Origin of the sequence: Streptomyces sp. NPDC085932 (genome assembly GCF_044540525.1) — a bacterium.
Lineage (GTDB): Bacteria > Actinomycetota > Actinomycetes > Streptomycetales > Streptomycetaceae > Streptomyces > Streptomyces levis.
Genome location: NZ_JBITSJ010000001.1, coordinates 1,026,018 through 1,136,225 on the forward strand (window position 1 = coordinate 1,026,018; position 110,208 = coordinate 1,136,225).

Annotated in this window: 108 protein-coding genes, 3 tRNA genes and 1 riboswitch (2 of these 112 running past the window's edge); of the genes, 68 read left to right on the forward strand and 43 right to left on the reverse strand. The window is 72.5% G+C overall.

The window, feature by feature from the left end; translation table 11 throughout:
• A protein-coding gene (locus tag ACIGAQ_RS04095) for an ATP-binding protein (RefSeq protein ID WP_311687245.1) crosses the window boundary here: on the forward strand, positions 1 to 427 show its 3' portion. It extends 80 nt beyond the left edge of the window; only the last 427 of its 507 coding nucleotides appear in the window; the start codon falls outside the window, past its left edge; it ends in the stop codon at positions 425 to 427.
• 22 nt (positions 428 to 449) lie between these two features.
• Here ACIGAQ_RS04095 and idi read toward each other — a convergent pair whose 3' ends face one another.
• The 3 genes from idi to galE (ACIGAQ_RS04110) all read right to left on the reverse strand — a co-directional run bounded on the left by idi (position 450) and on the right by galE (ACIGAQ_RS04110) (position 3,370).
• The gene (idi, locus tag ACIGAQ_RS04100) at positions 450 to 1,043 is read right to left on the reverse strand and encodes an isopentenyl-diphosphate Delta-isomerase (RefSeq protein WP_311687150.1); all 594 of its coding nucleotides are present in this window, start codon (positions 1,041 to 1,043) and stop codon (positions 450 to 452) included.
• 273 nt (positions 1,044 to 1,316) lie between these two features.
• A complete protein-coding gene (locus tag ACIGAQ_RS04105) occupies positions 1,317 to 2,252 on the reverse strand; it encodes a cation diffusion facilitator family transporter (protein ID WP_311687148.1) in 936 nt (311 codons plus the stop codon).
• A gap of 146 nt (positions 2,253 to 2,398) precedes the next feature.
• A complete protein-coding gene (gene galE / locus ACIGAQ_RS04110) occupies positions 2,399 to 3,370 on the reverse strand; it encodes a UDP-glucose 4-epimerase GalE (RefSeq protein WP_399778983.1) in 972 nt (323 codons plus the stop codon).
• 277 nt (positions 3,371 to 3,647) lie between these two features.
• Here galE (ACIGAQ_RS04110) and ACIGAQ_RS04115 point away from each other — a divergent pair, with 277 nt between their 5' ends.
• The 20 genes from ACIGAQ_RS04115 to ACIGAQ_RS04210 all read left to right on the forward strand — a co-directional run bounded on the left by ACIGAQ_RS04115 (position 3,648) and on the right by ACIGAQ_RS04210 (position 24,723).
• Positions 3,648 to 5,462 carry a DUF5941 domain-containing protein gene (locus tag ACIGAQ_RS04115; RefSeq protein ID WP_399778985.1) on the forward strand — a complete coding sequence of 605 codons (1,815 nt, stop codon included), beginning with the start codon at positions 3,648 to 3,650 and terminating at the stop codon, positions 5,460 to 5,462.
• On the forward strand, positions 5,459 to 6,211 hold the full coding sequence (locus tag ACIGAQ_RS04120; protein WP_311687142.1) for a phosphocholine cytidylyltransferase family protein: 753 nt from the start codon (positions 5,459 to 5,461) through the stop codon (positions 6,209 to 6,211). The genes ACIGAQ_RS04115 and ACIGAQ_RS04120 overlap by 4 nt, the downstream gene beginning before the upstream one ends.
• The gene (locus tag ACIGAQ_RS04125) at positions 6,199 to 7,260 is read left to right on the forward strand and encodes an iron-containing alcohol dehydrogenase family protein (RefSeq protein WP_311687140.1); all 1,062 of its coding nucleotides are present in this window, start codon (positions 6,199 to 6,201) and stop codon (positions 7,258 to 7,260) included. Before ACIGAQ_RS04120 ends, ACIGAQ_RS04125 begins: the two co-directional genes overlap by 13 nt.
• Positions 7,238 to 8,017 (forward strand): CDP-alcohol phosphatidyltransferase family protein, encoded by a 780-nt coding sequence (locus ACIGAQ_RS04130; protein ID WP_311687138.1) that lies wholly within the window; start codon positions 7,238 to 7,240, stop codon positions 8,015 to 8,017. The genes ACIGAQ_RS04125 and ACIGAQ_RS04130 overlap by 23 nt, the downstream gene beginning before the upstream one ends.
• Before the next feature lie 5 nt (positions 8,018 to 8,022).
• Complete coding sequence (locus tag ACIGAQ_RS04135) at positions 8,023 to 8,895, forward strand: glycosyltransferase (RefSeq protein ID WP_311687136.1); 873 nt, start codon at positions 8,023 to 8,025, stop codon at positions 8,893 to 8,895.
• A gap of 108 nt (positions 8,896 to 9,003) precedes the next feature.
• Positions 9,004 to 9,933 (forward strand): ABC transporter permease, encoded by a 930-nt coding sequence (locus ACIGAQ_RS04140; RefSeq protein WP_399778988.1) that lies wholly within the window; start codon positions 9,004 to 9,006, stop codon positions 9,931 to 9,933.
• A complete protein-coding gene (locus tag ACIGAQ_RS04145; protein WP_362282907.1) occupies positions 9,926 to 10,726 on the forward strand; it encodes an ABC transporter ATP-binding protein in 801 nt (266 codons plus the stop codon). The genes ACIGAQ_RS04140 and ACIGAQ_RS04145 overlap by 8 nt, the downstream gene beginning before the upstream one ends.
• Positions 10,727 to 11,085: 359 nt before the next feature.
• Entirely contained in the window at positions 11,086 to 11,988 is a 903-nt protein-coding gene (hpnC, locus tag ACIGAQ_RS04150) for a squalene synthase HpnC (RefSeq protein WP_399778990.1), read from the forward strand.
• The gene (gene hpnD, locus ACIGAQ_RS04155) at positions 11,985 to 12,935 is read left to right on the forward strand and encodes a presqualene diphosphate synthase HpnD (RefSeq protein ID WP_311687128.1); all 951 of its coding nucleotides are present in this window, start codon (positions 11,985 to 11,987) and stop codon (positions 12,933 to 12,935) included. Before hpnC ends, hpnD begins: the two co-directional genes overlap by 4 nt.
• On the forward strand, positions 12,932 to 13,063 hold the full coding sequence (locus tag ACIGAQ_RS04160) for a DUF6380 family protein (RefSeq protein WP_399778992.1): 132 nt from the start codon (positions 12,932 to 12,934) through the stop codon (positions 13,061 to 13,063). The genes hpnD and ACIGAQ_RS04160 overlap by 4 nt, the downstream gene beginning before the upstream one ends.
• Positions 13,063 to 14,475 carry a hydroxysqualene dehydroxylase HpnE gene (gene hpnE, locus ACIGAQ_RS04165; protein WP_399778994.1) on the forward strand — a complete coding sequence of 471 codons (1,413 nt, stop codon included), beginning with the start codon at positions 13,063 to 13,065 and terminating at the stop codon, positions 14,473 to 14,475. Before ACIGAQ_RS04160 ends, hpnE begins: the two co-directional genes overlap by 1 nt.
• Positions 14,475 to 15,608, forward strand: a complete 1,134-nt coding sequence (locus ACIGAQ_RS04170; RefSeq protein WP_311687124.1) for a polyprenyl synthetase family protein — start codon at positions 14,475 to 14,477, stop codon at positions 15,606 to 15,608. The genes hpnE and ACIGAQ_RS04170 overlap by 1 nt, the downstream gene beginning before the upstream one ends.
• Before the next feature lie 122 nt (positions 15,609 to 15,730).
• Entirely contained in the window at positions 15,731 to 17,722 is a 1,992-nt protein-coding gene (gene shc / locus ACIGAQ_RS04175) for a squalene--hopene cyclase (RefSeq protein WP_399778996.1), read from the forward strand.
• Positions 17,722 to 18,363 (forward strand): 1-hydroxy-2-methyl-2-butenyl 4-diphosphate reductase, encoded by a 642-nt coding sequence (locus ACIGAQ_RS04180; RefSeq protein WP_311687120.1) that lies wholly within the window; start codon positions 17,722 to 17,724, stop codon positions 18,361 to 18,363. Before shc ends, ACIGAQ_RS04180 begins: the two co-directional genes overlap by 1 nt.
• 5 nt (positions 18,364 to 18,368) lie before the next feature.
• Positions 18,369 to 19,391 (forward strand): adenosyl-hopene transferase HpnH, encoded by a 1,023-nt coding sequence (hpnH, locus tag ACIGAQ_RS04185; RefSeq protein ID WP_362282891.1) that lies wholly within the window; start codon positions 18,369 to 18,371, stop codon positions 19,389 to 19,391.
• Between the two features lie 4 nt (positions 19,392 to 19,395).
• Entirely contained in the window at positions 19,396 to 20,553 is a 1,158-nt protein-coding gene (gene ispG, locus ACIGAQ_RS04190; RefSeq protein ID WP_399778999.1) for a flavodoxin-dependent (E)-4-hydroxy-3-methylbut-2-enyl-diphosphate synthase, read from the forward strand.
• A 30-nt stretch (positions 20,554 to 20,583) separates the two neighbouring features.
• Positions 20,584 to 22,479, forward strand: coding sequence for a 1-deoxy-D-xylulose-5-phosphate synthase (gene dxs / locus ACIGAQ_RS04195; RefSeq protein ID WP_399779001.1), 1,896 nt, complete (start codon positions 20,584 to 20,586; stop codon positions 22,477 to 22,479).
• Positions 22,476 to 23,891, forward strand: a complete 1,416-nt coding sequence (locus ACIGAQ_RS04200) for an aspartate aminotransferase family protein (protein WP_362282882.1) — start codon at positions 22,476 to 22,478, stop codon at positions 23,889 to 23,891. Before dxs ends, ACIGAQ_RS04200 begins: the two co-directional genes overlap by 4 nt.
• A 74-nt stretch (positions 23,892 to 23,965) precedes the next feature.
• Positions 23,966 to 24,607 carry a helix-turn-helix domain-containing protein gene (locus tag ACIGAQ_RS04205; RefSeq protein WP_399779003.1) on the forward strand — a complete coding sequence of 214 codons (642 nt, stop codon included), beginning with the start codon at positions 23,966 to 23,968 and terminating at the stop codon, positions 24,605 to 24,607.
• Positions 24,604 to 24,723, forward strand: a complete 120-nt coding sequence (locus tag ACIGAQ_RS04210; protein WP_094055240.1) for a DUF6126 family protein — start codon at positions 24,604 to 24,606, stop codon at positions 24,721 to 24,723. Before ACIGAQ_RS04205 ends, ACIGAQ_RS04210 begins: the two co-directional genes overlap by 4 nt.
• Before the next feature lie 15 nt (positions 24,724 to 24,738).
• On the opposite strand, the gene ACIGAQ_RS04215 is transcribed toward ACIGAQ_RS04210, so the two are convergent.
• Positions 24,739 to 25,536 (reverse strand): tyrosine-protein phosphatase, encoded by a 798-nt coding sequence (locus tag ACIGAQ_RS04215; RefSeq protein WP_311687108.1) that lies wholly within the window; start codon positions 25,534 to 25,536, stop codon positions 24,739 to 24,741.
• Between the two features lie 180 nt (positions 25,537 to 25,716).
• Between ACIGAQ_RS04215 and ACIGAQ_RS04220 the strand changes: the two genes are divergently transcribed.
• The 3 genes from ACIGAQ_RS04220 (at position 25,717) to ACIGAQ_RS04230 (ending at position 30,272) form a co-directional block, all read left to right on the forward strand.
• A complete protein-coding gene (locus tag ACIGAQ_RS04220; protein ID WP_399780662.1) occupies positions 25,717 to 27,792 on the forward strand; it encodes an alpha-galactosidase in 2,076 nt (691 codons plus the stop codon).
• Positions 27,793 to 28,102: 310 nt separating this feature from the next.
• Positions 28,103 to 28,264: riboswitch (cyclic di-AMP (ydaO/yuaA leader) on the forward strand.
• Between the two features lie 4 nt (positions 28,265 to 28,268).
• The gene (locus ACIGAQ_RS04225; RefSeq protein WP_362282875.1) at positions 28,269 to 29,216 is read left to right on the forward strand and encodes a peptidoglycan DD-metalloendopeptidase family protein; all 948 of its coding nucleotides are present in this window, start codon (positions 28,269 to 28,271) and stop codon (positions 29,214 to 29,216) included.
• A gap of 270 nt (positions 29,217 to 29,486) precedes the next feature.
• On the forward strand, positions 29,487 to 30,272 hold the full coding sequence (locus ACIGAQ_RS04230) for an SGNH/GDSL hydrolase family protein (protein ID WP_311687240.1): 786 nt from the start codon (positions 29,487 to 29,489) through the stop codon (positions 30,270 to 30,272).
• A gap of 31 nt (positions 30,273 to 30,303) precedes the next feature.
• Here the strand turns inward: ACIGAQ_RS04230 and ACIGAQ_RS04235 are convergent, their stop codons facing one another.
• Together ACIGAQ_RS04235 and ACIGAQ_RS04240 are read right to left on the reverse strand one after the other, a co-directional pair.
• Positions 30,304 to 30,930 carry a TetR/AcrR family transcriptional regulator gene (locus tag ACIGAQ_RS04235; RefSeq protein ID WP_399779006.1) on the reverse strand — a complete coding sequence of 209 codons (627 nt, stop codon included), beginning with the start codon at positions 30,928 to 30,930 and terminating at the stop codon, positions 30,304 to 30,306.
• A 53-nt stretch (positions 30,931 to 30,983) separates the two neighbouring features.
• Positions 30,984 to 32,162 carry a Glu/Leu/Phe/Val dehydrogenase dimerization domain-containing protein gene (locus tag ACIGAQ_RS04240; RefSeq protein WP_399779007.1) on the reverse strand — a complete coding sequence of 393 codons (1,179 nt, stop codon included), beginning with the start codon at positions 32,160 to 32,162 and terminating at the stop codon, positions 30,984 to 30,986.
• Between the two features lie 127 nt (positions 32,163 to 32,289).
• Here ACIGAQ_RS04240 and ACIGAQ_RS04245 point away from each other — a divergent pair, with 127 nt between their 5' ends.
• From ACIGAQ_RS04245 to ACIGAQ_RS04300, 12 genes are all read left to right on the forward strand, one after another.
• The gene (locus tag ACIGAQ_RS04245; RefSeq protein WP_399779009.1) at positions 32,290 to 33,582 is read left to right on the forward strand and encodes an MBL fold metallo-hydrolase; all 1,293 of its coding nucleotides are present in this window, start codon (positions 32,290 to 32,292) and stop codon (positions 33,580 to 33,582) included.
• A gap of 827 nt (positions 33,583 to 34,409) precedes the next feature.
• The gene (locus tag ACIGAQ_RS04250) at positions 34,410 to 36,683 is read left to right on the forward strand and encodes an ATP-binding protein (RefSeq protein WP_399779011.1); all 2,274 of its coding nucleotides are present in this window, start codon (positions 34,410 to 34,412) and stop codon (positions 36,681 to 36,683) included.
• Between the two features lie 68 nt (positions 36,684 to 36,751).
• Entirely contained in the window at positions 36,752 to 37,186 is a 435-nt protein-coding gene (locus tag ACIGAQ_RS04255) for a roadblock/LC7 domain-containing protein (RefSeq protein ID WP_094055233.1), read from the forward strand.
• Between the two features lie 2 nt (positions 37,187 to 37,188).
• On the forward strand, positions 37,189 to 37,560 hold the full coding sequence (locus tag ACIGAQ_RS04260; RefSeq protein WP_309093447.1) for a DUF742 domain-containing protein: 372 nt from the start codon (positions 37,189 to 37,191) through the stop codon (positions 37,558 to 37,560).
• Entirely contained in the window at positions 37,538 to 38,158 is a 621-nt protein-coding gene (locus ACIGAQ_RS04265) for an ATP/GTP-binding protein (protein ID WP_362282859.1), read from the forward strand. Before ACIGAQ_RS04260 ends, ACIGAQ_RS04265 begins: the two co-directional genes overlap by 23 nt.
• Before the next feature lie 60 nt (positions 38,159 to 38,218).
• Entirely contained in the window at positions 38,219 to 38,791 is a 573-nt protein-coding gene (locus ACIGAQ_RS04270) for a GAF domain-containing protein (protein ID WP_362282857.1), read from the forward strand.
• A 207-nt stretch (positions 38,792 to 38,998) separates the two neighbouring features.
• Entirely contained in the window at positions 38,999 to 40,027 is a 1,029-nt protein-coding gene (gene tdh, locus ACIGAQ_RS04275) for an L-threonine 3-dehydrogenase (protein ID WP_362282855.1), read from the forward strand.
• Between the two features lie 58 nt (positions 40,028 to 40,085).
• Positions 40,086 to 41,279 (forward strand): glycine C-acetyltransferase, encoded by a 1,194-nt coding sequence (locus tag ACIGAQ_RS04280; RefSeq protein WP_399779014.1) that lies wholly within the window; start codon positions 40,086 to 40,088, stop codon positions 41,277 to 41,279.
• A gap of 31 nt (positions 41,280 to 41,310) precedes the next feature.
• Entirely contained in the window at positions 41,311 to 42,213 is a 903-nt protein-coding gene (locus ACIGAQ_RS04285; protein WP_399779016.1) for a LysR family transcriptional regulator, read from the forward strand.
• 46 nt (positions 42,214 to 42,259) lie between these two features.
• Complete coding sequence (locus tag ACIGAQ_RS04290; protein ID WP_399779018.1) at positions 42,260 to 42,835, forward strand: helix-turn-helix domain-containing protein; 576 nt, start codon at positions 42,260 to 42,262, stop codon at positions 42,833 to 42,835.
• On the forward strand, positions 42,832 to 43,359 hold the full coding sequence (locus tag ACIGAQ_RS04295) for a GNAT family N-acetyltransferase (RefSeq protein WP_399779020.1): 528 nt from the start codon (positions 42,832 to 42,834) through the stop codon (positions 43,357 to 43,359). The genes ACIGAQ_RS04290 and ACIGAQ_RS04295 overlap by 4 nt, the downstream gene beginning before the upstream one ends.
• 30 nt (positions 43,360 to 43,389) lie before the next feature.
• The gene (locus tag ACIGAQ_RS04300) at positions 43,390 to 43,746 is read left to right on the forward strand and encodes an MmcQ/YjbR family DNA-binding protein (protein ID WP_311687083.1); all 357 of its coding nucleotides are present in this window, start codon (positions 43,390 to 43,392) and stop codon (positions 43,744 to 43,746) included.
• A gap of 14 nt (positions 43,747 to 43,760) precedes the next feature.
• Here ACIGAQ_RS04300 and ACIGAQ_RS04305 read toward each other — a convergent pair whose 3' ends face one another.
• Both ACIGAQ_RS04305 and ACIGAQ_RS04310 read right to left on the reverse strand, forming a co-directional pair.
• On the reverse strand, positions 43,761 to 44,672 hold the full coding sequence (locus ACIGAQ_RS04305; RefSeq protein WP_362282847.1) for a transketolase: 912 nt from the start codon (positions 44,670 to 44,672) through the stop codon (positions 43,761 to 43,763).
• 40 nt (positions 44,673 to 44,712) lie between these two features.
• Positions 44,713 to 45,411, reverse strand: coding sequence for a transketolase (locus ACIGAQ_RS04310; protein WP_399779023.1), 699 nt, complete (start codon positions 45,409 to 45,411; stop codon positions 44,713 to 44,715).
• Positions 45,412 to 45,547: 136 nt separating this feature from the next.
• Between ACIGAQ_RS04310 and ACIGAQ_RS04315 the strand changes: the two genes are divergently transcribed.
• Positions 45,548 to 45,621: transfer RNA gene (locus tag ACIGAQ_RS04315), tRNA-Pro, on the forward strand.
• A 78-nt stretch (positions 45,622 to 45,699) separates the two neighbouring features.
• Here the strand turns inward: ACIGAQ_RS04315 and ACIGAQ_RS04320 are convergent.
• From ACIGAQ_RS04320 to ACIGAQ_RS04335, 4 genes are all read right to left on the reverse strand, one after another.
• Positions 45,700 to 46,701 carry a glycoside hydrolase family 43 protein gene (locus ACIGAQ_RS04320; RefSeq protein WP_399779025.1) on the reverse strand — a complete coding sequence of 334 codons (1,002 nt, stop codon included), beginning with the start codon at positions 46,699 to 46,701 and terminating at the stop codon, positions 45,700 to 45,702.
• 35 nt (positions 46,702 to 46,736) lie between these two features.
• The gene (locus ACIGAQ_RS04325; protein ID WP_311687234.1) at positions 46,737 to 47,264 is read right to left on the reverse strand and encodes an NUDIX hydrolase family protein; all 528 of its coding nucleotides are present in this window, start codon (positions 47,262 to 47,264) and stop codon (positions 46,737 to 46,739) included.
• 113 nt (positions 47,265 to 47,377) lie between these two features.
• A complete protein-coding gene (locus ACIGAQ_RS04330; RefSeq protein WP_311687075.1) occupies positions 47,378 to 48,190 on the reverse strand; it encodes an SAM-dependent methyltransferase in 813 nt (270 codons plus the stop codon).
• Between the two features lie 187 nt (positions 48,191 to 48,377).
• Positions 48,378 to 49,202 carry a hypothetical protein gene (locus ACIGAQ_RS04335; RefSeq protein WP_399779027.1) on the reverse strand — a complete coding sequence of 275 codons (825 nt, stop codon included), beginning with the start codon at positions 49,200 to 49,202 and terminating at the stop codon, positions 48,378 to 48,380.
• Positions 49,203 to 49,573: 371 nt separating this feature from the next.
• Between ACIGAQ_RS04335 and ACIGAQ_RS04340 the strand changes: the two genes are divergently transcribed.
• The 7 genes from ACIGAQ_RS04340 to ACIGAQ_RS04370 are packed head-to-tail and all read left to right on the forward strand — an operon-like array spanning position 49,574 to position 56,601.
• Positions 49,574 to 50,254 carry a helix-turn-helix domain-containing protein gene (locus ACIGAQ_RS04340; RefSeq protein WP_399779028.1) on the forward strand — a complete coding sequence of 227 codons (681 nt, stop codon included), beginning with the start codon at positions 49,574 to 49,576 and terminating at the stop codon, positions 50,252 to 50,254.
• A 52-nt stretch (positions 50,255 to 50,306) separates the two neighbouring features.
• Positions 50,307 to 51,692, forward strand: a complete 1,386-nt coding sequence (locus tag ACIGAQ_RS04345; RefSeq protein ID WP_362282837.1) for a Xaa-Pro peptidase family protein — start codon at positions 50,307 to 50,309, stop codon at positions 51,690 to 51,692.
• Positions 51,692 to 52,669, forward strand: a complete 978-nt coding sequence (locus ACIGAQ_RS04350) for a thiamine pyrophosphate-dependent dehydrogenase E1 component subunit alpha (protein ID WP_399779031.1) — start codon at positions 51,692 to 51,694, stop codon at positions 52,667 to 52,669. Before ACIGAQ_RS04345 ends, ACIGAQ_RS04350 begins: the two co-directional genes overlap by 1 nt.
• Complete coding sequence (locus ACIGAQ_RS04355) at positions 52,657 to 53,637, forward strand: alpha-ketoacid dehydrogenase subunit beta (RefSeq protein WP_399779033.1); 981 nt, start codon at positions 52,657 to 52,659, stop codon at positions 53,635 to 53,637. Before ACIGAQ_RS04350 ends, ACIGAQ_RS04355 begins: the two co-directional genes overlap by 13 nt.
• Positions 53,638 to 53,675: 38 nt before the next feature.
• Positions 53,676 to 55,037: an amidohydrolase family protein gene (locus tag ACIGAQ_RS04360; RefSeq protein WP_399779035.1), complete on the forward strand. Its 1,362-nt coding sequence runs from the start codon at positions 53,676 to 53,678 to the stop codon at positions 55,035 to 55,037.
• On the forward strand, positions 55,034 to 55,915 hold the full coding sequence (locus ACIGAQ_RS04365) for a cupin domain-containing protein (protein ID WP_399779037.1): 882 nt from the start codon (positions 55,034 to 55,036) through the stop codon (positions 55,913 to 55,915). The genes ACIGAQ_RS04360 and ACIGAQ_RS04365 overlap by 4 nt, the downstream gene beginning before the upstream one ends.
• Positions 55,912 to 56,601 carry an SDR family oxidoreductase gene (locus ACIGAQ_RS04370; protein WP_399779039.1) on the forward strand — a complete coding sequence of 230 codons (690 nt, stop codon included), beginning with the start codon at positions 55,912 to 55,914 and terminating at the stop codon, positions 56,599 to 56,601. The genes ACIGAQ_RS04365 and ACIGAQ_RS04370 overlap by 4 nt, the downstream gene beginning before the upstream one ends.
• A 41-nt stretch (positions 56,602 to 56,642) precedes the next feature.
• Here the strand turns inward: ACIGAQ_RS04370 and ACIGAQ_RS04375 are convergent, their stop codons facing one another.
• From ACIGAQ_RS04375 to ACIGAQ_RS04390, 4 genes are read right to left on the reverse strand one after another with little or no spacing between them, the layout of a single operon-like run.
• Positions 56,643 to 57,296 (reverse strand): endonuclease, encoded by a 654-nt coding sequence (locus ACIGAQ_RS04375; RefSeq protein WP_399780667.1) that lies wholly within the window; start codon positions 57,294 to 57,296, stop codon positions 56,643 to 56,645.
• Complete coding sequence (locus ACIGAQ_RS04380) at positions 57,293 to 57,637, reverse strand: DUF3140 domain-containing protein (protein WP_399779041.1); 345 nt, start codon at positions 57,635 to 57,637, stop codon at positions 57,293 to 57,295. Before ACIGAQ_RS04380 ends, ACIGAQ_RS04375 begins: the two co-directional genes overlap by 4 nt.
• Positions 57,638 to 57,689: 52 nt before the next feature.
• Positions 57,690 to 58,172 (reverse strand): Dps family protein, encoded by a 483-nt coding sequence (locus ACIGAQ_RS04385; protein WP_399779043.1) that lies wholly within the window; start codon positions 58,170 to 58,172, stop codon positions 57,690 to 57,692.
• Positions 58,169 to 58,426, reverse strand: coding sequence for a WhiB family transcriptional regulator (locus ACIGAQ_RS04390; protein WP_399779045.1), 258 nt, complete (start codon positions 58,424 to 58,426; stop codon positions 58,169 to 58,171). Before ACIGAQ_RS04390 ends, ACIGAQ_RS04385 begins: the two co-directional genes overlap by 4 nt.
• A 185-nt stretch (positions 58,427 to 58,611) precedes the next feature.
• On the opposite strand from ACIGAQ_RS04390, the gene ACIGAQ_RS04395 reads away from it, so the two are divergent.
• Both ACIGAQ_RS04395 and ACIGAQ_RS04400 read left to right on the forward strand, forming a co-directional pair.
• Entirely contained in the window at positions 58,612 to 59,799 is a 1,188-nt protein-coding gene (locus ACIGAQ_RS04395) for a thiolase family protein (protein WP_311687059.1), read from the forward strand.
• A 78-nt stretch (positions 59,800 to 59,877) separates the two neighbouring features.
• Positions 59,878 to 60,651, forward strand: coding sequence for a sulfite exporter TauE/SafE family protein (locus ACIGAQ_RS04400; RefSeq protein WP_311687057.1), 774 nt, complete (start codon positions 59,878 to 59,880; stop codon positions 60,649 to 60,651).
• On the opposite strand, the gene ACIGAQ_RS04405 is transcribed toward ACIGAQ_RS04400, so the two are convergent.
• Complete coding sequence (locus tag ACIGAQ_RS04405) at positions 60,637 to 61,437, reverse strand: HAD-IIA family hydrolase (protein ID WP_399779047.1); 801 nt, start codon at positions 61,435 to 61,437, stop codon at positions 60,637 to 60,639. The genes ACIGAQ_RS04400 and ACIGAQ_RS04405 overlap by 15 nt on opposite strands.
• Positions 61,438 to 61,659: 222 nt before the next feature.
• Here ACIGAQ_RS04405 and ACIGAQ_RS04410 point away from each other — a divergent pair, with 222 nt between their 5' ends.
• The gene (locus ACIGAQ_RS04410) at positions 61,660 to 62,406 is read left to right on the forward strand and encodes a cobalt-precorrin-6A reductase (protein WP_399779049.1); all 747 of its coding nucleotides are present in this window, start codon (positions 61,660 to 61,662) and stop codon (positions 62,404 to 62,406) included.
• A gap of 86 nt (positions 62,407 to 62,492) precedes the next feature.
• Here ACIGAQ_RS04410 and ACIGAQ_RS04415 read toward each other — a convergent pair whose 3' ends face one another.
• The 3 genes from ACIGAQ_RS04415 to ACIGAQ_RS04425 all read right to left on the reverse strand — a co-directional run bounded on the left by ACIGAQ_RS04415 (position 62,493) and on the right by ACIGAQ_RS04425 (position 66,271).
• Complete coding sequence (locus ACIGAQ_RS04415) at positions 62,493 to 64,568, reverse strand: MDR family MFS transporter (protein WP_399779051.1); 2,076 nt, start codon at positions 64,566 to 64,568, stop codon at positions 62,493 to 62,495.
• Between the two features lie 81 nt (positions 64,569 to 64,649).
• Positions 64,650 to 65,420, reverse strand: a complete 771-nt coding sequence (gene cobF / locus ACIGAQ_RS04420; RefSeq protein ID WP_399779053.1) for a precorrin-6A synthase (deacetylating) — start codon at positions 65,418 to 65,420, stop codon at positions 64,650 to 64,652.
• A gap of 317 nt (positions 65,421 to 65,737) precedes the next feature.
• On the reverse strand, positions 65,738 to 66,271 hold the full coding sequence (locus tag ACIGAQ_RS04425; protein WP_399779055.1) for a DUF309 domain-containing protein: 534 nt from the start codon (positions 66,269 to 66,271) through the stop codon (positions 65,738 to 65,740).
• Positions 66,272 to 66,369: 98 nt separating this feature from the next.
• Between ACIGAQ_RS04425 and ACIGAQ_RS04430 the strand changes: the two genes are divergently transcribed.
• A tRNA-Pro gene (locus tag ACIGAQ_RS04430) sits at positions 66,370 to 66,443 on the forward strand.
• 62 nt (positions 66,444 to 66,505) lie between these two features.
• Here ACIGAQ_RS04430 and ACIGAQ_RS04435 read toward each other — a convergent pair.
• Complete coding sequence (locus ACIGAQ_RS04435; protein ID WP_399779057.1) at positions 66,506 to 67,696, reverse strand: FAD-dependent monooxygenase; 1,191 nt, start codon at positions 67,694 to 67,696, stop codon at positions 66,506 to 66,508.
• A 261-nt stretch (positions 67,697 to 67,957) separates the two neighbouring features.
• On the opposite strand from ACIGAQ_RS04435, the gene ACIGAQ_RS04440 reads away from it, so the two are divergent.
• From ACIGAQ_RS04440 to ACIGAQ_RS04470, 7 genes are all read left to right on the forward strand, one after another.
• Positions 67,958 to 68,620, forward strand: a complete 663-nt coding sequence (locus ACIGAQ_RS04440; protein WP_311687047.1) for an NUDIX domain-containing protein — start codon at positions 67,958 to 67,960, stop codon at positions 68,618 to 68,620.
• An 88-nt stretch (positions 68,621 to 68,708) separates the two neighbouring features.
• Positions 68,709 to 69,692, forward strand: a complete 984-nt coding sequence (locus ACIGAQ_RS04445) for an aldo/keto reductase (protein ID WP_399779059.1) — start codon at positions 68,709 to 68,711, stop codon at positions 69,690 to 69,692.
• A 70-nt stretch (positions 69,693 to 69,762) separates the two neighbouring features.
• A complete protein-coding gene (locus ACIGAQ_RS04450; protein ID WP_399779061.1) occupies positions 69,763 to 70,593 on the forward strand; it encodes a DUF427 domain-containing protein in 831 nt (276 codons plus the stop codon).
• Positions 70,594 to 70,743: 150 nt separating this feature from the next.
• Positions 70,744 to 71,580, forward strand: a complete 837-nt coding sequence (locus ACIGAQ_RS04455; protein ID WP_399779063.1) for a polysaccharide deacetylase family protein — start codon at positions 70,744 to 70,746, stop codon at positions 71,578 to 71,580.
• An 8-nt stretch (positions 71,581 to 71,588) separates the two neighbouring features.
• Positions 71,589 to 72,680: a GNAT family N-acetyltransferase gene (locus ACIGAQ_RS04460; RefSeq protein WP_399779065.1), complete on the forward strand. Its 1,092-nt coding sequence runs from the start codon at positions 71,589 to 71,591 to the stop codon at positions 72,678 to 72,680.
• A 131-nt stretch (positions 72,681 to 72,811) separates the two neighbouring features.
• On the forward strand, positions 72,812 to 74,566 hold the full coding sequence (locus tag ACIGAQ_RS04465) for a glycosyltransferase (protein ID WP_399779067.1): 1,755 nt from the start codon (positions 72,812 to 72,814) through the stop codon (positions 74,564 to 74,566).
• Positions 74,567 to 74,573: 7 nt separating this feature from the next.
• Positions 74,574 to 74,957 carry a hypothetical protein gene (locus tag ACIGAQ_RS04470; RefSeq protein ID WP_399779069.1) on the forward strand — a complete coding sequence of 128 codons (384 nt, stop codon included), beginning with the start codon at positions 74,574 to 74,576 and terminating at the stop codon, positions 74,955 to 74,957.
• Positions 74,958 to 74,960: 3 nt separating this feature from the next.
• Here ACIGAQ_RS04470 and ACIGAQ_RS04475 read toward each other — a convergent pair whose 3' ends face one another.
• From ACIGAQ_RS04475 to ACIGAQ_RS04505, 7 genes are all read right to left on the reverse strand, one after another.
• The gene (locus tag ACIGAQ_RS04475; RefSeq protein WP_399779071.1) at positions 74,961 to 75,617 is read right to left on the reverse strand and encodes a family 16 glycosylhydrolase; all 657 of its coding nucleotides are present in this window, start codon (positions 75,615 to 75,617) and stop codon (positions 74,961 to 74,963) included.
• Positions 75,618 to 75,759: 142 nt separating this feature from the next.
• Entirely contained in the window at positions 75,760 to 76,587 is an 828-nt protein-coding gene (locus tag ACIGAQ_RS04480) for a polysaccharide deacetylase family protein (RefSeq protein WP_399779073.1), read from the reverse strand.
• Positions 76,584 to 77,654: a glycosyltransferase gene (locus ACIGAQ_RS04485; RefSeq protein ID WP_399779075.1), complete on the reverse strand. Its 1,071-nt coding sequence runs from the start codon at positions 77,652 to 77,654 to the stop codon at positions 76,584 to 76,586. The genes ACIGAQ_RS04480 and ACIGAQ_RS04485 overlap by 4 nt, the downstream gene beginning before the upstream one ends.
• Positions 77,651 to 79,012: a lipopolysaccharide biosynthesis protein gene (locus tag ACIGAQ_RS04490; RefSeq protein ID WP_399779077.1), complete on the reverse strand. Its 1,362-nt coding sequence runs from the start codon at positions 79,010 to 79,012 to the stop codon at positions 77,651 to 77,653. Before ACIGAQ_RS04490 ends, ACIGAQ_RS04485 begins: the two co-directional genes overlap by 4 nt.
• Positions 79,013 to 79,022: 10 nt before the next feature.
• Positions 79,023 to 80,366, reverse strand: coding sequence for a glycosyltransferase (locus tag ACIGAQ_RS04495; RefSeq protein WP_399779079.1), 1,344 nt, complete (start codon positions 80,364 to 80,366; stop codon positions 79,023 to 79,025).
• Entirely contained in the window at positions 80,363 to 81,187 is an 825-nt protein-coding gene (locus ACIGAQ_RS04500) for a glycosyltransferase family 2 protein (protein ID WP_399779081.1), read from the reverse strand. Before ACIGAQ_RS04500 ends, ACIGAQ_RS04495 begins: the two co-directional genes overlap by 4 nt.
• Positions 81,188 to 81,389: 202 nt before the next feature.
• Positions 81,390 to 82,106, reverse strand: coding sequence for a TetR/AcrR family transcriptional regulator (locus ACIGAQ_RS04505; protein ID WP_399779082.1), 717 nt, complete (start codon positions 82,104 to 82,106; stop codon positions 81,390 to 81,392).
• 210 nt (positions 82,107 to 82,316) lie between these two features.
• Between ACIGAQ_RS04505 and ACIGAQ_RS04510 the strand changes: the two genes are divergently transcribed.
• The gene (locus ACIGAQ_RS04510; protein ID WP_399779084.1) at positions 82,317 to 84,185 is read left to right on the forward strand and encodes a glycoside hydrolase family 15 protein; all 1,869 of its coding nucleotides are present in this window, start codon (positions 82,317 to 82,319) and stop codon (positions 84,183 to 84,185) included.
• On the opposite strand, the gene galE (ACIGAQ_RS04515) is transcribed toward ACIGAQ_RS04510, so the two are convergent.
• The 7 genes from galE (ACIGAQ_RS04515) to iolC form a co-directional block, all read right to left on the reverse strand.
• Positions 84,133 to 85,233 (reverse strand): UDP-glucose 4-epimerase GalE, encoded by a 1,101-nt coding sequence (gene galE / locus ACIGAQ_RS04515; protein WP_399779086.1) that lies wholly within the window; start codon positions 85,231 to 85,233, stop codon positions 84,133 to 84,135. The two genes, ACIGAQ_RS04510 and galE (ACIGAQ_RS04515), sit on opposite strands and share 53 nt — an antisense overlap.
• A gap of 84 nt (positions 85,234 to 85,317) precedes the next feature.
• Positions 85,318 to 86,115, reverse strand: a complete 798-nt coding sequence (locus ACIGAQ_RS04520) for a GntR family transcriptional regulator (protein WP_399779088.1) — start codon at positions 86,113 to 86,115, stop codon at positions 85,318 to 85,320.
• A gap of 23 nt (positions 86,116 to 86,138) precedes the next feature.
• A complete protein-coding gene (locus ACIGAQ_RS04525; RefSeq protein WP_362282773.1) occupies positions 86,139 to 87,632 on the reverse strand; it encodes a CoA-acylating methylmalonate-semialdehyde dehydrogenase in 1,494 nt (497 codons plus the stop codon).
• 55 nt (positions 87,633 to 87,687) lie between these two features.
• Positions 87,688 to 89,559, reverse strand: coding sequence for a 3D-(3,5/4)-trihydroxycyclohexane-1,2-dione acylhydrolase (decyclizing) (gene iolD, locus ACIGAQ_RS04530; RefSeq protein WP_399779091.1), 1,872 nt, complete (start codon positions 89,557 to 89,559; stop codon positions 87,688 to 87,690).
• Positions 89,556 to 90,449: a 5-deoxy-glucuronate isomerase gene (iolB, locus tag ACIGAQ_RS04535; protein ID WP_399779093.1), complete on the reverse strand. Its 894-nt coding sequence runs from the start codon at positions 90,447 to 90,449 to the stop codon at positions 89,556 to 89,558. Before iolB ends, iolD begins: the two co-directional genes overlap by 4 nt.
• 14 nt (positions 90,450 to 90,463) lie before the next feature.
• Positions 90,464 to 91,342 carry a deoxyribose-phosphate aldolase gene (locus ACIGAQ_RS04540; protein WP_383336068.1) on the reverse strand — a complete coding sequence of 293 codons (879 nt, stop codon included), beginning with the start codon at positions 91,340 to 91,342 and terminating at the stop codon, positions 90,464 to 90,466.
• 13 nt (positions 91,343 to 91,355) lie between these two features.
• Positions 91,356 to 92,333 (reverse strand): 5-dehydro-2-deoxygluconokinase, encoded by a 978-nt coding sequence (iolC, locus tag ACIGAQ_RS04545; protein ID WP_399779095.1) that lies wholly within the window; start codon positions 92,331 to 92,333, stop codon positions 91,356 to 91,358.
• 322 nt (positions 92,334 to 92,655) lie between these two features.
• On the opposite strand from iolC, the gene ACIGAQ_RS04550 reads away from it, so the two are divergent.
• Genes ACIGAQ_RS04550 through ACIGAQ_RS04570 form a run of 5 tightly spaced genes read left to right on the forward strand, consistent with a single transcriptional unit; the run spans position 92,656 to position 97,612 of the window.
• Positions 92,656 to 93,675 (forward strand): sugar ABC transporter substrate-binding protein, encoded by a 1,020-nt coding sequence (locus ACIGAQ_RS04550; RefSeq protein ID WP_383336070.1) that lies wholly within the window; start codon positions 92,656 to 92,658, stop codon positions 93,673 to 93,675.
• Positions 93,675 to 94,751 (forward strand): ABC transporter permease, encoded by a 1,077-nt coding sequence (locus tag ACIGAQ_RS04555; protein WP_383336071.1) that lies wholly within the window; start codon positions 93,675 to 93,677, stop codon positions 94,749 to 94,751. The genes ACIGAQ_RS04550 and ACIGAQ_RS04555 overlap by 1 nt, the downstream gene beginning before the upstream one ends.
• A gap of 5 nt (positions 94,752 to 94,756) precedes the next feature.
• Complete coding sequence (locus ACIGAQ_RS04560) at positions 94,757 to 95,668, forward strand: ATP-binding cassette domain-containing protein (RefSeq protein WP_311687007.1); 912 nt, start codon at positions 94,757 to 94,759, stop codon at positions 95,666 to 95,668.
• A gap of 1 nt (position 95,669) precedes the next feature.
• Complete coding sequence (locus ACIGAQ_RS04565; RefSeq protein ID WP_399779098.1) at positions 95,670 to 96,572, forward strand: sugar phosphate isomerase/epimerase family protein; 903 nt, start codon at positions 95,670 to 95,672, stop codon at positions 96,570 to 96,572.
• A 20-nt stretch (positions 96,573 to 96,592) separates the two neighbouring features.
• Positions 96,593 to 97,612 (forward strand): Gfo/Idh/MocA family protein, encoded by a 1,020-nt coding sequence (locus ACIGAQ_RS04570; protein WP_399779100.1) that lies wholly within the window; start codon positions 96,593 to 96,595, stop codon positions 97,610 to 97,612.
• A gap of 139 nt (positions 97,613 to 97,751) precedes the next feature.
• Here ACIGAQ_RS04570 and ACIGAQ_RS04575 read toward each other — a convergent pair whose 3' ends face one another.
• From ACIGAQ_RS04575 to ACIGAQ_RS04590, 4 genes are read right to left on the reverse strand one after another with little or no spacing between them, the layout of a single operon-like run.
• Entirely contained in the window at positions 97,752 to 98,768 is a 1,017-nt protein-coding gene (locus ACIGAQ_RS04575) for a Gfo/Idh/MocA family protein (protein WP_399779102.1), read from the reverse strand.
• On the reverse strand, positions 98,765 to 99,769 hold the full coding sequence (locus tag ACIGAQ_RS04580; protein WP_362282749.1) for a Gfo/Idh/MocA family oxidoreductase: 1,005 nt from the start codon (positions 99,767 to 99,769) through the stop codon (positions 98,765 to 98,767). The genes ACIGAQ_RS04575 and ACIGAQ_RS04580 overlap by 4 nt, the downstream gene beginning before the upstream one ends.
• Before the next feature lie 46 nt (positions 99,770 to 99,815).
• Positions 99,816 to 100,592: an SDR family oxidoreductase gene (locus ACIGAQ_RS04585; RefSeq protein ID WP_399779104.1), complete on the reverse strand. Its 777-nt coding sequence runs from the start codon at positions 100,590 to 100,592 to the stop codon at positions 99,816 to 99,818.
• 8 nt (positions 100,593 to 100,600) lie between these two features.
• Positions 100,601 to 101,758: a phytanoyl-CoA dioxygenase family protein gene (locus tag ACIGAQ_RS04590; protein ID WP_399779106.1), complete on the reverse strand. Its 1,158-nt coding sequence runs from the start codon at positions 101,756 to 101,758 to the stop codon at positions 100,601 to 100,603.
• A gap of 109 nt (positions 101,759 to 101,867) precedes the next feature.
• Between ACIGAQ_RS04590 and ACIGAQ_RS04595 the strand changes: the two genes are divergently transcribed.
• Together ACIGAQ_RS04595 and ACIGAQ_RS04600 are read left to right on the forward strand one after the other, a co-directional pair.
• Positions 101,868 to 102,899 carry a LacI family DNA-binding transcriptional regulator gene (locus ACIGAQ_RS04595; RefSeq protein ID WP_399779108.1) on the forward strand — a complete coding sequence of 344 codons (1,032 nt, stop codon included), beginning with the start codon at positions 101,868 to 101,870 and terminating at the stop codon, positions 102,897 to 102,899.
• Between the two features lie 62 nt (positions 102,900 to 102,961).
• The gene (locus ACIGAQ_RS04600; RefSeq protein WP_399779110.1) at positions 102,962 to 103,573 is read left to right on the forward strand and encodes a TMEM175 family protein; all 612 of its coding nucleotides are present in this window, start codon (positions 102,962 to 102,964) and stop codon (positions 103,571 to 103,573) included.
• 33 nt (positions 103,574 to 103,606) lie between these two features.
• On the opposite strand, the gene ACIGAQ_RS04605 is transcribed toward ACIGAQ_RS04600, so the two are convergent.
• Positions 103,607 to 104,797, reverse strand: a complete 1,191-nt coding sequence (locus tag ACIGAQ_RS04605; RefSeq protein WP_399779112.1) for a Gfo/Idh/MocA family protein — start codon at positions 104,795 to 104,797, stop codon at positions 103,607 to 103,609.
• Between the two features lie 111 nt (positions 104,798 to 104,908).
• Here ACIGAQ_RS04605 and ACIGAQ_RS04610 point away from each other — a divergent pair, with 111 nt between their 5' ends.
• From ACIGAQ_RS04610 to ACIGAQ_RS04625, 4 genes are all read left to right on the forward strand, one after another.
• On the forward strand, positions 104,909 to 105,925 hold the full coding sequence (locus ACIGAQ_RS04610) for a LacI family DNA-binding transcriptional regulator (protein WP_399779114.1): 1,017 nt from the start codon (positions 104,909 to 104,911) through the stop codon (positions 105,923 to 105,925).
• 93 nt (positions 105,926 to 106,018) lie between these two features.
• Positions 106,019 to 106,294: a hypothetical protein gene (locus ACIGAQ_RS04615; protein ID WP_399779116.1), complete on the forward strand. Its 276-nt coding sequence runs from the start codon at positions 106,019 to 106,021 to the stop codon at positions 106,292 to 106,294.
• Positions 106,295 to 106,560: 266 nt separating this feature from the next.
• A complete protein-coding gene (locus ACIGAQ_RS04620) occupies positions 106,561 to 107,169 on the forward strand; it encodes a hypothetical protein (protein ID WP_399779118.1) in 609 nt (202 codons plus the stop codon).
• Between the two features lie 44 nt (positions 107,170 to 107,213).
• A tRNA-Pro gene (locus ACIGAQ_RS04625) sits at positions 107,214 to 107,287 on the forward strand.
• A gap of 57 nt (positions 107,288 to 107,344) precedes the next feature.
• On the opposite strand, the gene ACIGAQ_RS04630 is transcribed toward ACIGAQ_RS04625, so the two are convergent.
• Together ACIGAQ_RS04630 and ACIGAQ_RS04635 are read right to left on the reverse strand one after the other, a co-directional pair.
• A complete protein-coding gene (locus ACIGAQ_RS04630; RefSeq protein ID WP_399779120.1) occupies positions 107,345 to 107,578 on the reverse strand; it encodes a hypothetical protein in 234 nt (77 codons plus the stop codon).
• Positions 107,571 to 108,278: a DsbA family protein gene (locus tag ACIGAQ_RS04635; protein ID WP_399779122.1), complete on the reverse strand. Its 708-nt coding sequence runs from the start codon at positions 108,276 to 108,278 to the stop codon at positions 107,571 to 107,573. The genes ACIGAQ_RS04630 and ACIGAQ_RS04635 overlap by 8 nt, the downstream gene beginning before the upstream one ends.
• Positions 108,279 to 108,679: 401 nt before the next feature.
• Between ACIGAQ_RS04635 and ACIGAQ_RS04640 the strand changes: the two genes are divergently transcribed.
• Entirely contained in the window at positions 108,680 to 109,849 is a 1,170-nt protein-coding gene (locus ACIGAQ_RS04640) for a transposase (protein WP_311686980.1), read from the forward strand.
• Here the strand turns inward: ACIGAQ_RS04640 and ACIGAQ_RS04645 are convergent.
• Positions 109,837 to 110,208, reverse strand: the 3' end of a protein-coding gene (locus ACIGAQ_RS04645; protein ID WP_399779124.1) for a helix-turn-helix domain-containing protein. 1,593 nt of this gene lie beyond the right edge of the window; only the last 372 of its 1,965 coding nucleotides appear in the window; its start codon lies beyond the right edge, outside the window; the stop codon is at positions 109,837 to 109,839. The genes ACIGAQ_RS04640 and ACIGAQ_RS04645 overlap by 13 nt on opposite strands.

Below are 110,208 nucleotides of genomic sequence, written 5' to 3' on the forward strand. Positions count from 1 at the left end.
GCCGTACGAAGGGGTCTGGCGGTTCACCGCACCGGCCGTCGACGCCTCGGTCCCGCAGGCGCGGCACGCCGTACGGGACCTGCTGCGCCGTCAGGGGGTGCCCGTCCCGGACGACCTGGCCCAGGGGCTGCTGCTGATCGTCTCGGAACTGGTGACGAACGCCGTGAAACACGCGGCCGTGCTGTCGCCGACGATCGCGGTCGAACTGGCCGTCGGCGCGGAGTGGCTGCGCGTGTCCGTGGAGGACAACCACCCCTACCGGCCGACGGCGCTGGAGACCGACCACGGCCGGACCGGGGGCCGCGGTCTGCTCCTCGTCCGCGAGATCACCCGCGAGGCGGGCGGGGTGTGCGAGGTCGAGTACACCGCGAGCGGCGGCAAGGTGATCTGGGCCGCCCTGCCGCTGCGGCCCGCCCGCTTCGCCTAGACGGGCCCGGCGGGCCCGCGCCTCACCAGCCGGCCGACGTGCCCGTCAGCTCCCTGATCGCCGGCCGGGCGGCGTCCAGGACCGTCATGAACCAGGACGAGAACGTGTCCTTGGCATGCCGCTCCGCGAGCTCCGGCGGCGTCACGAACGCCGTCGACGCCACCTCCTGCGGGTCCGGCCGCAGCACGGCCTGCACCATGCCGACGAAGAGGTGGTTGTACTCCTGCTCCACCAGCCCCGACTCCGGGTCCGGGTGGTTGTAGCGGACCGTGCCCGCCTCGGCCAGCAGGGACGGGGAGGCGCCGAGCTCCTCGAACGTACGCCGCGCCGCGGCCGCGAAGGGCGCCTCACCCGGGTAGGGGTGGCCGCAGCAGGTGTTGGACCACACACCGGGGGAGTGGTACTTGCCCAGCGCGCGCTGCTGGAGCAGCAGCCGGCCGTACTCGTCGAAGAGGAACACCGAGAACGCGCGGTGCAGCTGTCCGGGCGGCTGGTGGGCGGCGAGCTTCTCCGCGGTGCCGATCGTCACGCCGTCCTCGTCGACCAGTTCCAGCAAAATCGCCTCTGCGGTGCCGTTCGACGGGCTGTGCGTCGCGGTGGCAGGTGTGATCGGCATACCCATCCTTCACATCGGTCTTCGCGCCCCAAGTCTGCCGTACGAATCCGGCACTCCCGGCACTTCGCTGCCGCCCGCATGTCCCGCGCGGCGGCGCGGGGAGCGCGGGTGGCGCCGCTGGGACGCCGGGACAGGGACCCAGGTAAGGGATCGTGCCCGGACCGATGGGCCGAAAATCGTCCCCGCGGACGCGCTGAGAGCCTGGGCGCGGGCGCGCGCCGGAGGGCTGTGCACCCCGGCGCACACCGGTCGCCACGCGCCCCACCCGTCCCCTCAATGACAGAGGTGCGCCTCGTGCTCCGCGTGCCCGCCCGGCTCCAGCTGGAAGGTGCAGTGCTCCACGTCGAAGTGGTCACCGAGGCAGTTCTGCAGCTCGTGCAGCATCTTCTCGTGGCCTATGGCGCTCAGCGCCTCCGAGCTGACGACCACGTGGGCGGAGAGCACCGGCATGCCCGAGGTGATCGTCCACGCGTGCAGGTCGTGGACGTCCTCCACCCCGTCCGTGGCGAGGATGTGCGCCCGCACCTGCGCCATGTCGACGCCCTTCGGAGCCGCCTCCAGCAGCACGTCGAGGGTCTCGCGCAGCAGCTTCAGGGTCCGCGGCACGATCATCAGCGCGATCACGAGCGAGGCGATCGGGTCGGCCGCCTGCCAGCCCGTGAGCATGATCACCACGGCGGAGACGATGACCGTGACCGACCCCAGGGCGTCCGCCGCCACCTCCAGGAACGCGCCCCGCACGTTCAGGCTCTCCTTCTGGCCCCGCATCAGCAGCGCCAGCGACACCAGGTTCGCGACCAGGCCGATCACACCGAACAGCAGCGCCAGCCGGCCCTCGGTCTGCGCGGGGGTGAGGAAGCGCTGCACCGACTCGTACACCACGTACCCGCCGGCCCCGAGCAGCAGCAGGCAGTTGGCCAGGGCGGCCAGGATCTCGGCGCGCGCGTAGCCGAAGGTGGCCCGTTCGCTGGGCGGGCGGTTCGCGAAGTGGATCGCGAGCAGCGCCATGGCCAGGCCCAGTGCGTCCGTCGCCATGTGCGCCGAGTCGGCGACGAGCGCCAGCGAGTCGGCGAGGATCCCACCGACGATCTGGACCGCCACGATGCCGAGCGTGATCCCCAGCGCGACCCGCAGCCGGCCCCGGTACGCCGAGGTCGCCGTACCACCCGGCCCACCGTGCGCGTGCCCGTGATCGTGCCCAGCCCCCATGAAAAGCCACCCTCCCGCGTTCGCCTCATCCTGCCCGGGCACCCCAGTGAACTACGGGGAGGGGGTATGTGCAACGCGGCACTGAACACCGTTGTCATGTGCCCTGACCTGCGCAAACGGTATGCAGGTCAGGGCCGCCCCGAGCGTCAGGCCCCGTGGTGCAGCAGCCAGCCGCGCCAGGCCGACTCGGCCATCTCGCGCACCCCGCGCCGGGCGGTCCAGCCCAGTTCCGCGACCGCCCGCGCGGCGGACGCGACCGCCCGCGGCGCGTCCCCGGGCCGCCGGGGCTCCACGACCGGGGGCCGCCGGTCGCCGCTGACCTCACCGATGACCGTGATCAGCTCGCGCACCGAGACGCCCTCCCCGCGACCGATGTTGACCGTCAGATCGCCCCCGGCCCCGCCCCCGGCGAGCCGCCGGGCCGCCGCCAGATGCGCCTCCGCCAGGTCGGCGACGTGGATGTAGTCACGGACACAGGTGCCGTCCGGGGTCGGATAGTCGTCGCCGAAGATCCGGGGCGCCTCGTCTCGGGTCAGCCGGTCGAAGACCATCGGGACGATGTTGAACACCCCCGTGTCCGCCAGCTCGGGCGCGGCCGCCCCCGCCACGTTGAAATAGCGCAGGCACACGGTGGAGATCCCGTGCGCGCGGCCCGCCGCCCGCACCAGCCACTCCCCGGCGAGCTTGGTCTCGCCGTACGGGTTCACCGGGGCGCAGGGCGTGTCCTCCGTGATGAGGTCCACCCCCGGGTCGCCGTACACCGCCGCCGAGGACGAGAACACAAACCGGTCGATCCCCGCCTCGGCCACCGCGTCCAGCAGCGTCGCCAGGCCGCCCACGTTCTCCCGGTAGTACCGGGTCGGCTGCGCGACGGACTCCGCGACCTGCTTGCGCGCCGCGAGATGCACCACACCCGTCACACCGTGCTCCGCGCACACCCGCTTCAGCAGCGCCCCGTCCAGCGAGGAGCCCCGCACGAGCGGCACGCCGGACGGCAGCCGCGCGGGCACCCCGGCCGAGAGGTCGTCCAGGGCGACGACGCGCTCCCCGGCCTCCGTCATGGCCCTGGCCACGTGGGCCCCGATGTAGCCGGCCCCGCCGGTGATCAGCCAAGTCATGGTCGACCACCCTATGCCGCCCCCGACGCGGGCGGTGCAATGTCCCCGATGTCCGGTACGGCGGGCGCGGTTTGTGGGGCGGCCCCCGGATCCACGATGATGATCGCGGCAAGGGCTCGGGCGAACTGCGTCGATCCATCCGCCGAACGGGTGGTGAACACGCCCTTCCCGGCATCCGATAGCCTCTGCCGACAGCCGCCCCGGGAGCCACCGGCGCAGGCGCCCCATCATGCACAGCACCGGCGCGCACGCGCTCGGGACCAGGGAGTGAATTCGGTTGTCGACCGCCATCCTCACCGGTCAGCCGGTCCCCGGATCGTCGATCGAGGCCGACCTGCGGTCCCTCGGCTTCGACATCCGGGTCGCGGCCGACGCCGCCGAGGCCGAGACCGTCCTCGCCGAGGTGCCCGGCGACGAGCGGGTCGCCCTGGTAGACGCCCGGTTCGTGGGGCACGTGCACGCGCTGCGCCTCGGCCTCACCGACCCGCGCTTCCCGCTCGCCGCGATCCCCGGCGCGGTCACCGCCCGGCCGGCCGGCAGGCAGGCCCTCACCCGTGCCATGGCCCGCGAGAACTCCGCCGGCGGCGGCACCACCCTGGCCGTCAGCCTCGCCGACCGCATCCTCACCGCCCTGGACGCCGACGGCACCGACGTGCACCGCCCCGAGCTGGGCACCCTGGTGGCGGCCGTCCCCGACGACCCGCAGGCCCGCAACGAGGCACGCCAGGCCGTCGCGGACGTCGACGACGAGGCCGTGCGCCTGAAGTCCGCCGTCAAGGCCCGCGACGGCTTCTTCACCACCTTCTGCATCAGCCCGTACTCCCGCTACATCGCCCGCTGGTGCGCCCGCCGGGGCCTCACCCCGAACCAGGTCACCACCGCCTCGCTGCTCACCGCCCTCATAGCGGCGGCCTGCGCGGCCACGGGCACCCGCGGCGGTTTCGTCGCGGCCGGCGTCCTGCTGATCGCGTCCTTCGTGCTGGACTGCACCGACGGGCAGCTCGCCCGCTACTCCCTGCAGTACTCCACGCTCGGCGCCTGGCTCGACGCCACCTTCGACCGGGCCAAGGAGTACGCCTACTACGCCGGCCTCGCCCTCGGCGCGGCACGCGGCGGCGACGACGTCTGGGCCCTGGCCCTGGGCGCCATGGTCCTGCAGACCTGCCGGCACGTCGTGGACTTCTCCTTCAACGAGGCCAACCACGACGCCACCGCCAACACCAGCCCCACCGCCGCCCTCTCCGACAAGCTCGACAGCGTCGGCTGGACGGTCTGGGTCCGGCGCATGATCGTCCTGCCCATCGGCGAGCGCTGGGCGATGATCGCGATCCTCACGGCCGTCGCCACGCCCCGCATCACCTTCTACGCGCTGCTCATCGGCTGCGCCTTCGCCGCGACGTACACCACGGCGGGCCGGGTGCTGCGCTCCCTGACCCGCAAGGCGCGGCGCACCGACCGGGCCGCCCGGGCGCTGGCCGACCTGGCGGACAGCGGGCCCCTCGCCCAGGGCTGCGCCGAGGCGCTCAGGAAGCCCGCCCGCGCCCTGCCGGGCTTCACGGCACCCGCCCTTGCCCTCCTCGGCGGTCTCGCCGTCGTCCTCACGTCCGCGCTGACCGGCTTCGGTGGCCCCTGGCCGGTCGTCGCCGCGCTCGCCTACGTCCTGACCTCGGGGCTGGCCGTCGCCCGCCCGCTCAAGGGCGCCCTCGACTGGCTCGTCCCGCCGTTCCTGCGCGCCGCCGAGTACGGCACCGTCCTCGTCCTGGCGGCGAAAGCGGACGTGAACGGAGCCCTTCCTGCGGCTTTCGGGCTGGTGGCCGCGGTCGCCTACCATCACTACGACACGGTGTACCGCATCCGCGGCGACGCCGGGGCGCCCCCCGCCTGGCTGGTGCGTTCCATCGGGGGGCACGAGGGACGGACGCTGCTCGTCACCGTCCTCGCCGCGCTGCTCACCGCCTCGCAGTTCACGGTCGCGCTCACGGCCCTCGCCGTGGCCGTGGCCCTGGTGGTGCTCGTCGAGAGCATCCGCTTCTGGGTCGCCGCCCACCGGGGCGGCGCACCCGCCGTACACGATGAAGGAGAACCCGCATGATCGGCCTCGTGCTGGCGGCCGGCGCCGGACGGCGTCTGCGCCCCTACACCGACAGCCTTCCCAAGGCGCTGGTGCCGGTGGGTCCTGCGGGCATAGAGGGCGAACCCACGGTTCTCGACCTGACCCTCGCCAACTTCGCCGAGGTCGGCCTCACCGAAGCCGCGATCATCGTCGGCTACCGCAAGGAGGCCGTCTACGCGCGCAAGGAGGCGCTGGAGGCGAAGTACGGCCTCAAGCTCACCCTCATCGACAACGACAAGGCCGAGGAGTGGAACAACGCCTACTCCCTGTGGTGCGGCCGTGACGCCCTCAAGGACGGCGTGATCCTCGCCAACGGCGACACCGTCCACCCGGTCTCCGTCGAGAAGACGCTGCTCGCCGCGCGTGGTGAGGGCCGTCGCATCATCCTCGCCCTGGACACGGTCAAGGACCTGGCCGACGAGGAGATGAAGGTCGTCGTCGACCCCGCCAAGGGCATGACGAAGATCACCAAGCTGATGGACCCCGCCGAGGCGACCGGCGAGTACATCGGCGTCACCCTCATCGAGGGCGACGCGGCCCCCGAACTGGCCGACGCGCTCAAGACCGTGTGGGAGACCGACCCGCAGCAGTTCTACGAGCACGGCTACCAGGAGCTGGTCGACCGCGGCTTCCGGATCGACGTGGCGCCCATCGGCGACGTCGACTGGGTGGAGATCGACAACCACGACGATCTCGCCCGGGGACGGGAGATCGCATGCCAGTACTGACCCGGCTGATCCCCTCGCCGCTCGTCGTGGACATCCGCCCGGGTGCCCTCGACGACCTGGCGTGCGTCCTCGCCGACGAGCGCATCTCCCACTCCGGCCGCCTCGCCGTCGCCGTCAGCGGCGGCTCCGGCGCGAAGCTGCGCGAGCGCATCTCGCCCGGCATGCCCGGCGCCACCTGGTACGAGGTCGGCGGCGGCACCCTCGACGACGCGGTCCGGCTGGCGAGCGACATAAAGGCCGGCCACTACGACGCGGTCGTCGGCCTCGGCGGAGGAAAGATCATCGACTGCGCCAAGTTCGCCGCGGCACGCGTCGGCCTCCCCCTGGTCGCCGTGCCGACGAACCTCGCGCACGACGGCCTGTGCTCGCCGGTCGCCACCCTCGACAACGACGCGGGCCGCGGCTCCTACGGCGTGCCCAACCCGATCGCGGTCGTCATCGACCTGGACGTCATCCGTGAGGCCCCGGTCCGCTTCGTCCGCGCCGGCATCGGCGACGCCGTCTCCAACATCTCGGCGATCGCCGACTGGGAGCTGGCCAACCGCGTCAAGGGCGAGCGGATCGACGGCCTGGCCGCGGCCATGGCCCGCCAGGCCGGCGAGGCCGTGCTGCGGCACCCGGGCGGCATCGGGGACAACGACTTCCTCCAGGTGCTCGCCGAGGCGCTCGTCCTCAGCGGCATCGCCATGTCGGTGTCGGGCGACTCGCGGCCGTCCTCCGGGGCGTGCCACGAGATCAACCACGCCTTCGACCTGCTCTACCCGAAGCGGGCCGCCGCCCACGGCGAGCAGTGCGGTCTCGGCGCGGCCTTCGCGATGTGGCTGCGCGGAGCGCACGAGGAGTCGGCGTACATGGCCGAGGTGCTGCGCCGCCACGGTCTGCCCGTGCTGCCGGACGAGATCGGCTTCACGACGGACGAGTTCGTCAAGGCCGTCGAGTTCGCCCCCGAGACCCGGCCCGGCCGCTACACCATCCTCGAACACCTCGACCTGAACCCCGAACAGATCAAGGACACCTACACCGACTATGTCAAGGCCATCGGTAGCTGAACTACGCCCCGTCGTTCACCCCGCAGGGGTGAAGGACCGGCGCAGCGGTGAGCACTGGATGGGACGCCTCTACATGCGCGAGGTGTCCCTGCGGGTCGACCGCTATCTGGTCAACACCAGGGTCACGCCCAACCAGCTCACGTACCTGATGACCGTCTTCGGTGTGCTCGCGGCCCCGGCACTGCTCGTGCCGGGGATCCCGGGCGCCGTGCTCGGCGTGGTGTGCGTCCAGATGTACCTGCTGCTGGACTGCGTCGACGGCGAGATCGCGCGCTGGAAGAAGCAGTACTCGCTCAACGGCGTCTATCTGGACCGCGTCGGCGCCTACCTCACCGACGCCGCGGTGCTCACCGGCTTCGGCCTGCGCGCCGCCGACCTGTGGGGCACCGGCCGCATCGACTGGCTGTGGGCCTTCCTCGGCACCCTGGCCGCCCTCGGCGCCATCCTGATCAAGGCCGAGACCGACCTCGTCGGCGTCGCCCGCCACCAGGCCGGCAAGCCGCCGGTCCAGGAGGCCGCGGCCGAGATGCGCTCCTCCGGCATGGCACTGGCCCGCAGGGCCGCCGCCTTCCTGAAGTTCCACCGCCTCATCCTCGGCATCGAGGCCTCCCTGCTGATCCTGGTCCTGGCCATCGTCGACCAGGCCCGCGGCGACCTGTTCTTCTCCCGGCTCGGCGTGGCCGTGCTGGCCGGCATCGCCCTGGTGCAGACACTGCTGCACCTCGTCTCCATCCTCGCTTCGAGCAGGCTGAAGTGAGCGGCATGAAGGTCGGCGCGGTCATCATCACCATGGGCAACCGGCCCGACGAGCTGCGCGCCCTCCTCGACTCGGTCGCCAAGCAGGACGGCGACCCGGTCGAGGTGGTCGTCGTCGGCAACGGCTCGCCCGTCCCGGACGTCCCCGAGGGTGTCCGCACCATCGAACTTCCCGAGAACCTCGGCATCCCCGGCGGCCGCAACGTCGGCATCGAGGCCTTCGGCCCGTCCGGCCGGGACGTCGACGTGCTGCTCTTCCTCGACGACGACGGGCTCCTCGCGAGCCACGACACCGCCGAGCTGTGCCGCGAGGCGTTCGAGGCCGACCCGAAGCTCGGCATCATCAGCTTCCGCATAGCCGACCCGGAGACCGGCGTCACCCAGCGCCGCCACGTCCCCCGGCTGCGCGCCGCCGACCCGATGCGCTCCTCCCGGGTCACCACCTTCCTGGGCGGCGCCAACGCCGTCCGCACCCGCGTCTTCGCCGACGTCGGCCCCCTGCCCGACGCGTTCTTCTACGCCCACGAGGAGACCGACCTCGCCTGGCGGGCCCTCGACGCCGGCTGGATGATCGACTACCGGTCCGACATGGTGCTCCATCACCCGACCACCGCCCCCTCGAGGCACGCGGTCTACCACCGCATGGTCGCCCGCAACCGCGTCTGGCTGGCCCGCCGCAACCTCCCCGCGCCCCTGGTCCCCGTCTACCTCGGCGTATGGCTGCTGCTCACCCTCCTGCGCCGCCCTTCCCGCCGCGCGCTGCGGGCCTGGTTCGGCGGATTCCGCGAGGGCTGGGCCACCTCCTGCGGCCCCCGCAGGCCCATGAAGTGGCGTACGGTGTGGCGGCTGACCCGACTGGGCCGGCCCCCCGTCATCTGACAAGCTCGTACCGCGAGAATCCGGGAGTACCGGAGGGGCCGTACCCTGGCCCCCGGCTCATGCCAGGCCCGCACAGGCCGCGCATCTCGAAGACGAAAGTTTCCACTAGTGAGTGAGACAACGCACGACGCCCCGGTCGCGGTGAGCGCGCCCGCGGCGCCCGACGAGGGCCTCTCGGCGAGGGAGCTCGCCGAAAAGCACGGGCTGAGCGTGAGCGGCGCCCGGCCGTCCCTCATCGAGTACGTCCGTCAGCTCTGGGGACGGCGGCACTTCATCCTCGCCTTCTCTCAGGCGAAGCTGACCGCCCAGTACAGCCAGGCCAAGCTCGGCCAGCTGTGGCAGGTGGCCACGCCGCTGCTCAACGCGGCCGTGTACTTCTTCATCTTCGGTCTGCTCCTGGAGGCCGACCGGGGCATGTCCCGTGACGTGTACATCCCCTTCCTGGTCACGGGCGTGTTCGTGTTCACCTTCACGCAGAGCTCGGTGATGGCGGGCGTGCGCGCGATCTCCGGCAACCTCGGCCTGGTCCGCGCCCTGCACTTCCCGCGCGCCTCGCTGCCCGTCTCGTTCGCGCTGCAGCAGCTCCAGCAACTGCTGTTCTCGATGATCGTGCTGTTCGCCGTGGCGATCGGCTTCGGCCACTACCCGGACCTGTCCTGGGCGCTGATCGTGCCGGTGCTCGTCCTGCAGTTCTGCTTCAACACCGGCCTCGCGCTGATCATGGCCCGGGCGGGCGCCAAGACCCCCGACCTCGCGCAGCTGATGCCGTTCGTGATGCGGACCTGGATGTATGCGTCCGGCGTGATGTTCTCCATCCCGATCTTCCTCCAGGACAAGCCGGCCTGGATCGCCAACGTCCTGCAGTGGAACCCGGCCGCGATCTACATGGACCTGATGCGCTTCGCCCTGATCGACGACTACGGCTCGCAGTACCTGCCCGACCACGTCTGGGCGGTCGCGGGCGGCTGGGCCGTGCTGTTCGCCGTCGGCGGCTTCGTGTACTTCTGGAAGGCGGAGGAGAGGTACGGCCGTGGCTGAGCAGCACGCCGAGCGGAACGACGACGCGCGGATCCCCACGGTCATCGCGGACGACCTGCACATCGTCTACCGCGTCAACGGCGCCAAGACGGGCAAGGGCAGTGCCACCGCAGCCCTCAGCCGCATCCTCAAGCGGGGCTCCGACGACACGGCCCGCGGAGTGCGCAAGGTGCACGCCGTGCGCGGGGTCTCCTTCGTGGCCTACCGGGGTGAGGCCATCGGCCTGATCGGCTCCAACGGCTCCGGCAAGTCGACCCTGCTGCGTGCCATCGCGGGCCTGCTGCCCGCCGAGCGGGGCAAGGTCTACACCGACGGCCAGCCCTCGCTGCTCGGCGTCAACGCGGCCCTGATGAACGACCTCACCGGCGAGCGCAACGTCATATTGGGCGGGCTCGCCATGGGCATGTCCCGCGAGGAGATCAAGGAGCGCTACCAGGACATCGTCGACTTCTCCGGGATCAACGAGAAGGGCGACTTCATCACCCTGCCCATGCGCACCTACTCCTCCGGCATGGCGGCCCGGCTCCGGTTCTCCATCGCCGCGGCCAAGGACCACGACGTCCTGATGATCGACGAGGCCCTCGCCACCGGCGACCGCAAGTTCCAGAAGCGTTCCGAGGACCGCATCCGGGAGCTGCGCAAGGAAGCCGGCACGGTCTTCCTGGTCAGCCACAACAACAAGTCCATCCGCGACACCTGCAACCGCGTCCTGTGGCTGGAGCGCGGCGAGCTGCGCATGGACGGCCCGACCGACGAGGTGCTCAAGGAGTACGAGAAGTTCACCGGCAAGTAGCCCGGCTCGGCCAGGGCCCCGGCGGAACTGTTCCGGCGGGGCCCCGCGTCTGCAAAGGAAACGTCAACTCCGGCCCTTTCCAGGAAGCTTGGGGGCGATCGGTGTGTTCTCGTGAGGTGCGGGACACCCTGGCGAACCTCGATGCGTTGTACAACGTAAGCTGGACCGGTCCCGAAACACGGCAATCAGGGCCATAATGCGCGACACCGCTCGTCGGGCAGCCGTGCGGGCGGCCGGGCGGCGTGTCCGAAATAGTGTGTATTGGGTCGGCAGTGTAGAACGGGAGATGTGACGGCGATGGCTACGGAAACTCCCCAGCTCCTCGCAGCACGTGCCGTCCCCGCACCGGGCAGCCGGCGGTGACGGGAACCGGCACGGCGCGCGCCCTCGACCCGGAGCGCGGCACCCTCGACAAGGCCGCGGGCGAGAACTTCCCGGTGGCCCCGTTCTTCCTGCCCCGGGCCTGGCGGACCGACCTCATGGCCGTCTACGGCTTCGCCCGCCTCGTCGACGACATCGGCGACGGCGACCTCGCCCCCGGCGGCGCCGACGCCCGGCTCCTCGGGGTCTCCCCGCAGGAGGCCGGTGACCGGCTCGTCCTGCTCGACGCCTTCGAGGCCGACCTGCGCCGGGTCTTCGACGGCACGCCGCGGCACCCGCTGCTGCGCCGCCTCCAGCCGACCGTGCGCCGGTGCGTCCTGACCCCCGAGCCGTTCCTCGGGCTGATCGCCGCCAACCGCCAGGACCAGCTGGTCGGCCGCTACGAGACCTACGACGACCTGCTCGCCTACTGCGAGCTCTCCGCCAACCCGGTGGGCCGTCTGGTCCTCGCCGTCACCGGCACCTCGACACCCGAGCGGATCCGCCGCTCCGACCTGATCTGCACCGCCCTGCAGATCGTCGAGCACCTCCAGGACGTGGCCGAGGACCTCGGCCGCGACCGCGTGTACCTGCCCGCCGCCGACATGAAGCGTTTTCACGTCGAGGAGGCGGATCTCGCCGCGAAGACCGCCGGAGCGCCGGTCCGTGCGCTGATCGCACACGAAGCGCAAAGAGCCCGGAATCTCCTGAATGAAGGCGCCCCCCTGGTGGGTAGCGTCCACGGCAGGCTGAAGCTGCTGCTCGCGGGATTCGTGGCGGGAGGAAGGGCGGCTCTGCACGCGATCGCCGCCGCCGACTACGACGTACTTCCCGGCCCGCCCAAGCCCGGCAAGGTCCGGTTGCTGCGTGAGGTGGGCGTGACCCTGCGAGGAGAGGGGTGATCCGGACCGTGGAGTCGGAACCACACGCATCCCCACCGGTACTCGCCGCCTACAGCTACTGCGAGGCCGTCACCGGGCGGCAGGCCCGTAATTTCGCCTACGGCATCCGGTTGCTGCCGACGGCTCAGCGCCGGGCGATGTCGGCGCTGTACGCGTTCTCGCGGCGGGTCGACGACATCGGTGACGGCGCGCTCGCCGACGACGTCAAGGTCGCCCGCCTGGAGGAGACCCGGGCGCTGCTGACCCGGATCCGCGAGGGCGGCGTCGACGAGGACGACACGGACCCGGTCGCGGTCGCCCTCACCCACGCGGCCGGGCAGTTCCCGATCCCGCTGGGCGGCCTGGACGAGCTCATCGACGGCGTCCTGATGGACGTCCGCGGCGAGACGTACGAGACCTGGGACGACCTGAAGGTCTACTGCCGCTGTGTGGCGGGCGCCATCGGGCGGCTCTCGCTCGGCGTCTTCGGCACGGAACCGGGGGCGCGCGGCGTCGACCGCGCGCCTGAGTATGCCGACACGCTCGGTCTCGCGCTCCAGCTCACCAACATCCTCCGGGACGTCCGCGAGGACGCCGTGGGCGGGCGGACCTACCTGCCCGCCGACGACCTCGCCAAATTCGGCTGCTCGGCCGGCTTCAGCGAGCCGAGGCCACCCGAGGGCTCCGACTTCGCGGGCCTCGTGCACTTCGAAGTGCGACGGGCCCGCGCTCTTTTCGCCGAGGGCTACCGGCTGCTGCCGATGCTCGACCGGCGCAGCGGCGCCTGCGTCGCCGCCATGGCCGGCATCTACCGCCGCCTCCTCGACCGCATCGAACGCGACCCCGAGGCCGTGCTGCGCGGCCGGGTCTCGCTGCCCGGCCGGGAGAAGGCGTACGTCGCCGTGCGTGGTCTGTCCGGCCTGGACGCCCGGCACGTGACCCGACGGGCCGTCAGGAGGCGCGCGTGACGGACGAAGGAGCCACCCTCGGCGGAAAGCGGTGGGCAACCCTCCGGCCGGGGCCCGCGTCCCTGACGGAGACGGCCCGCGCTGCCCGCTCCGGGCAGCGCGGCCGCCGTGCAGGGGAGGGTGCGTGATGACCCACGGCACACGGTCCCGCGGACCGGCCGCGGACCGGCGGCACACCGTCGTGGTGGGCGGCGGGATCGCCGGAGTGACCACCGCGCTCGCGCTCGCCGACGCCGGCGTGCGCGTCACCCTGCTGGAGGGCCGGCCCCGGCTCGGCGGCCTGGCCTTCTCCTTCCGGCGCGGTGACCTCACCGTCGACAACGGCCAGCACGTGTACCTGCGCTGCTGCACCGCCTACCGCTGGTTCCTCGACCGCGTCGAGGGCGCGGAGCTGGCCCCGCTGCAGGACCGGCTCGACGTCCCCGTCGTGGACCTCGCGCGGCCCGCGGGGCGGCGGCTCGGCCGGCTGCGGCGCGACGCGCTGCCCGTGCCCCTGCACCTGGGCCGCAGCCTCGCCGCCTATCCGCACCTGTCGCTCGCCGACCGGGCCAGGGTGGGCCGGGCAGCGCTCGCGCTCAAGGGACTCGACCTCGCCGACCCGGCGCTGGACACCCAGGACTTCGGCAGCTGGCTGGCCGCGCACGGCCAGTCCGCGCGCGCCGTCGAGGCCCTGTGGGACCTGGTCGGGGTCGCCACCCTCAACGCGGTCGCCTCCGAGGCCTCCCTGGGGCTCGCCGCCATGGTGTTCAAGACCGGTCTGCTGTCCGACCCGGGCGCGGCCGACATCGGCTGGGCGCGCGTCCCCCTGGGCGACCTGCACGACCGGCTGGCCCGCAAGGCACTCGACTCCGCGGGCGCGCGCACCGAGCTCCGCACGCGCGTCACCTCCGTCTCCCGGAACGGGAACGGCAGCTGGAGCGTCGAGGTTCCCGGCGAGACGCTCGACGCCGACGCCGTCGTGCTCGCCGTGCCGCAGCGCGAGGCGCACGACCTGCTGCCCCCGGGCACCCTGGACGCGCCCGAGCGGCTCCTGGAGATCGGCACCGCCCCGATCCTCAACGTCCACGTCGTGTACGACCGCAAGGTCCTCGCCCGTCCCTTCCTCACCGCCCTCGGCACGCCGATCCAGTGGGTGTTCGACCGGACCGAGGCGTCCGGTCTGCGCTCGGGGCAGTACCTGGCCCTGTCCCAGTCCGCGGCCCAGGACGAGATCGACACGCCCGTCGCCGTCCTGCGCGAGCGCTACCTGCCCGAGCTGGAGCGGCTGCTGCCGCTGACCCGGGGCGCCGAGGTGAAGGACTTCTTCGTCACCCGGGAGCGCACCGCGACGTTCGCTCCCGCCCCCGGCGTCGGGCGCCTCAGGCCCGGCGCCCGCACCAAGGCAACCGGCCTCTACCTGGCCGGAGCGTGGACCGCCACCGGGTGGCCCGCGACCATGGAGAGTGCGGTCCGCAGTGGTGTGAGCGCGGCGGACGCCGTGCTGGGCGCCCTGGGCCGGCCCCGCCCCCGTCACCTCTTCGAGTTCGAGGAGGCGGCGTGATGCCCGCCCGGGCCGGCGCGGCGGGCGGCCCCCGCACCCCCGGTACCGCAACAAGAGGAGAGACTGTGCCCACTGTGCCCCCGGCCTCGAGGACTGCCGAGGCGGTGGACGTGACCGCGCTGCTGGAGCGCGGCCGGACCCTGGCCACTCCGGTACTGCGGGCGGCCGTCGACCGCCTGGCCCCTCCCATGGACACGGTTGCCGCCTACCACTTCGGCTGGATCGACGCCCAGGGCAGGCCCGCCGAGGGCGACGGCGGCAAGGCCGTGCGCCCCGCCCTCGCCGTCCTGTCCGCCGAGGTCGTGTCCGCCGCCCCCGAGACCGGCGTCCCCGGCGCCGTCGCCGTGGAGCTCGTCCACAACTTCTCCCTTCTCCACGACGACCTCATGGACGGCGACGAGCAGCGCCGCCACCGCGACACGGTCTGGAAGGTGCACGGCCCCGCCCAGGCCATCCTGGTCGGAGACGCCCTGTTCGCCCTGGCCAACGAGGTGCTGCTGGAACTGGGCACCGTCGAGGCCGGCCGCGCGACCCGCCGCCTGACCACCGCCAGCCGTGCCCTGATCGACGGCCAGGCCCAGGACATCTCCTATGAGCACCGCGACCGCGTCAGCGTCGAGGAGTGCCTGGAGATGGAGGGCAACAAGACCGGCGCCCTGCTCGCCTGCGCCAGCTCCATCGGCGCCGTCCTCGGCGGCGCCGACGACCGCACCGCCGACACGCTGGAGAAGTACGGCTACCACCTGGGCCTCGCCTTCCAGGCCGTCGACGACCTGCTCGGCATCTGGGGCGACCCCGTCTCCACCGGCAAGCAGACCTGGAGCGACCTGCGCCAGCGCAAGAAGTCCCTGCCGGTCGTCGCCGCGCTCGCGGCCGGCGGCCCCGCCTCGGAGCGGCTCGGCGAGATCCTCGCCGCCGACGCCAAGGCCAGCGACTTCGAGACCTTCTCCGAGGAGGAGTTCGCGGCCCGCGCCGCCCTCATCGAGGAGGCCGGCGGCCGTGAGTGGACCGCCGACGAGGCACGCCGTCAGCACACCATCGCCATCGAGGCCCTCGACGCCGTGGACATGCCCGACCGGGTGCGGGACCAGTTCACGGCGCTCGCGGACTTCGTCGTCGTACGGAAGAGATGATCACTATCGGCCGAATAACCCTCGCGTAGTCGCCGGCCGGTGCCGCGAGCCAGCACGGAGCACCGGCCGACGGCGGACCCACAGCAGCTGCACACCTTGCACCACTGCACGAAGGGGAAGCCATGACAGCGACGACCGACGGAAGCACCGGGGCCACTCTGCCGCCCCGCGCCGCCGCGGCCAGCGACACCGAGACCCCCGGGGCGGCCGGGGTATCCGAAACCGCCGCCCGCGCCGTCCGGCGCGCCACCGACTTCCTGCTCTCCCTCCAGGACGCCCAGGGCTGGTGGAAGGGCGACCTCGAGACCAACGTCACGATGGACGCCGAGGACCTGCTGCTCCGTCAGTTCCTCGGCATCCGCGACGAGAAGACCACGCAGGCCGCCGCGCTCTTCATCCGCGGCGAGCAGCGCGAGGACGGCACCTGGGCCACCTTCCACGGCGGCCCCGGCGAACTCTCCACCACCATCGAGGCCTACGTCGCCCTGCGCCTGGCCGGGGACGCGCCCGAGGCCCCGCACATGGCGCGGGCCTCGGCCTGGATCCGCGCGCAGGGCGGCATCGCCGCCGCCCGGGTCTTCACCCGCATCTGGCTGGCCCTGTTCGGCTGGTGGAAGTGGGAGGACCTGCCCGAACTCCCGCCGGAGCTCATCTTCTTCCCGAAGTGGGTGCCGCTCAACATCTACGACTTCGGCTGCTGGGCCCGCCAGACCATCGTCCCGCTGACGGTCGTCTCCGCCCGGCGCCCCGTCCGCCCCGCGCCCTTCCCGCTGGACGAGCTGCACACCGACCCGGCCCACCCGAACCCGGCCAAGCCCCTGGCCCCGCCGCTGAGTTGGGACGGCGCCTTCCAGCGCATGGACAAGGTCCTGCACGCCGTACGGAAGATCGCCCCGCGCAGGCTCCGCAAGGCGGCCATGGACAGCGCCGCCCGCTGGATCATCGAGCGGCAGGAGAACGACGGCTGCTGGGGCGGCATCCAGCCCCCGGCCGTGTACTCGATCATCGCCCTGCACCTGCTCGGCTACGACCTCCAGCACCCGGTGATGCGGGAAGGGCTCGCCTCCCTCGACCGGTTCGCCGTGTGGCGCGAGGACGGGGCCCGGATGATCGAGGCGTGCCAGTCACCGGTCTGGGACACCTGCCTGGCCGCGATCGCGCTCGTCGACGCCGGACTGCCCGCCGACCACCCGCAGCTGGTGCAGGCGGCCGACTGGATGCTGGGCGAGGAGATCGTCCGGCCCGGTGACTGGTCCGTACGGCGGCCCGGACTGCCGCCCGGCGGCTGGGCGTTCGAGTTCCACAACGACAACTACCCCGACATCGACGACACCGCCGAGGTCGTCCTCGCGCTGCGCCGCATCGCCCACCACGACCCGGAGCGGGTCGACCGGGCCGTCGGGCGCGGCGTGCGCTGGACCCTCGGGATGCAGTCGAGGAACGGCGCGTGGGCCGCCTTCGACGTCGACAACACCAGTCCCTTCCCCAACCGGCTGCCGTTCTGCGACTTCGGCGAGGTCATCGACCCGCCCTCCGCGGACGTCACCGCGCACGTCGTCGAGATGCTCGCCGTGGAGGGCCTCGCCCACGACCCGCGCACCCGGCGCGGCATCGAGTGGCTGCTGGCCGAACAGGAGCCGGACGGCTCGTGGTTCGGACGCTGGGGCGTCAACTACGTCTACGGCACCGGCTCCGTCGTCCCCGCCCTGGTCGCCGCCGGCATCCCCGCCGCGCACCCGGCGATCCGGCGGGCGGTGGCCTGGCTGGAGTCCGTCCAGAACGACGACGGCGGCTGGGGCGAGGACCTGCGTTCCTACAAGTACGCCGCCGAGTGGAGCGGCCGGGGCGCCTCGACCGCCTCCCAGACCGCATGGGCACTGATGGCGTTGCTCGCGGCCGGCGAGCGGCACTCCAAGGCCGTCGAACGGGGCGTCGAGTGGCTCGCCGCGACGCAGCGGGAGGACGGCTCCTGGGACGAGCCCTGGTTCACCGGCACCGGCTTCCCCTGGGACTTCTCGATCAACTACCACCTCTACCGCCAGGTGTTCCCGCTGACGGCGCTCGGCCGGTACGTCCACGGCGAGCCCTTCGCCGGCCGGCGCGAGGCGAGCTGATGAGCGTGCAGCCCGCCCCGGTCCCGCTGCTGATCGCCTGCGCGCTCGGCATCGAGCAGTTCGCCCTGCGCGCGGGCGGGCGGGGCGGCGCCGGCGGTCCGGTCACCGTGCTGCGCACGGGCATGGGTCCGGCGGCGGCCGAGCGGGCCGTCACACGGATGCTGGCCGACCCCGCCCTGCGCGACGCCGCCGTGCTGGCCACCGGCTTCTGCGCGGGCCTCGCGCCCGGCATGCACCCCGGCGACCTGGTCGTCGCCGAGGAGACCCGCGACCCGCGCTCCACGACCCCCTGCGTCGGGACCGGGCTGCTGGTCGAGGAGCTGGGGCGCGCGGTGCCCGGGCGGACCGTCCACACCGGGCCGCTGACCGGTTCCGACCACGTCGTGCGCGGGCCCGAGCGGGCCGATCTGCTCGCGACCGGCGCGATCGCCGCCGACATGGAGTCGGCGGCCACGCTCCTGGGCGCCGTGCGCGCGGGCGAGCGCCCGGTTGCGGCCGTCCGGGTGGTCGTGGACGCTCCTGAACATGAACTCGTCCGGATCGGCACGGTGCGCGGTGGAATATCAGCTTTCCGTGTTCTTCGTTCGGTCCTTCCCGCTTTCTTCGAATGGCACCGTTCCTTGCTGCTCCCCAGGAGGTGAGCCAGATGGCCATGCCGCTCCGACAGTCCATCAAGGTCGCTACGTACTTGGCTGAACAGAAGCTCCGGCGGCGGGACAAGTTCCCCCTGATCGTCGAGCTGGAACCGCTGTTCGCCTGCAACCTCAAGTGCGAGGGCTGCGGCAAGATCCAGCATCCGGCCGGGGTGCTCAAGCAGCGGATGCCGGTCGCCCAGGCCGTGGGCGCCGTCCTGGAGTCCGGTGCCCCGATGGTGTCCATCGCCGGCGGCGAGCCGCTGATGCACCCGCAGATCGACGAGATCGTGCGCCAGCTCGTCGCCAAGCGGAAATACGTCTTCCTCTGCACCAACGCCATGCTGCTGCGCAAGAAGATGGACAAGTTCACGCCGTCGCCCTACTTCGCCTTCGCGGTGCACATCGACGGGCTGCGCGAGCGGCACGACGAGTCCGTGGCCAAGGAGGGCGTGTTCGACGAGGCGGTGGAGGCGATCAAGGAGGCCAAGCGGCGCGGCTTCCGGGTCACCACCAACTCGACCTTCTTCAACACCGACACCCCCCAGACCATCATCGAGGTGCTGAACTTCCTCAACGACGACCTCGAGGTCGACGAGATGATGATCTCGCCCGCCTACGCCTACGAGAAGGCTCCCGACCAGGAGCACTTCCTCGGCGTGGAGCAGACCCGCGAGCTGTTCAAGAAGGCCTTCGCGGGCGGCAACCGGCGGCGCTGGCGGCTCAACCACTCCCCGCTCTTCCTGGACTTCCTGGAGGGCAAGGTCGACTTCCCGTGCACGGCGTGGGCGATCCCGAACTACTCGCTCTTCGGCTGGCAGCGCCCCTGCTACCTGATGAGCGACGGGTACGTGCCGACGTACCGGGAGCTGGTGGAGGAGACCGACTGGGACAAGTACGGCCGGGGCAAGGACCCGCGCTGCGCCAACTGCATGGCGCACTGCGGCTACGAGCCGACCGCCGTGCTCGCCACCATGGGATCGCTGAAGGAGTCCCTGCGCGCGATGCGCGAGACGGTCTCCGGGAACCGGGAGTGACGTCATGACCGCCATCGAGCTGGGCGTCCCGGAGGTGCCCCTCCGGCCGGTCGCCCAGCGGCGTGCCTCGCGGCGGATCCAGGTCGGTCCGGTGCCGGTCGGGGGCGGGGCCCCGGTGTCGGTGCAGTCCATGACGACCACCCGCACCTCGGACGTCGGTGCCACGCTGCAGCAGATCGCCGAGCTCACCGCGTCCGGCTGCCAGATCGTCCGGGTCGCCTGCCCCACGCAGGACGACGCGGACGCGCTGGCGACCATCGCCCGCAAGTCGCAGATCCCCGTGATCGCGGACATCCACTTCCAGCCGAAGTACGTCTTCGCCGCGATCGAGGCGGGCTGCGCGGCCGTCCGCGTCAACCCCGGCAACATCAAGCAGTTCGACGACCGGGTCAAGGAGATCGCCCAGGCGGCCCGCGACCACGGCACGCCGATCCGGATCGGCGTGAACGCCGGTTCGCTGGACCGCAGGCTGCTGCAGAAGTACGGCAAGGCCACCCCGGAGGCGCTCGTGGAGAGCGCGCTGTGGGAGGCCTCCCTGTTCGAGGAGCACGACTTCCGCGACATCAAGATCTCCGTCAAGCACAACGACCCGGTCGTCATGATCGAGGCCTACCGGCAGCTCGCCGAGCAGTGCGACTACCCGCTGCACCTGGGCGTGACGGAGGCCGGTCCGGCGTTCCAGGGCACGATCAAGTCGGCGGTGGCGTTCGGGGCGCTGCTGTCCCGGGGCATCGGCGACACGATCCGCGTGTCGCTGTCGGCGCCGCCGGCCGATGAGGTCAAGGTCGGCATCCAGATCCTGCAGTCGCTGGGGCTGCGGGAGCGCCGGCTGGAGATCGTCTCCTGTCCCTCCTGCGGACGCGCCCAGGTCGACGTGTACAAGCTGGCCGAGGAGGTCACGGCCGGTCTGGAGGGCATGGAGGTGCCGTTGCGCGTCGCCGTCATGGGGTGCGTCGTCAACGGCCCCGGCGAGGCCCGGGAGGCCGACCTCGGGGTGGCCTCCGGCAACGGCAAGGGGCAGATCTTCGTCAAGGGCGAGGTCGTCAAGACCGTTCCCGAGTCGAGGATCGTCGAGACGCTGATCGACGAGGCGATGAAACTCGCCGCGCGGATGGAGCAGGACGGCGTGGGGCCCGGGGAGCCGGCCGTCACCGTGAGCTGAACACAGCACGGAACCGAAGGGGGCCCGAGCGTGACGATTCTGGAGAGCATCCGGGGACCACGTGACCTGAAGGCGCTGTCCGAGGCCGAACTGGGGGAACTGTCCGGCGAGATCAGGGAGTTCCTGGTCCACGCGGTCGCCAGGACCGGCGGCCACCTGGGACCCAACCTGGGCGTGGTCGAACTGACCGTCGCCCTGCACCGGGTCTTCGAGTCGCCGGCCGACCGCATCCTGTGGGACACCGGCCACCAGTCCTACGTCCACAAACTGCTGACCGGACGCCAGGACTTCTCCAAGCTGCGCGGCAAGGGGGGCCTGTCCGGCTACCCCTCGCGCGAGGAGTCCGAGCACGACGTCATCGAGAACAGCCACGCCTCCACGGCGCTCGGCTGGGCCGACGGGCTGGCCAAGGCCCGCCGGGTGCAGGGGGAGAAGGGACACGTCGTCGCCGTCATCGGGGACGGCGCCCTCACCGGCGGCATGGCCTGGGAGGCCCTGAACAACATCGCGGCCGCCAAGAACCGCCCGCTGATCATCGTCGTCAACGACAACGAACGCTCCTACGCCCCGACCATCGGCGGCCTCGCCAACCACCTCGCGACGCTGCGCACCACCGACGGCTACGAGCGGGTGCTGGCCTGGGGCAAGGACGTGCTCCAGGGCACGCCCCTGATCGGCGGCACCCTCTACGAGGCCCTGCACGGCGCCAAGAAGGGCTTCAAGGACGCGTTCGCCCCGCAGGGCCTCTTCGAGGACCTGGGCCTGAAGTACGTCGGCCCGATCGACGGGCACGACATCGGGGCCGTGGAGTCCGCGCTGCGGCGCGCCAAGCGCTTCCACGGGCCGGTCCTCGTGCACTGCCTCACCGAGAAGGGCCGCGGCTACGGACCCGCCCTCGCGCACGAGGAGGACCACTTCCACACCGTCGGCGTGATGGACCCGCTGACCTGCGCGCCCCTCTCGCCCGTGAGCGGACCGTCCTGGACCTCCGTGTTCGGTGAGGAGATCGTCCGGATCGGCGAGGAGCGCGAGGACGTGGTGGCGATAACGGCCGCCATGCTGCACCCGGTGGGGCTCGGCGCCTTCGCCGAGCGGTTCCCGGACCGGGTGTGGGACGTCGGGATCGCCGAACAGCACGCGGCCGTCTCCGCGGCGGGCCTGGCGACGGGCGGCCTGCACCCGGTCGTCGCCGTCTACGCCACCTTCCTCAACCGCGCCTTCGACCAGCTCCTGATGGACGTGGCCCTGCACCGCTGCGGGGTGACCTTCGTGCTGGACCGGGCCGGGATCACGGGCGTCGACGGGGCCTCCCACAACGGCATGTGGGACCTGTCCGTGCTGCAGGTCGTCCCGGGGCTGCGCATCGCCGCCCCGCGCGACGCGGAGCAGCTGCGCGCCCAGCTGCGCGAGGCGGTCGCCGTCGACGACGCGCCGACCCTGGTGCGCTTCCCGAAGGAGTCGGTGGGTCCGGAGATCCCCGCCGTCGACCGCGTGGGCGGACTGGACGTGCTGCACCGCGGCCCCGACCCCCGGGTGCTGCTGGTGGCCGTGGGCGTGATGGCGCCCGTCTGCCTCCAGGCCGCCGACCTGCTCGAAGCCCGCGGCATCGGCTGCACCGTCGTCGACCCGCGCTGGGTCAAGCCCGTCGACCCGGCCCTGCCGGGCCTCGCCGCCGAACACCGCATGGTCGCCGTCGTCGAGGACAACAGCCGGGCCGCCGGGGTCGGCTCGGCCGTGGCGCTGGCCCTCGGGGACGCCGACGTCGACGTGCCCGTGCGGCGGTTCGGCGTCCCCGAGCAGTTCCTCGCGCACGCCAAGCGCGGGGAGGTGCTCGCCGACATCGGCCTGACGCCCGTCGAGGTCGCCGGGCGGATCAGCGCGAGCCTGACCGTCAAGGAAGAGCTGTCCAAGGAGTCACAGGAATGACAACCGCCGAGTCCGCGTCGGAGTCGTCGCAGGCCGGGGAGTTCGACCTCGGCACACTGCTGGCCGAGCGCGGAGCCGAGCGCTACGAGCTGCACGCCCGGTACCTCAACCACCAGCTCCCGCGCATGCTGCACACCATCGGCTTCGACAAGGTCTACGAGCGCGCCGAGGGCGCCTACTTCTACGACGCGGACGGGCACGACTACCTGGACATGCTCGCCGGGTTCGGGGTGATGGGCCTCGGCCGCCACCACCCCGTGATCCGCAAGGCGCTGCACGACGTCCTGGACGCGCAGCTGGCCGACCTCACCCGGTTCGACTGTCAGCCGCTGCCCGGCCTGCTGGCCGAGAAGCTGCTCGCGCACAGTCCGCACCTGGACCGGGTGTTCTTCGGCAACAGCGGCACCGAGGCCGTCGAGGGCGCCCTGAAGTTCGCCCGGTTCGTGACCGGACGGCCCCGGGTGCTGTACTGCGCGCACGCCTTCCACGGCCTGACCACCGGCTCCCTGTCCGTCAACGGCGAGTCCGCCTTCCGGGACGGCTTCGCCCCGCTGCTGCCCGACACGGCCGTGCCGCTCGGCGACCTCGACGCGCTGGAGAGGGAGCTGAGGAAGGGCGACGTGGCCGCCCTGATCGTGGAACCGATCCAGGGCAAGGGCGTGCTGGAGGCACCGCCCGGCTACCTCCTCGCCGCCCAGGAGCTGCTCCACCGGCACAAGGCGCTGCTCATCGCGGACGAGGTGCAGACCGGCCTCGGCCGCACCGGCGACTTCTACGGCTACCAGCACGAGGACGGGGTGGAACCCGACCTGGTGTGCGTGGCCAAGGCCCTCTCCGGCGGCTATGTGCCGGTGGGCGCCACGCTCGGCAAGGAATGGATCTTCAAGAAGGTCTACTCGTCCATGGACCGGGTGCTGGTCCACTCGGCGAGCTTCGGGTCGAACGCGCAGGCCATGGCGGCCGGCCTCGCGGTGCTTTCGGTGATGGAGAACGAGCAGATCGTCGCCAACGTCCGGGCCACCGGGGAGCGGCTGAGGTCGCGGCTGGCGGCGCTCACGGACCGGTACGAGATGCTCGCCGACGTCCGCGGGCGTGGTCTGATGATCGGCATCGAGTTCGGCCGGCCGAAGTCGCTGAAGCTGCGCAGCCGGTGGACGATGCTCCAGGCCGCGCGCAAGGGACTGTTCGCGCAGATGGTGGTGGTGCCGCTGCTGCAGCGGCACCGGATCCTCACCCAGGTCTCCGGCGACCACATGGAGGTGATCAAGCTGATCCCACCGCTGATCATCGGGGAGCGGGAGGTGGACCGGTTCGTCGACGCGTTCACGGCCGTGATGGACGACGCGCACAACGGCGGACTGGTGTGGGACTTCGGCAAGACACTCGTCAAGCAGGCCGTCGCCAACCGGTGAGGCCCCGGTCCGCCTGTCTTTGCCTGTGAGGCAAAGAATTTGCCGCTGAGGCAAGGCTCCGGCTGAATGGAGGCATGAGCTCCTCCGAGACCGAGCGGCCCGCCGGGGCCGGCTCGCCGGCCGACCCGGCCGGGGCACTGCCCGCGGTCGCCCCGCAGCTGCGGGCCCTGCGGCGCCAGGCCTCCCTGACCCTGGAGGCCGCGGCCCGCGCCGCCGGGCTGTCGCCCGCCCACCTCTCCCGTCTGGAGACCGGGCAGCGCCAGCCCTCGCTGCCGATGCTGCTCACCCTCGCCCGTGTCTACGGTACGACCGTCTCCGAGCTGCTCGGCGAGACGGTCGCCGGCCGGGACGCCGTGGTGCGCGCGGCCGACATGGAACCCACCGCGGCGGGCGGCTGGACCTACTGGCAGGCGGGTGCCTCCGGCCGCGGCATGCAAGCCCTGCGGGTCCACGTCCCGTACGGCTCCCAGGGCGACATCGTGCGCGTCCACCCCGGCGAGGAGTGGCTCCACGTGCTGCGCGGCCGGCTGCGGCTGCGCCTCGGGGACACCACGCACCGGCTGGCGGCCGGCGACAGCGCCCACTTCGACTCGCTCACCCCGCACCGCATCGCCGCCGACGACCACGAGGGCGTCGACCTGCTCTTCGTCCACACACTGCTGCAGAGCCCCACGGCCGCCCTGTGCCTGGGCCCGACCCCCGGAGACGCGTCATGACCGACATGGAGGAGAAGTTTCCCCGGGCCCTGTGGGTGCGGCTGTTCATCTACCTCGTCCTGGGGCACGTCTTCGCCGCGTTCGTCTACCTGCTGTTCGAGGTGGGCGCCAAGTAGCCGCCGTCCGGCGGCTCAGTCGAGGAGCCGCTCGCGCAACCGCTCCCGCGTCTGCGGGGTGAGCTTCAGCCCCTGCTCCAGGTAGGGGTCGACGCCGCCCCAGGTCTCCTCGATGGTGTCGAAGGCGGCCGTCAGGTACTCGGCGCGGGCGTCGAACAGCGGGCTGAGCAGCTCCATGACCTCGGGGGAGTAGGCCGAGGCCTGCGAGCTGCTGCGGTGCACCTTGTAGCGGCGGTGCTTGGCGTTCGACTTCAGGTAGTCCTCGACGATCGCGTCCCGCTCGACGCCCAGGGCGAGCAGCGTCACCGCGATGGACAGGCCCGCGCGGTCCTTGCCCGCCGCACAGTGCATCAGCGCGGGGACGCTGTCCTGCGCGAGCGCGTGCAGCACCTGGGAGTGCTCGGCGGTACGGTCCTTGATGATCATGCGGTACGAGGCGATCATCCGGTCCGCGCCCTTGCCGTCCGCGAGGATCGAGCGCAGCTGGTCCAGGTCGCCGTCGCGGACCATCCTCCAGAACTCGGCGCCGTCGGCCGGGTCGCTCAGCGGCAGGTTCACATTGCGCACGCCCGGCAGCTCGACGTCCGGGCCTTCGAGCTTCTGGTCGGCGGCGTTGCGGAAGTCGAAGACCGTGTGCAGGCCCAGCGTGGCCAGGAAGGCGGCGTCCTCCCCGGTCGCGTGCGCCAGGTGGCCGCTGCGGAACAGCACGCCCTGCCGCACCCGCCGCCCGTCCACGGTCGGCAGTCCGCCCACGTCGCGGAAGTTGCGCACTCCGGCCAGCTCGGGCTCGGTCGACGGGACCTGCTGTGTCACGTGGGCTCCTCCCCATCGGCGCCGCCGACGCGGGCTCGCCGACGGGCACCACTCGACCATACGACATGGCTGCCAGGGGCAATGAGTTGTCCACAGGCGTTGCCCGGAACGCCCACGGCCCTCGATGATGTTGCCGAATGATCGCACCTGCTCGTGCTTGTTCGAATCTGTGAGGGCTCGATGCTGGACATCTCCGAAGACGGTCGTACCTGGGTGCTCTCCGGGCCGGCCGGCAGCTACGCCGTGCACGTCACCGAGCGGGACGAACTGCTGCACCTGCACTGGGGCCCCAGGATCGCCCTCGCCGACGCCGAGGCCCTCGCCGTCCGCCCGCTGCCGGAGTACTGGCCCTTCGAGTCCCCGCTCGACGGCCGCGAGGAGTATCCCGTCGAGGGCGGTCCCCGGTTCGTGCGCCCGGCCCTGTCCCTGCGCACCGCCGAGCGGCGCGGCACCGAGTGGGCCTACGAGGGGCACGAGGCGCGGGACGGCGAACTGCGCCTGCGCTTCCGGGACGGCGGCCTGACCGTCACCCTGCACTACCGGATGCACCCCGACTCCGACGTCGTCGAGCGCTGGGCGACCCTCGACAACCGCGGGCCCGAGGTCGAGGTGCTGCGCGCCGACTCCGCCACCTGGACCCTGCCCGACCGGGACGCCTGGCGGCTGTCCCAGCTGCACGGCCGCTGGGGCGCCGAGTCCCGGCTGGTGCGCTCCGGGCTCACCCCCGGCGAGAAGGTGATCGGCAGCCGGCGCGGCCACACCGGCCACCAGCACCTGCCCTGGGTCGCCCTCGACACCGACGCGACGGAGGAGCACGGCGAGGTCTACGGCTGCGCGCTGGGCTGGTCGGGCTCCTGGCGGATCTCCGTGGCGCAGCTGCCGGACGGGCGCGTGCAGATCACCGGCGGCGCCGGCCACGACGACTCGGGCCTGCTGACCCTGGGCGCGGGGGAGTCGTACACGACACCCCTCTTCGCCGGGCTCTGGAGCGACGGCGGCTTCGGCGGCGCGAGCCGCGCCTGGCACGCCTACCAGCGGGCGCACGTGATCCCGGACGCCGGCCGGGACCGGCCGGTGCTGTTCAACTCCTGGGAGGCCACCGAGTTCGACATCTCCGAGGAGCAGCAGCGGGCGCTCGCCGAGCGGGCCGCGGCCATGGGGGTCGAGCTGTTCGTGGTCGACGACGGCTGGTTCGGGAGGCGCACCAGCGACCGGGCGGGGCTCGGCGACTGGACGCCCAACCCCGACCGCTTCCCCGGCGGGCTGAAGCCGCTCGCCGACCATGTGCACGGCCTCGGCATGCAGTTCGGCATCTGGGTCGAGCCCGAGATGGTGAACCCGGACAGCGACCTCTACCGCACCCACCCGGACTGGGTGCAGTACCAAACCGGACGAAAGCGGACGGAATTCCGCAATCAGCTCGTACTGAACCTGGCCCGGGAGGACGTCCAGGAGTACCTGTGGGAGCGGCTCGACGGGCTCCTCTCCAGCGCCCCGATCGACTACGTCAAGTGGGACTTCAACCGCTGCTTCACCGACGCCGGCTGGCCCGGGGACCCCTACCCGCAGCGCCTGTGGGTCGACCACATCCGCGCCCTGTACGCCCTGCTGGACCGGCTGCGCGCCGCCCACCCGGGCGTGGCCTTCGAGTCCTGCTCGGGCGGCGGCGGCCGGATCGACCTCGGCGTGCTCAGCCGCACGGACCAGGTGTGGACCTCGGACAACACCGATCCGCTCGACCGGCTCGCCGTGCAGCACGGCTTCAGTCAGATCCACCCCGCGCGCGTGATGGCCGCCTGGGTCACCGACAGTCCGAACGCCATGCTCAACCACCGGGCCAGTTCCCTCCGGTTCCGGTTCGTGAGTGCCATGGCCGGGGTCCTCGGCGTGGGCGGCGACCTCACGAAGTGGACGCCGGAGGAACTCGCCGAGGCGCGGGAGTGGGTGGGGCGCTACAAGGAGATCCGCCCGGTGGTGCAGCGCGGTGACCTCTACCGGCTGCGGCCCCCGGAGGGCGGCCTGAGCGCCGTGCAGTACGTCCTCGGCGACGAGACCGTCGTCCTCGCCTGGCTCCAGGCGCAGCGCTACGGCGAGCCCGTGCCGGCGCTCCGGCTGCGCGGCGTCGACCCGGCAGCGACGTATGAATGCCTCGAAACGGGCGAACTGTACCGGGGGGCCGTCCTGCGGCATCACGGACTGCGGATCGGTCTGGGCGGGGATCTGGACGCGACCGTGGTCCGGCTTAAGCGGAAGTAGTCATTCTTGTCCGAATAAGGCGCTTCGGTCGCTTCGCCATAACGTGCCCCGGTCGCAGAGGAGATGGGGCCCGAGTGCGTGACCATCGTCATATCCGTGACGATGCGTTGTTGCCATGTGCACGTAATTCGGGCGCCAATCAGGGTAATTGCGGAAAGTGAGAGATCCGTAATCCACGCTCGGTGACGGCAAATCTGCCGACGCGTCAAGGAAAACGCCCCTGCGGGCAACCGCAAGCTTGTCCCGTTGCGTCTTGGTCGCTTACGTTCCACACCAATCCGGACGGACGCCTAATCCTGCCGCCGCCCGGAGCCCGCACACACTGACCCGACGTACGGCAGGAGCGGGGGACCCACAGGTAAGACGCCTGTTCCGGTTCCCGGAACGGCTTGGGGTTAAGCCGCGCCTCGGCGCGGCCGGGCAGCTCCAGCCCGCACCCGACAGCTCACCTCGCAGGCGACGGAGAGGAATTCGCCATGCCCGCGAAGGGTAAGCACCGCCGCCCCAAGACCCAGCGTTTCACCCGCTCCATTGCCGTCGCCGGAACCGGCGGAGCGGCTCTCGCCCTTCCCCTCATGGGGGCCGCCGGCGCCCACGCCGCCACTCCGCAGTCGGCTCCGGAAAAGGCCGTCCAGGCCGCCCCGGCCGCCGGGAAGAAGGCCGCGGAAAAGGCCACCGGAGCGCGCACCTACACGGTGAGGGCCGGCGACTATCTCGCGAAGATCGCGGACGACCAGAACGTCAGCGGCGGCTGGAAGAAGCTCTACTCGGACAACCGTGACGCCGTCGGCGACGACCCGTCGCTGATCCACCCGGGCCTGAAGCTCTCCCTCGGCAAGAAGGCCGTGGCGAGCCCGTCCGAGGCGCCGTCCGCGCCGAAGGCCCCGGCCGAGAAGCCCGCGGAGAAGCCCGCCGGGTCCACCGAGACCACGAAGTCCTCCTCCGGCTCGTCCGCCGAGGCCGAGGCCCCCGCGAAGCCGGCCGCCGCCAAGCCGGCCGCCCAGAGCAACGCCAGTGGCTACAGCTCCCCGGTGGACGGTGCCACCGTCGGCACCCCGTACCGCATGTCCGGCAGCATGTGGTCCAGCGGCTACCACACCGGCGTCGACTTCGTCGTCCCGACCGGCACCTCCCTGAAGGCCGTCGGCGCGGGCACCGTCGTCTCCGCCGGCTGGGGCGGCGCGTACGGCAACCAGGTCGTCATCAAGCTGAACGACGGCCACTACGCCCAGTACGCCCACCTGTCCCAGCTCTCCGTCACGGCCGGCCAGACCGTGTCCGCCGGACAGCAGGTCGGCCTGTCCGGCGCCACCGGCAACGTCACCGGACCGCACCTGCACTTCGAGATCCGCACCGCGCCGGGCTACGGCTCGGACGTGGACCCGGTCGCCTTCCTGCGCTCGCACGGCGTCTCCGTCGGCTGACCGTCCGCGCGACCACCTGCCTGACACACGACCGAAGGCCGGACCCCGATCCCCGGGTCCGGCCTTCGGTGGTTCCCGGATCAAGCGGCTCGCCGGAACCGGCGTTCACCAGAGAACGCCCGTGACGGACCGGCTGTTCCGGAGTTGGCGAACACTTTAGGAGTGGCTTATCTCACCGCCCGTCAACCCTTGCCTACGGTCGCGTAGGCCACATTCGAAGGTGAATCATGAGCGGCTGTGGCAGACGATTCGAAGAGTGACAGCAGAGCAGTGATCGGGTCGTACGTGGCGGTGGGGGACAGCTTCACCGAGGGCGTCGGTGATCCCGGCCCCGACGGGGCGTTCGTCGGCTGGGCCGACCGGTTCGCCGTCCTGCTCGCCGACCTGCGGCCCGAAGGCGACTTCCGGTACACGAACCTCGCCGTGCGCGGGAAACTCCTCGACCAGATCGTGGCGGACCAGGTTCCGCGGGCCGTCGAGATGGCCCCGGACCTCGTCTCGTTCTGCGCCGGGGGCAACGACATCATCCGGCCCGGCACCGACCCGGACGAGGTGGCCGAGCGCTTCGAGCGGGCGCTGGCGCGGCTCACCGCGGTGGCCGGCACGGTGATGGTGACCACCGGGTTCGACACCCGGCGCGTGCCCGTCCTCAAGCATCTGCGCGGCAAGATCGCCACGTACAACGGGCATGTCCGGGCCATCGCCGACCGGTACGGCTGCCCGGTGCTCGACCTGTGGTCGCTGCGCAGTGTGCAGGACCGCCGGGCGTGGGACGCCGACCGGCTGCACCTGTCGCCCGAGGGGCACACGCGGGTGGCGCTGCGCGCGGGGCAGGTGCTCGGTCTCGACGTGCCGGCCGATCCGGAGCAGCCGTGGCCGCCGCTGCCGCCGCGGGGGACGCTGGAGGTGCGGCGGGACGATGTGCACTGGGCGCGGGAGTTCCTGGTGCCGTGGATCGGACGGCGGTTGCGGGGGGAGTCCTCCGGTGACCATGTGACGGCCAAGGGAGCGCTGTCCCCGGACGACATCCGGATGCGGATCGCTGCCGTGGCGTGAGATGCGCGGCGGGTCTGCGCGGCCCCGGTGCCTATGCCGGGCCGCTCGGCGGGGGTGAGGAGGGGGAGTCCAGGCCCAGTTCGCGGGTCAGGCCCTCCTCCGTCCACTGCTGGGCCCGGGCTCTCGGCATCGTGCCGGGGTAGGACGTCAGCTGGACGGCCAGGCCGTCGAGGAACGCGGTGAGGCGCAGGGCCGAGGCCCGGGGATCCGGGCAGCGGAACTCGCCCGCCGCCACGCCCTCCGCGATGACCTCCGCGAGAGCCGCCTTCCACTGACGGTCGAGGTCCTGCATGACCTCCCGCAGCGCCGGCTCGCGCAGGGCCGCCGCCCAGCCCTCGATCCACAGCCGCCAGCCCTTGGCCTGCCCGGTCGGGGCGTACCAGCGCACGGCCGACCGCAGCCGCCGCAGCGCCGACGTACGGCGGCCCAGCAGCTTGCGCAGATGCGTCAGGTCGGCCTCGGCCGCGTACCGGAACGCCGCCGCCACCAACTGCTCCTTGGACGCGAAGTGGTAGAGCACCAGCGCGTTGCTCACGCCGAGCGCCGAGGCCACGTCGGCGATCCTGACCGCGGCCACGCCCCGGGCCTCGATCTGCTCCACGGCGGCACGCAGCAGTTCCTCACGCCGTTCCGCCACGCTCAACCGGACTCTCGTCACGCCGTCACCCTACCCACGCGCCCGGTCCGCCCGACGTGCGGATCCGGCCTGCCTCAGCGGTAGCAGCCGTACCGCTCGGCGATCACCGGCAGCCGGTCCGCGGCGATCGCGTGGGCCGCCGCGCGCGGTGTCGTCCCCTCGGCGTGCGCGCGGCCGAGCATCCGCTCGACCAGGGCCCGCATCGAGCGGCGCGTATGGGCGAACGCCTCCTCGGCGTCGGGGCCGATGTCGCCGAACAGCGTCCACCACCACCAGGCGTTCGTCCCGGAGTTGACCACCACGTCCGGCAATACGGTCACCCCGCGCCGGGCCAGCAGCAGCTCCGCCTCCGGCCGGACGGGCATGTTGGCCGCCTCGACGATCCAGCGGGCCGTGACGTACTGCTGGTTGCCGGCGTCGACGGCGTACGACACCGCCGCCGGCACCAGCACCTCCGCGTCGGCCGACAGCCAGGCGTCACCCGGCAGTTCCAGATCGCCGGGCCGCAGCGCGGAGCGGTCCACCGTGCCGTGGGCGTCGCGCGCCGCGAGCAGCGCCTCGACGTCGAGTCCGCCCGGGTTGGCGATCGTGCCCTTCAGGTCGGCGACCGCCACGATCCTGAGTCCCGCGCGCGCGAGGAAGCGCGCGGTGGCGCCGCCCATGGTGCCCAGCCCCTGGAGGGAGACCCGGGTGCCCGCGCGCGGTACACCGGCCCGGTCCAGCGCGGTGAGGGTCGCCTCGGCGACGCCGCAGCCGCCGGCCAGTTCGTCGAGTCCGATGCCGTCCACCTCGACCGCGAACGCCCGCGCCAGCCGGCGGCGTGCCTCGGCCTCGTCGTCCAGCAGCGGGTACACGGCCTGGATGGAGGAGACCAGCCCCGCCTCGGCCGCGGCCCGGTCCACCAGGTCCTGGGAGAGCCCGAGGTCCTCGCCCGTCGTCCAGACGCTCTCGACGTACGGCCGCATCGCGCGCAGGTAGCGCACCAGCAGCGGATACGCCTCCGGGGCCCGGGGATCGCAGTCGATGCCGCCCTTGGCGCCGCCCAGCGGGACGTAGCGGCCGGCCGGGTCGTAGTGCAGGGCCTCCTTCAGGGTCATGCCGCGCGCCAGGCCCGTGACCTCGTCCAGGGTGCAGCCGGGGCGCATCCGCAGCCCGCCGCTGGCGACACCGCGCACCAGCCGGTCGACGACCAGGAAGCCCTGCCGGCCGGTGACGTGGTCGGTCCAGGTGAGGGACAGCAGGGGGCCGGGCATGGGGGGTCTCCTTCGCAGCGCTACTGAATCATCGGTCAGTATGACGTCCGGAGGGGCCCCTGCGCCCCGGTGGTGCCGGAGGGGCGGACCATAATGGAAAACCTGACCGACTCCACCAGGAGGTACCGTGGCCGGTTTCCGTTCCCTCAGCTCCGGGCTCCGCGCGCTGCGGCCCGAGGCGTTCGGCGCGGATCCGCGCGGTGAGCGCATGGCGCGCATCCGCAGATCGCCCCACTTCAAGGACGGGGTCTTCCAGAACCCCGGCGGTCCCGCGCGGACCCGGCCCTCGGGCTCGACCCTGGACTTCGCGAAGGTCTTCTTCGACAAGGACACCCGGCCCCGTCGCGCGCCGAAGGGCCCGGTGCCGCTGCACACCACCACCCTCGCCGACCTCTCCCGGCCCCCGGCCACCGGCCTGCGGCTGACGTGGATGGGCCACTCCAGCGTGCTCGCGGAGATCGACGGCCGGCGCGTGCTGTTCGACCCGGTGTGGGGCGAGCGCTGCTCCCCGTTCCCCTTCGCCGGCCCCAAGCGGCTGCACCCGGTGCCCGTGCCGCTGGCCGCGCTCGGCCCGGTGGACGTCGTCGTCATCTCGCACGACCACTACGACCATCTCGACCTGCCCACCATCAAGGCCCTGGCCGGCACGGACACGCTGTTCGCCGTGCCGCTGGGCGTCGGGGCGCACCTGGAGCGCTGGGGCGTCTCCGCCGACCGCCTGCGCGAGCTGGACTGGCACGAGGCGACGAAGGTCGTCGGCCTCACCCTGACCGCGACCCCGGCCCGGCACTTCTGCGGTCGGGGCCTGCGCAACACCCAGCACACGCTGTGGGCCTCCTGGGTCGTCGCCGGCGACGAGCACCGGGTCTACCACAGCGGGGACACCGGCTACTTCGAGGGCTTCAAGGAGATCGGAGCCGAGCACGGGCCGTTCGACGCCACGATGATCCAGATCGGCGCGTACTCCGATTTCTGGCCCGACATCCACATGACCCCCGAGGAGGGCATGCGCGCCCACCTCGACCTCCAGGGCGGACCGGAGGGCGGCCCGATGCTGCCGATCCACTGGGCCACCTTCAACCTGGCCACCCACCCCTGGGCGGAACCGGGCGAGGGGACCCGCTCGGCCGCCGGTGCGGTGGGCGCCCGGATCGCCCTGCCGCGACCGGGCGAGCCCTTCGAGCCCACGGCCGCAACCATCCCGTCCGAGCCGTGGTGGCGTGGGGTGGCGCTCGCGCCGGCGGGCGGTTCGGCGCGGGGCTCCGCGGAGGGTTCTTCCACGGTCGGCGAGGCCGTCGGCGGTGCCGCGGTCAAGTCCGCCTCCGACGCGGCAGCCATGGCCCAGGCCGATACGGTGAGTGATGGTCGGGGGAGTGCCGGCAAGGGCACCGAGGACCCCGAGGCGCTCCCCGCGGGCTGACCCGGGGCGCGCGCGAAGCGACGGCGAGGGCCGGGGAGCGACAGGCTCCCCGGCCCTCGCCGTCTGCGCGTGCCCGCTCCTGACCAGGTCTGATCGATCCCTTCTCGTTCCTGCTCGGTTCGCTGGCGGGGTTATCGGTCTGTCGTACGAGACCTCATACCAGAGCGGGACGCTCACCGTATGAGTTTGTCAACTGCCCACCGCACATGATGCGCTGACGACTACTGTCAGTGGCCGTCGGGAAGCAGGACGGATCAGGGAGCGGGGGCCGGTAGGTGCAGGCGCAAGGCGGACGAGGGAGGCGGCGCGAGGGCGATCCCCGCTGCCCGCGCACCACCGAGGCCGGCCCGGGCGCCGCCCCGACCCCCGGCGCCGAGCGGCCTGCCGACCGGGGCCCCGCGGGTGCCGGGCGGTCCGCTGATCCGGGCCGTGCAGGTACCGAGCGGCCCGCCGACCGGAGTCCCGCCGGTGCCGGGCGGTCCACCGGCCCGGGCCCCGCAGATGCCGGGCGGTCCGCCGACCCCGGGCGCCTGGGTGCCGAGCGGCCGTTCGGATCGGGGCGTGCGGGTGTCGAGCGGTCCGTCGGCGCGGGTCGTGCGGGTGGCGGGCGGTCCGCCGACTCGGGTCGTGCGGGTGCCGGGCGGTTCGCCGAAGCGGGTCGGTCGGGGGGCGGGCGGTCCGCGGCTCCGGGCCGGACCGACGCCGTGCGGCAGCGCGGGGAGTCCGGGCGGGCGGCCCCGGGCGCGCGGAAGCGGCCGCGGGAGCCCGGCCGCACCGCCACCAGCCCCCCTGGCACCCAGGCCCGACGGACCCGTACGAGGACACCGATGTCTCACCTCCGCGCCCCGGCCGCCCGAGCGGACCGCCGCGAGGGCGCGCGGCACGGGCGGCCCGCCGCCCGCACCGCCCCCGCGCTGCCCGAGACCCACATACGGCCCCAGCTGCTGCGACTCGCCGTGCTGCCGCCCGTCGCCGTCGCCCTGAGCGGCTGCGCCGCCGTCCTGTTCACGGTCCGGTCCACCGGAGCCTGGCCGGGACCGACCCTGTGGGCCGTGCTCGGCGGAGCCGTCTTCGTGACGTTCGTGGGCATCGCCGTCGCCGCCGTGGCCGCGGGCCGCGCCGCCCGCTCCGTGCACGACCGCATCGGCGTGCTGCGCCGGGCCACCGCACGCCGTGAGGCCGATCTGCGCACCCTGGTCGAGACGCTGCGCCGGGGCGACGGGCCTCCGCAGCACAGCCCGCACAGCCCGCACAGCCGGCGCGGCGGCACCGACGAGGACACCGACGACTTCGACCTCCTCGCGGGCGACCTGGCCCGGGCCCACGACGGTGCCGTCACCGCCGTCGTCCAGGCCTCGCAGCTCTCCAGCCAGGCGGGCAGCGAACAGAAGCTCGAAGTGTTCGTCAACCTCGCCCGGCGCCTGCAGTCGCTGGTGCACCGCGAGATCTCCATCCTCGACGAGCTGGAGAACGAGATGGAGGACCCCGATCTGCTCAAGGGGCTCTTCCACGTCGACCACCTCGCCACGCGCATCCGCCGCCACGCCGAGAACCTCGCCGTGCTGGGGGGAGCCGTCTCCCGCCGCCAGTGGAGCAACCCGGTCTCCATGACCGAGGTGCTGCGCTCGGCCATCGCCGAGGTCGAGCAGTATTCGCGGGTCAAACTCGTCCCGCCGATCGACGGCACCCTGCGCGGTCACGCCGTCGCCGACGTCATCCACCTGCTGGCCGAACTCGTGGAGAACGCCACGGTGTTCTCCGCCCCGCACACCCAGGTGCTGCTGCGTGCCAACCTCGTCACCTCCGGGCTCGCCGTCGAGGTCGAGGACCGCGGGCTCGGCATGCCGCTGGAGGAGCAGACGCGGATGAACGCGCTGCTCGCCGACCCCGACCAGGTGAACGTCGCGCGGCTCCTCGCGGACGGCCGCATCGGCCTCTTCGTGGTCTCGCAGCTGGCCCGGCGGCACGGCATCACAGTCCGCCTGCAGAGCAACATCTACGGCGGAGTGCAGGCGGTGCTCGTCGTGCCGCAGGCGCTGCTGGGGGCGGAGGCCGGGACGTCTCCGGCCGGGGGCGCCGGCGCGTTCGGGGGGCAGGTTCCGGCCGAGGGCGCGGTGCCCGGGTTCCCGGCCGCCCCTTCGCAGGCCTCCGGCTTCGCTCCGCAGCCCGGCCCCGGGACCGGCTCCGGGAGCGGCTCCAGAAGCGGCTCCGAGTCCGGCGTCGATTCCGGCTCCGGGGCCGGTTCCGGGGGCGTGACCGGTGCGCGGTCGTCCAGCCTGCCCGGCTCCGACGTGCCGCCCCCCGCCCCGAGCGGGGTCCACGCGGCGCCCCGCGGCAGGCATCACGCGCCCGAACCGGCCCCGGACGCGGGCCGGGACGCCGGCCGGCCCGCGCCGCTGCCCGTGCGCGGCGCCCACCGGGAACGGCCCACCCCGGCCGAGGCCCGGCCCGGCATCAGCGACGACGACCGGCGCATCCTCGCGGAGAACGTGACCGCGGTGCCCACCCCTCGCAACGGCGCCGTGCGCGGCACCATGGGCAAGCCCCAACTGCCCCGCCGCCGTGCCCAGGAGCACATCGTGCCCCAGCTGCGGGACGGCCCGGTGCCGCGCCAGGACTCCGACGTCCTCGTCGGCCACGACCCCGGGCTGATGGCGGCCTTCCAGCGTGGCATCAGCCTCGCCGAGGCCCAGCAGCACATGGAGGCCGCGACCACGGAGTGGGCGGGCAGGGAGACAGCGGCGCCCACGGACGCGGCACCAGTGGACGCGGCATCTGTGGAGGCGGGGCCCATGGAGGCAGCGCCCATGGAGGCAGCGCCCAGGGAGGCAGCGCCCAGGGAGGCAGCGCCCAGGGACCCGCGCCACGGGGAGCGGGCCCACCCGGAGCCGATGAACAGGACGTCCGCACTCACCGACTACTCGCGCACGGCGTCGTCCGCGCCCATGGACTCCACCGCCCCCATGGATTCCGCCCCCATGGATTCCGCCCCCATGAACTCTGCCCACACGGCGTCCGCACCCACGGCGTCCGCCCACCGGGACCTGTCCCGTCCCGACCGCACCACCACCCGGCACGACGGGAGCGCACCCGCGGGATGACCACCCCCGTCCCCACCCCCACCCCCAGCGCTCCCGCAGACCTTCGTACCCCAAGGAGTCGATCCACCATGGCGAGCGATGCGCCGACCGCCCACGTATCCGATCTCGACTGGCTGATGAGCGGCCTCGTGCAGCGCGTACCGCACACGAGTGCCGCGGTGCTGCTGTCCTGCGACGGGCTCGTGAAGTCCGTGCACGGCCTCGACCCGGACAGCGCCGACCACATGGCCGCCCTGGCCTCCGGCCTGTACTCCCTCGGCCGCAGCGCCGGTGTCCGCTTCGGCGACGGCGGCGACGTACGGCAGGTGGTCGTCGAGCTCGACTCGACCCTGCTGTTCGTCACCACCGCCGGCTCCGGCACCTGCCTGGCCGTGCTCGCCGGCCGCGAGGCCGACGCGGCCGTGCTCGGCTACGAGATGGCCATGCTGGTCAAGAGCGTCCGGCCCTACCTGGTGACCGCTCCCCGCCAGCAGTCCGTCGAATCCCCGGCGATGAGGGCTTGAGCGTGACGGCGGCCGGCGACGGGCCTTGGCTCGACGACGCGGCCGGGCGGCTGGTGCGGCCGTTCACGGTCAGCAACGGCCGCACCCGTCCCACCGTCGCGCTGGACCTCATGTCGCAGGTGATGGCCACCGGGGCGACCCCCCTCGGCTATCTCGGCCCCGAACACGCGCAGGCGCTCGAACGGTGCCGCGTGCCCGTGGCGGTCGCCGAGGTCGCCGCCCATCTGAAACTGCCGGTGGCCGTCACCAAGGTGCTGCTGGCGGACCTCGTCGACTGCGGGGCGTTGACGACCAAGCCCCCCGCGTTCCACCACAACCCGACGGACCGGGCTCTTCTGGAGGCAGTGCTCGATGGACTACGACGACAGCTCTGACTACGCCGACCGCGGCGCCGACCCGTTCCCGACCGCGCTGAAGATCCTGGTGGCGGGCGGATTCGGGGTGGGCAAGACGACCTTCGTCGGCGCGGTCAGCGAGATCGCGCCGCTCAGCACGGAGGAGCTGCTCACCACCGTCAGCGCCGCGACCGACAACCTCGACGGCATCGAGAACAAGGTCGAGACGACCGTGGCCATGGACTTCGGCCGCATCACGCTCGACGCGGAACACGTGCTGTACCTCTTCGGCACCCCCGGCCAGGAGCGGTTCTGGTTCATGTGGGACGAACTGTGCGAGGGCGCGCTCGGGGCGGTCATCCTCGCCGACACGCGCCGTCTGCAGGAGTGTTTCGCGGCCGTGGACTTCTTCGAGCAGCGCGGCCTCGACTTCATCGTCGCCGTCAACGAGTTCGACGGCGCCTACCGCTACGACCCCGAGGAGGTGCGCGGTGCCCTCGACCTGTCCGACGACGTCCCCGTGGTGTGCTGCGACGCCCGGATCTCCAGCTCCGGGGTCCAGACCCTGCTGACCCTGGTGCGCCACCTGATCGCCCATACGCCGGCCACCCCGTCGGGGTACGGCGCCCACATGTGACATCCCAACACCCGCCAGGGAGAGCCGTATGACACCAGCCCACACTCCGGGAGCACGCCCATGAGCTACGACCCGCCGCGCCCGGCCGGTCGTCTACTGCTCACACCCGAGGACAAGGAGGCCCCCGCCCGCGCTCGCCGACTGCGCGGGATGGGCCTGGGGGAGCGCCCCGAACCCGCCCTCGACGCCTTCGCCCAGCGCCTCGCCCAGCTCACCGGGGCGCCGTACGCCATGGTCAACTTCCCCGGCGAGCAGGGGCAGTTCTACGCGGGTCTGTGCGTGCCGGCCGTGGCGCCGGTCGTGCGCAGCGACGGCACCAGCCCGCGCCTGGGCCGCACGCTGCCCCGGGACCACGGCTTCTGCCCCCATGTGGTGGCGCGCCGCAAGGCCCTGGTCCTGGAGGACGTGGGCGACTATCCCCGCTTCGCGGGCAACCCGGTGGTCGACGAGTTCGGCATCCGCTCCTACCTGGGGGCGCCCCTCATCGACGGCACGGGCCTGGTGCTCGGCACGGTGAGCGTCGCCGACGTCGGGCCGCGGCCGTGGGGGAGGACCGGCCTGACGGTCATCAAGGAGCACGCCGCCGAGCTCGTCGCAGAGCTGGAGAGCTCGGGCGGGCTGCTGCCCTGGTAGACGGCCGGAGACCGCGCGGGGACCGGGACACCACGAGGTGCCGCCGTGCCGGCCGGGGCGTGAAGGAAAGCTGAGGCGGCGCTTAAGAAATCCTCGATGGACCGGTGCGCCGTCGTACGGCAGATTGCTGTGCGATCCCACTCCTCTCCCGGCCCAGGGGCTCCTTCGGCGTGCCCGGAGCCGGACTCACCCCCAGGAGCCGTAGCGGTGAAGGCGCTGGTCAAGCAGAAGGCGGAGCCCGGCCTGTGGCTCGCGGACGTCCCGGAACCGGCCATCGGCCCCGGGGACGTCCTGATCAAGGTGCTGCGCACCGGCATCTGCGGCACGGACCTGCACATCAGGGCCTGGGACGGCTGGGCCCGGCAGGCGATCAGCACTCCGCTCGTGGTGGGACACGAGTTCGTCGGCGAGGTCGTGGAGACCGGGCGCGACGTCACCGACGTCTCCGTCGGCGACCGCGTCAGCGGCGAGGGCCACCTGGTGTGCGGCAAGTGCCGCAACTGCCAGGCGGGCCGCCGGCACCTCTGCCGGGCCACCGTGGGACTCGGCGTGGGCCGTGACGGCGCGTTCGCGGAGTACGTGGCGCTGCCCGCCGGCAACGTCTGGGTGCACCGGGTGCCCGTCGACCTCGACGTCGCCGCGATCTTCGACCCGTTCGGCAACGCCGTGCACACCGCGCTGTCCTTCCCGCTCGTCGGCGAGGACGTCCTGATCACCGGTGCCGGACCCATCGGCCTGATGGCCGCCGCGGTGGCCAAGCACGCGGGCGCCCGCAACGTGGTGATCACCGACGTCAGCGAGGAGCGGCTGGAGCTGGCCCGCAAGATCGGCGTCAGCCTCGCGCTCAACGTCGCGGGCGCCTCCATCGCCGACGGCCAGCGCACGCTCGGCCTGCGCGAGGGCTTCGACATCGGCCTGGAGATGTCCGGCCGCCCCGAGGCCATGCGGGACATGATCGCCAACATGACCCACGGCGGCCGCATCGCCATGCTGGGCCTGCCCGCGCAGGAGTTCCCGGTCGACTGGGCGCGGATCGTGACCTCGATGATCACCATCAAGGGCATCTACGGCCGCGAGATGTTCGAGACCTGGTACGCCATGTCGGTCCTGCTGGAAGGCGGCCTCGACCTCGCCCCGGTGATCACCGGCCGGTACGGCCACCGCGACTTCGAGGCGGCGTTCGAGGACGCGGCGAGCGGCCGCGGCGGCAAGGTCATCCTCGACTGGACCACGTGACCCGCCGCCCCCGCACCGTGTGACCCCCTCCCGCGAGCACCTCTAGGAGAGCTTCCGAATGTTCGACTCCGTGCGTGACGACCTGCGCGCCACCCTCGACGAGATCCGTGCCGCCGGGCTGCACAAGCCCGAGCGCGTCATCGGCACCCCGCAGTCCGCCACCGTGAACGTCACCGCGGGCGGACGCCCCGGCGAGGTCCTGAACTTCTGCGCCAACAACTACCTCGGCCTCGCCGACCACCCCGAGGTGATCGCCGCCGCCCACGAGGCCCTGGACCGGTGGGGCTACGGCATGGCATCCGTGCGCTTCATCTGCGGCACCCAGGAGGTGCACAAGGAACTGGAGGCGCGGCTGTCGGCGTTCCTCGGCCAGGAGGACACGATCCTGTACTCCTCCTGCTTCGACGCCAACGGCGGGGTCTTCGAGACGCTGCTCGGCCCCGAGGACGCGGTGATCTCCGACGCCCTCAACCACGCGTCGATCATCGACGGCATCCGCCTCAGCAAGGCCAAGCGCTTCCGCTACGCCAACCGCGACATGGCCGACCTGGAGGCGCAGCTCAAGGCCGCCTCGGACGCCCGGCGCAAGCTGATCGTCACCGACGGCGTCTTCTCCATGGACGGCTACGTCGCCCCGCTGCGCGAGATCTGCGACCTCGCCGACCGCTACGACGCGATGGTCATGGTCGACGACTCGCACGCCGTCGGCTTCGTCGGCCCCGGCGGCCGCGGCACCCCCGAGCTGCACGGCGTCATGGACCGCGTCGACATCATCACCGGCACCCTCGGCAAGGCCCTCGGCGGCGCCTCCGGCGGCTACGTCGCCGCCCGCGCCGAGATCGTCGCCCTGCTGCGGCAGCGCTCGCGCCCGTACCTGTTCTCGAACACGCTGGCCCCGGTGATCGCGGCGGCCTCCCTGAAGGTCCTCGACCTGCTGGAGTCGGCCGACGACCTGCGCGTCCGGCTCGCCGAGAACACGGCCCTGTTCCGCGGCCGCATGACCGAGGAGGGCTTCGACGTCCTGCCCGGCGACCACGCCATCGCCCCGGTGATGATCGGCGACGCGGCGCAGGCCGGCCGGATGGCCGAACTCCTGCTGGAGCGCGGCGTGTACGTGATCGGCTTCTCCTACCCGGTCGTGCCGCAGGGGCAGGCCCGCATCCGCGTCCAGCTGTCGGCCGCGCACTCCACGGACGACGTGCACCGCGCCGTGGACGCCTTCGTCGCGGCCCGGGCGGAGCTGGAGGACTGAGAACCGCCGGTGACCTGAGAGAATCGGTCGCATGATCGAGGCGCGGCGGCTCCACATCCTCCGTGCGGTGGCCGACCACCGTACGGTGACGGCGGCTGCCGCCGCGCTGTACCTCACTCCGTCGGCCGTCTCCCAGCAGCTCGCCGCGCTGGAGCAGGAGACCGGCCACCGGCTCGTCGAGCGCGGCGCCAAGGGCGTGCGTCTGACCCCGGCGGGCGAGATCCTGCTGAACCACACCAACGCGGTCCTCGCCCAGCTGGAGCGGGCCGAGGCGGAGCTCGCCGCCTACAGCTCGGGCGCGGCCGGCACGGTGACGGTCGCCTCCTTCGCCACCGGGATCGCACTGGTCGTGGCGCCCGCGGTGGCCCACCTCGCCGGGTCGGCGCCCGGCATCCGCATCCGTGTCCAGGACGCCGAGGGCGACGCCAGCCTGCCGATGGTGCTGGACCGGCAGGTCGACGTCGCCGTCGCCGTCGAGTACCGGGGCGCCCCGCCCGCCGACGACCCGCGGCTGACCCACGTACCGCTGTACGCCGAGCCGTTCGACGCGGTCGTGCCCGTCCGCCACCGGCTGGCCGACCTGGCCGAGGTGCCCCTCGCCGAACTGGCCAAGGACCCCTGGATCGGGCCGTACCCCGGCAACCCCTGCCACGACGTGGTGGTCCTGGCCTGTGAGAACGCCGGTTTCCAGCCGCGTATGGAGCACTCCTCGGACGACTTCCGCGCGGTCGTGGCGCTCGCCTCGGCCGACGCCGGGGTGGCGCTGGTGCCGCGGTCGGCGCTGCGCGGCATGGACCTGGCCGGCGTGGTCGTCCGCCCGGTCGACGGCACGGCGCCCACCCGCCGGGTCTTCGCCGCCGTGCGCCGGGGAGCCGAGGAGCACCCGCTGATCCGTCCGGTGCTGGACGCGCTCGGTGCCGCGGCCCGGGTGTGAGGACCGTGTAACCCCGCTGTCTCATATCCGGGATAGCGTCCCGGATATGAGAAGCGACGACGACGTGGACCCCGTCGACGCCCGGCTGGGCACCCGCCTGGCCGAGCTGCGGGCCGAACACGGCTGGTCCCTGGGCGAATTGGCCGAGCGCAGCGGCGTGAGCAGATCCACCCTGTCCCGCGCCGAACGGGCGGAGATCAGCCCCACGGCCACCCTGCTGAACCGCCTGTGCGCCGTCTACGGCCGCACCATGTCCCAGCTGCTCAGCGAGGTCGAGTCCGCGCCGGATGCCGTCGTGCGCGCCGCGGACCAGCCCGTCTGGCAGGACCGGGCCTCCGGTTTCGTCCGCCGGTCGGTCTCCCCGCCGCACCCCGCCCTGCGCGGCGAACTCGTCGAGGGACGCCTGACCGAAGGCGCCGACCTGACCTACGAGCGCCCGCCCGTGCCCGGCCTGGAGCAGCACATCTGGGTCCTGGAGGGCGCGCTGGAGGTGACCGCGCAGGACAGCGTGCACCGCCTGGGCCCGGGCGACTGCCTGCGCATGCGGGTGTGGGGGCCGACCCGCTTCCGGTGTGCCGCCGGCGAGGGCGTGCGGTACCTGCTGGCGGTGGTGCGGCCGTGATCCGCCTGGACGCGACCCGACTGCTGGGCCGCGCCGGGGCGTTGGCCGACCTGCTGAGCAGCACCGTGCACGCGGGCGCCTCGGTCGGCTTCCTCGCCCCGCTCTGCCGCGCCGAGGCCCTCGCCTGGTGGCGGGAGCGGGCCCCCGACGTGGCCGCGGGCCGGCTGGCCGTGTGGGCCGTACCCGACGGCGACCGCGTGCTGGGCACCGTCGGCCTCGCGTTCCCCGGCAAGCCCAACAGCCGCCATCGCGCGGAGCTCGTCAAGCTCATGGTGCACCCCGACGCCCGCGGGCGCGGTCTCGGCCACCGGCTGCTGGCCACCGCGGAGGACGCCGCCGCGGCCGCCGGCATCACCCTGCTGCACCTGGACACCGAGACGGGCAGCCCCGCCGAGCGGCTGTACCGGTCCGCCGGCTGGACATCCGCCGGCGTGATCCCCGACTACGCCGCCCGCCCCGACGGGGCGCTGTGTCCGACGACCCTCTACTACAAGCGCCTGCCGCCGACCGCTCCCACCAGGTGAATGTCAGTGGCGGCCGCTACGGTTCCTGCCATGCCGGACGCCGAAGACGTACGCCGTATCGCCCTGTCCCTGCCGGACACGACGGAGAAGATCGCCTGGAGCATGCCCACGTTCCGGGTCGCGGGGAAGATGTTCGCCACGCTGCCCGAGGACGAGACCTCCCTCGCCGTGCGCTGCCCCAAGGAGGAGCGCGACGAACTGGTGCTCGCCGAGCCGGGCAAGTTCTGGATCGCCGACCACGAGGCGCAGTTCGCCTGGGTCCGCGCCCGGCTCGACGCGCTGGAGGACGAGGCCGAGCTGCGGGACATCCTGGCCGACTCCTGGCGCCAGGCGGCCCCCTCCCGGCTGCTGGAGGCCCACCCCCGGCTCGGGCTCCCGGCGGAATGACACCCCCGGGGGCATCATGCGGTGGCCGTCGCCCCGAGGAAGCCCCCGATGCGCTCCCGCAGCGACCGGGCGTCCAGGCCGTGGGCGGCGGCGTGCTCCTCCACCTGCCCGTAGCGGCGCAGCTCCCGGCGCCCCACGCCCAGGCCCAGGACCCGGTGCGGCACATCCGCCAGGGCGTCGTTCGCCGCGGCCGTCGACGTGCCCGCCAGATAGGGCTCGACCAGGACGACGTCCGCCCCGGCCGTCTCGGTGGCCCGGCGCAGGGACACCCCGTCGAACGGGCGGACCGTGGTCGCGTAGAGGACGGTGACGTCCAGGCCCTCGGTGGCGGCGAGCACGGCGTCCAGCAACGGCCCGACGGCGACCACGACACCGGAGCGCCCCTCGCGGACGGTGCGGAACCGCTCCCCGTCCACGGGCAGTCCCTGCCGGTTGGACTGCACGGAGAGCCGGACGTACACCTTGTCGTCGCCCGCGGCGATCGCGTGCCGCAGCAGTGTCTCGGCCTCGTCCGGGTGGCCCGGGACGTGGACGGTCCAGCCGTCCAGGGTGTCGAGCAGCGCCACGTCGCCGGGCGCCATGTGGGTGTAGCCGCCCGCCGGCCAGTCGAAGGAGGCGGCCGCGCTCACCAGCACCGCGCCCGCGTCCTGGTGCCCGAGGTCCAGCTTGACCTGCTCGAAGGGCCGCTCGACGAGGAAGCTGGCGAAGGTGTGCACGACGGGCCGCAGCCCCGTCAGCGCCAGCCCCGCCGCGGCCCCGATCATGAGCTGCTCGCGGATGCCGACGTTGACGACCCGGTCCGGGTGCCGGCGGGCGGCCTCGGCGAAGCCGTCCGCGCCGATCTCGGCGAGGACCACCGCCACCCGGGGATCCTCGTCGAGCACCCGGGTCACGACGGGGGCGAAGCGGTCACGCATGGTGTCCATGGGATACGGATTCCTTTCCGGTCGTACGGTCGTGCGGAGATCAGGCGGACTTGGACTCGACCCGGGCCACCACCACGTGCGGGCGGCCCGGGTGCGGCGCCGTGAAGGCGGCGTACAGCGCCTCGTGGTCACGGCCGTCGACGGTCAGCGCGGACCAGCCGGCCGCCTCGAAACGGGCGGCGATCCCGCCGGGCCGCGCGTAACTCGCGGAGGAGTTGTCGACGACGACGGTGTGCAGCCGCTCCAGGCCGGCGGGCCCGGCGAAGGCGATCGCCTCGTGGTTGCTGCCCTCGTCCAGCTCGGCGTCCCCGATCAGCGTCCACACCCGCGGCTCGCCGAGCCCCCGGGCGCGCAGCCCGAGCGCGGTGCCGACGGCGATGGGCAGCCCGTGCCCCAGGGAACCGCTGCCGATCTCCGCCCCGGGCACCAGCGTGCGGTCCGGGTGGTGACCGAGCGGGGAGTCGTACGAACCGAAGCCGGGCAGCCACTCCACCGGCAGGAAGCCCTTGGCGGCCAGGACGGCGTAGTACGCCATCGGACCGTGCCCCTTCGACAGCAGGAACCAGTCCCGCCCGGGGTCGGTCATCCGCTCCGGACCCACCCGGAGCACCCGGTCGTAGAGCACCCAGAGCACGTCCAGCGTGGACGTGGCGGCCGGGCCGTGCTTCTCGTCGCCGGTCATCAGGCTCATGAGTTCCGGCAGGTCGGCGTAGGTGTACATGCGTGTCGTGGTGGTCATGGAGACGAGCGTGCAACCTCAACCAATCTTGAGGTCAAGCGGTGCGCCCGGGAAACGGATGCGCGATCACCGGCGCGAGTGCGGTATTGTTTCCCTGCGCGTTCGGCCGGGGGAAACCCCCAGGTCAGACGGGCAACGGGACGTGGCGCAGCTTGGTAGCGCACTTGACTGGGGGTCAAGGGGTCGCAGGTTCAAATCCTGTCGTCCCGACAGTACGGAATCGATCAGCGGGTCCGCCGATATCGGCGGACCCGCTTTTCGTCTCGGGAAGTGAGTGGCCGCTCCGGCTCAGCCGCCGCCGTCCAGGTCGTCGCGCCGGCGCAGCACCTCCAGCTCATGGCCGTCGAGCCGCATCTCGTACAGCTTGCCGCGGGCGTCGTCGAACGGCCGGTGCAGGATCATCATCAGCCGGTCGTCGAACGTGCGGAACAGCATGCCGTGGCCGCTGTCGTCCCGGACCAGGGGCCGGTGCTGCCGCCACGGTCCGGTGAGCTTCCCGGAGCGCGACACGGCGTAGGTCTGCACATAGCCGCCGCTGATCGTGCCGTCCGGGCCGGCCACGTTCTTCTCGTACGTGGACCACAGCATCAGCAGGGACCCGTCCGGGGCCGGGTAGAGCTGCGGGCCGTCGGTGATGTACGGCGGGAGCTGGTGCGGGACGCCGGCCGGGATCTGCTCGGAGGTCCAGGGCGCGTCCGAGGCCTTGAAGAGGTGGACCGGGTCGCCGACCGCCCGGGACAGGTCCGGGGACAGCCGGATCGCCTCCATGGTGCCGTCGATGGTCTGCAGCCACTCGTGCGCGTAGACCATCCACGGCTGCCCGGCGGCGTCGACGTGGAGCGTGCCGTCGAGGGTCATCAGGTGCTCGGGCGGGACCGGGCGCGAGGGGTCGAGGACGGTGAAGGGGCCGAGCAGCGAGTCGGAGACCGCCGTGATCGTGCCGCGCGCGTGGGTCGGGGTCCGGAACGGCACGCCCCACCGGTTCGGCGGCGGGAGGGGAAGCGGCCTGCCCTCGTCGTGCACCGTCGTGAACAGGTAGAACCTGCCGTCCCAGGCGTGCACCTCGGGCGCCCACGCGCCGTCCGACGCCCAGATGCCCTCCTGCCCGGCGGTCAGGAACACCACCACGGGACGCGTCCAGTCGCGCAGGTCCCTGCTGCGGTAGACCATCGTTCCGGTGCCGTCCACGCCCGACACGGACGGCACGTTGGACGTGTACAGGTGATACGTGCGTGAGGCTTCGTCCGCGACGACGAACGGATCGTGCAGCGGCATGCCGGGGAGCCGCATCGGCGAGGCCCCCTCCGTCACCGCCCCGGCGCCCGTCAGATCACACAGCCCGCGTGCGCCAGCGCCTGCTTCAGCAGCACCCCGTGGCCGCCCGGCATCTCGCTCTGCACCGCCGCCGAGACGGCCTCCTGCGGGCTGAACCACACGAGGTCGAGCGCGTCCTGCCGGGGCCGGCAATCGCCCGTCACCGGCACGATGTAGGCGAGGGACACGGCGTGCTGGCGCGGGTCGTGGTACGGCGTGATGCCTTGGGTGGGGAAGTACTCCGCGACCGTGAACGGCTGGAGCGACGCCGGGACCCGGGGCAGCGCGACCGGGCCGAGGTCCTTCTCCAGATGCCGCAGCAGGGCGTCCCGGACACGTTCGTGGTGCAGCACGCGGCCGGAGACCAGCGTCCGGCTGACCGTACCGTCGGGCCCGATGCGCAGCAGCAGGCCGACACTGGTGACTTCGCCGCTGTCGTCGACGCGGACCGGGACGGCCTCGACGTACAGGATCGGCATGCGGGCGCGCGTCGACTCCAGTTCGTCGGAGGACAGCCAGCCGGGCGTGGTTTCGGTCATGTCAGACATCGCTTGATCATACTTTCAGCCGTTCGGACTTCCTGGGTAGCCGCTCCAGAAGAACTGTGACCGGCCACACGCCCGTTCAACCGTCCTCGCGCGATCGACGCGCGTCAGGGTTTCACGGCCACCGCCCCGTACTGCGGCACCAGGACCGACGCGCCGGGCTCGGCACGCCACCGGCCGCAGGACACCAGGCCCGGTTCGAGCAGTTCGAGGCCCTCGAAGAACGTCGCGATGTCCGCGCCGCTGCGGGCGGTGATCGGGGGAGTGGCGTTCTCGTTCCAGAACTTCATCGCGGGGATCTGCCCGGCGCCGCCCAGCTCGTCGTCGAAGGTCGGGTGGGTCAGGACCAGGAAGCTGCCGGAGGGGACCGCGGCCATCACCCGGTGCGCGATGTGCCGGGCCTTGTCGGCGTCCAGGACGAAGTTCAGGATGCCCAGCATCATCACGGCGACGGGCTCGGTGAAGTCCAGGGTGCCCGCGGCCCGCTCCAGGATGGCGTCCGGGTCGTGCACGTCGGCGTCGATGTAGGCGGTGACGCCGTCCTGGGTGCCGGTCAGCAGGGTGCGGGCGTGCACCAGGACGATCGGGTCGTTGTCGACGTAGACGATCCGGGAGTCGGGCGCGATCCGCTGGGCGATCTCGTGCGTGTTGTCCGCCGTCGGCAGGCCCGTGCCGATGTCCAGGAACTGCCGCACCCCGCGCTCGCCGGCCAGGAACGACACGGCACGGCCCAGGAAGTCCCGGTCCGCCCGGGCGATGTCCCGGATGATCGGGAACATGCCGGCCACGTGCTCGCCGACCTGCTGGTCGACCTCGTAGTTGTCCTTGCCGCCGATCCAGTAGTTCCACACGCGCGCGTTGTGCGCCACACCGGTGTTCAGCCTCGCCGAGCCGCTCGGCGGGGTGTGGCTCTCACTCACGTCTCGTCCTCTCCTAGCCCGAACGGCCGCGACCGGCCGCCGCCGCCATTGTGCCGCTCCGTTGATCACGGTGTCCCGGGAATCGGCAGGGCGGGCCCGGCCGTCGAGGCGGCGGGACCGTCGGGAGAGGCCTGCGTGTGGGTCCCTTCGGGCGGGAGAGTGGCCGTGACTCCAGGCGCGGGCCGCTCTACTCGACCTCGCTCGGGTCCGGCGCGGGCGTCCTGCCGGCCAGCACGTCCTTCAGGCGCTGCGTGCCGAGCTTCGCCGCCTGCTCGACGGAGTCGTGCTCGCCGCCGTCGAGTCCGCCCGCCGTCACGGTGATCGCGTCGTCGCCGACGCGTACGGCGGCGACGTCGAGGGTCAGTGTGGCGTCGGTGCCACCGGTGGAGCCCTGCACGGTCACGCGCACGGCCTCGCGGGCGTCGCCCACGGCCGGCAGCGAGGCGTCGACGACCTGGACGGTGCGCTGCTCGCCCCCGTCGGTCACGGTGAACTGGTCGCACTTCTCCGGCAGACTCGCCATCCATTTCAGGGAGTCCTGCGGGTCGGTCCGGTCGTAGGAGGCCACCTGGTGGAGCAGGCGCGAGTCGCCCTGCCGGAAGCCGCGCAGCGCGGACGCGCCCGAGGGCCTGCCCAGCAGGTCGTCGTCGAAGAGGGAATCCAGGAGCCGCTGGCAGTCGGCGGCGTCGGCCTTGGCGGTGAGGAAGTCGGAGACGTCGACCGTGCCGATGAGCAGGCTGTCGTGCCAGTTCTCGGCCTCGGTGTCCTTGACCTGGGTCCAGTCGTCCTCGATGTCCGCCTCCGTGATCAGCGCGGCCCGGGCGCCGTCGGTGGAGAGGGTGGCGGTGGGCGAGGGCGTCTGCTTCTTTCCGGCGACCTGGGAGGCAGCGACCCCCGAGACGCGGTGACCGTCCGCGTCGCCGTCGTCCGAGCAGGCGGCGGTGGCCAGCAGCGTGCCCGCCGCGAGGGCACAGGACAGGACGCGGACGGGGCGGGACGGACGACGGGTCATCGGGAGTGCCTCCTGGGAGCGTGACGCGTGCCCCCAGCGCACCACCGGCGCCCGCGGCCCACCACCGGCACCGGACTGTTCGGGTGAGCCACCGGCGTTCCCGGACCGGTCCGGGAACGCCCGGCGCACGGACCGGTCGTGCCTCGGGCGGCGCACGGTCCGGTCCGGCGTCGCGCGGCTCTCGGTCCGGTCCGGCGTCGCGCGGCTCTCGGTCCGGTCGGGCCTCGGGCGGTGCGCGGTCCGGTCGGGCCTCGGGCGGTGCACGGACCGGTCTGGCGTCGCGCGGCGCAGCGGCTGTTCAATGAAGCTGAACGCCCGCCGAAGCCGACCGCGTCCGCGTCGAGGCCCGGCGTGCCGGAGAGGAGCCGCCCGTGTCCCCCGCCGTCGTGCCGCCCGTCGGCGAGCGCATCCGGCAGGCGCGCCTGGAGCGCGGCACGAGCCTGCGGGCCCTCGCCCGGCAGATCGGCGTCTCGGCCAGCCTCGTGTCGCAGATCGAGACCGGCAAGAGCCAGCCGTCCGTCAGCACCCTCTACGCCATCACCACGGCCCTCGGCATCTCCGTCGAGTCGCTCTTCGACGCCCACCGGGCCGGCGGAGCGGCCCCGGTCGCCCCGGGCGGCATCCCGTCCCCGGCGGCTCCTGCGCCCCCGGACACCGTCCCGCACGCGCTCGCCGCCCTCACCGCGCTCGCCGCCGACCCTGGCCGGCGCATCGGCCCCCTGGTCGGCGCGGCCGGGCGCGAGACGCTGGAGCTGGACTCGGGGGTCGTCTGGGAGCGGCTCGGGCGGGTCCCGGGCGCGGACGTCGACTTCCTGCTGGTGACCTACCGGCCGGGCGGCGCCTCCTCCGGCTCGGGCGCCCTCATGCGGCACCCGGGCACCGAGTACGGCTACCTGACCTCCGGCGAACTGATCCTCACTCTCGGCTTCGACGAGTACACCGTGCGCCCGGGCGAGGCCGTCTGCTTCGAGTCGACGACCCCCCACCGCTACCGCAACGATGGAGAGGTACCGGCCGTGGGCGTCTGGTTCGTGTCCGGCGATGTTCAGTGACACTTGACACCCCTGGCGCCCGGGCGTTCACTCCGAAGTGGGGGTGGTCGCCATGGCGATCCGCACATACGGGCCCAACGCCGTCGACTGGGAAGAGCGCATCGACCTGGACCGGCTGCGCGGGCAGCGGCTGGCCCGGCTGCACGAGTCGCTGAACCGTTCCTCCCTCGGCGCGGTGCTCAGCTTCGACTTCGCCAACATCCGTTACATGACGGCGACCCACATCGGCACCTGGGCGATGGACAAGCTCATCCGCTTCGCCCTGCTGGTGCGCGACGGCGAACCGGTCGTGTGGGACTTCGGCTCGGCGGCCCGCCACCATCAGCTCTACAACCCCTGGCTGGACCACGGCGACGGCAAGGGCGGCCCGCCCACCGGCGCCCGGGCCGGCATCTCCACCCTGCGCGGTGCCTTCCACCCGGACGCGGGCATCGCCGAGGACGTGGCCGCCAAGATCGCCGCCGAGCTGCGCGCCCACGGCCTCGCGGGCGAACCCCTCGGCGTGGACGTCGCCGAGCTGCCGGTGCTCGCCGCGCTGCGCGCCGAGGGCATCGACGTCGTCGACGGACAACAGGTGTTCCTGGAGGCCCGGCGGATCAAGACCGGCGACGAGATCGCCCTGCTCACCCAGGCCTGTGCCATGGTCGACGCGGCGTACGAGGAGCTGTACGGGTACCTGCGGCCGGGGGTGCGGGAGAACGAGTGCGTCGGAGTCGTCAGCAAGGTCCTCTACGACCTGGGCAGCGAGTACGTCGAAGGCGTCAACGCCATCTCCGGAGAACGCTGTTCACCCCACCCGCACGTCTACAGCGACCGGCTGATCCGCCCCGGGGACCCCGCGTTCTTCGACATCCTGCACAGCCATCTGGGCTACCGCACCTGCTACTACCGCACGTTCGCCGTCGGCAGTGCCTCGCCGGCGCAACGGGACGCGTACGTGCGCTGCCGGGAGTACATGGACGCGGCCGTCGCGCTGGTCCGGCCGGGCGCGACCACCGCCGACATCGTGCGGGTCTGGCCGCGCGCCGAGGAGTTCGGCTTCGCCGACGAGACCGCCGCGTTCGCCCTGCAGTACGGCCACGGCGTCGGGCTGTCGATCTGGGAGAAGCCGATCTTCAGCCGCCTGGTCTCCCTCGACCGTCCCGAAGTCCTCGAAGAGGGCATGGTGTTCGCCCTGGAGACCTACTGGCCGGCCGCCGACGGCTGGTCCGCCGCCCGCATCGAGGAGGAACTGGTCGTCACCGCCGGCGGGTGCGAGGTCATCACCAAGTTCCCGGCGGAGGAACTGCTGGTGGCGGGCCGCAAGTACTGGACGGTGGGCGGCGAGCTGAACACCCGGCGCGAGGCGCAGTCCCACCTCAACACCCCGCACGGGGCGCGGTCCGCTCTCGGCACCCCACCCGAAGGCCGGCCCCCGAGCGGCGACGGGACATCGTGATGGACGCGGCCGGACTTCTCGACGCCTACGAGCGGATGGCCGTCGTCCGCCGCACGGAGCAGGCCGCCCACGACCTGTTCCTGCGGGGCCTGGTGAAGGGCACCACCCATCTCGCCGCCGGGCAGGAGGCCGTCGCCGTGGGCGCGAGCGCCGCCCTGCGCCCGGACGACTATGTGTTCGCCACCTACAGGGGTCACCACCACGCCCTCGCCCGGGGCGCCACCCCCGAGGAGTGCCTCGCCGAGCTGATGAGCCGCGCCACGGGCCTGTGCGGGGCCAAGGGCGGCTCCATGCACCTGACCAAGGCGGCGACCGGCATGCTCGGCTCGTACGCCATCGTCGGCGCCCATCTGCCGATGGCGGTCGGCGCGGCCTGGTCGGCCCGGCTGCGCGGCACGCGGCAGGTGGCGGTGGCGTTCTTCGGGGACGGCGCCACCAACATCGGCGCGTTCCACGAGGCGCTGAACCTGGCCGCCGTGTGGCGGCTGCCGGTGCTGTTCGTGTGCGAGAACAACCTGTACATGGAGTACACGCCGATCGCCGACGTCACCGCCGTGCCCCGGCCCGCCGCCGACCGGGCACCCGCCCACGGCATCCCGGGCGAGGTCGTCGACGGCAACGACGTCGAGGCCGTCGCGGAGGCGGTGGAGCGGCTGGCGCGCCGGGCCCGGGCCGGAGACGGGCCCGCCGTGCTGGAGGCCGAGACCTACCGGCACTTCGGCCACAGCCGCGCCGACCCGGCCGCCTACCGCCCCGCCGAGGAGGTCGAACGGTGGCTGAAGCACGATCCGCTGGACCTCGCCCGCGGGCGCCTGGCCGAGCGGGGCGTCGGCGCGGCCGAGATCGCCCGCGCCGACGAACGCGCCCGGGAGGTCGTGGAGCGGGCCGTCGAGGCGGCCGTGGCCGCTCCGGCTCCCGACCCGCGCGAGGCGCTGACCGACGTGTGGGCGGACGGAGGTGCCGCATGGCGGACGTGATCACCTACCGGGACGCCGTCGCCGAGGGCCTCGCGCGGGAGATGCGCCGGGACACGTCGGTGGTGTGCCTCGGGGAGGACATCGGCGCGGCCGGCGGGGTGTTCAAGACGACCGTGGGGCTGCTGCCGGAGTTCGGGCCCGGGCGGGTGTGGGACACGCCCATATCCGAGCAGGCCATCGTGGGCGCCGCCATGGGTGCCGCCCTGACGGGCATGCGGCCCGTCGCGGAGATCATGTTCTCCGACTTCCTCGCCTGCTGCTGGGACTACCTCGCCAACGAGATCCCCAAGGTGCGCTACATGACCGGCGGCCAGGTGACCGTCCCGCTCGTGGTGCGCACCGCCAACGGCGGCGGACTCGGCTTCGGCGCCCAGCACTCCCAGGCCACCGAGAACTGGGCGCTGGCCGTGCCCGGCCTGAAGATCGCCGCACCGGCCACCCCCGCCGACGTCGTCGGCATGATGGCGGCGGCGATCCGCAGCGACGACCCGGTGGTCTTCTTCGAGCACAAGGCCCTGTTCGCCACCAAGGGCGCCCCGCCCCCGCCCGGCCACCTCGTCGAACTGGGCCGGGCCGCCGTCGTCCGCGAGGGCGCCGACGTCACGCTCGTCGCCCTCGCCTCGACGGTGCCGCTGGCGCTGAAGGCCGCCGACGCGCTGTCGGGCGAGGGCATCGAGGCGGAGGTGATCGACCTGCGCTGCCTGGTCCCGCTCGACATGGCGACCGTCCTCGCCTCGCTGGCCGGGACCTCGCGGCTCGTCACGGTCGAGGAGAACCCCTACCAGGGCGGCTGGGGCGGCACCGTCGTCTCCGTCGTGGCCGACGAGGGCTTCGAACTGCTGGACGCGCCCGTGCGGCGGGTGGCGGGGGAGTGCGTCCCGCTGCCGTTCGCCGACGCGCTGGAGGAACAGGTCGTCCCCACCGTCGGCAAGGTCGTCGCCGAGGTCCGCCGACTCGCCGCCTACTGAGCCGCACACCGTTCCCCGACCCCATGGGAGGAAGCGCGATGACCACCAGGACACTGCTGCGCTCCGGCCACGTGATCTCGATGGACCCCGGCATCGGTGACCTGCCCCAGGGGGACGTCCTCGTCGAGGACGGCAGGATCGCGGCCGTGCAGCCCGAGATCAACGCCGACGCCGAGATCCTCGACATGACCGGCCGCATCGTGATCCCCGGCTTCGTCGACACCCACCGCCACACCTGGGAGGCCCCGATCCGGGGCGTCGCACCCGACGCCACCCTCGACGACTACTTCGTCGACATCCTCGACACCTTCGCCCCGCTGTACACCCCGCAGGACGTCTACGCGGGCAACCTCGCGGGCGCGCTGGAGTGCCTCGACGCCGGCATCACCACGCTCGTCGACTGGTCGCACATCAACAACACCCCCGAGCATCCGGACGCGGCGATCCAAGGGCTGAGCGAATCCGGCATCCGGGCGTGCTACGCGTACGGCAGCGCCAACACCTCCCTGGCCGACTACTGGTTCGAGAGCGAAGTCGCCATCCCCGCGGACGACGTGCGGCGGATCAGGTCGACGTACTTCGCGTCCGACGACGGCCTGCTGACCATGGGCCTCGCCACCCGCGGCCCCGGCTTCTGCGTCGACCGGGTCGTCGCCGCCGAGTGGGCCATGGCCCGCGAACTCGGCCTCCCGATCACCGTGCACGTCGCCATGGGACGCCTCGCCGGCCGCTTCGGCATGGTCGGGCGACTGCACGGCCTGGGGCTCCTCGGCCCCGACACCACCTACGTCCACTGCTGCCACCTCAGCGAGGAGGAGTGGCGGATGGTCGCCGACAGCGGCGGCACGGTGTCGGTCGCTCCCCAGGTGGAGCTCCAGATGGGGCACGGCTGGCCACCGGTGATGCAGGCGATCGAGCACGGCCTGCGGCCCTCGCTCAGCATCGACGTCGTCACGACCGTGCCCGGCGACATGTTCACCCAGATCCGCGCTGCCTTCGCCGCCGACCGCGCCCGCGTCAACGCCGACTGCTGGCAGGCCAACCTGCCGGTCCCCGCCACCATGCTGACGGCGCGCCAGATGCTGGAGATCGCCACGGTCAACGGCGCCCACGTCGCGGGCCTGGAGGACCGTACCGGCTCGCTGACCCCCGGCAAGCGCGCCGACATCGTCGCCATCGACGCCACCGCGCCCAACATCGCGCCCGTGCACGACGCGGTGGCCGCGGTCACCCTGTGCGCGGACGTCTCCAACGTGGACACCGTCCTCGTCGACGGCGTGATCCACAAGCGCGACGGCAGGCTGCTCGCCGACACCGCGCGCGCCCTGCGGCTGGTCACGGAGTCCCGCGACCGGCTCCTCGCGGCGAAGGAGGCCGCGGCGGCGAAGGCCACGGCATGAGCCGGCACCTGGTGCGCCGCGCCGGCGGCCTTGCCGCGCCGCCGTTCGACCGGCACGGGTACCGGCGGTGGACCCTGGTCGGAGAGGACGACGGCAGCGTCCACACCGGCTTCGGCGTGTGCGAACTGCGCCCCGACGGCCGCGTGCCCGCCCACGTCCACTCGTACGAGGAGACGTTCCTCGTCCTGGACGGGGCCGTGGTCCTGGACGTGCCCGAGGGCGCCCACCGGCTGGAGGAGGGCGACTACGGCCTGCTGCCGACCGGGGTGCCGCACGCCTGGCGCGGAGCCGGCGACACCGGCGGCCGCTGGGCGGACATGCTGGCCCCGGTGCCGCGGGCCCGCTACGGCCACGACACCCAGGCGGTGCCGGAGCTGCCGGTGCGCGAGCCGGTCCGGGTCGACGTCCGCGACCCGCGCACGCGCTCCTTCGGCCACTTCGAGCCGGACCAGATGGACCCCGGCAAGCAGTCCCAGGACCTGCTGGCCGTCACCGCGAGCATGCGGACCGCGCTGCTGGTGTACAGCGGCATCACGGTGAAGATGATGATCGACGGCGACCTGGGCGCGGTCGCCTCGACGATGTTCATGGTGCAGTACGCCCCCGACGGGGTCATCGGTACCCACGACCACCCCTTCGAGGAGACGTACCTGATCCTCGACGGCGTGGCGGAGGCCCTGCTCGACGGGGAGCGGTACCGGCTGGAGCCGGGCGATCTGGCCTGGGCCGGAGCCGGGTGCGTCCACGGCTTCGTCAACGCCGGGCAGGGGCCGCTGCGCTGGCTGGAGACGCAGGCGCCGCAGCCGCCCGTACGGCACTCGTACCGGTTCACGCGGGACTGGGACTACCTGCGTGCCGCACTGGAGGACAGGTCATGAGCAGTGTGCTCGTCGTCGGCGGCACGTCCGGGATCGGCCACGCCTTCGCCCGGGAGCGGGCCGGGCGCGGGGACGACGTGGTGCTCACCGGCCGGGACGCGCGGCGGGCGGGGGCGGTCGCCGAGGAGGCCGGGGCCCGGGGGATCGCCCTGGACCTGGCGCGGCCGCTGGAGATCGCGGCCGCCCTGGCCGACGTGGGGCGCGTCGACCACCTGGTGATCGCGGGCGTCTCCCGGGACGACAACAAGGTCACCGAGTACGACATCGACGCCGCGCTGCGCCTGGTCACGCTCAAGCTCGTCGGCTACACCGAGGTCGTGCACGCGCTGCGCGGCCGGCTGCACGACGGCAGCGCGATCGTGCTGTTCGGCGGGCAGGCCAAGGAGCGCCCCTACCCGGGGGCGACGACCGTGGCGACGGTCAACGCGGGGGTGCGGGGCCTGATGAACTCCCTCGCCGTCGAACTCGCCCCGGTCCGCGTCAACGCCGTGCACCCCGGTGTCGTCGGGGACAGCCCGTACTGGCAGGCCAAACCGGAGAGGGTGCTCGCCGCGCTGCGCACCGAGACGCCCACCGGGCGGCTGGCCACCATGGCGGACGTGGTGGACGCGGTCGACTTCCTGTTGCGCAACGGCTCCGTGAACGCGGTCGAACTGGCCGTGGACGGCGGGTGGTTGCTGGGCTGAGCCCGGCTTGTCACCGGGCGGGGCGGGCGGCCCCGGGCCGGTCAGCCGGCGCGGCGCAGCGTGTCCTCGGCCACCTGCCGGTCCACCGCCGCGCGGACCAGCGCGGCGGCGAGGGCGGCCGTGCCGGTGTCGCCGGCGAGTGCGGCGAGCCGCTTCGGGGCCCGGGGCAGGTTGAGCCGGTCGGCGCCCTGGAGGGCCTTGGCGTCCAGGTAGGGAGCCGCCTCCGGCCACACCTGCTGCGCCTCGCGCAGGAAGATGTCGGCACCGGCGGGCCCGATGCCCGGGAACTCCTGCAGCAGACGCCGCAGTTGCCGAACCTCGCCGTCTGCCTCCCGGCGCAGCCGCCGCAGGTCGCCGCCCCACCGCTCGGTCAACAGCTGTGCCCCGTCGCCGAGTTGGGTGGCGGTGCGTTCGTCGTAGCGCCGGTAGCCGCCGCGGCCGAGCGCGTCCACCCGGTCCTGCCACGTCGCCGCGGCCATGCGGCGCGGATCGCGCAGCCCCGCCTCGTGCAGGGCACGGGCGGTGGCCAGCGCGATCGAGCCGCGGATGCGGGCACTGAGCAGATGGGACAGCACCAGCAGCCGGTACAGGGGCTGCGGTGCGTCCCTGAGCGGGATGCCCGCCTCGTCCGCGAAGGTCCTGCCGTGCGCGTCGAGGAGCGCGTGCACGACGCGCTCCCGGCGGTCCACGCCTATCCCTTCAGCGGGTCGTGGCCGAGCGTCATCAGCCGGTGCCGGCGACGGGTGTCCTCGGCCGTCGTCTCCGGCTCGGGCTCGTTCTCCAGGTCGGCCTGGCCGGTGACCGTGTCGACGACCTTCCGCATCACGCTCAGGTCGTCCTCCGTCAGGTCCGTGCGCCGCTTCTGGAGGATCGTCAGGACGTGCCGGCCGGTGGGCGTGCCCGCCTGCTCCGGAAGCGGTTCCGTCGCCTCGTCGGCGTCCCTCATCCGCAGCCAGGCCGCGAGTTCCTGGGAGGTCATGTTCACCACGCGGTGGAAGTCCTCCCACAGCGCGTCGAGTTCGAGGGCGTCGGTCATCGCCTGCCCCTTCCGTACGTGCGTCGGGTGCTGTGCGCCGGATCCGCTGAGGTCAGCTCTCGCGGGGGAAGTTCTCGGCGTCGAACATCCAGCGCTGCTTCTCCAGGTCCGCCGTGACCGCGATCAGCAGGTCCTGGGTGACCGGGTCGGCCGTCTCGGTCGCCTCGATGCGCTCGCGCAGCCGGCCGATCGCCTCCTGCAGCGACTCCACCATCACCCGCACGGCGTCCTCGTCACGGACCCAGCCCTCCTTCGGGGCGGGCAGCGTGAAGTCCCTGGCGACCGTCTCCGGGCGGCCGTCCGGCGGCACGCCGAGCGCCGCGGACCGCTCCGCGACCGTGTCGGCGAAGGTCCGCGCGGCCGTCACCACCTCGTCCAGCTGCAGGTGGATGGACCGGAACCGCGGTCCGACGACGTTCCAGTGGGCCTGCTTGCCGATCAGCGAGAGTCCGAGCAGATCCACCAGGGTGTCCTGGAGTGCCTCGCAGGCGACCTTCCGGGCGTCGTCGGGCAGGGTGCTCCGCACAGCCGTCATAGGGCGCTTCTCCTTGTCGCGTCGTGGCTCGTGGTCCGGAGCAGTGCGTCGCGCTCCTGCTCGCAGGTGCCGCCCCACACGCCCGAGGCCTGACCACTGCCGAGCGCGAAGCTCAGGCAGTCGTCGGTCACCGGGCAGCGTGCGCAGACGCGTTTGGCGGCCGTGACGTCCCGCAGGGCGGGTCCCGCGGTGCCCACGGGGAAGAACAACTCGGGGTCCTCGTCCACGCAGGCGGCGCTCCGCAACCACTCCATGACCGCGCGGGTGCCCACCGCTCCCGGGCGCAAACGCGTCGCGGGCCACGGTGGCGGCCGTCCCCGGCCTGCGAGAACACCGTTCGAGGCCCTCTTCGGCCACCGAAATCTTCCCAGGAGCGCACGGAGGGACTATCATCCGAAACTAGCAGTGCTAATTAACAGGCGGTGTGAGGAGCCCTCTCGTGCGTCCCGTCCACTTCGCGGCCGCCCGCCGCACCCCCATCGGCAAACTGCGGGGAGCCCTCTCCCCGGTACGGCCCGACGATCTCGCCGCGACCGTCGTCCGCGCCCTGATCGCCGACGTGCCCGCGCTGGACCCCGCCCGGGTCGACGACGTGTACTGGGGCGCCGCCAACCAGGCCGGTGAGGACAACCGCAACGTCGCCCGCATGGCCGCCCTGCTGGCCGGCCTGCCCGAGTCCGTCCCCGGCGCCACCGTCAACCGCCTGTGCGCCTCCGGCCTGGAGGCGGTCACCACGGCCGCCCGCACCATCGCCGCGGGCGAGGCCGACGTCGTCGTCGCGGGCGGCTCCGAGTCGATGAGCCGCGCCCCCTTCGTGCTGCCCCGCCCCGACGAGGCCCAGCCGCACCGCATGGAGACCGTCGACACCCGCCTGGGCTGGCGCCTGGTCAACCCGGCCATGAAGGACCTGCACGGCCTGCTGTCCATGGGCGAGACGGCCGAGGAGGTCGCCGCCCGGTACGGCATCCCGCGCGAGCGCCAGGACGAGTTCGCCCTGCGCAGCCACCAACGCGCCGCCGACGCCCGCAAGAACGGCCACTTCGACGACGAACTGCTGCCCGTCGAGCGCCCCGACGGCGTGGTCGTCGACACCGACGAGTGCATCCGCGAGGACACCTCGTACGAGAAACTGGCCCGGCTGAAGCCGGTCTTCCGACAGGGCGGCACGGTCACCGCCGGCAACGCCTCCCCGATGAACGACGGCGCCGCAGGACTCCTCCTGGTCAGCGAGGAGGCCCTGAACGACCTGGGCCTGGAGTCCCTCGGCCGCTACGTCGCCGGGGCGTCCGCCGGCGTCCACCCCGACGTCATGGGCATCGGCCCGGTCCCCGCCACCCGCAAGGTCCTGGCCCGGACCGGCTGGGACATCGGCGACCTGGAGGAGGCCGAGTTCAACGAGGCGTTCGCGGCCCAGGCCCTGGCCTGCGTCGACCAGCTCGGCATCGACCCCGACCTGGTCAACCCGAGCGGCGGCGCCATCGCCCTCGGCCACCCCCTCGGCTGCTCCGGCGCCCGCATCCTCACGACGCTGCTGCACCGCATGCGGCGCACCGGGGCCGGCAAGGGACTGGCCACGATGTGCGTCGGGGTCGGGCAGGGCAGCGCGGTGCTGGTCGAACGGCCCTGAACCGGACCGGACCAGGACGCCCATCAGGCGAGACGGCGCTGACCGCACCGGTTCGTTGCACATAGCATCAGTGTTCGCATGAACACCATGACGCTCTGGCACATCACCGGCTGGGAATTCGCCGCCCTGGCCTTCGCGGCCCTGCTCGTCGGCTTCTCGAAGACCGCCGTGAGCGGGGCCAACACGGTCAGCCTCGCCATCTTCGCCGCGGTGCTGCCCGCCCGCGCCTCCACCGGTGTGCTGCTGCCCATCCTCATCGCCGGGGACCTGCTGGCCGTCGCCACCTACCGGCGGCACGCGCACTGGCCCACGCTGTGGCGGCTGTTCCCGGCGGTCGCCGCGGGCGTCGTCGTCGGCACGGTCTTCCTGCTCTGGGCGGACGACGCGATCGTACGGACCTCCATCGGCGCGATCCTGCTGCTCATGGCGGCCGTGACGGTGTGGCGCCGGCGCACGGCGGACGCGGAGGAGGAACCGGAGTCCGTCACCACCCGGCCCGGCCGGCTCAAGGCCCGCTCCTACGGCGTGCTGGGCGGCTTCACCACCATGGTCGCCAACGCGGGCGGCCCCGTGATGTCGATGTACCTGCTGTCGGCCGGCTTCCGCAAGCTCGGCTTCCTCGGCACGTCGGCGTTCTTCTTCCTGATCGTCAACGTCTCCAAGCTGCCCTTCAGCGCCGGCCTCGGCCTGATCGACGGCCGCTCCCTCCTGCTGGACCTCGCGCTCGTGGCGTTCGTCGTGCCCGGCGCCGTGCTCGGCAAGTGGGCCGTCGACCGGATCAACCAGCGGCTGTTCGAGCAACTGGTCATCGCCGCGACCGTCGTGGGCGGGCTCCAGCTACTGCTGCGCTGAACCCCGCAGCAGGACGGGAAGGTCCGCGAACGCGTCGATCACGTGGCCGGGCGTGCCGTCGGCGGCGTCCAGCGTCTCCTGCCGGAACTTCCCGGTCCGCACGAGCACCCCGGTGATCCCGGCCCGCTGCGCCCCCAGGACGTCGGACTCGACGTCGTCCCCGACCATCACGGCCTCGCCCGCGCCGACGCCGAGCCGGGACAGGGCCGCCTCGAAGAACGCCCGGGCCGGTTTGCCCGTGATCTCGGCCTCCACACGCGCCGCCCGCTCCAGACCGGCCAGGAACGCGCCCGAGTCCAGCCGCAGCCCTTCGGCCGTGCGCCAGTACAGATTGCGGTGCATCGCCACCAGCCGGGCCCCGCGCTGCAGGTGCCCGAAGGCACGGTCGAGCGCCTCATAGCCGAACTCGGGGCCGGCCCCGCCGACCAGGACCACATCGGGCTCGGCGTCGCCGTCCGCCGGGTCGACCACCGTCACCCCTTCCAGATCCGCCGCGATGTCGCCACTGTTCAGCAGGGCGCAGCGGGCGCCGGGAGAGTGCTCGGCGAGATGGGCGGCGGTGGCCGCGGGGGCGGTCAGAATGTCCTCGGCGCCCACCGGGAACCCCGCGTCCGCCAGTGTCCGGGCGATCGACGCCCGGGTCCTCGACGTCGTGTTCGTCACCAGCAGGACGGCGTACCCGGCCTCCCGGATCTCCCGCAACGCCTCCACGGCCCCGGGCAGCGGCCGCCAGGAGACGGTCAGCACCCCGTCGATGTCCACGAGCACGGCACGCACGGACTCCATGCCAGGACCATAACCACCCAGGGCCGTGCCCGCCGGTCCAGCCGCTCCGGATCGCGCCCGGTGGTGGGGTTGCCCGGGCCGTGCCCGGCGGTGCTGCCTCCCTGGGCCGTGGCACCCGGTCCGGCCACTTCGGCTTCCGCTGTGCAGCTGCGCGGCGGTCGGTGCCCTTCGGTCCGTACCCGTGTTGCCGTTCGTCCCACGGGACCTCGTACGCTCGGCGCCGTGTCCTCTCATGTCCTGATCCTCGGCGGCACGGCCGAGGCCCGTGCGCTGGCCACCGCGCTGTGCGCACGCCCCGGTGTCCGGGTCACCACATCTCTCGCGGGGCGGGTGGCACGGCCGGGCGCGGTCGACGGGGACGTGCGCGTCGGGGGCTTCGGCGGTGCCGAGGGACTGGCCGAGTGGCTGCGGCGGGAAGGCGTGACCGCGCTCGTCGACGCCACCCACCCCTTCGCCGAGTCGATCACGGCCAACGCGGCACGGGCCGCCGCCCGGACCGGGGTACCGGCGGTGGTGCTGCGCCGCCCGGGGTGGCGGCCCGGCCCCGGGGACCGCTGGCACCCCGTCCCCTCGCTGGACGCGGCGGCGGAGCTGCTGCCCCGGGTCGGCCGCCGCGTCTTCCTGACCACCGGGCGCCTGGGACTCGCGGCGTTCGCACACCTGGCCGCGCTCCACTTCGTGGTGCGATCGGTGGACCCCCCCGAACCGCCCCTGCCGCCCGACACGCACGTACTGCTGGCCCGGGGCCCGTTCACCGTGGCGGGCGAGACGGCCCTGCTGCGGGAGCACCGCGTCGACGTCCTGGTGACCAAGGACAGCGGGGGAGCGGCCACGGCGGCCAAGCTCACCGCGGCCCGGGACCTCAAGGTGCCGGTCGTCGTGGTCGAGCGGCCGCCGCTGCCGGAGGGCGTGACGGCGGTACCCGATGTGGCGGGTGTGCTGGAACGACTGGGGCTGGGCGGTTCCTGAGGCCGCTGTTCCCGGTGGCGTCCCGGACGGGGTGACGCCGCCGCCGGCGACGACGCCGCTGCCGTCCGGTGAGGGGACCGGAGCGCTCACGCCCCGCTGGCCGCCAGGGCCTTCGCCGGCCGGGCCGGCAGGCCGTGGCTCAGGTCCTCCACCAGCAGCCGTTTCGCGATCGCGTCGACCGCGACGCGCAGGTCGGCGTCCGAGGGGCGCCCGATGTCCCGCCCCAGCCGGTCCTCCAGCCACGCCGCCCACGCCCTGGTGATGACCGCGGCCTCCCGGGCACCGGCCTCCGTGTGGGACAGCACGGACCCGTGGCGGGTCAGGAACCCCTCCTCGACCATCCGCTCGAAGACCGGCAGCAGCACCTCCGGCGGCAACCGGCGCCGCGCCGCGATCAGCCCCAGGCTCGCGTGCCCGACCAGCCGCGTGAACAACTCGACCTGCATCACGGCCCACGCCCCGGCCACGTCCAGCCGGGTGTCCGACTCCAGGACGATCCGGCGCGTGGTGTCCAGGTCGGCACCGCCGATGATCTTCCCGACGGCGGCCTCCAGCACCCGCCGGGAGTCCGCGCCGTGCGGCGAGGCGAACCCCTCGCCCAGGTCCGTCGACCCGGTCCGCGCGGTGTCCCGCAGCCGTACCTGCTTGAGGAACAGGGCCACGAGGAAGCCCAGGACGGCGACCGGCACGGTCCACAGGAAGACGGTCTGCAGCGTGTCCGCGTAGGCGTCGACGATCGGCGCCGCCGTGGCCGACGGCAGCTCGTGCACGCCCTCCGGGCTGGTCGCCGCCCGGCCGACGGTCGCCGGGTCCACCTCACCGGCCCGCGCGGCGTCCGCGACGCCCGCGCGCAGGTTGGGCGCCAGCGCGTTGGTGTAGATCGTGCCGAACACAGCCGTGCCGAACGAACTGCCCAGCGTGCGGAAGAAGGTGACGCCGGAGGTAGCGGTGCCGAGCTCGGCGTAGTCGACGGTGTTCTGCACCGCGATCGTCAGCACCTGCATGCTCAGCCCGATGCCGGTGCCCAGCACGAACATGTACAAGGACTCAAGCCCCGCGCCCGTGCCCGGCCCCATCAGGGACATCAGGTACAGGCCCACGCCCATCACCAGCGAGCCGACGATCGGGAAGAGCCGGTAACGGCCGGTCCTGCTGACCACCGTGCCGCTGAACACCGACGCGATGAGCAGCCCCGCCACCATCGGCAGCGTCCGCACGCCGGACACCGTCGCCGAGTCGCCGTCGACGTACTGCAGATACGTCGGCAGGTAGGTCAGCGCGCCGAGCATCGCGAAACCGACGATGAAGCTCAGCACCGAGCAGACCGTGAACACCGGGTTGGCGAACAGCCGCATGGGCAGCATCGGTTCGCGCGCCCGCGTCTCCACCCGGCAGAACAGCCCCAGCGCGACCACACCGCCCACGAACAGCCCGATGATCACCCCCGAGCCCCAGGCGTACTCGTTCCCGCCCCAACTCGTCGCCAGGATCAGCGCGCTGGCACCGACCGCGACGAGCGCGATGCCCAGGTAGTCGATGACGGGCCGGACCGCCGACTTCACCACCGGAATGGTCCGGGCCGCCGCCGCGACCACCACGATCGCGATGGGCACGTTGACGTAGAACGCCCAGCGCCAGGTCAGATGGTCGGTGAACAGCCCGCCCAGCAGCGGCCCGACGACGGTGGCCACGCCGAACACCGCGCCGATCGCGCCCTGGTACTTGCCGCGCTCCCGCAGCGGGATCACGTCCGCGATCAGCGCCATGGACGTGACCATGAGCCCGCCCGCGCCGATGCCCTGCATCGCCCGCCAGGTGATCAGCAACGACATGTTCGTGGCCAGACCGCACAGGAACGACCCCGTGATGAACACGATCGCCGACACCTGGAAGACCAGCTTGCGCCCGAACAGATCGCCGAACTTGCCCACCAGCACGGTCGCGACGGTCTCCGCGAGGAGGTACGAGGTGACCACCCACGACATGTGCTCGGCCCCGCCCAGGTCCGACACGATGGTGGGCAGGGCGGTGCCGACGATGGTCTGGTCGAGTGCCGCGAGCAGCATGCCCAGCATGATCGTCACGAAGACGACGTTGCGGCGGCGGCTGTCCAGCACCGGCGGCTGGGAGGCGGGCGGGGCGGTTTCCTCCACGACGGTCACGTCGTCACCTTCACACCTGTGGGCTACGTGCGCATGCCAGAACGTCCGCACGGGTGCCCGGTGTCGTGCGCCCCAGTCGTGTCAGTCCCGGGGGTGCCGGCGCAGCAGATACGTGTCCATGATCCAGCCCTTGCGTTCACGCGCCTCGGCCCGCAGCCGCTCGATGCGCGGAGCGGCCTCGGCGATCGGGCCGGAGACCAGGATCTCGTCCGGCGTGCCGATGTAGGCGCCCCAGTAGATGTCGACGTCCTCGTCCGCGTACCGCCGGAACGCCTGGTGCGCGTCGAGCATGACCACGACGTCGTCCACGCCCTCCGGGAAGCCCTCCGCGAGCCGCCGGCCCGTGGTGATCTGCACCGGCCGGGCGACGCGGTTGAGACCCGTGCGGTGCCGGGCGACGAGCGCCGAGACGCTGCTGATGCCCGGCACGACGTCGTACTCGAACGTGACGGCCCCGCGCTCCAGCACCTCCTCCAGGATCGCCAGGGTGCTGTCGTACAGCGAGGGGTCGCCCCACACCAGGAACGCGCCGGTCTGCTCCTCGCCGAGCTCCTCGGCGATCAGCCGCTCGTAGATGTCGGCCCGGGCGCTGCGCCAGTCCCCGACGGCGGGGGAGTAGGCGGCGCCACCGGCCCGCCGGTCCCGCTCCGGGTCGCGCGCCTCGACGACCCGGTACGTGCCCTCCTCGACGTGCGCGTCGAGCATGTCCCGCCGTAGCGCCGTGAGATCCGCCTTCACCTCGCCCTTGTCCAGGAGGAAGAACACGTCCGTGCTCCGCAGCGCCCTGACGGCCTGGAGGGTGAGCTGGTCGGGGTCGCCCGCGCCGATACCGATGACATGAATCTTTCGCACGCCCCGAGTGTGCCGCACGCGCGGGGGCGGCCCTGCACCGAGTCCCGGTCGGTTGGCGGGTCGCCGGTGGTTGAGGGCGGATCGTCGATGGCGGGTTGTCGACGGCGGGTCGTGGGTGGTCGATGGCGGGTGGCGGGTGGCGGGTGGCGGGTGGCGGGTGGCCGGTCGCCGGACCGGGGCCGGGGGGTCGGCCGGGGCCGGTGGTCGGGGAGGTCGGGAGGTGGGCGGGGGCAGGTGCTCCCCGCGCCGCGTCCTGGTCGGTTCGCCGGTCGGCAGGGCGGTCGGCCGGCAGGCCGGAGGGTGCTGCTGCGCCCGGGTCAGCCGGAGGCTCCCCGCAGGCGTGGAGCCCGCCCCTGCGCGTCCACGGCCCGGCCCTCCCGCTCGACCTCCGTGGCCAGGGCCCGTGCCCAGCCGGCCACCGCCGCGACGTCGACGCCGTGCGGCCGGGCCCGGCCCGAGCCGGACACCCACGCCTCCGTCGCGCCCGCGCCGCGCCGCAGCAGCCGGGCGCCGCCGGTGAGGTTCCCGCGGGCGGCGTGCGTGAGGCCCACGGCCAGCTGGGCCAGACCGCGCCACAGCTCCCGTTCCTCCTCCGGGCCCGACTTCCACGCGTCCTCGAAGACCTCGTGGGCGTGGAACGGTTTCCCCTCGTCCAGCAGCCGCTGCGCCTCGGCGACGGTCTCCTCGGGCGTACGGACCACGCCCTCCGGCTGCCGCGGCACGCCGTCCGCCCCGTACGGCAGGGGCCGGCCCAGACCGTCCCGCGGCCGGGCGTTGCGGGCCCGGCCCTCCGCATCGCGGTCCCGCGCGCCGCCGGGCCGGTCCGAGTAGGTCTCTCCAGTGCTGCCCATACGCCGATTGTCCCGCCCGGCCCGCTTTCGGCGCGGCCAGGGGTGTGGGGTAAAGTGCTGTTCGCGCGATCACGCGGCTCACCGCGGGTGGCGCGCACCGGGACGTGGCGCAGCTTGGTAGCGCACTTGACTGGGGGTCAAGGGGTCGCAGGTTCAAATCCTGTCGTCCCGACGGTGCGAAGGTCCCCGCGGGCGGATGCCTGCGGGGACCTTTTCCGTCAGGGCGGTGGGCGATCACGGCACGCGGTGTCCGTAGAGCCAGTCCAGGCGGCGGTGGTACACGCGCGGCGCCAGCTTTCCGAGGAACCACAAGGGCACGTGGGCGAAGCGGCCCTCTCGGTGGAAGCGCTGCCCGTTCTGCCGGGAACCGGCCTGGACTCGTGCGGTGCGCGGGCGCCTCGCGGCGGCGTACGACCGCAGCGCCCGTGGCACGTCGCCGGTGTGTTCGAGCCGGTCGGCGAGCACCCGTGCGTCCTCCAGAGCCATCGTGGCGCCCTGCGCCAGGTAGGGCAGCATCGGGTGGCACGCGTCACCGAGGAGCGCGACCCGTCCGTCCACCCATGTCTCCAGGGGATCGCGGTCGAACAGCGCCCAGCGGAAATGCGTCTCCGCCTCCCGCAGGGCGGTGGTCACCGTCGGGTGCCAGCCCGCGAAATCGGCCAGCGCCTCCCGCCGGGTGCCGCGCTCGGTCCAGGACTCGCCCCGCCACGCGTCCCGCTCCACGACCGCCACCAGGTTGGCGAGTGTCCCGCCGCGGAGCCGGTAGGTGATGGCATGCCGCCGCTCGCCCACCCAGAGGCACGCGGTGGGCGGGGGCGCGTCACGGCCCAGACGCTCGACCGGGACGGTGACCCGCCAGGCGACGTGGCCGGTGAACCGGGGCTCCCCGGCCCCCAGCATCCGTTCGCGGATCGCCGAGTGGATCCCGTCCGCCCCGACGAGGAGGCTCCCGTCGATCCGCCGGCCCGAGTCGAGCACCGCCGTCACGCCCCGCGGCCCCTGTTCATAGCCGCGCACGGCCGTCCCCGTGAGCAGGGTGATGTCCAGCCCGCCGCCGGCCGCCCCGGCGAGCAGGGCGTCGAGCAGGTCGGAGCGGTGGACGTGCAGGTAGGGGGCTCCCCACCGCCGTACCGCGGTCTCGGCGAGCTCGACGCGGAAGACGCGCCGGCCGGAGCGGCCGAGCCGCATCTCGACGGCCTCGGGGCGGAACGTCGTGGGCAGCAGCCGGTCCAGCACGCCGAGGGCGCTCAGCACGCGCACCCCGTTCGGGCTGAGCTGGATGCCCGCGCCGATCTCCCCGACGGCCGCCGCCCGCTCCAGCACCGTCACCCGCCAGCCGGTGCGGCCGAGGGCGAGCGCGGCGGCGAGGCCGCCGATCCCGGCCCCCACCACGAGCGCGTGCCGAGCGTCCCGTTCCCCTTCCATGAGCCCTCCCCCGTGAGGTGCATCGGATCCTGGCTGTCCGCTGTCCGCTGTCCGCTGTCCGCTGTCCGCCGTTCACCGCTTCCCAGCCCGTCGCCACGAGGGCCGGCCGGGGCCGGTCCCCACTGTCCCCCACCGCACGGGGCGGCGGGCAGTCCCGGACACGTCATGCCCGGTACGCCGTGCCCCGGGCGGCCCCGGGATGGTAGAAGCGGACATGACCTTCTCGATCTTCCCGCTCCACCGTCGCCCGGCCGGTGCCCGATGACCGCCGGCATCGACACGCCCGACCGCAGGGGCCGCACCGGACTCGACCGCGCCGGCCGGGACCTCACCGGCAACCCCCGCGTCAAGGTCCGCGACGTGCAGCTCCTGTCCAGCCACTGGTACGTCGAGCGGACCACCACCTTCGACTTCCGGCACGCCGACGGCACCTGGAGCACCCAGGAACGCGAGACGCACGACCGCGGCAACGGGGCCACCATGCTGCTCTACGACGCCGAACGCGAAACCGTCCTGCTCACCCGCCAGTTCCGCTTCCCGGTGTACGTCAACGGGCATCCGGACGGCATGCTCGTGGAGACCCCGGGCGGCCTGCTCGACGACGAGGACGAGCACCCGGAGATCGCCGTCCGGCGCGAGGTCGTGGAGGAGACCGGCCACACCATCGGCGAGGTCCGGCACGTCTTCGACGTCTACATGAGCCCCGGCTCGGTCACCGAACGCGTCAGCTTCTACGCCGCCGCCTACGGCCCGTCGACCCGCACCCACGAGGGCGGCGGCCTCGGCGAGGAGGGCGAGGACATCGAGATTCTCGAACTGCCCTTCCGCCGGGCCCTGGAGATGATCCGCACCGGAGAGATCGCCGACGCCAAGACCATCATGCTGCTGCAGTGGGCGGCGCTGGAGGGGCCGTTCGCCCGCTGACGCCGCTCGTCCTTGACTTCGAGCGCGCTTCAGCAGGAAGACTCCCGTGCGTGCCCCGAGGCGCGGGGCACGCACGGGAGGAGCAGCCATGAAGTACCGCACGATCGGCACGGACCCGCGCACCCGGCGCGAGGTGAGCGTGCTCGCGCTCGGCGCCATGCTCTTCGGCTCGGTGACGGACGAGGCCACGTCCTTCGCCCTGCTCGACCGCTACGCCGAGGCCGGCGGCACCTTCATCGACACGTCCGACAACTACGCCTTCTGGGCGGACGGCGGCCAGGGCGGCCAGAGCGAGGAACTCCTCGGGCGCTGGCGGCGCAGCCGCGGCATCGGCGACGAGATCGTCATCGCGACCAAACTCGGCGCCCGCCCCCTGGCCCCCGGCACCAGCTACACCGACAACCCCGAGGGCCTGTCCGCCAAGGTGATCCGTGAGTCGGCGGAGCGCAGCCGCGAGCGCCTCGGCCTGGAGAAGCTCGACCTGCTCTACGCGCACATCGAGGACCGCACCGTCCCCCTCCAGGAGACCGTCGAGGCCTTCGCCGGGCTCGTCGCCGAGGGCACGGTGGGGCTGCTCGGCGCCAGCAACCACGCCACCTGGCGCGTCGAGCGGGCCAGGGCCCTCGCCGCCGCGGCCGGACTGCCCGGCTACGAGGTGCTCCAGTACGCGCACACCCATCTGCGCCCCCGCACCGACGTGCCCGACGACCTCTTCCCGGACGGCAGCCTCGGCCACGCCGGCCCCGACCTGCTGAGCTACCTCAGGGCCGAACCCGGCCTGACCCTGGTCGCGTACTCGCCCCTGCTCAGGGGCGCCTACAGCCGCCCGGAGCGGCTGCCCTCCGACTTCGACCACCCCGGCACCCCGGCCCGGCTGGCCGTACTGCGCGAGGTGGCCCGGGAGACCGGGGCGAGTGTCGGCCAGGTCGTGCTCGCCTGGCAGATCGGCGGCGACCTGCCGATCGTGCCGCTGGCCGGGGTCTCCACACTGGCCCAGCTGGAGGAGAACCTGGCCGCCGTGGACCTGGAGCTGAGCGAGGACCAGCGGGCCCGGCTCGACGCGGCGCACTGAGAGCCGTGGGACCGTGGAGGGGAACGGACCTCCGGACCACCGGACCTCCTGCGTGAAGGAGACACCGGCCATGACCACCCACCCGGCCCACCCCGCCGCCCGGTCGATGACGACCACCCCCGAAGGCCTCCTGTGGGAGCCCAGCGAGCGCTGGGTGCGCGGCCGCAAGGGCGACGTCACCGTCGTCGACAGCCGCCACCCGGTGCTCGTCTGGGAGCCCGGCCTGCCCGTGCCGCAGTACGCCTTCCCGCGCGCGGACGTGCGCACCGACCTCCTCCGCCCGGCGGCCGACCCGCCCACCGGCACCCACACGGGCTCCCGGATCTTCTACGACCTGGTCGCCGAGGACGGCGAGGTACGCCCGAACGCGGCCTGGACCTTCCCCGCCGACGATCTGGCCGGCCACATCGCCTTCGAATGGTTCCGGCGCACGGACACCGGCCTCGACCACTGGTACGAGGAGGACGAGGAGATCTTCGTCCACCCCCGTGACCCGCACAAACGCGTGGACGCGCTGCCCAGCAGCCGTCATGTGCGGGTCGAGATCGACGGGCAGGTCGTCGCGGACACCCACGCCCCGGTCCTGCTCTTCGAGACGTCCCTGCCGACCCGGTACTACCTCCCGCGCGAGGACGTACGCCTGGACCTCTTCGAGCCCACCGACCACCACACCGGATGCCCTTACAAGGGCACCGCCTCCTACTGGTCCTGGCGCGGCGAGGCCGACGTGCCGCCGAACCTCGTGTGGACCTACCCCGACCCCCTGCCCGCGGTGGCGGTGATCCAGGGCCGCCTCGCCTTCTTCAACGAGGTCGTGGACATCACGCTGGACGGGGAGCGCCTGGAGCGGCCGGAGACACCGTTCAGCGGGATGCTGCGGAAGGCGAGCCACCGCCGCTGACCCGGGAGAACGCCTCGTCTTGACGGCATGCACCACCCGTAGGACGCTGGACGTATACATCGTACGCGTACGCCAGGGGACAGCAGGGCTTCCACGGGAGTCGCGGCCCGGCGACGCGACGGTCCGTCGGTGGCGGACAGGAGCGAACCCATGACTGCCGTGCCCGTGTTCCTGTATCACGCGGTCACGGACGATCCACCGGCGTGGATCGCACCGTTCACCGTCAGGCCGGGAGTGTTCGCGGATCAGCTCGACCGGCTCGTGGCCGGCGGGCGCACGGTGATCTCCATGGCGCACCTGGTCGACGCCATGCGCTACGGGGCGACGCTGCCGCCTCGTCCAGCCGTCCTGACGTTCGATGACGGATTCGCCGACTTCTGGGACTCCGTGCTTCCCGAACTCGCCAGGCGGAACCTCCCCGCCACCCTCTACATCACGACTGAAGCGGTGCGTACGTCAGGCGGGGAGGGCGGTGAGACCCTGCTCCCGCCCGCCGACATGCTGACCTGGCGGCAGATCCGGACGCTGGAGGACCGGGGGGTGGAGATCGGTGGCCACTCCCGGACCCATCCGCAGCTCGACACCCTCCCCGCGGAGCGTCTGAGGGACGAGATCCACGGATGCCGCAGGCAACTGGAGGACGCGCTCGGACACAGCGTCCACGCGTACGCCTACCCCCACGGATACTCCGACCGGCGCGTCAGGCAGTGCGTCCGGGACGCCGGATGGACCTCGGCCTGTGCGGTGGCCGACGCGTTCACCTCGCTGCGCGCCGATCCCTACCGCATCACCCGCCTGACGGTAAGGGCCGACACGGGATCGGACGTCTTCGAGGAGTGGGTCGGCGGGCAGGGAGCTCGCACCGCCCCGTTCCCCGAGCGGCCGCAGACCACAGCGTGGCGGTATTACCGCCGCCTCCGGGCCCGGATGGGCAGTCCGGTCGGTGGCCCGCCGACCGGACTGCCCGCACAGCTCGACGCGAAATGAACACGGACATGGATTACAACGTGGTGGCACCGTCCGAGCTACGCCCCGACGAGGTGGCCGCCTGGCACCACCTGCAGACGGAGCATCCCGAGTACGCGAACCCGTTCCTCGGCCCGGAGTTCGCCCAGGCCGTGTGCGCCGTACGGCCGACGGTACAGGTGGCCGTCGCCGAGGAAGGCGGAGAACCGGTGGCCTTCCTGCCGTTCGAGCGCGGGCCTCTGGGCATCGGCCGTGCCGTGGGGTGGGGGATCTCGGACTGCCAGGCGGTGGTCCAACGGCCCGGTGCCGTGCGTGAGGCCGAGCCGCTGCTGCGGGCCTGTGGTTTGTCCGTGTGGGAGTTCGACAACCTCGTGAGCGGTGCGCAGCCCTTCTCCGGCCACAGCCACAGCTTCCACCCCTCACCGGTGATGGACGTCGGCGATGGCTTCGCGGCCTACCAGGAGCGAGTGTCCGAGCGCTCCCACCGGTTCGTGCGCGACATGGCCAAGAACACCCGGCGCTTGACGCGGGAGTTCGGAGAGGTCCGCTTCGTCTTCGACGAGACCGATGTGAGCAGACTGCGGACACTCATGCAGTGGAAGTCGGCGCAGTACCGGCGGACCGGCCGCAGAGACCGCTTCGCCCAGGCGTGGATCACAGATCTGCTGATGCGCCTGCACGCCACCCGCACCGGACCCCTGACCGGCTTGCTCTCCGTTCTCTACGCCGGCGACCAGCCCATCGCCGCCCACTTCGGCATGCGGTCGGAGAAGGTGCTGGCCTGCTGGTTCCCCGCTTACGACCTCCGCTTCCGCAGATACTCACCCGGTCTCCTGCTTCACCTGAGGATGGCCGAGCACGCTGCCGCGGCAGGGCTCGATCACCTCAACCTCGGCCGCGGTGCCAGCCCTCACAAGGAGACCCTGAAGACCCGCGACCTGACGGTCGCGGAAGGGTGGGCGGCCGTGCCGTCGGCCGGGGCCGTGCTGCACTGGCTGAGCCGAGCGCCCGTGCAACACGCCTATGACGCCGTGCTGGAGCGGCCGCGATTGCGGAAGGCGGCCCGGCGGACACTGAACGGGATCGGTCTCCTGCGGACGCGCCGGACCACCTCCGACTGAGGCGCGGCGCCGAAAGGGCGAGAGCCGGGAGCCGCCCAAATGCGGTGGTGTACCGGAACGCCGTGATAACTAGTCTGTGTATGGAATCCCAGCACGGGCCGAGAAATTCGCTTCCCGACCGGACGGGTGCGATGACCTCTTCCCCGGCGGTGGTATCGACGTCAGGTCGGAGCCGCCCCGCCTTCCATTGGTTCGCTCGCCTCGCACTGGCCGGTGCGTTGGCTCTGTGGCTGCTGTCCCTGCGGGACGTGAACGTGGCCGGCATGGGTGATCTCGGCCTCGTGGAGGTGTTGCCCGTCACCTATTGGGCGGCTGCCGTCGTTCTGACCCTCGGATTCTGCGCCGCCCTGCTCGATCGGCGCACACCCGGTTGGCTGTACACGCTTTACGTAGTGACGCTCATCGCGATGCTGCACGCGACAACCCCCCTGCTCTACGAGCAATTGAGCAACGCCTGGGCGTGGAAACACGTTTCCATGGTGGATGTTTTCCTCCGCCTGGGGGAACTGCGCGTAGCCGATGATCACGGGCTCGACGTCTACACACAGTGGCCGGCCTTTTTCGCGTTCAACGCCATCGTGGTCAAGGCCACGGGCATCGACTCCGCGCTGTCCTACGCGGCATGGGCCCCACCCGTGGCCGACGCCCTCCTGCTGGGCCCGCTGATGCTGCTCTTCCGCTCGTTCTCCCGCAGCAGACGCCTGGCCTGGTGCGCTGCCTGGGTCTTCTACACCTGTTTCTGGGTCACCCAGGACTACTTCGCGCCGCAGACGCTGACCTTCCTGCTGTACGTCACGGTCGTGGCCCTCGTCGTCCGCCGACTGCCGCGCCGGAAGGAGCCCGGTCCCTCGGGAGGGCAGCAGACGCAACGCCCTTCGCCCTACTGGATCCTGCTGGTGCTGCTGGTGGTGGCCGCGATCGTGTGCGCGCACCCTCTGACGCCCCTGATGCTGATCTGCGCCCTGACCGTACTGGCGTTTCCCCGGCGCAACCGACGGACCGTGCTCCCCGTCCTGCTCGGAACCGTGATCCTGACTGCCGTATGGAACGTCACCATGGCGCGCACGTTCATCTCGACCAATCTGAAGGAGATGATCCAAGACGTCACTCAGCCCGGAGAGAACGTCAGTTCCGGTTTTCTGGACCTGTCCGACGCCTCCTCGGCCCAAGTGCTGGTCGCCTGGACGGACCGCGCCCTGTCCGCCGGAGTGTGGCTCCTCGCGATCGCCGCATTCGTACTGCGGCCCTCGTTGCGCCGGACACCGTTGGGTCTTCTCGCCGTCGCCCCGTTGCCGCTGCTCGCGCTGAACAGCTATTCCGGGGAGATGCTCTTTCGCGCCTACATGTTCGCGTTGCCCGCCATTTCCTTCGCCGCGGTAGCCCTGGCGGCCGGACTGCGCCGAGGGCGCCGGATCCGTTCCATGGCTGTGCCAGTGGTGCTTGTCGTCCTCTTCGCGGGATTCACCGTGAGCTACTTCGGGAAGGAATACGCCCTGTATTTCACCCGCTCGGAAGCAGCGGCCAGTAGATGGCTGTTCAGTCATGCGCCACCGGGATCAGTCGTCACCGCCGTCACCGAGGACTTTCCCGCCGGCTATACGAAGTACGACCAGTACGACAGAGTGTGGATCACGATGGAAGGTCCGGAGGCTCCCGAACGGTTCGCCAGGGACCCGGCCAGGGAGATCCGGAAAATCGCGGCCGACACCGGGAAGCCCGTGTACGTGATGCTCAACAGGGCTCAGGACGCCAGGATCCACGCCACGGGATGGCTGCCCGCGAACTTGCGGAGCATCGCCACGGAGCTTTCCGCGGAACCGGACTTCCGGCTCGTCTACAGGAATTCCGACGCAGCGGTGTACCAGTTCACCCCGCCCAGAAGCTGAGGTCGGTATGAGAGCCTCCGTCCGTGTCCTGATTCTCGTAGCCGCCTGGTGCGTCCCGGCGGCGACGGCCCTGCCCCCGGCAGGGGTCCTCCGCCTCTGCGTCGTGACGGTGTCGTTGTGCCTCTTCCCCGGGCTCCCGCTGGCCCTGCACCTGAGGAACCGCTCCGCCCCGTCACCGGACCGTTCCCGGGGAGCGGCGCTGCTGGAGACGGCCGTGGTGACCGGAGCCGTGAGCCTGTCCTGCACGATCCTGGCCAGTCAGCTCCTCGTCCTGGCCGGCACGTTCTCGGCCCGGCTCGTCTTCGTGGTCATCGCCGCGATCACCACCGTGGCGGTGCTGGTGCCGACTCGACGCGGCGGCGCCGCGAAGGGGGCCACCGCGGCCGGATGACGATCAGGGCTGCTGCCACACGCGGACGTAGTCGACCTCCATCCGGGCCGGCACCCTCGTGGGCCCGCCCACCGTGGGCTGCACGGAGTAGTTGAGCACGAGCCACTGCGGCTCCGACTTGACGCCCTGGGTGACCGTGCCGACGCGGACACCGTCGTAGTAGTAGTCCACTCGGCCGGGCCGCCACTGCGCGCCGTACGTGTGCCAGCCCGTGTAGTCGCCCTTCGCGCACCCGCCCTTCGGACCCAGTTCGGAGTGGGTGTGGAAGCAGGCCTTCCCGGCGAGGCCCTCCATCACATCGATCTCGCCGTCGGTCGGCCAGGTGGCCCCCACCGACCAGAACGCCGGCCAGTTGGCGATGACTCCGCGGGCGGCGGCGGGCAGGTACATACGCGCCTCGACGGCTCCATGGGTGAACTCGAAGTGCTTCCTCGTGTTGACCATTCCGGAGGCGTACTCCATGGTCGTGCCGCCACAGGTCACCTTCTTGCGTACGGCGTCGATACGGAGCGCGCCGTCGAGGACCTGGACCAGGCCGGCGTCGTAGCACTGCCGCTCGTCGGTGTTGACGGGGACGTCGGGCGCCGCCTTTCCGGTCGGGTTTCCCAGCGACCACTTGCCCGTGTCGAGGGCCTGGCCGTCGAACGTGTCCGTGAACACCGGACGCCACGTGCCGGGGACACCCCGTGGCCCGTCAGCCGGCTGATCCTGAGCGCCACAAGCGGTGACCGTACCGACCATGCCGAGCGCCAGGGCAAGTGTCACGATCCGGCCGGGCCTGCACCTGCGGAGCGGGGTGGTGTCATGCATGGATCGCGACTGCCTTCCTCGCCAACCGACGCGATCGGCGGACCACCGCGTATCCCTTCGTCAGCGTCCGGTCCCACGCGAAGTCGAGAGCCAGGTGGCGTCCTTCGAGCAGTCGCCCGAACCCCTCCGGAGTGGTGCTGCGCCGTACGGTGACTCGGCGCAGTGCGTAGGGGCTCTGGTGCGACGTGGCCCATGCGTTGCCCACGGCGAGGGCCTGATCATGGCCGGCTTCGCGCACCGCCGCGCGGACCCGGCGGCTGGAGTAGCCGTACGGGTAGGCGAAGGAGCCGGGGGGTGCGCCGAGTTCGTCACCGATGATGCCGCGGCAGCGTTCCAGCTCGAAGCGGAGCCGGGGGGCGGAGAGTTGGTCGAGCTGAGGGTGGCTGTGGCTGTGGCCACCGATCTCGCAGCCGAGGGCGGCGATGTCCCGTACCTGGGCCCAGTCCAGCATGGAGTCCGGCGCGGCGCCGGTGATCTCGTGCGGACCGCGCAGCCAGCCGGTGGTGACGAAGACCGTGGCCGGAAAAGAGTGGCGGACCAGAACCGGCAGGGCGTGCCGGTGGACGCTCTCGTATCCGTCATCGAAGGTGATCAGCACCGGACGGGCGGGCAGCGGGGCGCCGTGCCGCCAGGCGTCGGCGAGGCTGCGCGTGGTCACGGGCGTGCATCGGGCGTCGTGCAGCATCTGCATCTGATCGGCGAACGCCTCCGGCGTGACGGACAGATCGAGGACCTGGCGCCTCGGTGCGGGCGCGACCGAGTGGTACATCAGGATGGGCACCCGCTCGACCGCCGTCTCGTGCCGAGTGGCCGCGGTCATCCGACTTCTCTTTCGGCGGCGTTGCTCCGGGTGGCCGCCCGTGCATCCGTGGCCGGCGGAACCTCCACGACGGCGAAGCCACCGCCTCGGCCGCGGGCACGGAGACTGCCGACCAGGTATCCGCCGGCCGCGGCGGTGAAGCCGGCCAGGATGGCGGCGGCCCGGCGGGCGCCTCCCGGTCGTCCGTGCACAGTGTCGCGCAGACCACGCGCCAAGCCCGCCGGGAGCACATGTGTGCTGTACCGGCGCTCGGACTCCAGGGCCTTGTGTGCGCCCGCGGTCCTCGCCACCAGAGCCTTGGACAGGCCCTCGGCGTAGGCCCGTGTGCGGAAGTAGGCGAAGCGTTCCCTGGGCGCGGGCACCTTGTGGTGTATCACCGCCCGGGGCTCCAGCAGCACCACCGCGCCGGGAACCGACCGGGTCAGCCTGATGCACAGTTCGGTCTCCTCACACCCCAGGGGGAGCCGGTCGCCGTCCCTGCCGATGCCGGTGGCGAAGCCACCCGTCGCGTGGAAGGCACTGCGGCGGAAGGACGCGTTGCCGCCGAAGACATTGCGCACCCGCACCGTTTCCGCCGGCAGCCCCTGGTAGCTGCAGCCCACCACCCAGTCGAACTCGCCGGGGAACCAGTCGGGCCGGTGGCCCGAGGCCCACAGCGGCACGGTCCGGCCGCCCACCGCCATGACACGCGGGTCGACGTAGCCCGCGGTCAAGTGCCTCAGCCAGTCGCCGTCCGCCACCGCGTCGTCGTCGAGGAACGCGACGATCTCGCCTCGGGCCGCGGCGATGCCCGTGTTGCGGCCCGCCGACAGTCCTCGGGGGCCGGCGTTGGCCAGCACACGGACGCGCGTGTCGATGTCCCGGTACCGGTCGGCCAGACGGGTGAGGAGCGCCGTGTTGTGGTCCACCACCACCAGTGTCTCCAGCGGCGGGTACGACTGGGCCAGCACCGATGCCACCGCCGCCAGGATGTCCGCCCACCGTTCCTGTGTGTACGCGCAGATCACCACGGAGATGTCCGCCCGATCCGGCTTTCCGGGCCGGGCCCGGTCCGGTGTGCTGTTCATGAGAGGGTCTCCGAACTCCGGGGCAGCCACCGCGACCGCCGGACGAGCAGGTGGAGGGCCAGCACGCACTGCGCCACGAGCCATGCGACACCGGCGCCGGTCAGGCCCATGAGCGGCAGGAAGATTCCGGACAGGCCGAGCACCAGGACGCACAGGGCCAGTTGCAGCCCCACCACCGTCCGCATCCGCCGACGGGCCCTTGCCACGTCCACGGCCAGGCTCACCAGCAGGTTCGGCAGCGCCGAGAGCGCCACCAGACGCAGCAGAGTGGTGCCGTGCTCCGCGTACTGGGCGCCGAACAGAGACAGGAGATAGGGCGCCGCCACGACCGTCGCGATCACTGCCAGGGCCATGAGCAGGGCCGAGTGGCGCAGCATCCTGAAGGCGTGCCGGGTCAGCAGGGCGGGATCGCGGGTGGCTTCCACGATCAGGGAACTGCCCATGTTGGTCGTGACGAGGTACAGCATGTAACCGACGATCCACGACAAGGAGAAGTAGGCGCTCGCTGCCGCTCCCATGGTGGCGAGCACGAGCAACGGAAGCACGTCGTACGCGGCCATGCGGAACATCGAGCCGACATAGTCCGCGGCCGCGTATCCGACAAGGCGTGGCGGGCGGCCGGCCTGAGGTGAGGTGCTCTCGTGCCGGGGAATGACACGCCGCAGCAGGAAGAAGTTGGTCACCAGGACGGCGACGGCCAGAGCTCCTGCCCACGACAACAGGATCCCGGTGAACAGTGCCATGGCGGCGCCCACGGCGAGCAGTACGATCTTCACCGCGGCGAACATGATGTTCTCGGCCACGACCCACCCCGGGCGGCGCACTCCGGTCAGCACGCCGTCCTGGAGGACGAAGACCGCGTAGCCCGCGGTGGCCGCCACGAAGCAGAGGGCCGTCGCCGGGTCCAGCAGGAAATTCAGTTCGGGCGTCGTCCGGGGCACCAGCAGCAGGAAGCCGACGGCCACCGCCACGCTGCAGGCGCCGCTGGTGAGATAGGAGGCGAGGACCAGTTTGCGCGTGTGCCGGCCGGCGGCCGGGACGAAGCGGACGAGGACGTCGTTGAGGTTCAGCTGGCCGATCGCGGCCAGCAGGGTCGCGGCGGCGAGTGCGGAATAACTGACACCCACGACACTGTCGTCGTACCAGCGTGTGGCGCACACCCAGAAGATGCCGCCGAGCGCGGCGTTGATCAGGGAGCCCATCGCGAGCAGATGTCCGTTGCGCAGCAGTGGATCGCGTGGCAGCACCCTGGCGAGCCCGGCCCGGGTCGCTCGCGTCAGGCGGCGGCCGGCGGGGCTGGGCGGCGGGGCGGCCGGCCGGTCGTCTTCCGCGGGACGCAGGGCGCGAGGGGCGTACAAGGGTCACTCCTCAGCTCCGGCTCCGGGCGCGCCGACGGGCGGGACGGCCGTCGTGGCGGACGCTGAGACGACGGCTGCGCAGGTAGCCCATGGGGCCGTACAACAGGCCGCGGACCTCCAGCAGGGCGAGTTGCCGCGACCGGCCGACGGCCGGGTCGCCGGTCCGGTCACGTGCTCTCGCCGTCGCGTACCGGATGCCGCGGGGCATCCTGCGCACGAGTGCGGGCAGCATCCGGGGCTCGTGGGCGAGCGCTCCGGTCAGGTAGGCCCCGAACCCCGCTCCGTAGCCGAACGCCTGCGCCCTGAGTGCTTCCTCGGTGCGCCGGTGGCGGTGCCACACGATGGCGTCCGGCCGGTAGGCGAGGACGCCGCCGGTGGCGATCACCCGGAAGAAGGCGAGGAGGTCGTCACCGCCGAACGCGGGCGTACCGGTGCCCGTGGCCGGGTCGAAACCGCCGAGCGCGGACAGCACCTCGGTACGGAAGGCCATGTTGGCGCCCGAGCCGAAGTGTCCCGCGGCGAACGGGAACAGCGGATCCGAGGGCGGGGCCTGCAGTGACCAGGTCCGGGGGAGGAACCCCTTCCCGAATCCACCGTGCCGTTCCAGCGCGGCCTGCGCCTCCGTCTCCAGCTCCGCCGGGACGATCAGGCCCGTCACGCAGCCGATGCGCCGGTCATCGGAGAAGGTGTCGGCGAGTGCGGTCAGCCACCCCCTGTCCACCAGCGTGTCGTCGTCGGTGAAGGCGGCGATGCGGCCGTGCGCGGCGGCCAGGCCGCGGTTGTGCGCACGCGCCAGACCCGCGACCGGTTCCCGGACGTAGCGGACACGTCCGTCCCGGCGCGCGAGGAGCATCCGTTCCGTCGCGTCGTCCGACGGGGCGTTGTCCACCACGATCACCTCGAACCGGGACGGCGGGTAGTCCATCGCCAGAAGGGAGTCCAGGCACTGGCGCAGCAGGTCGGGGCGGTTGCGCGTGGCCACGATCACGCTGATGTCCGGCAGGTCGGACGTGCCACGGGGGTCTCCGGACGGCGTGGACCGGAGGTGACCGGCGTCGTACGCCGGCCGCCCTGCCGTCCGCGTGCCGTACTCGCGCTCGGCGGTGCGAGCCAGGACCTGCCACAGCGTGTGCGGGTCGGTGGCGTCGGCGGTCACCATCCCCACGGGGTGGCCGTGCGCACGCACGAGGGCCAACACCTTGCCCCGGGGACGGATGTGCTCCTGACGGCCCGGCGCGAGGAACTCTCCCGGTGCGGTCAGCTCCATGTCCACGACACGGACCGGGCGGTAGGGCAGGTGGCCCGGGGCCGGAGTCGCCGTGACCCGGCCGTTGCGGTGGCGCTCCGCGTTCACCGACCGCTCCCGTCGGATCCCGGGGCGGAGGACCCGACTGTGTCGGGCGCCGGCCGGCCGTGTGCCGCTGCCCACGCGCTCGGCCGTTCGGAGAGCAGGGTACGCAGCACGCGCCGGCCGTCGGACAGGGCGTGCAGATTGGACCGGCCGCTGCGCCGGGGCAGCTCCAGGCTGGGGACCTCGGCGATGCGCAGACCGGAACACAGCGCGTGCGTGATCATCTCCGTCTCGATCTCGAAACCGGAGGAGTGCAGGTCGAGATCGTCCAGGAAGCTGCGGCGGAATGCGCAGAACCCGTAGCACAGGTCCGTGAGCGATGCGTGGTACAGGTGGTTCACCGCGGTCAGCAGGACCTGATTGCCCAGCTTTCTGAAGCGTGTGATGTCGAGCGATCCGCCACCGGCGACGAACCGGGAGCCCTTCACGAAGTCGTAGCCGTTGTCCAGGAAGTGCAGGTAGTGCGGGATCTCGCCGGGCAGCATGCTGCCGTCCGCGTCCATCATCACGATGTAGTCGCCGGTGGCGGCCAGGAAGCCCGTGCGCAGTGCCGTTCCCTTGCCCGGCCCCTCCTGGGGGACGGTTCGCACCGTGGGCAGACACTCCCTGGCGATGTGGACGGTGGCATCGCTGGAGGCACCGTCCACGAGGATGACCTCGTCGACGCACTCCGGGATCTGCTCGAAGACCCAGGGGATGTTGCGTGCCTCGTTGCGGGCCGGGACGACGAGACTCACGGTGGCGCGGGGCGCGGGGTGGTCCTCCGCCCGGCGCAGCGGCTGCCGGCTGTGATCCGTCTGGATCTCCGTGGAGTCTTGGACCAAGGGCCCCGCAAAGCCGTCACCCAGCTGACGGGGCGAAACGTGCGCGTGATGGTTCATGCGAGAGGCGTTGCTCATGGTGCCGGTGCCTCCGGGAGCGCCACCGATGTCCGACATGCGATGACGGCATATGTTTATGGTGTATACGTACATCCTTGGGTCATCGATGGGTCAGGTCAAGTGGAGAGCACGGTTCCGTACGGGTTCATGCGCGACCGAATCGGTCGAGGAGCGCGTCCAGGCCGGCTGTCAGCCCCTCCGGGCCGCGTTGCTCGGCCAGTTCCGGCGCGTAGGTGCGCAGCAGGGGGAGCTCCTGCGGGGGCATGCGGTGCAGACCCAGGCGGAACGCCGGATCCGGCTCGTCCGCGTTGTCGATCATCGGCTGCAGTTCCACGGTCACGTAGCCGAGCAGCCAGGCGTTGTAGGCCCGGAAGACGGCGGACGCGCGGGTGTCGTCGCAAGCGCTCGTGCGCAGCAGCGTGAGCACCCGTTCGTGATGCCTGAGCACGGTGAGCGGGCGACGCGCCAAGGGCAGCGCGAGCATGCGCGTGGCGAGCAGCGGGACCACGTGGGGGTGGGCGAGGCAGACGTCGTAGGTGGCCCGCGCGATGTGGTGGAGTCCGGAGCGCCAAGCAGACCCGCCGCTCGTGGCGCCGGGGGCGGGATCCGCGGCCAGCCGATCCTCCAGCTCCAGGTACAGGGCCTCGACCAGGCCGTCCAGCAAGGCCTCCTTGCTCTCGGCGTACCGGTAGAGGGCCATCGCCTCGACGCCGAGCTCCGCACCCAGTCGGCGCATGCTGAGTGCCGACAGCCCCTCCCGGTCCACCAGGGCCAGGGCGGCCGCCAGGACCCTCTCCCGGCTCAGACGCCCGTACCGGCCGCGATCGCTGGCGCGGCGTGCCGGTCGTTCCGCCTCGGCCATGGGCTCCTCCTCGGATCGCGGTGCGCCCGGCGCACCTGTCCTGCCGACGATATCCGCCGCACCCACGCCGTACGCGTACCTCATAAACGGCGAGGTCCGCGTCGGCAGCCGGCTGTTGACCGGTGCCGCTCCGGGGAGGAGGCTGTACGTACGTCGTAAACGGCCTCTGTCGCCGAACGGTGACCGTGGAGACGCCGGGAAACGGTCGTCATGAGCGCACCCATCGAGGACTACGCCCTCGTCAGCGATCTGGAGACCGCCGCCATGATCGGCAAGGACGGCTCCGTCGATTGGCTGTGCCTGCCCCGCTTCGATTCGCCGAGCTGTCTGGCCGCCCTCGTGGGCACGGAGGACAACGGTTCGTGGCGGGTCGCGCCGGTCGGCACCGGCGGCCCCTGCACGCGCCGGGCGTACCGGCCCGACACCCTCGTCCTGGACACCGTGTGGGAAACCGCGACCGGCACGGTCCGCGTGACGGACTTCATGCCGCCCCGCGCCCAACTGCCCTGTCTGGTCCGAGTGGTGGAAGGCGTGTCCGGGGCCGTGACCCTGCGAAGCGAGATGCGGCTGCGTTTCCACCAGGGCCGGGTCGTGCCGTGGGTCCGTGACACCGGCGAGTGGACCGTCGCGGTCGCCGGACCCGATGCTGTCTGGCTCGGCGCGGACGGGCCGGTGCGCAGGAGGGGCGACGAGACCAGCACCGCGTGGGACTTCACCGTCCCGGCCGGCCGGCGTCTGGCACTGACGCTCGTGTGGTCGCCCTCGCACCGGCCCACGGTGCCCACCCCGCTCGCGGTGCCCGCCGAGGCGGCACTGAAGGAGACCTGCGACTTCTGGCAGCGCTGGACCGCCCAGTGCCGTTACGAGGGGCCGTGGCGAGACGCCGTGGTGCGTTCCCTGATCACGCTGAAGGCCCTCACCTACGCGCCCACGGGCGGCATGATCTCCGCCCCGACGACGTCCCTGCCGGGCTGCATCGGCGGTGAACGCAACTGGGACTACCGGTTCTGCTGGCTGCGCGACTCGGCACTGACGCTCTCCTGCCTCCTGCGCAGCGGCTACCGGGAGGAAGCCACGGCCTGGCTGGAGTGGCTGATGCGTGCCATCGCGGGTGACCCCGCCGATCTGCAGACGGTGTACGGAGTCAAGGGGCAGCGACTGCTGTCGGAGGCCGAGGCGCCGTGGCTGGCCGGGTACGAGGGTTCACGCCCGGTGCGGTTCGGGAACTCCGCGGTCAGCTGCTTCCAGCTGGACGTGTACGGCGAGGTCATGGACGCGCTCCACCTGTCCTTGCGGGCCGGGATACCCATGCCCGCCCACGCGTGGGACCTGGTCCAGGCTCTGATGGGTTTCCTGTACCGGCACTGGCGTGAACCCGATCAGGGGTTGTGGCAGGTGCGCGGCCGGCGACGGCAGTTCGTCCACTCCAAGGTGATGGCGTGGGTGGCTGCCGACCGGGCCGTGCGCATGGGGGAACTGCTCGGCCGCAACGGTGCCTCCGACCAGTGGCGGACCATGAGGGAGCAGGTGCACCGGCAGGTCTGCCGGGACGGGTGGGATGCCGCCCAAGGGGCCTTCACGCAGTACTACGGCGCGTCGGAGCTGGACGCCTCGGCCTTGCTGATGCCGCGCCTGGGCTTCCTGCCGGCCGGGGACGAGCGGGTGCGTGGCACCGTTCGTGCCATGCGACGGCTCGGCCACGGCGGATTCCTGCGACGGTACGAGCAGGGAAGCGCCGGTGCGGACGACGTGGACGGCCTGAACGGACGCGAGGGCGCGTTCGTCTCGTGCTCCCTGTGGTACGCCGACGCCCTCGCCTCGACCGGACATCCGCTGCGGGCCCGCGAGGTCTTCGAACGGGTCCTGGCCGTCAGCAACGACGTGGGGCTCCTCGCGGAGCAGTGGGACCCGGACACCGGACGGCAGCTGGGCAACGCGCCCAAGGCGTTCAGTCACATCGCCCTCGTGGAGACGGCCTTCGCCCTGTCCTCCGCGCCGATCGGTACCGCGCGAGGCGGACCGCGCTCTATCCCTTCGTCCCCGGCCGCCGCGCGGAGTCCACGTAACCACGGGGATTGAGCCGCTGGAAGCGCCAGGCGTCCCGGCACACGTCGGAGAGACTGCGGGTCGAGCGCCAGCCCCAGTCGCGCTCCACGGCTCGCGCGTCGACCACGATCTCCGCCACGTCCCCGGGGCGGCGGGGCACGACGTCGTACGGAATGGATCTGCCGCAGGCTCGGGAGAACGTGGAGACGACGTCCAGGACGGAGCTGCCCGTGCCGCCGCCCAGGTTGTACACGTGCATGCCCGGCTCGTCGTCCAGGTGGTCCAAGGCGACCCGGTGTGCCTCCACGGCGTCCATGACGTGCAGATAGTCACGGACCCCGGTGCCGTCGCTGGTCGGATAGTCGTCGCCGAAGACGGCGAGCCGCTCCCGCCGGCCGACGGCGACCTGTGCGAGGTACGGCAGCAGGTTCTGGGGTGTGTGGCGTGGATCCTCGCCGATCAGTCCGCTGGGGTGGGCGCCGGCCGGAACCGGGTAGCGCAGGCACAGCACCGTGTATTCGGGGTCCCGGCGGCAGACGTCGGCGAGGATCTGTTCACAGATCCATTTCGACGACGCGTACGGGGTGCCGGGTCGCACCGGCGTGGTCTCGTCGAGCGGGCCGCCCCCCGCGTCGCCGTACACCCAGCACGAGGACGCGTAGACCAGCCGGCGCACCCCGTGGTCGTGCATGGTCCGCAGCAGGGCGGTGGTGCCGCCGACGTTGGTGTCGTAGTAGTGCACCGGCATGCGCGTCGACAAGCTCCCCGCCTTGTGCGAGGCGAAGTGCACCACGGCGTCCACGTTGTGCCGGTCGAAAACGGCCGAGAGGGCCCTCCGATCGCGGATGTCCAGCTCGTACACCGCCCCGACGAAGCGGCCGGCGATCCTCTCCACCCGGGCGAAGACCTGCGGGGTGCTGTTGGAGTAGTCGTCGACCACGATGACCTCGTAGCCGTGGTCGAGCAGCTCGACGCAGGTGTGGCTGCCGATGAAGCCGGCTCCTCCGGTCACGAGAACGGTGGAGGGTGCCCATGAGGAGCCGGCTCTCTCGGGGGTCGGCCAACGGTTCCTGCGCGCCATGCCAGGACCCTCCCGGTCAGGTGTGGTCCGGCACCGTATGTTTACGGCGTATACCCCCGACTCTGCACCCGGATCGGAGGCCGGTCAAGCCCGGATCAGCAACTGGAAGTCAAACGTGTACCGCGACGCCGGATAGATGTGTCTTCCGTACTCCACCGCCCGCCCCGTGTGGTCGAACGCCGTCCGTTCCATCGTGAGCAGTGCCGCCCCCTCGCGCTCCTCCAGGCGCGTCGCCTCCTCCGGCGTCGCCGCGCGGGCGCCTACCGTCTGGCGGGCGCTGTGGAGGGTGATGCCCGCCGAGCGCATCATGCGGTACAGGCCCGTCGACTCCAGCCGGGCGTCGTCGAGGGCCAGCAGGGACACCGGCAGGTAGTTGTGCAGCAGCGCCACCGGGCGGCCGTGGGTGCGGCGCAGGCGTTCCAGGGCGGCGACCTCGCTGCCCTCGGGCACGCCGAGCGCCGCCGCCACCTCGCAGGAGGCCGGGACGACCTCGTTGCGCACGAGCTGCGTGGTCGGTCCCTGGCCGGCCGCCTCCAGGTCGTCGTAGAGGCTGCTCAGCTCCAGGGGGCGCCTGACGCGGCTGTGCACGACCTGGGTGCCCACCCCGCGCCGCCGGACCAGCAGCCCCTTGTCGACGAGGGACTGGATGGCCTGGCGGACGGTGGGGCGGGACAGCCCGAGGCGGACGGAGAGGTCGACCTCGTTGCCCAGCAGGTCGCCCGGGGCGAGGGAGCCGTGCTCGATCGCCGCCTGGAGCTGCTGCGCGAGCTGGTGGTACAGGGGCACGGGACTGACCCGGTCCAGGGCGAAGTCCAGTGCGGCCAGTGCCGGTGCGGGCGCCGTGCGGGCCCGGGCGCGGTCCCGATCACCGGTCTTCGCCATGGATCCACCCCCCTTTCCGGGCGTCAGGAGTTGCTCGGGAAACCGAGGTTGATGCCGCCGTCGGACGGGTCCGGCCAGCGGGTGGTGACGACCTTGCCCTGCGTGTAGAAGGCGATGCCGTCGTTGCCGTAGACGTGCAGGTCGCCGAAGAGGGAGTCCTTCCAGCCGCCGAAGGAGTGGTAGCCGACCGGCACCGGGATCGGCACGTTGACGCCGACCATGCCGGCCTTGACCTCCAGCTGGAAGCGGCGGGCCGCGCCGCCGTCCCGGGTGAAGATCGCGGTGCCGTTGCCCCAGCGCGAGGCGTTGATCAGCTGGATCGCGTCGTCGTAGGTCCCGGCGCGGACCACGCACAGCACCGGGCCGAAGATCTCGTCCCGGTAGGCGTCCGCCGTCAGCGGCACCCGGTCCAGCAGGGACACGCCGAGGAAGAAGCCGTTCTCGTGGCCCTCCACCGAGAAGCCCGTGCCGTCGACGACCACCTCGGCGCCCTGCTCGGCGGCCGACGCCACGTACGAGGCCACCTTGTCGCGGTGTTCGCGGGTGATCAGCGGGCCCATCTCGGACGCCGGGTCGGTGCCCGGCCCGATGCGCAGGGCCTTGGCCCGTTCGGCGATCTTCGCCACCAGTTCGTCACCCGTGTCGCCGACCGCGACCACCACCGACACGGCCATGCAGCGCTCGCCCGCCGAGCCGTACGCCGCGTTGATCGCCTGGTCGGCCGCGAGGTCGAGGTCGGCGTCGGGCAGCACCAGCATGTGGTTCTTGGCCCCGCCGAGGGCCTGGACGCGCTTGCCGTGCTCGACGGCCTTGAGCTGGATGTACTTCGCGATCGGGGTCGAGCCGACGAAGGAGACCGCCTCGACGTCCGGGTGCTCCAGGATGCGGTCCACGGCCGTCTTGTCGCCCTGCACGATGTTCAGGACGCCCTCGGGCAGGCCCGCCTCGGTGGCCAGCTCGGCGAGCCGGAAGGAAGCCGACGGGTCCTTCTCCGACGGCTTCAGCACGAACGTGTTGCCGCAGGCGATCGCCAGCGGGAACATCCACATCGGCACCATCGCCGGGAAGTTGAACGGCGTGATGCCCGCGACGACGCCCAGCGGCTGGCGGATCGAGGCGACGTCGACCCGGGAGGACACCTGGGTGGACAGCTCGCCCTTCAGCTGGACCGAGATGCCGCAGGCGAGCTCCACGATCTCCATGCCGCGCGCGACCTCGCCGAGCGCGTCGGAGTGCACCTTGCCGTGCTCGGCGGTGATCAGCGCGGCGATCTCGTCGCGGTGGGCGTCCAGCAGCTCGCGGTACTTGAACAGGATCGCCGTGCGCCTGGCCAGCGAGGACCGGCCCCAGCTGTCGAAGGCGGCCTTGGCGGAGGCGACCGCGGCGTCCACCTCCTCGACGGTCGCGAAGGCGACCTGCTTCTCCTGGGCGCCGGTGGCCGGGTCGTAGACGGGGCCGAAGCGGCCGGAGGTGGACTCGACGGGCTTGCCGTCGATCCAGTGGGTGATGGTCTTCATGGTGCGCACGGGCCTTTCGGGGAGCCAGGGATCAACGCAGGGGGTCAGAAGGGGATCAGAGGTGACGGCGGCGGGCGGCCACCTGGCGGTCGTAGCGCTCGCGGGCCTCGACGGCCGCCTCGCGGGAGGCGGTCTCGGCGACCGGCACGTCCCACCAGGCCTCGGCCGGGGGAGCGGTCGGGGCCGGGTCGGTCTCGACGTAGACGCAGGTCGGACGGTCGGAGGCGCGGGCCGCCGCCAGGGCCTCGCGCAGCTCGCGCACCGTCTTGGCGCGCAGGACGTCCATGCCGAGGCTGGCGGCGTTGGCGGCCAGGTCGACGGGGAGCGGGGCGCCGGTGAAGGTGCCGTCGGCGGCCCGGAAGCGGTAGGCGGTACCGAAGCGCTCACCGCCCGTCTCCTCCGACAGACCGCCGATGGAGGCGTAGCCGTGGTTCTGGACGAGGACGACGTTGAGCGGCAGGCCCTCCTGGACGGCCGTGACGATCTCCGTCGGCATCATCAGGTAGGTGCCGTCGCCGACCAGCGCCCACACCGGCGTGCCCGGTGCGGCCTGCTGGACGCCGATGCCGGCCGGGATCTCGTAGCCCATGCAGGAGTAGCCGTACTCCAGGTGGTACTGGCGCGGGCTGCGCGAGCGCCACAGCTTGTGCAGGTCGCCGGGGAGCGAGCCGGCCGCGTTGATCACCACGTCGTCGTCGCCGACGGCGGCGTCCAGCGCGCCGAGCACCTGCGTCTGGGTGGGGATGGCGCTGTCGTCGCCGGCGCGGTAGGCGGCCGCGACGACCTCGTCCCAGCGTTCCTTGCCGGCGCGGTACTCGGCCACGTACTCCTCGCTCACGCGGTGGCCGGCGAGCGCCTCCCGCAGCAGGTCGAGGCCCGTCCGCGCGTCGCAGACCAGCGTGCGCGCCGCCAGCTTGTGCGCGTCGAAGCCGGTGATGTTGAGGTTCAGGAAGCGCACGTCCGGATGCCGGAAGAGCGTGCCGGAGGCCGTGGTGAAGTCGGTGTAGCGGGTGCCGACGCCGATCACGAGATCGGCGGTGCGGGCGAGTTCGTCGCTGACGGCCGTGCCCGTGTGGCCGATGCCGCCGAGGTCGGCCGGGTGGTCGTGGCGCAGCGCGCCCTTGCCCGCCTGGGTGGAGGCGACCGGGATGCCCGTGGCCTCCACGAACGCCCGCAGCGCCGTCTCGGCCTCGCTGTGGTGGACGCCGCCGCCCGCCACGATCAGGGGGCGTGCGGCGAGCCGGATCGCCTCGACGGCGGCGGCCAGTTCCACCGGGTCGGGCGCGGGGCGCCGTACGGTCCACACGCGCTCGGCGAAGAACTCCTCCGGCCAGTCGTGGGCTTCCGCCTGCACGTCCTGGGGGAGGGCCAGCGTCACCGCTCCCGTCTCGGCCGGGTCGGACAGGACGCGCATCGCCTGGAGCGCGGAGGGGATCAGCGCCTCGGGGCGGGTGATCCGGTCGAAGTAGCGGGAGACCGGGCGGAGGGTGTCGTTGACCGAGACGTCCGCCTCGACCGGGTGTTCCAGCTGCTGGAGCAGCGGGTCGGCCGAGTGCGAGGCGAAGTAGTCGCCGGGCAGGAGCAGCACCGGGAGGCGGTTGATCGTCGCGAGGGCGGCGCCGGTGACCAGGTTGGTGGCGCCCGGGCCGATGGAGGTCGTCACCGCCTGCGCGGACAGGCGGTTGAGCTGGCGGGCGTAGCCGACCGCCGCGTGCACCATGGACTGCTCGTTGCGGCCCTGGTGGAACGGCATCACGTCGGCGTACTCGACCAGCGCCTGGCCGACCCCGGCAACGTTGCCATGGCCGAAGATGCCCCAGGTCCCGGCGATCAGCCGGCGGCGCACGCCGTCCCGCTCGGTGTACTGGGCGGACAGGAACCGCACCAGGGCCTGGGCGGTCGTGAGGCGGCGGGTGCGGGCGCTCATGCGGAGGCCTCCGGGGCGGTGTAGAGGGGGAGCCGGGGGTCGGCCGGCTGGTCCGGCCAGGTGTCGCGGACCCAGGCGTGGTCGGGGTGGTCGCAGATCAGCCAGGCGCGCTCGTCCTCCGGGCCCGCCATGACGTTGAGGTAGTACATGTGGTGGCCGGGCGTGGCCATCGACGGGCCGTGCCAGCCGTCCGGGATGAGGACGACGTCGCCGTCGCGGACCTCGGCGAGCACGTCGGTGTCACGGCCCGGGCCGGAGGGGGACACGCGCTGGTAGCCGAGGCCGGGGACGCCGTCGTGGGCGGCGAACTCGAAGTAGTAGATCTCCTCCAGCACGGACTCCTCGCCCGGCCGGTGCTCGTCGTGCTTGTGCGGCGGGAACGACGACCAGTTGCCGCCCGGGGTGATCACCTCGACCGCGATGAGCTTGTCGCACTCGAAGACCCCGGCGGCGCCGAAGTTGTTGACCTGCCGCGAGCAGTTGCCGGTGCCGCGCAGCTCGACGGGGACCTCGGCGGCCGGGCCGTAGCGGGCGGGCAGGCGGCGCGAGCAGCGGGCGCCGGTGAGCGCGAACCGGCCGCCGGCCGCGGACGTCACGGTCGTGCGGGCGTCGCGCGGCACGTAGGCGAAGTCACTGACGGCGCTGAACACGTCCGGGCGGCCGTGCAGGCCGAAGGTCTGCCGGCCGGAGTCGTCGGCGCACGCGACCGTGCAGGCGCCGCTGAGGGGGACGACGATCCATTCGCTGTCGCCGGTGTCGAAGGTGTGGGAGCCGCCGGGCGGCAGCTGAAGCACCCGCAGGCTCGAATGGCCCCAGCCGGCCTTCTCGGGCGTGACGTCGACGGTGTAGGGGCCGCCGAGCGCCTGGCCGGCGGGAAGGTGGTACCTCATGGCGTCCTCCGCGATCACAGCAGGCCGACGGCCGTGTCCACCGCCTGCTCCACGCTGCCCTCGGCCGGGTAGAGCAGCGACCGTCCGACGACCATGCCCTGGACGGTGGGCAGGCGCAGGGCCTTGCGCCAGCGTTCGTAGGCGCCCTCCTGGTCGTCGCCGACCTCGCCGCCGAGCAGGACGACGGGCAGCGTGGAGGTCTCCAGCACCTCGGCCATGTCGTCCGGGTCCTCGGTGACGGGGAGCTTCAGCCAGGTGTAGGCGGAGGTGCCGCCCAGGCCCGAGGCGATCGCGATCGACTTGGTGACGGCCTCGGCGGACAGGTCATTGCGGACCCGGCCGTCGACGCGCCGGGACAGGAACGGCTCGACGAACAGCGGCAGGCGCAGGGCCGCCATGGCGTCGACCGCCCGCGCGGTGGACTCCAGCGTGGTCAGCGAGCCGGGATCGTCGTAGTCGATGCGGAGCAGCAGCTTGCCCGCGTCGAAGCGGAGCCGGGCGATGTCCTCGGCGCGGTGGCCGGTGAAGCGGTCGTCCATCTCGAAGGCCGCCCCGGCGAGGCCGCCGCGGTTCATCGAGCCCATGACGACCTTGTCCTCCAGCACGCCGAGCAGGAGCAGGTCCTCCAGGATGTCGGCGGTGGCGAGCACCCCGTCGACACCGGGCCGCGACAGCGCGGTGCACAGGCGCTCCAGCAGGTCCGCGCGGTTGGCCATGGCCAGGCGCCGGTCGCCGACCCCCAGGGCGCCGCGCGCGGGGTGGTCGGCGGCCACGATCATGAGCCGGCCGCTGTCGCCGATCAGCGGGCGGCGTGCCCGGCGGGCTGCCGCCTCGGCGACGGCCTCGGGGTGCCGGGCTCGCACCGTGGCGAGGTCGGGGATGCCGATGTTCAAGGAAGGCTCCGTTTCAGTGGCTCGGGCTCGGCGACGGCACCCCGGCGAGGAGGTGCTCGACCTCGGACGCGGTGGGCATCGCGGAGGAGCAGGCGAGGCGGGAGGCGACGAGGGCCCCGGCGGCGTTGGCGTGGCGCATGGTGCGCTCCAGGTCCCAGTCGGCGAGCAGGCCGTGGCACAGGGAGCCGCCGAAGGCGTCGCCCGCCCCGAGGCCGTTGACCACCTCGACCGGCACGGGCGGCACCTCGGCCCGGGTGCCGTCCCGGTGCACGGCCAGCACGCCCTTGGGGCCCTGCTTGACCACGGCCAGCTCCACGCCCGCCTCCAGCAGGGCGTCCGCGCAGGCCTGCGGCTCGCGCACGCCGGTGGCGATCTCGCACTCGTCGAGGTTGCCGACGGCGACCGTGGCGTGGCGCAGGGCCTCGCGGTAGTACGGGCGGGCCTGCTCGGGGTCGCGCCAGAACATGGGGCGCCAGTCCAGGTCGAAGACGGTGATGCCGGCCCTGTCGCGGGCCTTGAGGGCGGCGAGCGTGGCGGAGCGGCTGGGCTCCTCGCTCAGGCCGGTGCCGGTGATCCAGAAGATCCGGGCGCCGCGGACGGCGAAGAAGTCCAGCTCGTCGGTGTGGATCTCCAGGTCGGGGGCCTTGGGGCGGCGGTAGAAGTACAGCGGGAAGTCGTCCGGCGGGAAGATCTCGCAGAAGGTGACCGGCGTCGGGTGGGCGGCGACCGGGGTGACCCAGCGGTCGTCGACGCCGAAGGCCCTCAGCTCCTGGTGCAGGTAGGTGCCGAAGGGGTCGTCGCCGGTGCGTGTGATCACCGCCGTACGGCGTCCGAGCCGGGCGGCGGCGACCGCGACGTTGGCCGCCGAACCTCCCAGGAACTTCCCGAAGCTCTCCACGTCGGCCAGGGGGACGCCGGTCTGCAGGGGATACAGGTCGACCCCGATGCGGCCCATCGTGATCACATCGAAATACTGGGCTGGCCCGGCCATGCACGACCTCCTGGGGAAGCTGGGGATGCGGGTCCCGGGACGCCCTGACACGGTGGGGGCGTGGCGGAACGGGACCTGCCGCCTCCCAGGTGTAGGTCCCGGAGGACGGCGCTGTCAATACTTTGTACTTACATTCGGACCTGCTTGTGAAATGATGTCTTAACAAAGTATTGACAGCGGGCGCGGCAGGGACTTGTATCCCGTGCCATCGCAACAGTCGGTTTGCGGCATCATGATCCGGACTCCGTAAGGCTCCGGGACCACGGATCCCTTCGTGATCCCTTCCTTTCCCCCGCAGTAGCACAGTGAGGTGCCAGGAAAGATGGACCGCTCTTCTCACCCCCGCTCTCGCAGGTTCGCGCCCGTCGTCGCCGTCGCCGCGGCAGCGGCCCTGACCCTCGCCGGCTGCTCCAGCAGTTCCGGGGGCAAGAAGTCCGAGGAAGGCGGCGCGAACGCCTCGGCCGGCAAGGCCACCACGCCGCGCATGACCGTCGCCCTGGTCACCCACCAGGCGCCCGGCGACACCTTCTGGGACACCGTCCGCAAGGGCGCCGAGGCCGCGGCCGCCAAGGACAACATCAAGCTCATCTACTCCGCCGACCCCAACGCCGGCAACCAGGCCAACCTGGTGCAGAACGCGATCGACCAGAAGGTCGACGGCATCGCGGTCACGCTCGCCAAGCCGGACGCGCTCAAGGGCGTCGTCGGCAAGGCCGAGAAGGCCGGCATACCCGTCGTCGGCCTCAACTCCGGCCTGAGCGACTGGAAGGACCTCAACCTGCTGGAGTTCTTCGGCCAGGACGAGTCCGTCGCGGGCGAGGCCTTCGGCAAGAAGCTGAACGAGGTCGGCGCCAAGAAGGTCCTCTGCGTCATGCAGGAGCAGGGCAACGTCGGCCTGACCCAGCGCTGCGACGGTGTCGCCAAGACCTTCGAGGGCGAGGTCGACCCGCAGAACGTCAACGGCACCGACATGCCGTCCGTGAAGTCGACGATCACCGCCAAGCTCAAGCAGGACCCGTCGATCGACTACGTCGTCACCCTCGGCGCCCCCTTCGCGCTGACCGCGGTGCAGTCGGTCGCCGACGCCGGCAGCAAGGCGAAGATCGCCACCTTCGACCTCAACAAGGACCTGATCAAGTCCATCAAGGCCGGCGACATCCAGTTCGCCGTCGACCAGCAGCCCTACCTGCAGGGCTACCTGGCCGTCGACGGTCTGTGGCTCTACAAGAACAACGGCAACTACAGCGGCGGCGGCGAGCAGCCCGTGCTGACCGGCCCGGCCTTCGTCGACAAGTCCAACGTCGACAAGATCGGGGAGTTCGCCGCGAAGGGCACCCGGTGATGAGCATGACCCAGCAGGCCACGCCGGCGGTGGACACACCGCCGGCCCCCGGCCCCAAGCAGTCCGACGGCCGGACCCGGCAGCGCCCGCTGGCACTGCGGCTGCTCGCCCGGCCCGAGGTCGGCGTCTTCCTCGGCGCCGTCGCCGTGCTCGTGTTCTTCCTGTTCGCCGCGCCGCCGGTGCGCGACGGAAGCTCGATGGCGAACATCCTGTACCAGTCGTCGACCATCGGGATCATGGCGCTGCCCGTGGCCCTGCTGATGATCGGCGGAGAGTTCGACCTGTCGGCCGGTGTCGCCGTCATCACCTCGGCGCTCACCGCGTCGATGCTGAGCTACCAGCTCACCATGAACGTCTGGGTCGGCGTGATCGTCGCCCTGCTCGTCTCGCTGGCGATCGGCGCCTTCAACGGCTGGCTGCTGGTGAAGACCGGACTGCCGAGCTTCCTGGTCACCCTGGGCACCTTCCTGATCCTCCAGGGCGTCAACCTGGCGATCACCAAGCTGGTCACCGGCAACGTCGCCACCGACGACATCAGCGACATGGACGGCTTCGCCCAGGCGCAGAAGATCTTCGCCTCGACCTTCGAGGTCGGCGGCGTCAACGTCAAGATCACCGTCGTGTGGTGGCTGGTCTTCGCGGCCCTGGCCACCTGGGTGCTGCTGCGCACCAAGTACGGCAACTGGATCTTCGCCGTCGGCGGCAACAAGGACTCCGCGCGGGCCGTCGGCGTGCCGGTGACCTTCACCAAGATCTCCCTGTTCATGCTGGTCGGCTTCGGCGCCTGGTTCGTCGGCATGCACCAGCTGTTCTCCTTCAACACCGTGCAGTCCGGCGAGGGCGTGGGCCAGGAGCTCATCTACATCGCCGCGGCCGTCATCGGCGGCTGCCTGCTCACCGGTGGCTACGGCTCCGCGATCGGCCCGGTCTTCGGCGCCTTCATGTTCGGCATGGTGCAGCAGGGCATCGTCTACGCCGGCTGGAACCCCGACTGGTTCAAGGCCTTCCTCGGCGTGATGCTCCTCGGCGCCGTCCTCATCAATCTGTGGGTCCAGCGCACGGCGACCCGGAGGTGACCGCGATGACCAGCAACGAAACCGGCACCCACGGTGCCGTCCTGAAGGACACCCCGCCCGACGGCGACCGCCCCCTGGTCGAACTGCGCGGCGCGGGCAAGTCCTACGGCAACATCCGCGCCCTGCACGGCGTCGACCTGGAGGTGTACCCCGGCAAGGTCACCTGCGTCCTGGGCGACAACGGCGCCGGCAAGTCCACCCTCATCAAGATCGTCTCGGGCCTGCACCAGCACACCGAGGGCGAGTTCCTCGTCGACGGCGAACCGGTGCGCTTCTCCACCCCGCGCGAGGCCCTCGACAAGGGCATCGCCACCGTCTACCAGGACCTCGCGGTCGTCCCGCTGATGCCGGTGTGGCGCAACTTCTTCCTCGGCTCCGAGATGACCAAGGGCCCCTGGCCCGTACGCCGTCTCGACATCGAGAAGATGAAGCAGACCGCGGACGAGGAACTGCGCAACATGGGCATCGTCCTGGACGACCTGGAGCAGCCCATCGGCACGCTCTCCGGGGGCCAGCGCCAGTGCGTCGCCATCGCCCGCGCCGTCTACTTCGGCGCCCGCGTCCTCATCCTGGACGAGCCGACCGCCGCCCTCGGCGTCAAGCAGTCCGGCGTGGTGCTCAAGTACATCGCCGCCGCCCGCGAGAAGGGCCTCGGCGTCATCTTCATCACCCACAACCCCCACCACGCCTACATGGTCGGCGACCACTTCAGCGTGCTGCGCCTGGGCACCGTGGAACTCTCCGCGTCCCGCAGCGACGTCTCCCTCGAAGAGCTCACCAACCACATGGCCGGCGGCGCCGAACTCGCCTCCCTCAAGCACGAGTTGGCGCAGGTCCGCGGCGTCGACGTCGAAGGGCTCCCCGAGGAGGGGGACCTCACCGCACCCGTAGCCACGTCCTCGGAAGGAAAGTCCTGACATGGCCCTCGCGCTCGACCGCATCCGGGTCGGCTCCGCCCCCGACTCCTGGGGTGTCTGGTTCCCCGACGACCCTCAGCAGGTGCCCTGGGAACGCTTCCTCGACGAGGTCGCCGAGGCCGGCTACTCCTGGATAGAACTCGGCCCCTACGGCTACCTGCCCACCGACCCGGCCCGGCTCACCGACGAGGTGACCAGGCGGAACCTGAAGGTCTCCGCCGGCACGATCTTCTGCGGGCTGCACCGCGGCCCCTCCGAGTGGGACTCCACCTGGGAGCAGGTCAGCCGGGTCGCCGCACTGACCCAGGCCATGGACGCCAGTCACCTGGTGGTCATCCCGTCCTTCTGGCGGGACGACAAGACCGCCGAGATCCAGGAGCCCCCGGAGCTCACCACCGAGCAGTGGCGCAACCTCACCACCGGCATGGAGCGCCTCGGCCGTGAGGTGAAGGACCGGTACGGACTGGACATCGTCGTCCACCCGCACGCCGACACCCACATCGACACCGAGGAGCACGTCGAGCAGTTCCTCGACTCGACCGACTCCGAGCACGTCAACCTCTGCCTGGACACCGGGCACTACGCCTACTGCGGCGGCGACAGCGTCAAGCTGATCGAGACCTACGGCGAGCGCATCGGCTACCTGCACCTGAAGCAGGTCGACCCGGAGATCCTCGCCGACGTCGTCAAGAACGAGATCCCGTTCGGCCCGGCCGTCGCGCGCGGGGTGATGTGCGAACCGCCCGCCGGCGTCCCCGAGCTGGGCCCGGTCCTGGAGGCCGCGCAGAAACTCGGCGTGGACCTCTTCGCCATCGTCGAGCAGGACATGTACCCCTGCGAGCCGGACAAGCCGCTGCCGATCGCGGTGCGCACCCGCAAGTTCCTGAGGTCCTGCGGCGCCTGACCCCTCCCGAAAGGACGGCCATGACGGAGCGCGCCCCCCTGGGAGTCGCGGTCATCGGTACCGGACGGATGGGCGCCGACCACGTGCGCCGCATCCATGAAGTCACCAGCGGAGCCCGGGTGGTGGCCGTCGCGGACGTCGACGCGGAGCGGGCGAAGGCCGTCGCCGCCCGCGTCGACGGCTGCACCGCCCACACCGACCCGGCCGCCGCCCTGGCGGCCGACGGCGTCGACGCCGTTCTGGTCGCCTCCCCGGGCCCGGCCCACGAAGCCACCCTGCTCGCCGCCTTCGAACACGACCTGCCCGTGCTGTGCGAGAAGCCGCTCACCCCCGACGCGGCCTCCGCCCTGCGGGTCCTCGAAGCCGAACTGCGCCTCGGCCACCGCCGCGTCCAGGTCGGCTTCATGCGCCGCTACGACCCCGAGTACGCCAAGCTGAAGGCCCTGCTGACGACCGGTCAGCTGGGTCGCCCGCTGATGCTGCACAACCGGCACCGCAACGTCGCCAGCCCGCCCTTCTTCACCAGCTCCATGCTCGTCACCGACTCCGTCGCCCACGAGGCCGACGCGACCCGCTGGCTGCTGGGCCACGAGATCACCGCCGTCACGGTGCTGCGTCCCACCCCCTCCGCCAGCGCCCCGGACGGCCTGCAGGACCCGCAGTTCGTCGTCTTCGAGACCGACGGCGGCGCCCTCAGCGACGTCGAGATCTTCGTCAACTGCGGCTTCGGCTACCAGGTGCAGGCCGAGCTGGTCTGCGAACGCGGCACCGCCCGCATCGGCGACGGCCACGCCCTGGTCACGAACATGGCCGGCCGCTGGGGCGGCACGATCGCCCAGGACTGGACGGAACGCTTCGAGACGGCCTACGACCGCGAGGTCCAGGCCTGGGTCGACGCCACCCGGCGCGGCGTGGTCACCGGCCCGAGCGCCTGGGACGGCTACGCGGCGACGGCGGTCTGCGAGGCGGGGGTGCGGGCGCTGGAGGACGGCGGCCGGGTGGAGATCGACCTGGTGGACAGGCCGGCGCTGTACGCGTGAACGGGGGCCCGGGTGCGACCCCGGCCCCCTGCGACCCGGCCGCGTGAACGGGGGCCCGGGTGCGACCCCGGCCCCCTGCGACCCGGCCGCGTGAACGGGGGCTCGGGCGCGACCTCGGCCCCCCGCGACCCGGCCGGTCTCAGACCGTGGTGCGCGGCCGGGGCTCCAGCCCGGCCGCGCGGTAGCAGGCGTCGATGAGCTCCATCGTCGTCACCGCGTCGTCCGCGTCCAGCGGCAGGGACGCCCCGTCGCGCACCCGGGCGGCGAACGCCTCCAGCTGGTACGTGTACGACGAGCGGGTGCCCAGATGCTCGGTGCGCTCGCCCCCGGCCGTGCGGACCACGACGCGGTCGTCCAGCTGGGGCAGGACGAAGTTGTGTGCCGTCGCCTCACCCCGGGAGCCGACGATCCGGATGCTCATGTCCAGCCCGTCACCGGCCATGTGGCAGCGGGCGGAGCCGGTCGCGCCGCCGGGGAACTCCAGGTCGGCGTCGAGCCACTCGTCGACGCCGGGGGCTCCGGCCCGTTCCCCGGCCCGGGCGGCCGTCAGGCGAGGCGCGCCGCCCGCCCAGGGCGCGAGCATGCGCAGGGCGTGCAGGCCGTAGCAGCCGAGGTCCATCAGGGCGCCGCCGGCCAGCGGCAGCGACCAGCGCGGGTCGCCCTTCGGCGGTGCGGCGATCGCGACCAGGGCCTCGACGTGCCGCAGCGCGCCGAGTTGGCCCGAGGCCAGCAGTTCGTGCAGGCGGCGGGTGACCGGGTGGAAGAGGTAGTGGAAGGCCTCCATGAACACCGTCCCGGCCCGCCCGGCGGCCGCCCGCACCTCCGCCGCCTCCTGGGCGTTGCTCGCCGACGGCTTCTCCGACAGCACGTGCTTGCCCGCCGAGAGGGCGGCGAGGTTCCAGGGGCCGTGCAGGCCGTTGGCGAGCGGGTTGTAGACGACGTCGACCTCCGGGTCGGCCACCAGCTCGGCGTAGGAGGACACCACCCGCGCCACGCCGTGCGCGGCGGCGAACGCCGCGGCCCTGCCGCGGTCGCGGGCGGCCACCGCCACGAGACGGTGGCCGGTCGCCCGGGCCGGGTCGATCAGGGAGCGCTCGGTGATGCGCGCCGCTCCCAGCACACCGATGCGCAGAGGTTCCCGGCCCGGGCCGCTCATGCCTGCCGCACCTCCGCGATCGTCACGGGGCGGTGCTCGTGCAGGGACAGCGTGCACGCGTCGGCGATCCAGCCCGCCTCCAGCGCGTCCTCGATCGTGCAGGGGGAGGGGCGGGTGCCGGCCACGACCTCGGTGAAGGCGGTGAGTTCGGCGCGGTAGGCCGCCGTGAAGCGGTCCATGAAGAAGTCGTGCGGGGTGCCCGCCGGGAAGGTCACGCCCGGCTCGACCGAGCGCAGCGGCAGCTTGTCCTCCAGGCCGACGGCGATGGAGTCCTTGAAGCCGTGGATCTCCATGCGGACGTCGTAACCGCGGGCGTTGTGACGGGAGTTGGAGACCACCGCGAGGGTGCCGTCGTCGAGGGTGAGGATCGCGCCGGTGGTGTCGGCGTCGCCCGCCTCCCTGATGTACTCGGCGCCGCGGTTGCCGCCCACGGCGTACACCTCGGTCACCTCGCGCCCGGTCACCCAGCGGATGATGTCGAAGTCGTGCACCGAGCAGTCGCGGAAGATGCCACCGGAGGCGGCGATGTACGCGGCGGGCGGCGGCGCCGGGTCCAGCGTGGTCGAGCGGACCGTGTGCAGCGTGCCCAGCTCGCCGCTGCGCACGGCGGCACGGGCGTTGACGAAGCCGGTGTCGAAACGGCGGTTGTAGCCGATCTGGATGGGCACGTCCGTGCCCCGCACGGCCTTGAGCACCTCGACGCCCTCGGCCATGGTCCGGGCCACGGGCTTCTCGCAGAAGACCGGGATCCCGGCCTCGACGCCGGCCAGGATCAGCGCCGGGTGGGCGTCCGTGGCGGCCGCGACGACGATCCCGTCGACCCCGGCGGCCAGCAGCGCCTCCGGCGAGTCCACGACCTCGGCGCCGAACCGCTCGGCGGCGGCCTTGGCGGCTTCGGCGAACGGGTCGGTCACGACGAGGGAGTCGACCGCGTCGAGGCCGGAGAGGGTCTCGGCGTGGAAGGCGCCGATGCGGCCGAGGCCGAGGATTCCGATACGCATGAGGGTGTTGCTCCTAGAAGAGGGGGAGGGTTTCCTGCGGGAGGGGTCAGTCGAGTCCGCCGAGCACGTTCTGGTCCCAGTCGATCACCGACCCGGTGACCACACCGGAGCGGTCCGACAGCAGGAAGACCACGAAGTCGGCGATCTCGTCCGGCTGGCCCAGCTTGCCCATGGGCAGCTTCGCGGCGGCTTCCTCGCGCCAGTCGTCCCCGGCACCGTGGAACGCCTTCTGGGTGGCGTCCTCGCCCTCGGTCGCCGTCCAGCCGATGTTGAGGCCGTTGATGCGGACCCGGTCCCAGCGGTGGGCGTGCGCGGCGTTGCGCGTCAGGCCGATCAACCCCGCCTTGGCGGCGACGTACGGTGCCAGGAAGGGCTGCCCGCCGTGCGCCGACGACGTGATGATGTTGACGACCGTGCCGGGTGCCTCGCGTGCCACCATGTCCGCCACGGCCGCCTGCATCGCGAAGAACGGCGCCTTGAGGTTGATCGCGATGTGCTGGTCGAACAGCTCCGGCGTGGTGTCGAGCAGCGTTCCCCGGGACGTCAGCCCGGCCGAGTTCACCAGGCAGTCGACCCGGCCGTACGCGTCGACCACCCGGGCCACGGCCGCCTTCGCCTGCCCGGCGTCGGCGAGGTCGGCGCGGACGAACATCGCCTTGGCCCCGGCGCCCGTCACCTCCGCCACCAGCGCCTCGCCCGGCTCCGGCCGCCGCCCGGTGACGGCCACGACCGCCCCCTCACGGGCCGCGGCCCGCGCGATCGCCGCGCCCACCCCCTGGCTGCCGCCGTTGACCAGGACGACCTTGTCGTCGAGAAGTCCCATGGAGTTCCTCAGCTCTCTCGTCGTCCGGCGGCGGCCCGCAGCTCCGCCCGGAACACCTCGGGCGTCCACTCCTCGCGCAGCGCCCGCCGCATCAGATCCGCCTGCGAGGGCGGGGCCAGCCCGTCGACCGGCGGGTCGCTGTCGAGGTTGGTCGGGAAGGGATAGCCCTCGGCGCTCGCGGCGACCACGTTGTCCAGCCACGCCCGGTCGGCGCCCGCCGCCTTGCGCTTGAGCAGGACGGGATACACGGCGTTCGCCACGGCCTGCCGGTCCACCGTCTCCATCGCGCGCCCGAACGCCGACGACACCTGCAGCAGGTTGGCCATGCGGCGGATGTCCGCCGAGCGGTTGGTGCCGGCCGCGTGGAACAGCGCCGGGTTGAAGAACACCGCGTCACCCTTGGCCAGCGGCAGCTGGACGTACCGCGCCTCGAAGTACGCGCGGAATTCCGGCAGCCGCCAGGCGAGGTAGCCCGGCTCGTACTTCTGCGAGTGCGGCAGGTACATCGTCGGCCCGGACTCCACGGGCATGTCGCAGTGTGCGACCGCGCCCTGGAGGGTGAGCACCGGGGAGAGGCGGTGCACGTGCGCGGGGTAGGCGGCGGCGACGTCGTTCGCCAGGAACCCCAGGTGGTAGTCGCGGTGCACGGTCTGCGCCGCGCCGCCCGGGTTGACCACGTTGAGCTGGGAGGTGACCTGGTAGCCGGGGCCCAGCCAGGCCGTGGAGACCAGGGCGAGGACGTCGTTGGCGTAGTAGTCGGCGAAGGCCTCCGGGTCGTGGAGGGCCGCCTTCTCCAGGGCGTTCCACACCCGGTCGTTCGCGCCCGGCTTGGCGAAGTGGTCGCCGGCCGTGGCGCCCGAGGCACGCTGCTCGGCGATGAGCCCCTCGAACATCGCGGTGGCCCGGTCCACGACCTCCGGGTCGGGGAAGGCACCGCGGAAGACGACGATGCCCGGGCCGTCGGCGAGGGCCCGCACCAGCTCGGCCTGGACCACGCGGTCACCTTCGAGCAGACCGCAGTCGTAGACCGGCACGTTCCGCTCCACGGCGGAGGCGTGCGGATAGTCGGCCCGGTCGGTGGCCTGCTCGACCAGCGCGCGGAACGCGTCCAGGTCGCAGTCCTGCTCGGACAGCCAGGCCCGGCGGTGTAGGGAAGTGAAGGACATCGTCGTCCCTTCGGGAGTCATGGAGCGACGCAGCCCTGTCATTCTTGTCAGTACAAACCCCTCGAACAACCAGCAGCGAGCCATCAAAAACCCCTCAAGGAGCCGGCGCATGGGCCACCCCTTCCCGATCCGCGAGATCGCCCGCCAGGCAGGTCTGAGCGAGGCGACCGTCGACCGTGTCCTGAACGGCAGGGGAGGCGTACGGGAGAGCACCGCGCGCGAGGTCCGCCAGGCCGTCGCCGACCTGGACCGGCAGCGCACCCAGGTCCGGCTGGTCGGCCGGACGTTCATGGTCGACCTCGTGATGCAGGCGCCCGAGCGCTTCACCACCGCCATCCGGGCCGCCCTGGAGGCCGAGCTTCCCGCGCTGCACCCGGCGGTGCTGCGCTCCCGCTTCCACTTCCGCGAGACCGGCCCGGTCGGAGAGCTGGTGCGGACCCTGGACCGGATAGCCCGGCGCGGCTCGCAGGGCGTGATCCTCAAGGCGCCGGACGTCCCCGAGGTCACCGCCGCGGTCGGCCGGCTCGCCGCCGCAGGCATCCCGGTCGTCACCCTGGTCACCGACCTGCCCTCCAGCGCCCGCCTCGCCTACGTGGGCATCGACGACCGGGCGGCCGGCGCCACGGCCGCCTACCTCATGGGCCAGTGGCTGGGACAGCGGCCGGGCAACATCCTCACCAGCCTCAGCAGCGGCTTCTTCCGCAACGAGGAGGAGCGCGAGATGGGCTTCCGCAGCGCCATGCGCGCCCGGCACCCGGAGCGCACGCTGGTCGAGATCGCCGAGGGTCAGGGCCTGGACGCCACCCAGTACGACCTGGTGCGGGCCGCCCTGGAACGTGACCCGGACATCCGCGCCGTCTACTCGATCGGCGGCGGCAACATCGCCACGCTGCGGGCCTTCGACGACCTCGGCCGCGACTGCGCCGTGTTCGTCGCGCACGATCTCGACCACGACAACACCCGCCTGTTGCGCGAGCACCGGCTGTCGGCCGTACTCCACCACGACCTGCGCCAGGACGTGCGCGAGGCCTGCCACACGGTGATGCGCGCGCACGGAGCGCTGCCCCCGGCCGGGCCGACCCTGCCGTCGGCGATCCAGGTGGTGACGCCCTACAACATGCCTGCGCAGGCGGCCGTGTGATCCGGGTGCGGGGCCGGGCGTGGGTCCGGGGCACGTACGCCGCGGCACCTGACGTCGAACCCATGTGGAGCTCGCGCCCGGAGGGCGAACCTCAGCGGCTGCCGGCCCTGGTCGACGGGGTGTTCGCCATCGCCATCACGCTGCTCGTGCCGGACCTTTCCGTCGCTCGGGACCTCGATCCCGCCGCCTACCGCGCGGCGCTGCGCGAGCTGCTGCCCGACCTCGGGGCCTACGCGCTGAGCGTCGTGGTGCTGGGCAGCCACTGGCGCGACCACCGCCGGATCTTCCGGGACGTCCGGGAGATCGACGGCCAGGTGATCAGCCTGTCGATGCTCGGCCTGGGCGTCGCGGCACTGGTCCCCTTCCCGACCCGGCTGCTCGCCGAGTACGGGGACCAGCCCGTGTCGGTCGCCGTCTACGCGGGGGCGGTCGCCGCGCTCGGCGCCTCTCACCCGGCGGTGGCCGCCGTCCTGGCCCGACGCCCCCGGCTGCGCCACGACCGGCCCTCCGAAACCGCCCGCACGCTCTACCTTCTGGACGGTGCCACCACCGTGGTGGTCTTCCTCGTCACCGTCCCGCTGGTCTTCGTGACCGGCCCCCGGATCATGTGGGGGTGGCTGGTCCTCGTCCCGCTGCGGGTCCACCTGGGCCGACGGCTCCAGGCGCGGGGCTGACGGCTCAGGGCTCCCGGCCGGGGGCTCAGGGCCTCAGGCCCGGGCGGTGGCGGGCGGCGCGTCCGCCGGACCGCCCACCTCCGCCCAGGTGCCGCTCGCGGCCGACCGCGCCATCGCGTCCAGCGCGGCCGCACTGTGCACCGCGTCCTCCAGGGTCGCCCCGTACGGGGTGTCCTCGGCGACCGACCGCAGGAAGCGGTACGCCTCGATGACCTTCAGGTCGTCGTAGCCCATGGCGTTCGCGGCACCCGGCTGGAACGCGGCGAACTCGCCGTGGCCCGGGCCGACGAAGACCGTGCTGACCGGCTGGTCCTGGTACGTCGTGCCGCGGCTGATCCCCAGCTCGTTCATGCGCCGGAAGTCCCAGAACACGGCCCCCCTGGTGCCGTGCACCTCGAAGCCGTAGTTGTTCTGCTCCCCGACCGAGACCCGGCAGGCCTCCAGCACGCCGCGCGCACCCGAGGCGAAGCGCAGCAGACAGCTGACGTAGTCCTCGTTCTCCACCGGGCCGAGCTCACCGCCCGAAGCGCGGCTGTGGCCCGCCGTCGCGCCGGTGGGACGCGCCCGCTCGGGCAGGAAGATCGCCGTGTCGGCCGTGAGGGACGTGATGTCACCGAGCAGGAACCGGGCCAGGTCCGCCCCGTGCGAGGCCAGGTCGCCCAGCACTCCGCTGCCGCCGCGCTCCCGCTCGTACCGCCAGGTCAGCGCGCCCTCGGGATGGGCCGCGTAGTCGCTGAACAACCGCACGCGCACATGTGTGACCGTGCCCAGCTCTCCGGCGGCGATCAGCTCGCGGGCCGCCTCGACGGCCGGCGCGTTGCGGTAGTTGAAGCCGACCGCGCCCTGCACGCCCGACGCGGCGACCGCGTCCGCCACCGCCCGGGCGTCCTCGGCGGTCAGGCCGACGGGCTTCTCGATCCAGATGTGCTTGCCCGCCCGGGCCATCGCGACGCCGATCTCACGGTGCAGGAAGTTCGGCGCCGTGATGCTGACCGCCCGCACCCGGGGGTCGGCGGCCACCTCGCGCCAGTCGCGGGTGGTGGAGGCGAACCCGAACCGGCCGGCGGCCTCCTCGGCCCGGCCCGGCACCTCTTCGGCGACGGTCACGAGTTCCGGGACGAGGGACAGCTGCGGAAAGTGGTGCCGCACCCGCGCGTAGGCCTGGGTGTGCACCCGCCCCATCCAGCCGAATCCGACGACGGCGACGCCGAGCGTGTCCACCATGAGAGCCCCTCTTTGGACCGTTCCAGAACCTGTCCAGGCCACCCTGGGCGCGGTTTCCCGACGCTGTCAACCCTTTGACAAGCCCGCGCCGCGCATGGAACGGTCCATGTCATGAGACCGCCGACCATCCGCGACGTCGCCGAACGGGCCGGCGTCTCCAAGTCGCTGGTCTCCCTCGTGCTGCGCGGCTCCGACCAGGTGCGCCCCGAGAAGCGGGACGCCGTGCTCCGGGCCGCCCGGGAACTGGGCTACCGGCCCAACGCCGCCGCGCGCAGCCTCAGCGAGCAGCGCACGCGCACCGTCGGCGTGCTCCTCAACGACCTGCGCAACCCCTGGTTCGTCGACCTCCTCGACGGCCTGAACTCCCTGCTGCACGCCCACGGTCTGCACATGCTGCTGGCCGACGCCCGTCTGAACCGCCGCACCGGCCAGGACGCCGCCGACCCGCTGCTGGACCTGCGCGTCGACGGCCTGGTCGTGGTCGGCACCCTGCCCGATCCGGCGGCCCTCGGCGCGGTCGCCGAGCGGATGCCGGTCGTCCTGGCCGGGGCCCGCGAGCCGGTGCCGCCGGGTGTGGACCAGGTCGCCGGCGACGACGAGCGGGGGGCCCGGCTGGTCACCGAGCACCTCATCGGCCTCGGCCACCGCCGCATCGCCCACCTGGCCGGTTTCGGGGTCGTCGGCGAACTGCGCCGCCGCAGCTTCGAGGCGACCATGCGCGCGCACGGCCTGGCGGACGGAGCCGTCGTCGAGGCCGGCGACATGACCGAGGAGGGCGGCTACCGCGCGACGGTCCGCCTCCTGAACCGCCCCGACCGGCCCACCGCCGTCTTCGCCGTCAACGACATCACCTGTGTCGGCGCCCTCTCCGCCGCGGAGGAACTCGGGCTGCGCGTCCCGCGCGACCTCTCCCTGGTCGGCTACGACGACACGAGCCTGTCCCGGCTGCGCCACCTGTGGCTCACCACCGTCGACAACGCCGGCCACGACGTCGGCCGCCGGGCGGCCCGCTTCCTCCTGGACCGGCTGGAACGGCCCGGGGGAGAGGGGCGGCTCCACCTGGCCGCGCCGACGCTCCGGATCCGGGGCACGACGGGATCCCCGGCCGCCTCCGCGCCCACCGGCTGAGCGGACGAAGGGCCGGCCGGCGGCGCGTCCGGCACGACCGGGGGACAGCCCGACACGGCACCGCGCCCGGCGGCCGTCGACGATACGACCCGTATGACCATCACCTCGTGCCAAGAGGGCCGGATCCATCACCTGTTCCACCGGATCGCGTCCATCGGCGGCCGCTTCCTCGTCCACGGCATCGCCACCTGGCCGCCCAGCTGCCGGACCGTCGCGATCCGCTCGGCGCCCGGCAGCCGTGACACCGCCGTCGGCCGAGCCTCCGGCATGGGCCGCTTCGGCGCCGTCGTCGGACCGTGGCCGGGTGGGCAGTTGCTCGCTCCGGACCGGGGCGTCCGGGCGTCACGGCCTTCGCACCGGAGGACGTGAGCTCCACGGTCTTCCTCGGCCTGGTCGCGGTCCGCGGCGCACGGCGGCCGGCCGGGGACAGCGCGGAGCGGACACTCCTCGGCGCGCACTGATCGCGTGCGCCGCGGTGGGGGGCGCGCACGGAGACCGGCCGGCGCGTCAGCGCACGGCGGGTGTCGGCCGGCCCTGTACGCCCTGGTCGGACACGCCTCGGGAGCCCGCTTATGGTGTGCGGCATATGCCCGGGTGCGGATGCCCGGGCGTCCGAGTGCGAAGGGGGCCACGGAGTGGACGAGGCGGGGGACCGGCGGGTCCGGCGGGTCGAGGCGGCCGGGGGTGCCGCCACGGCGTTGCTCGCCGTGGCGGCCTGCGCCGGACACGCCACCAAGGCGGAACTGCCCTGGTGGGCCGTCCTCGCGGTCGCCGTGTCGACGGCGGGCCTGGCCGGCTGGACCGGTGCGCGCATGGGCGGCCGACGCGGCCCCCGCGACGAACCCCCACCGCCCGTCGACCACCGGCCCGCCGACCCGGCGCGCGGCGCGGAGCACCTGCCCGCCCACTCCGCGCGCGGATCCGACCACTTGCCCGCCCACGCGGCGCCGGGCGCGGACCGGCTGCCCGCTTACTCCGTGCCCGACGCGGACCACTTGCCCGCTTACTCCGCACACGGCGCGCACCACTTGCCCGCGTACTCTGCGCCCGGCGCGGACCGGCTCCCCGCGTACTCCGCGCCCGGCGCGGACCGGCTGCCCGCGTACTCTGCGCCCGGCGCGGACCGGCTGCCCGCGTACTCTGCGCCCGGCGCGGACCGGCTCCCCGTGTACTCCGCGCCCGGCGTTGATCAGCCGGCCGCTCCGACGCCCGCGCGGCTGAACCCCCCATCGCGTATGCGGTAGGGTTGACCTGCGCGATCACGCGGTTCACCCCGCGCGAGGCGCATCGGGACGTGGCGCAGCTTGGTAGCGCACTTGACTGGGGGTCAAGGGGTCGCAGGTTCAAATCCTGTCGTCCCGACTTGCTGAGACAGCAGGTCGAGAGGCCGTATCGGGGGTTGCCGATACGGCCTTTCGGCTACCTCCGGCCCGAGGCGTCCCGCCGCGGATCCACGACCCCCAGCTCCACCAGCCGCCGGTCCGGGCCCGCTTCGGCCACCGTTCGCCGCGCACCAGGTCCGGCCGGTTCCGGGGCGATGCGTTCCGCAAGTCGTTCAAGGTACGTGCGTACCGACACCCCCTCGGCCGCGGCCGCCGTCGCGAAGTGGGCGTGCGCGGTCGCCGAGATGGTCAGTTCCCTCGTCTCAGGCACCGCCGGGCTGCCTCCCCCCGGCCAGCAGGTCGAGCAGTTCCCCGGCCCACGACGGGTCGTAGCGGTCCAGGCGCGGTACGCCGCCGTCGTCGGGAGCCTTCGCCCACTCGACATGTGCGCCGGGGTTGTGCGCCGCGTAGCCACCGGGCGCGAACAGGTGCGGGCTGCCCTGGATGCCGGGGCCCTGGGCGACGCGGAACTGCTCGTACATCTCGGCACGGCCGGCCCCGCGTTCCAGGGCGCGGGCCAGGGCCTGTTCGTCGACGTGCTCGCACTGCGCGGCGACGTCGAGGATCTCCGAGGGGATGCTGACGCACCGGCTCTCGACGTAGAACGCGTGCCGCAGGCCGGCGTCCAGTTCGTCGCTGCCGCGCAGGCCCCCGACGGACGGGTCCTTCGCGGCCTGGACCGCCTCCATCGCGGGCAGCATCGTCGACGGGTAGTCGTACTCCCGCCCCGCCCACAGGCGCCAGCCGAGGTCGGGCCGGTGCGCGGAGATCACCACGATCTCGGGCTCCACGATGAACTTGGGCGTGGGCTGGTGGTTGAACAGCTCCAGGGGGAACGCCCGGTGGTCGATCAGGAGGTCCTGTCCGCGTTCCCGGGCCGTGGCGCGCAGCGTGTGCAGGGCGAGGGTGGCCCAGGGGCACCCCAGATCCGACCAGACGGTGACGGGTCGTGGCTCCGGGGCAGCGCTCATGGTGTCCTCCTCGGTAGTGGGACCACACCGGGGTCCCCGTCGGGTGTGCCGTGGTGCGGAATCCCATGGTGACGTGCCCGCGGCACCCGGCGCCCGACGTCGGCACCACTCTGTCAAGTCCCCCTGAGGCAGCCCCGGGAGACGCCTCCACGCAGCCCGGCGGTGGTCCGGACACAGCCCGAAGGGAACGTTCCGGATAGGGCCCCGGGGGGAGCGGGAGGCGATGGTGGCCCGGCCACCGCCCCCCGTCACAAGTCCTGTGCTCCGTGTACCTGGGACCGGCACCGCACCTGCGCGCACAGTGGACGGGCAGCCCTTCGGATCGTCTTCGTCTACTCCCGATGGAGGGTCCGTTCATGAGTGTGGTCGCGCTGAGCCCTGACCAAGCGCAGAGTCCGACCATGCACGAACCGGCGTACGCGTCCGCCTGCCAGGTGTCGCTGCCGGAGATGTGTTCACTGCTGTTCGCCTCCTTGCCGCGCAGCGACCAACGGCGCAAGGGCATGGAGTACATACGTGGTTTGCTGGAGGTGAGGGGACGCAAGTCGATACGCAACATCGCCGCGCTCGTCGGGGGACAGGCGACGGAACAGAGCCTGCACCACTTCATCAGTGACTCGAGCTGGGAGTGGGGGCCGGTGCGCCGGGCACTGGCGCGGTACGTGGTGAGTGTGGCCCCGCCACAGGCGTGGGTGGTGCGGCCCATGGTGATTCCCAAGGCGGGACGGCACTCCGTCGGAGTGGAGCGGCGCTTCTTCCCGGAGCACGGCCAGATGCTCAACGCCCAGCAGGCCGTGGGCGTCTGGGCGGTCGCCGAGGAGATCAGCGCGCCGGTCAACTGGCGGCTGCAGCTCTCGCCGTCCTGGTTCGCCGAGGACCGGCGGCGGCGCGCGTCGATACCGGACGACGCCTCCGCCGAGACGCTCGGGGAGTGCGCGCTCCAGGCCTTCCTGGAGGCGGCGGCGTGGCGGCTGCCGGCCCGCCCCGTGGTGATGGACGCCCGCGGCACCGACGTCGCCTCGGCCGTGCCGAGGCTCCTCGACCGGGGCATGCCGATGATGCTCCGGGTCGACGACTCGCTGCGCCTGTCGGTGACGGACCCCGCGCTCAAGGGCTTCGACGCCACCCCCAGGCCGGTGCGCCAGATCATGAGTGCCGGCCGGGGCCTGCAGCGGCCGGTGGTGTGGCCGGACGACGGCACGGGGACCGTCAGGCGCTCAGGGCTGGTCACCGCCGTACGGGTGGCGCTGCCCGGTCCCGGGGGCCGGCGGACCGGGGCCGGGCCGTGTGACCTGCTCCTGCTCGGGGTGGGGAACACCGACCGGCGACGGCCCGGGGAGGTGTGGCTGACGGACCTGACGTCGGTGCCGCCCGCGTTCCTGATGCGGCTGCGGGGGATGATCCGCCGGGTCGACCAGGACTTCGCCCGGGGAGCCGAACAGGTGGGCATCCGCGACTTCGCCGGACGCTCCTATCGCGGCTGGCACCGGCACGTCACCCTCGCGTCGGCCGCGCACGTCCTGGCGGCCCTGGGCGACACCGACGACGGCGTCCTCGACTACGCGTCCTGAGCGCCGGCGGCGTCCCCGGGAGGCGCCTTGCGTTCCCGCAGCACCCGCCGGATCCGGGACATGCGGAGCGCGAGCTGGATCTCCAGGGCCCGTTCGGGCCGCTGCCAGTCGGGGCCGATCAGATCACCGATGCGTTCCAGCCGACGGGCCACGGTGTTGGGGTGCACGTGGAGCTTCTCGGCCGCGTACGTGGGACTGCCACCGGTGTCGAAGTAGGCGTCCAGCGTGCGGACCAGCTCGGTCAGGCGCTGTTCGTCGTAGTCGAGCACGGCACCGATGGTGCTCTGAATGAACCTTTCGGCGTCCACCTGGTCCGACAGCAGCAGACCCACGAACCCCATCTCGTGGGTCGAGGCCGG

What these genes read in the sequence shown, in the direction of transcription:
- idi (WP_311687150.1), bottom strand. Translation starts at nt 1,043, where the DNA reads ATGCCGATCACACCTGCCACCGCGACGCACAGCCCGTCGAACGGCACC.
- ACIGAQ_RS04105 (WP_311687148.1), bottom strand. Translation starts at nt 2,252, where the DNA reads ATGGGGGCTGGGCACGATCACGGGCACGCGCACGGTGGGCCGGGTGGT.
- galE (WP_399778983.1), bottom strand. Translation starts at nt 3,370, where the DNA reads ATGACTTGGCTGATCACCGGCGGGGCCGGCTACATCGGGGCCCACGTG.
- ACIGAQ_RS04120 (WP_311687142.1), top strand. Translation starts at nt 5,459, where the DNA reads ATGATCGGCCTCGTGCTGGCGGCCGGCGCCGGACGGCGTCTGCGCCCC.
- ACIGAQ_RS04125 (WP_311687140.1), top strand. Translation starts at nt 6,199, where the DNA reads ATGCCAGTACTGACCCGGCTGATCCCCTCGCCGCTCGTCGTGGACATC.
- ACIGAQ_RS04130 (WP_311687138.1), top strand. Translation starts at nt 7,238, where the DNA reads ATGTCAAGGCCATCGGTAGCTGAACTACGCCCCGTCGTTCACCCCGCA.
- ACIGAQ_RS04135 (WP_311687136.1), top strand. Translation starts at nt 8,023, where the DNA reads ATGAAGGTCGGCGCGGTCATCATCACCATGGGCAACCGGCCCGACGAG.
- hpnE (WP_399778994.1), top strand. Translation starts at nt 13,063, where the DNA reads ATGACCCACGGCACACGGTCCCGCGGACCGGCCGCGGACCGGCGGCAC.
- ACIGAQ_RS04170 (WP_311687124.1), top strand. Translation starts at nt 14,475, where the DNA reads ATGCCCGCCCGGGCCGGCGCGGCGGGCGGCCCCCGCACCCCCGGTACC.
- shc (WP_399778996.1), top strand. Translation starts at nt 15,731, where the DNA reads ATGACAGCGACGACCGACGGAAGCACCGGGGCCACTCTGCCGCCCCGC.
- ACIGAQ_RS04180 (WP_311687120.1), top strand. Translation starts at nt 17,722, where the DNA reads ATGAGCGTGCAGCCCGCCCCGGTCCCGCTGCTGATCGCCTGCGCGCTC.
- hpnH (WP_362282891.1), top strand. Translation starts at nt 18,369, where the DNA reads ATGGCCATGCCGCTCCGACAGTCCATCAAGGTCGCTACGTACTTGGCT.
- ispG (WP_399778999.1), top strand. Translation starts at nt 19,396, where the DNA reads ATGACCGCCATCGAGCTGGGCGTCCCGGAGGTGCCCCTCCGGCCGGTC.
- ACIGAQ_RS04200 (WP_362282882.1), top strand. Translation starts at nt 22,476, where the DNA reads ATGACAACCGCCGAGTCCGCGTCGGAGTCGTCGCAGGCCGGGGAGTTC.
- ACIGAQ_RS04205 (WP_399779003.1), top strand. Translation starts at nt 23,966, where the DNA reads ATGAGCTCCTCCGAGACCGAGCGGCCCGCCGGGGCCGGCTCGCCGGCC.
- ACIGAQ_RS04210 (WP_094055240.1), top strand. Translation starts at nt 24,604, where the DNA reads ATGACCGACATGGAGGAGAAGTTTCCCCGGGCCCTGTGGGTGCGGCTG.
- ACIGAQ_RS04220 (WP_399780662.1), top strand. Translation starts at nt 25,717, where the DNA reads ATGCTGGACATCTCCGAAGACGGTCGTACCTGGGTGCTCTCCGGGCCG.
- ACIGAQ_RS04225 (WP_362282875.1), top strand. Translation starts at nt 28,269, where the DNA reads ATGCCCGCGAAGGGTAAGCACCGCCGCCCCAAGACCCAGCGTTTCACC.
- ACIGAQ_RS04240 (WP_399779007.1), bottom strand. Translation starts at nt 32,162, where the DNA reads ATGCCCGGCCCCCTGCTGTCCCTCACCTGGACCGACCACGTCACCGGC.
- ACIGAQ_RS04250 (WP_399779011.1), top strand. Translation starts at nt 34,410, where the DNA reads ATGTCTCACCTCCGCGCCCCGGCCGCCCGAGCGGACCGCCGCGAGGGC.
- ACIGAQ_RS04255 (WP_094055233.1), top strand. Translation starts at nt 36,752, where the DNA reads ATGGCGAGCGATGCGCCGACCGCCCACGTATCCGATCTCGACTGGCTG.
- ACIGAQ_RS04265 (WP_362282859.1), top strand. Translation starts at nt 37,538, where the DNA reads ATGGACTACGACGACAGCTCTGACTACGCCGACCGCGGCGCCGACCCG.
- ACIGAQ_RS04270 (WP_362282857.1), top strand. Translation starts at nt 38,219, where the DNA reads ATGAGCTACGACCCGCCGCGCCCGGCCGGTCGTCTACTGCTCACACCC.
- ACIGAQ_RS04280 (WP_399779014.1), top strand. Translation starts at nt 40,086, where the DNA reads ATGTTCGACTCCGTGCGTGACGACCTGCGCGCCACCCTCGACGAGATC.
- ACIGAQ_RS04285 (WP_399779016.1), top strand. Translation starts at nt 41,311, where the DNA reads ATGATCGAGGCGCGGCGGCTCCACATCCTCCGTGCGGTGGCCGACCAC.
- ACIGAQ_RS04290 (WP_399779018.1), top strand. Translation starts at nt 42,260, where the DNA reads ATGAGAAGCGACGACGACGTGGACCCCGTCGACGCCCGGCTGGGCACC.
- ACIGAQ_RS04300 (WP_311687083.1), top strand. Translation starts at nt 43,390, where the DNA reads ATGCCGGACGCCGAAGACGTACGCCGTATCGCCCTGTCCCTGCCGGAC.
- ACIGAQ_RS04305 (WP_362282847.1), bottom strand. Translation starts at nt 44,672, where the DNA reads ATGGACACCATGCGTGACCGCTTCGCCCCCGTCGTGACCCGGGTGCTC.
- ACIGAQ_RS04310 (WP_399779023.1), bottom strand. Translation starts at nt 45,411, where the DNA reads ATGACCACCACGACACGCATGTACACCTACGCCGACCTGCCGGAACTC.
- ACIGAQ_RS04320 (WP_399779025.1), bottom strand. Translation starts at nt 46,701, where the DNA reads ATGCGGCTCCCCGGCATGCCGCTGCACGATCCGTTCGTCGTCGCGGAC.
- ACIGAQ_RS04325 (WP_311687234.1), bottom strand. Translation starts at nt 47,264, where the DNA reads ATGACCGAAACCACGCCCGGCTGGCTGTCCTCCGACGAACTGGAGTCG.
- ACIGAQ_RS04335 (WP_399779027.1), bottom strand. Translation starts at nt 49,202, where the DNA reads ATGACCCGTCGTCCGTCCCGCCCCGTCCGCGTCCTGTCCTGTGCCCTC.
- ACIGAQ_RS04345 (WP_362282837.1), top strand. Translation starts at nt 50,307, where the DNA reads ATGGCGATCCGCACATACGGGCCCAACGCCGTCGACTGGGAAGAGCGC.
- ACIGAQ_RS04350 (WP_399779031.1), top strand. Translation starts at nt 51,692, where the DNA reads ATGGACGCGGCCGGACTTCTCGACGCCTACGAGCGGATGGCCGTCGTC.
- ACIGAQ_RS04355 (WP_399779033.1), top strand. Translation starts at nt 52,657, where the DNA reads ATGGCGGACGTGATCACCTACCGGGACGCCGTCGCCGAGGGCCTCGCG.
- ACIGAQ_RS04360 (WP_399779035.1), top strand. Translation starts at nt 53,676, where the DNA reads ATGACCACCAGGACACTGCTGCGCTCCGGCCACGTGATCTCGATGGAC.
- ACIGAQ_RS04365 (WP_399779037.1), top strand. Translation starts at nt 55,034, where the DNA reads ATGAGCCGGCACCTGGTGCGCCGCGCCGGCGGCCTTGCCGCGCCGCCG.
- ACIGAQ_RS04370 (WP_399779039.1), top strand. Translation starts at nt 55,912, where the DNA reads ATGAGCAGTGTGCTCGTCGTCGGCGGCACGTCCGGGATCGGCCACGCC.
- ACIGAQ_RS04380 (WP_399779041.1), bottom strand. Translation starts at nt 57,637, where the DNA reads ATGACCGACGCCCTCGAACTCGACGCGCTGTGGGAGGACTTCCACCGC.
- ACIGAQ_RS04385 (WP_399779043.1), bottom strand. Translation starts at nt 58,172, where the DNA reads ATGACGGCTGTGCGGAGCACCCTGCCCGACGACGCCCGGAAGGTCGCC.
- ACIGAQ_RS04390 (WP_399779045.1), bottom strand. Translation starts at nt 58,426, where the DNA reads ATGGAGTGGTTGCGGAGCGCCGCCTGCGTGGACGAGGACCCCGAGTTG.
- ACIGAQ_RS04400 (WP_311687057.1), top strand. Translation starts at nt 59,878, where the DNA reads ATGAACACCATGACGCTCTGGCACATCACCGGCTGGGAATTCGCCGCC.
- ACIGAQ_RS04405 (WP_399779047.1), bottom strand. Translation starts at nt 61,437, where the DNA reads ATGGAGTCCGTGCGTGCCGTGCTCGTGGACATCGACGGGGTGCTGACC.
- ACIGAQ_RS04425 (WP_399779055.1), bottom strand. Translation starts at nt 66,271, where the DNA reads ATGGGCAGCACTGGAGAGACCTACTCGGACCGGCCCGGCGGCGCGCGG.
- ACIGAQ_RS04435 (WP_399779057.1), bottom strand. Translation starts at nt 67,696, where the DNA reads ATGGAAGGGGAACGGGACGCTCGGCACGCGCTCGTGGTGGGGGCCGGG.
- ACIGAQ_RS04440 (WP_311687047.1), top strand. Translation starts at nt 67,958, where the DNA reads ATGACCGCCGGCATCGACACGCCCGACCGCAGGGGCCGCACCGGACTC.
- ACIGAQ_RS04445 (WP_399779059.1), top strand. Translation starts at nt 68,709, where the DNA reads ATGAAGTACCGCACGATCGGCACGGACCCGCGCACCCGGCGCGAGGTG.
- ACIGAQ_RS04450 (WP_399779061.1), top strand. Translation starts at nt 69,763, where the DNA reads ATGACCACCCACCCGGCCCACCCCGCCGCCCGGTCGATGACGACCACC.
- ACIGAQ_RS04455 (WP_399779063.1), top strand. Translation starts at nt 70,744, where the DNA reads ATGACTGCCGTGCCCGTGTTCCTGTATCACGCGGTCACGGACGATCCA.
- ACIGAQ_RS04460 (WP_399779065.1), top strand. Translation starts at nt 71,589, where the DNA reads ATGGATTACAACGTGGTGGCACCGTCCGAGCTACGCCCCGACGAGGTG.
- ACIGAQ_RS04465 (WP_399779067.1), top strand. Translation starts at nt 72,812, where the DNA reads ATGACCTCTTCCCCGGCGGTGGTATCGACGTCAGGTCGGAGCCGCCCC.
- ACIGAQ_RS04470 (WP_399779069.1), top strand. Translation starts at nt 74,574, where the DNA reads ATGAGAGCCTCCGTCCGTGTCCTGATTCTCGTAGCCGCCTGGTGCGTC.
- ACIGAQ_RS04480 (WP_399779073.1), bottom strand. Translation starts at nt 76,587, where the DNA reads ATGACCGCGGCCACTCGGCACGAGACGGCGGTCGAGCGGGTGCCCATC.
- ACIGAQ_RS04485 (WP_399779075.1), bottom strand. Translation starts at nt 77,654, where the DNA reads ATGAACAGCACACCGGACCGGGCCCGGCCCGGAAAGCCGGATCGGGCG.
- ACIGAQ_RS04505 (WP_399779082.1), bottom strand. Translation starts at nt 82,106, where the DNA reads ATGGCCGAGGCGGAACGACCGGCACGCCGCGCCAGCGATCGCGGCCGG.
- ACIGAQ_RS04510 (WP_399779084.1), top strand. Translation starts at nt 82,317, where the DNA reads ATGAGCGCACCCATCGAGGACTACGCCCTCGTCAGCGATCTGGAGACC.
- galE (WP_399779086.1), bottom strand. Translation starts at nt 85,233, where the DNA reads ATGGCGCGCAGGAACCGTTGGCCGACCCCCGAGAGAGCCGGCTCCTCA.
- ACIGAQ_RS04520 (WP_399779088.1), bottom strand. Translation starts at nt 86,115, where the DNA reads ATGGCGAAGACCGGTGATCGGGACCGCGCCCGGGCCCGCACGGCGCCC.
- ACIGAQ_RS04525 (WP_362282773.1), bottom strand. Translation starts at nt 87,632, where the DNA reads ATGAAGACCATCACCCACTGGATCGACGGCAAGCCCGTCGAGTCCACC.
- iolD (WP_399779091.1), bottom strand. Translation starts at nt 89,559, where the DNA reads ATGAGCGCCCGCACCCGCCGCCTCACGACCGCCCAGGCCCTGGTGCGG.
- iolB (WP_399779093.1), bottom strand. Translation starts at nt 90,449, where the DNA reads ATGAGGTACCACCTTCCCGCCGGCCAGGCGCTCGGCGGCCCCTACACC.
- iolC (WP_399779095.1), bottom strand. Translation starts at nt 92,333, where the DNA reads ATGGCCGGGCCAGCCCAGTATTTCGATGTGATCACGATGGGCCGCATC.
- ACIGAQ_RS04550 (WP_383336070.1), top strand. Translation starts at nt 92,656, where the DNA reads ATGGACCGCTCTTCTCACCCCCGCTCTCGCAGGTTCGCGCCCGTCGTC.
- ACIGAQ_RS04555 (WP_383336071.1), top strand. Translation starts at nt 93,675, where the DNA reads ATGAGCATGACCCAGCAGGCCACGCCGGCGGTGGACACACCGCCGGCC.
- ACIGAQ_RS04560 (WP_311687007.1), top strand. Translation starts at nt 94,757, where the DNA reads ATGACCAGCAACGAAACCGGCACCCACGGTGCCGTCCTGAAGGACACC.
- ACIGAQ_RS04565 (WP_399779098.1), top strand. Translation starts at nt 95,670, where the DNA reads ATGGCCCTCGCGCTCGACCGCATCCGGGTCGGCTCCGCCCCCGACTCC.
- ACIGAQ_RS04570 (WP_399779100.1), top strand. Translation starts at nt 96,593, where the DNA reads ATGACGGAGCGCGCCCCCCTGGGAGTCGCGGTCATCGGTACCGGACGG.
- ACIGAQ_RS04575 (WP_399779102.1), bottom strand. Translation starts at nt 98,768, where the DNA reads ATGAGCGGCCCGGGCCGGGAACCTCTGCGCATCGGTGTGCTGGGAGCG.
- ACIGAQ_RS04580 (WP_362282749.1), bottom strand. Translation starts at nt 99,769, where the DNA reads ATGCGTATCGGAATCCTCGGCCTCGGCCGCATCGGCGCCTTCCACGCC.
- ACIGAQ_RS04585 (WP_399779104.1), bottom strand. Translation starts at nt 100,592, where the DNA reads ATGGGACTTCTCGACGACAAGGTCGTCCTGGTCAACGGCGGCAGCCAG.
- ACIGAQ_RS04590 (WP_399779106.1), bottom strand. Translation starts at nt 101,758, where the DNA reads ATGTCCTTCACTTCCCTACACCGCCGGGCCTGGCTGTCCGAGCAGGAC.
- ACIGAQ_RS04595 (WP_399779108.1), top strand. Translation starts at nt 101,868, where the DNA reads ATGGGCCACCCCTTCCCGATCCGCGAGATCGCCCGCCAGGCAGGTCTG.
- ACIGAQ_RS04600 (WP_399779110.1), top strand. Translation starts at nt 102,962, where the DNA reads ATGTGGAGCTCGCGCCCGGAGGGCGAACCTCAGCGGCTGCCGGCCCTG.
- ACIGAQ_RS04605 (WP_399779112.1), bottom strand. Translation starts at nt 104,797, where the DNA reads ATGGTGGACACGCTCGGCGTCGCCGTCGTCGGATTCGGCTGGATGGGG.
- ACIGAQ_RS04610 (WP_399779114.1), top strand. Translation starts at nt 104,909, where the DNA reads ATGAGACCGCCGACCATCCGCGACGTCGCCGAACGGGCCGGCGTCTCC.
- ACIGAQ_RS04615 (WP_399779116.1), top strand. Translation starts at nt 106,019, where the DNA reads ATGACCATCACCTCGTGCCAAGAGGGCCGGATCCATCACCTGTTCCAC.
- ACIGAQ_RS04635 (WP_399779122.1), bottom strand. Translation starts at nt 108,278, where the DNA reads ATGAGCGCTGCCCCGGAGCCACGACCCGTCACCGTCTGGTCGGATCTG.
- ACIGAQ_RS04640 (WP_311686980.1), top strand. Translation starts at nt 108,680, where the DNA reads ATGCACGAACCGGCGTACGCGTCCGCCTGCCAGGTGTCGCTGCCGGAG.